Genomic DNA, 115,343 nt, shown 5'->3' with positions numbered 1-115,343 from the left:
TACTTATCGCTCCGCGAACCGTTACATCTTCATCCGGAAATTCTTCTCTTGCCACTTCACTTGCCGAATAAATAGAAGCCCCGCTCTCGTTTACCATAAAAACAGAAACCGGTTTTCCAAAATCAATGCCCCGGACCAACTGTTCCGTTTCTTTGCTGGCTGTTCCGTTTCCGTAACCGATGGCTTCAATATTATATTCAGCCACCAATTCTTTTATCGTTTGTACGGCACCGTTATAATCGTTTTGTGGGGCATGTGGAAAAATAGTATTGTATTTTAAAAACACCCCGTGTTCATCAAGGCAGACCACCTTGCAACCGGTGCGAAATCCCGGATCAATTGCCATTATTCTTTTATGGCCCAGCGGGGAAGCCAACAATAACTGGCGCAGGTTTTCAGCAAATACTTTTATCGCCTCCTCATCAGCTTTCGCCTTTGCAGCTATGCGAAATTCGGTTTCAATGGAAGGTTCTAATAGACGGTTAAAAGAATCTTCTATAGCTAAGGCAACCTGCTGAGCTGCTGTATTGGACGCTGCCAGGAATTTGCGTTTCAACTCCTCCAGTGCAGTTTCCTTTTCAATATCAATATCCATAATTAGAAAGCCTTCTTTTTCGCCGCGGCGAATAGCCAATATTCTATGGGAAGGGCTCTTCACTAGCGGTTCACGGTAGTCGAAATAATCCCGGTATTTCTGCGCTTCCGTTTCTTCCTTTTTGCCGGTTAATACCCTGGAACTAAGTATCGCTTCTGCCGAAAATAATTTGCGAACAATATTACGGGCATCTTCATGCTCCGCAATCCATTCGGCGATTATATCCCTTGCTCCTTGCAGTGCTTCGGCACTATCTTTTACCTGTTCATTTATATAACCGGCAGCTTCTGCTTCGGCATTTATATTTTGCTGTTCAAATAATAATTTAGCCAGTGGCTCCAGTCCTTTTTCTATAGCCTGGGTGGCTCTTGTTTTTCGTTTAGGCTTATACGGTAGATAGATATCTTCCAGTTCGGTAGCGTTTATACAATCCCCAATGCGCTTCTTAAGTTCCGGGGTGAGTTTGCCGGCTTCTTCTATCGTCTTTAAAACTGTTTCTTTTCGTTTTTCAAGATCATTAAAATATTTTATTTGATTAATTACATTTCCCACTACTACTTCATCCAGGTTCCCGGTAGCTTCTTTGCGGTAACGGGCAATAAATGGAATAGTTGAACCTTCGCTGTGAAGTTCAAAAATACTATTGACCTGTTTGTTGGTTAGATTGAGTTCTTCAGCTATTTTTTGTACGTATTTCAGCTCCATAGGTTTATTTATTTTGGGGAGCAAATGTAAGAGCTATGAAAGGTAAAAAAAATTTGTTTGTACAGTGATAAAAAGATATTGCAGGCACGTGCACATCAAAATAAAAAAACCCCGCTAACGGCGGGGCTTTTATGGAATAATTTTAATTCCAGGGGTAAAATTTTTAACAGGATAAATTGGATGCCATTTTACTGGCTGGTTTTCTTTGGATACTTTTAGTTTCTTACAGGTATTGGATAAAAAAAATAAGAAGTTGACTGATATCGGATTTATTGGTTTTCATGGATTCGGTAAAAACGGGCTCTTTTCTAAGGATTTGGATTTTTGATTAATGTTTGTTGAACATCAATCAACTTCTGGAACAAAGATATACACGCCGGCATGGCCGGGCAAGAGCAGTAGTGCTTAATTTATCTCCTGTTGAAATTACTGCCAGCATCGTAAAAATACATGTATAAATACGTTAACGGGAAGATGCATTTTTACACTACAAGCCATTTACCTTCGTTGTCTTTACTATACGATAAGCCATTGCTCATTACATGAACCTCTTTACCGTTTTTACGATCCATAAAATTCATCAGTTGGTACACTCTTACTCCATTATTTTCTCTTGTTAAATACACTATCAACGCATGCAAGGTGGGTGGCACTTCATGCAACCACTGCTCTTCACTTTCTTTTACAAATGCCTGGCTCATACATCTTTTTACATATTCTGTGAAAAAACTGTGCCTGTTTTTTTAAAGGGCGCGAAGGAACAGGAATAAATTAGTATTTTAATGTTCCTTCTTATAAATAACCGGGCATTTACAGGATGAATTTTTTTTTATGCCGTATTGTGAATCGTTAATAATATTTCCAGCAATTGTTTTGCTTTGCTTATTCAATAAAGCTGTTCTATTAACCATAAATAGTTCCTGGTGCAATCGGCTTTAATAATCGATTCTGCATAATCATTTGCCAATTGGAGCAGGATGAAATTAAAAAAGCCCGCATTACTGCAGGCTCAATTATTTAAATTCCAGGGTGATGGTATTTACGACAGGATAATTGGATGTTTTGCGGGTGTTTTTTTGGGTTATTGGTAATCTAAGGTATCGGATAAAGAAAAAAAAGAAGTTGACTGATATCAGATTTTAATAATTTTTCTACTGGATAATTGGATAAAGATACTTTCTAAGGATTTGGATTTTTTGATTAATGTTCTTAAACATCAATCAACTTCTGGTACAAAGATAGGCCGGCTACACACCCTGCGCAAGAGCACTACTGCTTAATTATTCATCTACTGAATTTACCTAAATGATAGTATAAATACGAATAGCCGGATGTTAAAAACTACGTATATTCTTAAGGAGAATTAGTACAGTTATTTGGGCTGGCTGTTTAAGGCGGCACGCATTGCTTCCAGTTCCTTTAAGCGATTTTGACTTTTTGTCAAATCTTCGTTCAGCTTACTTATCATTTTATTTTGATCATCAAGATTATTATTGGCCTTCCTGGAGTCTTTTGCATCTTTTACTGATCGTCTTGCTTCTTTCTTTGCCCTCCTGGCATCTCTTACACTTCCGTTTGTAGCATGCGACGCCTTATCAGTAGTTGCCATAGCGGTGCTTTGGGCATCTGCACTGGCTTTATCTGATTTGCGGGTATATCCGGCTAAATCATTTTGGGCCTTGGCGAGTCGGGCAGTAAGGTCCGCAATATTACTGCTCACCTTTGCGTATTCTTTATTAAGTGCAGGAGTATCTGCAGCAGTTTTATAGGTTTGTGAAAAGGCAGGTATGCCTGCCATAATGAACAGCAGCACCGGTAAAAGAAAAATCTTTTTCATTGTATTTTGTATTTGTTAATGAATGTAGTGAGTGGTTTAGCCGAAACCGGCAAAAACTTAAGCGGGTAAATTAAATAATACAGACACTACTACAATTAACGAGCCGCGTTCCATATTGTCAGTTACCACTTGTAAAACAGCAAAGATTAGTTGTAAGTGTGTAAGTACTTTATGCTTTCCACATAACTTCTAAAAAGACCTTTCGGCCTGATGTACAAAAAAGCCCGCATTACTGCAGGCTCAATTATTTAAATTCCAGGGTGATGGTATTTACGACAGGATAATTGGATGTTTTTGCGGGTGTTTTCTTTGTGTTATTGTTAATCTAAGGTATCGGATAAAGAAAAAAGAAGTTGACTGATATCAGATTTTAATAATTTTTCTACGGGATAATTGGATAAGGGTACTTTCTAAGGATTTGGATTTTTGATTAATGTTCTTAAACATCAATCAACTTCTGGTACAAAGATATGCCGGCTACACACCCTGCACAAGAGCACTACCGCTTTATTATTCATCTATTGAATTTACTTAAACTATCGTACAAATACGAATAGCAATCTTCACGAATTACCTAATTTTGCAGTCCGCGCAGGCAAATTTTATAAATCGCTCCCGAGTTCTACCCTACGATTTATGTTGGAATATTGTGTAATGGATCTATTCGTATCCGCACACTTCCGTATCAAAAACGAACACTTCCGACTCAGACATAACTCATACATTACTCATAAACAATAGTTTCAGGCTGCGGCAAGGTTTTAGATGTTCAATGCAGATGTAAAATGCTGTATCATTTAAAATAATACTTCGTGATTAAAAACTATCTCAAAGTCGCGTGGCGCAATCTCGTTCGAAACAAAGCGTTCTCCGCAATCAACATACTGGGATTATCACTGGGCCTTACCTGCAGTATGCTTATCATTCTTTGGATAAAGGACGAAAGGAGCGTGGACGGTTTTCATAAAAATGGTAAGCAATTATACCAGGTATACGAGCGATGGATATCTAATGGTAAACCCGATGCTAGTTATCCCACGCAAGGACTGCTGGCAGATGAATTGAAAAAAGTGATTCCTGAAATTGAATATACAGCTGCTACAGACTATGCCGCTGCACCAGGCACACAAAGCACCTTCGAGGCAAACAATAAAGTAAATAAAAACTCCGGCAAGTTCGCCGGCCTTGATTTTTTTCGCATGTTCAGCTATAAGCTTTTACAAGGCAATGCAGCATCGCTTTTAAATGCGCCGAATAGCATCGCCATCTCCCGCAACATGGCGAACATTTTTTTTGGAAGCCCCGCTAATGCTATCGGTAAAACGATACATTTCGAAAATAAAGAAGACCTGCAGGTAACCGGGGTGTTTGAAAATATTCCTGCCAACTCTTCACAGCAATTTGATTTTATAAGAAGCTGGATAGATTATGTAAAGCAAAATAACTGGGTACACAACTGGGGCAACACGAGCCCGGAAACTTTTGTTCAATTGCGTACCGATGCTAACCCTGCAGCCGTGCAGGCAAAGATCAAAGATTTTCTCTACTGCTATGCCGACAAAGACCCGGCCGTGACAATGGAGCTGGCACTGCAGCCCTTCCCGGAGAAATACCTGCATTCCAATTTCAGCAATGGAAAGGTTGATGGCGGACGTATAGAATATGTAAAGCTCTTTACGCTGGTGGCAATTTTTATAATGCTTATAGCCTGTATCAACTTTATGAACCTTGCCACTGCAAGGGCGTCAAAACGGGCGAAAGAAGTGGGCCTTCGAAAAGTGGTTGGTGCAAGCCGTTCTTCATTAGTGGGGCAGTTTATTGGTGAAGCAATGTTACTCACGTTACTTTCTGTGATCATTGCAATTACTGCAACAACTTTGTTGTTGCCGGCGTTCAACGGTCTCGCAGGAAAGCACTTAGTGCTTCCCGTTAGTCAGCCTGCTTTTTGGATGGCCTCGGTTAGCTTGCTTGTTGTTACTGGCCTTGCGGCAGGAAGCTATCCGGCATTTTTCCTCTCTTCATTAAAACCGGTAAGGGTATTGAAAGGCACGCTAAAGTTTAGCCATGCCGCCACTTTCTTCAGACAGGGTATGGTGGTTTTCCAGTTTGCACTGTCCATCATTCTTATAGTGGGTATGATAGTGATCTACCGCCAAATGAATTTTATTCAAAATAAAAACCTCGGCTACGACAGGGAAAATCTTATCTATATTCCTATTGAAGGCGAGTTGATCAACAAGTATGAAGTTTTCAAAGAGGAAGCAAATCAGATGCCTTCCATTGTGGATATTTCGAAGATGAGAAATTCACCAACAATTATTGAGCATCACACCAACAGCATCAGTTGGCCGGGTAAAGACCCAAACAGTAATGTATCATTTGCGGATGGCGTGGTGGGCTATGATTTTGTAAAGACCATGAAGCTGCAATTAAAAGATGGCCGAGATTTTTCCAAAGACTATGCTGACTCAGCCAGCTATATTTTAAATGAAACTGCCGTGGATAAAATTGGCTATACAAATCCCGTTGGTAAACAAGTTACCTGGGGAAATCATCCCGGCACTATTATCGGTGTTATAAAAGATTTTCATTTCAGTTCCCTGCACGATCCCATTGATCCGTTGATTGTAAGGCTGGACGAAAAATGGCCCTGGGGAACTATCTTAGTGCGCACCCGGGCAGGCAAAGCGAAAGATGCCATAGCAGGATTGCAGAATATCTGCAAAAAATTGAATCCTAAATTTCCATTTACTTACCAGTTCTCTAACCTCGAGTTAGCAAATCTTTATAAAAGCGAACAGGTGATGAGTAAGCTTTCCGATTACTTTGCTTCCCTTGCTATTTTAATATCTTGCCTTGGCCTGTTTGGCCTGGCCACCTTTGTAGCTGCACAACGTACCAAAGAAATTGGTGTACGTAAAGTATTGGGTGCATCGGTTACCAATATCGTCACTATGTTTTCAGGAAATTTTTTAGAACTTGTTGGAATGGCCATACTCGTAGCTTTCCCTGTCGCATGGTGGGCCATGAACAACTGGCTGCAAAACTTTGCCTACAAGATTCATATTGAGTGGTGGATGTTTGCAATAGCCGGAATAGTAACCATTATTATCGCGTTGCTTACCGTAAGTTATCAAAGTATTAAGGCAGCGTTGAGTAACCCCGTAAAGTCCCTTCGTACTGAGTGAAATTCCGATATTCTTCACTACCACCTCTGCGTGTACACCTCATCGTTAGGTAAGTAAGCAATTATACATTATCCTAAAAAACTGCCGTAATCAATAATTACAGCAGTACCTGTAAATTTCCAAGGATCCGTTACTAATCACGGTCATAATCACGGTGATCGTAATTACGATCATGGTCTCGATGATGATCATCGTGGTGATAGCGATGGCGATAATTAGGGCGTTCATATTCTCTTTCATAATAACACCCGCTAACGGCTAACCCCAGCGCTACTGCCAAAGCCACCAAAAATAAATTCATCTTTTTCATAAATTGGTTGTTGATCTTTTTAAAAATTAGTTGATTAATTAGATGGAAACCGCCTGGTTAAGTTTACAAGCATGTTGCTGCTTTTTGGTAACAGACTGTTAAAAAATTGATAGTATTATTTTGCCTCTCAATAGCACAAATAAGATATATGCAAAGAGTGTTTCAAACGGAATTTAAAATGTTTAGCTCAAAAAAAGGTCGACGGCAGCCCATATAAGATTTGTATTACAACTGTATTATCGTAACTTAATATTGTAATAAACAGCATGCAAAACCGGGTTGATCCCTGCGGTAATATTATCACCACCACTGCACGTGGCTCGTGGATGGGCAACCGCGGGCAGTTACACGATCATACAAATGATATTCAGCGGCCTTTTAAGTTGAAGGCATGGCTTACCTGCGTGCTCCGGTTTAAGGAAAGACATAGAAAAGTTATGTCGCCCGGATTATATACCGAACTTTTTTTCCTGGATGAGGTTACGGCTTTTGCCGCCGGCCACCGGCCTTGCTTTGAATGCCGCGCAGACAGGATCATATTCGCTTTAAAATGTACTGGCTAAAAGGCAACGCAGCGTATGGGTTTACAGAAAAAACTACGGTAAAAGAAATCGATGCCATCCTCCATAATGAACGCATCAATCACGCAGGCAACAAAGTAACCTATCTTGATAATATTGATAACGTGCCCGCCGGCTCTTTTGTTTTTATGGATGAACAACCCTGGCTTATTGCCGGCAATTACCTGCATCACTGGACTGCTTTTGGGTACGATGGCAAGAGAGCTTTACCCACCAACCAGGTAGTTACGGTTCTTACCCCACGGTCTGTTGTAAATACTTTCAGCGCAGGGTATTTACCGCAAATGGCCGTGGAAAATATATGATTGCACAGAGCGAATTCAGTACATCTTCAACTTCCAAGACCGACATTTTACTAATTGCTTTTTGCCGCAAACAAAGTCCAGGGATATGATTTCATATCGGTGAGATATTTAGACATCCACGCATATTGCGGATGTGCTTCAAAAAAAGGTTCACCTTTAAAATCTTCTCCGCAGGGATGCCCCATATGTGCCCAGAATTCCATCTTAGCTGCCAGGTCGGAAGTAGTGATCTTACCCTGTACAGCACCCATAGGATAATAAGCTGGCTCATCCCACTCTTTACAACCAAGAGGGTCTTCATCAATATGCCCGCATATCACACAGCGGTTATTAGCATTCTTATTATCGAGTGCATCATAATGATCGGCTTCAATCTGTTTGCCAGTCTCTGCGTCTATCTTCCCTTTCATATCCAGGCATACCAATTTTTCCATTCTTAACTTCCGGGCATTGGGTGAAGTGGTTTTATCATTCACATTAAAAGTGGTTTCTTCTTTGATCAGCTTTGGATCACTGGGGAAGTTGCTGCCGATAATGGCAGTATCCTTACTTCTCCATATACGGTAATCTTTGAGACCCAGTTCCAGTTTGGCCACTTCATTTGTTTTGGTATCTCCTATGAGCCAGTCGTTCGCATAACCGCCATTGTTGCCCGTGGTAAATATCTTCACTACATCATCAATGCTGTTAGCATATTGGGCAGCTTTTCTTGCCCGCATAAACTCAGGAATACCGGTGGAGTCAAACAGGTTGAACTGGGTAATAGTAGTCTCTGTAATTAAAATACCCGCATCTGTTTCCAAAAAATCATCCCCGCTGTGTATATAACCGGGTATGCAATCCATGATAATATGATGCCCTTTCTCAGGCGCAATATCTGCTATTTCATTCCAGTGCTGGCCGATAATGTAACTGGTCCAGTTATTATGCCCCATCACTATTTTACCATTTTTGGTAAAACTTCCGGTGGCAATAAAGGCACTGCAGTTGCCGGGTGCTTTATTATCCGCGCTGTGTGGCTTCAGTGCGTTCGCTAACGAAGGCACATAATAATAGGCCAGTTCTTCCATGGCGTTAAAAGCCGTGATATCCAAACTATCGTATTGTTTATTCTTCGCTTTCAATCCGTCCACTATACCATTAATTTCATCTTTATATTCCGGGTCCAGTTTATCCCACAAAAAATTCTTTGCTGCCTGCCGGTAAAAACTCCAGTCATGGGCGGTTTCATGTGCCAATGTATAAGCCACCGTTTGAATGGTTGTATCAATTTCATCAGCAGCGAGGTAGCCGTGCTGATATCCGATGTTAGCCGGTGAGCCTTCAAGGTGCAGGAAGATCCAGCCATTCTTATCCTGCCGGTAGGCTTTGGCAAGCCTGTCTTTATTTATGGAAGTGGTTGTTTTAGTGGAAGTACCAGGATTACATGCCAGCATACAAAGAGCTGCCATAAAAACCATAACCTGTTTCATAATACAGTGTGATTTTAGGTAGGAAAATAAACAGATCACTAAATATAATCAGATTTTGAGAGATAAAATACAGTCCAAAAGTTATGGTTGCTTACAATCAATATCAATAACTCTTTCCCGATCATTCATCATCACTTATCCGGGTTACACGCCGACACAGGTTGTATCCTGAACACCTTCACTATTTTCCACTGCTGCAGGGCCGCATTTAAGGAATTAAATTTCAAGCTAAAAATTCTATCGATGCTTGCTCTTTAAGTATTTGTTCTTTATTATTTCGCTCATAGGTTTTTCATAAACTTTGCTTTCAACCCATGAAATAATATCGAGATAAGCAAATGACCTAGTTTCAAAACGATTTTTTTCCAGGTGTTTAATTTTTTCCAGGAATTGTTTTAGTTCAGTAATTAATTCCTTTGGCCTCACTTTAGTTGAGTGTCGTAAAAATGTAAATATCTCCTCTTCAACAACAGTAAGGTTTTTCATCCGTGCCATAAACCTGTAAACCGATTTAATTAACGAATCCAAAATTTCATCATTCCCTAATTCATAATGGCAAAGAAGGTGCATCAATCTTGAATAACACTGTAAATCGTTTCGCAGACCCGAATGAGTATCATTTATTAATTTATGCAAAAAATCTATCGCCGTGGCGTAATCGCCCGAGCCAAAATACAACGTAGCAATTTTATAATTGAATACAAGGATCCGGTGACTGTCAACAAACAAAACATATTCATTTAATTTTTCTACAATTTCCGGTACGATCTTTAATCCTTCTTTAAAATCTCCCAGCATTAAATATTTATTAAGCCTTGCACTATTAATATAAATGGAAGTATGTGTGCGGAAATTATCGTGCTGATTAGCTACTTGCGTGCCCGCAAAAACTTCAAATTGCTTTAATGTAATTTCAAATTTTGCAAAATTTCTAAGATCGAAATGTGCATTTAATAGATTGTGCATGCCTTTAATATAATGGCCTGTCTCTACAGCAATCATCACTTCGTTTTCCCGAAAAAGATCGATCCATTTTTGGCTATACCGGTAATACATCAAAAAGTCCTGCCTTATAAAGGCATACCAGCAATAGCTTTGGTATAAATACAACTTCTCATAAAAACCATTAATTGCGTTAGGATCTGCCGGCAAAGATTGGGCAAAAAATTCCCGAATGCCTTGCTCATCCTGTTCGTTGCGTGCATGCCCGTTTTTCACATACCATCTGTACAATAACAAAGCAAGGTTAGACAATCGTGTAACCCGATCTATATGCCCGCTTATATCAAGCGCTTCTTCGGCAAGCCTTTCTGTTTTTTCTAATGAGCTTCTTGTTATATGCAGGGTTTCAATTTTTTTTTCCAGTGAAATAACCTGTACCAGGAAATTCATTTTTTGATTTGTTCTGGCAAGTTCTTTTGCTTTTTCAAGAATGTGTAGGCTTTGTATTTTAAGCCCCTTATTATAAAGTAGCCTTGCATTATCGAGGTGCTCACTCAGCTTCAGGTCAATATTGTCATTTGTTTTTAATAAGCGTAAGCTAGCCAGTAATTGCTTGTATAAATGGGTTTTTAAATTAGATAACTGTGGCTTGGTAATATCGCTAAGTGTTTTAAGAAGCTGCCTTTCGTCGTATTCGCTAAGTTTATCCAAAGCATCAAACAGGCGAATTATTTTCAGGTCTTCTTTGGCAGAACTTCTTTTTATATAAAGCTTAAAATGTCTTTTTTCAGACTTTTCCAGGGAATGAACCAATTGAAATAACGTATCAGAAAAAAGATTGGGCATCATTGAGAATTTATGCTGAAATGCAAGATAATAAAGGGATTTTTAAATCAACAATTCCTTCTGCGATGATAGAATCGCCAATAGATTGATTGGTTCGTTTTTTTAGCACAACGTAAGTTTGTCCAATAAAAAGGGTTAAAAAAATAAATGGATCTATTGTGGCAGGCTTTTAATCCGTTTTCTTCTTATTGTAAGCTGTGATATCAGCACAAAACAGACAATTAAAGAATCTCATATCAAGCAATCGTAAAGGCCGTCTTGTTTCTACAGGAGGCCCTGTTTTTTTTTGAGAGTGTGAAAATAACCATTATTTATTATTAACAAAATTTTTTTTACTATAAGTCAATATCTAAAAATAAAAGACCTGCCCGAATTAACAGGCAAGCCTTTTATTGTTTTAATAGGGATTTAATTTTCGGTGAACAGCTTATAATTTTGCTACAATGATATCTTCAGTCACATTAGTCTGTGCGCTTATTTTGTAAACCTGCTTTTTGTGAGTTTTTGCAGAAGTTACTTCGATTCTTACGCCAAAATCCGGGGCACTTAATTCTGATTCATCAATATCAAGTTGATATTGCCTGGAGAGGTTTGCACCTTTTATTTTCTCTGAGTATAAAACATTATAGTTTGCGTCCTTAATGTTTACGTAATACACTTCATCTGTGTTGTTGTTCAGGCTCAGTTGAAATACAGGATGATTTTTCACTTTACCAATGAATTTTAATTCGGCGGGGTTATCAGTTTTAGTACCTGCAAAAGTTGCATTGGTTAAACCCATTGTACAAAGGGCAAATAAACCCATTGTGATCATTTTTGTTGATTTGATTGTCTGTTTCATAAAGTGAAATTTTAGATTAAAAGATTAAATTTTTTCTCTTCACTCAAACAATCATGGTGTAAAAGTAACACGACGTAAATCCGTCTGCAAATCAACTTACATAATTATTCTTCATCTTAAAAGAGTAGTCAATCCTTGCAAACCCTTTACAGCAAAGGGTTTTTAATTAAAAATTTAGTGATGCCCAAAGGTGATATTACCTTATAGTTAAGCAGTTATTTCAACGTGTAAAGCAAAGATCAATAGCCGCATACACGAAAAACTGATAATATTAATCGCATAAAAGAGTGTTATTTTAAACTGAACCATCATTTAATTAATTTGTTATCCTATTTTATCACATTAAAACACGTCACTATGATTAACGAAAAAGAAAAAAGCGAAAAAGAAAATAACAAAGAAGTGCAAAAGCAGGAACAGTCTGATCCGGGAACTACCCATTCAACTGATCCCCAGGAAAATATGGAAGGACCTTTTTCTTCTTTAATGCATAAAATTGAAGAAACATTTGATAATAAGGAGGAAGAAAAACCTGATGACAAATAATTAGACCTGCTTTATAACAGCCATGTTTAACCGTAGAATGAAGTGGCTTGATTCCCAAGGACGCACTTTATCAATTATTGCCCCACATTGACTATTTTAAATAAAAAAACCTGCAGCCAATTTGCCTGCAGGTTTATAAAATTTAATGTTTACAAATCTTAGAACCAGCTACCGGTCCATCTTTCATCAAACTTATTACCCATCTTCCTTTTTCTTCTTGCTGCCTGCGCACGATGAATGAACATGGTAATAACCATTAATACCATAAATAAAATTGTTAACGGTGGAATACCCAACATAGAAATCCATTTACCACCGTACTGCCTGCGCATCGGGCGCCGTAATCTTTCAGCAATTAAATACATACTTGGCACAATTATGAGCGTCATGAAAAACGCGAAAGCGAGACCGAAAATAATTGTCCATGAAAGCGGCTTCCAGAAAACAACACTGTCACCTCCAAAGAAAATGTGCGGATTGAGATCTGCAAACATGGTAACGAAATTAATATTGAACCCAACGGCCAGCGGCATTAATGCAAGTATTGCCGCCAAGGCTGTAAGCATTACAGGAATTATTCTTGTTTTACCTGCTCGTATAACAGCCTCCCGTGTTTTCATTCCACGACTTCTTAGTTCATCAGCAAATTCGATAACCAAAATCCCATTTTTCACCACGATACCAGCAAGACCTACAATACCAATACCCGTCATTACAATGGAAACCTCCATGCCGGTTATAGCAAAGCCCAGTAATACCCCTATCACACTAAAAACTATTTCAGTAAGAATAATTACAGATTTACTTACCGAATTAAACTGAAGCACCAGTATGAATAGTATAAGCATTAACGCAATCATCAGCGCTTTTTCCAGGAACGAGGCAGTTTCCGCCTGTTGAGCACCTTCACCGGTTTGCGTAATAGTAACTCCCGGTGCCTTTTTATTAAAATTATCAATAGCCGTTTTTATTCTCGTATTTACTTCAGTAGGTGTATAACCCGAAAGCACATTCGAAAATAAAGTAATAACGCGTTTTACATTTTTTCGTTTAATGCTGCCGTACGTGCTGGTGTAATCCACATCTACCAAAGAACTGATGGGGATTTGCTTTATTGCACCCTGCGCAGCCTGGTCTCGGAATACAATTTTCATATTCAACAATTCAGAAAGGCTGTTGCGTTGCAACTCATTATTACGTATTTGTATTTTATATTCATCTTCACCGTCTTTTATTTTTGAGGCTTCTCTTCCAAATAAAGCAGTACGGATTTGTTGGCCAATTTGTGCTGTTGAAACCCCTTCTATTTGTGCACGTTCCCTGTTTATTGAAAGCGTTATTTCAGGATTGGTTAAATCAACATCCAGTTTTAATTCTTCAACACCCGGTATTTGCAGGCTGTCCAAATAATTCTTTAATGCTTTGGCGGTACTGGTAAGGTTCTCAAAATTTTCACTGGCAACCTCGATATTTATAGGCGGATCTGTTGGGGGACCGCCCGATTCCTGGGCTACCGAAATTTCAGCGCCTGGGATTCCCCTTACGGCGTTTCTTATAGAATCAAGATAAGGCGCAGTTGCCACTCCATTTCTATTTTGATATTCAACGAAGGAAACCTGCACCCTCCCAAGGTTTGGCCTTGTGCTGCGGTCGCCGCTGCTGGGATCGGATGCGCCAACTGCAACATTTGAAATAATACTTTCAACGATCGGGTTCGGCTTACCATCAGGCCCATCTAATACACGGGTTACTCTTTTCTCTAATTCATTGGTAACAGAATCCGTATAATCAACACTGGTACCCACGGGCATTTTCAAATAAACATAAATAAAATTAGGATCGCCTTTTGGGAAAAACACAACCGGTACTTTTCTTAATTGAAATAAAACAAATGAAAAAATAAGTAAGCCGAAAGTGCCTATCAGCAACCAGACAGGCCGCCATCCTTTTAGCGCCCATTTTAATAATGTTTCATAACGGTACATGATTGCCGGCAAGGCGTTGTTTTGAAACTTATGAATTAATCCATCAAACACATACCTGTTTAATACAACCAACAAAGCAAAAAATATGAGCAGGTTGCCTAAGAAAGTTACATGAGCTAAATCAAAAAGAATTCCTACTATCAATGGAACCAAAAATGCGGGGCTTTTAAAAATCGTTGATTTTCTTCTTACTCCTTCATGATCGGGATGATTCATAAAATCAACCGCGAATACTGGGTTCATAATAAATGCCACTATCAACGAAGCAGTTAATGTAAAAATGAGCATCGTGGGCAGGTATATCATAAACTTACCAATAATCCCCGGCCAGAAAAGTAAAGGAAAAAAAGGTGCAAGCGTGGTAAGCGTGCCTGCAAGTACCGGTATGAAAACCTCTCCTGCAGCCATCTTCGCTGATTTAACTGACGAAAGCTGCCCTTTATTTTCCACAAAAATTCGATGTGTATTTTCAATAACAACAATTGCATCGTCCACAATAATTCCCAGCCCAAAAAGCAAGGCAAAAAGGACAATAAAATTTAAAGTAACATGTGAGCCAACAATTATATCTGCCGCCGGTAAAAATAAAAATGCAACAAACATGGATAACGGAACCGAGAGTGCAACAAAAAATGCATTGGTAACACCCATAAAGAACATAAGAATCAGGAGCACCAAAACAAATCCGATTACAATTGAATTTACAAGATCGTTAAACGAAGTTCTTGTTGCACGACTTTGATCGCCGGTAATAACAATATTTAAATTGGAAGGCAATATGTTACCCTTCATTTCCTCTACAGTTTTCTTTACATCGTCTGATGTTTGAATTAAGTTTTCACCGGCACGTTTTATTATATTAAGCGTTACAACATTTTTACCATTCAGTCGTGCATAACTTTCGCTCGTCTTCACGGTATCTTTTATATTGGCAATGTCTTTTAAATAAATGGGAGCACCGTTAGTATTGCGGATAATTATTTTTTCAATGTCATAAGCAGTTTTAAACTGACCTTTAATTTGTAAGGTTCGTTTCATATTGCCAACATCCAACAAACCGCCTGATATATCAACATTCTCACGCTGAACTGCATTAGCGATATCATCGAAAGTGATACCCGCATTTTGCATTTTAAAATTGTCAACATTTATCTGGAATTCCCTTTCCGGTGCACCAACAATATCCACACGGGTTAACTCAGGAAGTTCTTCCAATTTATCCTTTGCATCATCTGCAAATTTCTTAAGGCTTATCATGTTGTAATCGCCACTAAGGTTTACAAACATGATGGGTTGTTCGCTAAAACTTACTTCCTGCACATTAGGTTCGGCAGTTAGGTCCGTAGGCAAATCTATTTTTGCTTTATCTACTGCATCCTTTGTTTTTTGAAGCGCTACTTCGGTTTTAACGTCGGTGCTGAATTCAACAATTATCGCGGAGAAATCCTGTATGGAGGTACTGGTTATCTTATTTATTTTAGCTCCTGTTATTCCTTTTAATTGCTTTTCAATTGGGCGTGTTACCAGGTTTTCAATATCTTTTGGAGAATTACCTACATAAGTTGTTTGTATATAGATTGTTGGAATTACAATATCAGGAAACTGTTCTTTGGGTAAAGTAACAAACTGGAAAATACCTGCCAGCGACACAAAAAGTATCACCAGGTAAATAGAAGTTTTATTACTGATGGCCCAGCTTGTCGGCTTAAATTGTTTAAATTTTTCTTTTATATTTTCCTTTGCATTCATAAAATATGTCTTTAATCAAAAGCAGTAGAAATTAAGCTTCTGTAGTGGTTATTAACTGGCCATCGTATATCGATTGATATCCTTCGGTGATTAATTGATCACCAGGTTGCAAGCCGTTTTTTATTTCAATTTGGTCTCCGGACAATTCACCAGTTACCACTTCGCGTTTACGTGCAACGAGTTTTCCATTTTCCTTAGCTGCAACTAATACGAACTTTCCTTTTTCATCGGTTTGTAATGTGTTTACATTAATAACAACGGTACTTGGAACAGTGTAATCAAGAATTTTTACTATTGCAACCTGGTTGGGCCTTAAGTTAAGGTTTGAAGGCGCCTTTGCTTCTGCAGTAAATCCACGGGAATTGGCTCCAATTGATTCGCTGATAAAAGAAATAGTGCTGCTGAAAGATTTATTTACGTCGGGTATTTCAATCTCTACTTTTGAACCTTTGTTTACTTTGCCTGCGTAATTTTCAGGAATTGTAACAGTCACTTTCAAATCTGCATTGTTAACAATTCTTATGTAACCGCCTGTTAAAGGGTTGCCATTAAACGTTTCACCCACATGGGCTGTGACTTCATCAACTATACCATTCACGTTGCTGTAAACATTACTTTGATTTGCCTGCGTTTGTGCAGCATTCACATTTGCCTGAATGGTTTTTAACTGGTTTTCGAGTGTCTCTACATTAGTTTTATCCTGCAGCAATTGCACTTCGGTTCCAATGTGCTGATCCCAAAGATTTTTTTGTCTTTCATAAACTGATTTGGCAAGCTCAAGTTGAGCTTTTACACTTCCTATTTGCTGTTTTACTGCAGCTACGTTTTGTGCCGCAACGGCATCATCAAGTTTTAATACAAGCTGCCCTTTTGTTATTTTATCGCCTTGCTTTACATAGATAGCTTTTATTTGGCCGGGTTGCCCAGTTGGCGTTATATAAGAAACACTTTTATTATCAACATTGCCTTGCAAAGTGAGATAATGCTTAAACTCCTGGTTTGCGATTGGGGTAAGCGCCACAAGTTTTGGCTTCTGCTGTGCCGCGGCACTTGTGTCAAGTTTTGCGATATCTTTTTCTAAAGCGGTAATCTTTTCGTCAAGTTTCGACTTATCTGTTTTAAGTTTTTCGAGTTGTGCCTTTTTATCGCTTAATGATCCGTCTTTCTTTGTTGTATCTCCGCATGATGACGCTACTGCCATAAATAATATCATCAAACTTAGTCTGGTTATATTTTGCATTTTGTATCGGTTAATTGTACTTGATTTATTTTAGTTTATTAAAGTTTCCCTGCCGCTTGCAGGTAGTCTATTTTTGCAATTATTGCGTCGTACAGCGAACTGTAATAATTATTTTGAGCCGTTATTAAATCAATTTGTGCTGTATTAATTTCCTGGTTGCTGCCAAGGCCCTGCTCATATTTTAGTTTCGTTGTGTTGTAAACATTCTGCGCCAGTTCAATATTTTTCTTTTGGCTGTCCATTGTTATTAAAGCCGATTTCATATTAATTCTTGATTGTGTAACATCATTGTCGATAGAGGCTTTTAACTGCTCAAGGTCATTGCTTGTTTTTAAGAGATCAAGTTTGGCAGAAGCTATTTTCGCATTTCTTGCACCGCCATCGAATATTGGAACCGATAGTTTTAAAGCGATAAATGAGGTAGTAAAATAAGGCTCACCTTTTTTAAAGAAATTGAAAGTAGTACGCTGCGCATTTTGATTTATATTAGCCGAGAAGGTTAAGGTTGGTATTTTGCTAAGCCTGTATCTCTTCACATTGTATTCTTCTAATTTGGTTTCAAGGCCTAATAACTGGTAATCTTTCCTGTCCTCATATTTATAATCTTCATCCAATATGTTGGATTTTATTTCTTCGTCAGATAAAGTGTCTGTAAGAAAAAGGCTATCTTTCTGAGGCATATGCAATAAAAACTTCAGCCCCGTTATGCCTGCATCTATCTGGTTTTTGGCTTTTAATTTTTGGGTGTTGAGATTATTAAGCTGCACCTGTACCTTATCAACATCTAATTTTTCGGCGAATCCGTTTTTATAAATTTCTTTTGTGTCGTGAAGTAATTTCTCATAATTGTCAATATTAGCAGATATGGTACTAATTTGCCTCTGACCTACTACAAGCTGGTAATAAATTTTATAAACGTTTGCCTTAATTTGTTCTTCTGTAACCTCGGCGGTTTTCGTGAAAAGATCAATAGAAGTTTTTCGTGCCTGAAGGCCAACAAATACCTGCCCGTCAAAAATTATTTGTTGTAAATCTGCTCCATATGTTCCATTGTATTTGGTTCCAAATTTTATGGGCTGGTAAGTCCCTGGAGGGCCTCCGAAAAATTCGGCCGGTATAAGGCTAGTCGGTATAGACAGATAATCCGTTAAGGAAACATTCCCGTTAATTTGCGGAAGCGCAGATGCTGTAATTTCTCTATTAGTTTGCCTTTGGGATTCAATATCCAACAATGCATTCTTTACCTGCACTGCATTTTTTAAAGCATAATCCACGGCTTGTTTGGCGCTGAATGAATTTATGGTTGGGGCATTGGTTTGTTGTGCACTTGCTATAAAGCCGGAGCCAAAAAGCAACAAGCTAAAAATCATTTTAAATATTCCTTTCGTTTTCATTGTACTGATGTTTTGTTCAATCTTTCTTTTTGGTATTTTAATATCAACTTATATCCTTTGGGGCTGGCAATACCAAACAAAAAGTATTCTATTAATTGCTGGTGAAGCGATACCATCGAAAATTTATTTTTAGGAAATAATTGTTCATTAAAAGGAAGCATCATGGTTTCAAGGCGCACTTTCGCGATCACATCAATATTAATTTCCGGCCGGTATAATTCTTCGTGTATGCCCCGTTCTATATTGTCCTTTACCAGCTCAAGCAGGTATTTATATTTATACTCCTTAAATTTTTTATAAGTAGCAGGATAATTTCTTTCAATATCAAAAAGTATCGAAGGATTCATGTTATCAAAAATTACCTGCAACATATCCATAGCAAGAAAAACTTCGTGTATGGCATTCTGGGATTTTGCCTTGTAGCTTTGGCAACATTCCTTATTAAATTGAAGCATATCTACAATCACATCATCCACCAATTCATTTTTGTCGGAAAAAGAATGATATATTGTTTTTTTTGACACGCCAAGCTGGTTGGCTATTTCGTCCATAGTCACCGACTTTATTCCATACCTCCGAAAAAGTTCATCAGCTTTTTGCTTTATTCTTTCTTTTATTTCCATGGGGCGCAAAACTATGGAAACTATTTTAGTTGCCAAAGTTTCCGACATTTATTTTTTATTAAGTTGGGAATTTTCGGGATGAGCGGTACAAAACTTACCTTTATTTTTAATTTTTTATTCTATGCCCCAATCAGTACGTTACCAGAGATTAATTCAATACTTTTTACAGGGATTACTTATTCTGGGCCCTGTTTCAATTACTATCTATTTTATATACGAAATTTTCGATAAAATCGATAATATTCTCAGGCCAGCTATAAATATTCCGGGTATTGGTTTTGTAATTATTATCGGATTTATTATTACAATAGGTTACTTAAGTTCTTTTTTTGTAATGGGCCGCATTCTATCTGTTATGGATAAGTTGCTGGAAAGAACTCCGGGAATCAAGCTTTTTTATTCTTTTGTAAGAGATTTTTTTGAAGCATTTGCCGGCAACAAAAAAAAGTTCACTAATAGTGTTTTAGCAAATGTTGATGATACTGATGTTTGGCGGGTGGGGTTTATTACCCAGGAAGACATGAGTGGCTTTGGGATGGAAAACTATGTTGCTGTTTATTTGCCCATGGCCTATTCCGTAGCTGGCAATGTATACATTGTTCCTAAAGAAAGAGTAAAACCGATAACCAACATCAGTGCTACCCAATCTATGAAATTTGCCGTAAGCGGCGGTGTAACTGAAACCGGAAGCGAATCGCCCGGTGACGAACTAAGTGCCTGATGTTTCATGAGTAAAAATTTATGTTGAAAAAAATTCTGCTGATTATTTCTCTCTTTGCTATAACAACTAAAAGTTATTGCTGGGGATTTTATGCACATAAAAAGATAAATTATCTCGCTGTTTTCTTACTGCCTCCTCAAATGATGATTTTGTACAAACCCAATATAGAATTTCTAACGGAACATGCAGTTGATCCTGACAAGAGAAGGTATGCGATAGCAGCAGAAGGGCCGCGCCATTTTATAGATATTGATCATTATGGAAAATATCCTTATACAGCGTTACCACATAATTATAAAGATGCTGCCGCAAAATTTAGTGAAGATACGATCATCGCAAACGGTATTGTTCCCTGGCATATTCAAATAATGCTTACAAGATTAACGAAGGCTTTTAAAGAAAAAAACTTCTCTTCCATAATGAAGAATAGCGCTGAGATTGGCCATTACATTGCCGATGTACATGTGCCTTTGCATGCGAGCAGTAACCATAACGGGCAGCTTACAAATCAAATCGGTATTCATGCATTTTGGGAAAGCAGGATCCCTGAATTATTAGCCGATAAACAATTCGATTTTTTTATTGGGAAAGCTGCCTACATAAAAAATCCCGGAGCTTTTATTTGGGACAGAGTATTAGAAAGCGGAAGGGAAGCGGATTCAGCTTTAGTAATTGAAAAAGAATTATCACGTCAATTTCCTGGCGATAAAAAATATTCTTTTGAGAAAAGAAATAATATTTTAATTCGCCAATACTCTTCCGATTATACAATAGCTTACAACAAAAAAATGAATGGTATGGTAGAACGCCGGATGAGGCAGGCCATATTTGCAATAGCGTCTTTTTGGTATACAGCCTGGGTAAATGCAGGCCAGCCCGATCTTTCAGCGCTTGCAAAGCAAACCTTTTTGGCAAATGACCTGAAAGATTTTGAGGAGCTTAATGAAAAGTGGCAAAGCGGAAAAATTACGGGTAGGGAAGAATAATGGACAAATAACAATATGCAATGGGCAATCGCTATACATTTTTACATCTTACATCACGCATCGTACATTATTTTGTAAATTCGCAACCTAATTTTTTAATTAATGACAGTAGTTATGGAGGATGTTTTAAAAGAAAAAAAAGTAATGCACAATTTCAACGCCGGGCCATCTGTGCTTCCAAGAAGTGTTTTTGAGCAGGCATCGAAAGCTGTGTTAAATTATAATAATACCGGGCTATCAATTCTTGAATTGGGACATCGCACTAAAGAGTTCCAGGCTATAATGGATGAAGCAAGATCATTGGTAAAAGAGCTGATGAATCTTGATGCTGACCATGAAGTTTTGTTTTTGCATGGCGGCGCTTCCACTCAATTTATGCAGGTACCTATGAATCTTCTTAATGAGAATGAAACTGCTGCTTATGCTGATACCGGCGTATGGAGCAGCAAAGCGCTTAAAGAGGCAAAGCTTTACGGAAATGTAAAGGTGGTCTGCAGTTCCAAAGAAGCAAACTATAATTTCATTCCTAAGGATTTTACAGTTCCGGGCGATTCAAAATATTTTCATATTACCACCAACAATACTATTTATGGAACACAATGGCAAAGCATTCCGAAAGTAGATGTGCCATTGGTTGCAGATATGTGCAGCGATATTTTTAGCAGGCAAAGAGATTTTAATTCATTCGCATTAATATTTGCGGGAGCGCAAAAAAATATGGGGCCTGCCGGTGTAAATCTTGTAGTAGTAGATAAGAATATTCTCGGTAAGGTAGATCGTGCATTACCAACAATAATGGATTACCGCAATCATATAAAGGAAGGAAGTATGCTCAATACACCTCCTGTATTTGCAGTATATGTTTCTTTGCTTACCCTACAATGGCTGAAGCAACAGGGAGGCATAGACGCAATTGAAAAAATAAATAACCAGAAGGCTGAAATGCTTTACAGTGCAATTGACAACAGCACCCTGTTTCAAACTACTGCAGTAAAAGAAGACAGAAGCAAAATGAATGTTTGTTTTGTAATGAAAGATCCCTCACTTGAAAAGCAGTTTCTTGACGTAGCCGAGCAACATGGTATTTACGGAATCAAAGGGCATCGTTCCGTTGGTGGCTTCAGGGCATCTCTTTATAATGCCCTTCCGTTAAGCAGTGTTAACTATCTTATAGAGGTAATGAAGGAGTTTGAAAAGAATTATTAATCAACGCCTATTTCAGCAAAAAATCTAAAATTAACAGCTGTCATCTGAAATCATCTTTGATTGTATATATTTGCACCCCTTGCAAATATTGATGATTTCAGTTACAATTAATACAAAATGATTTCAATTTCTCCTTTTAAAGCGCTCAGGCCAGAGGCACAATATGCCAGGCAGGTAGCGTCAAAACCTTATGATGTATTGAGCAGCAAAGAGGCTAAAATTGAAGCCGAAGGAAATCCGTTTTCTTTTTTGCACATTACTAAAAGCGAAATTGATCTTCCTGCAAATATTGATATCCACAGTGCTGCGGTATATTCCAAAGCAAAAGAAAACCTGGATGCCTTTATAAGCCGGCCTGTGCTTTTCAGAGAGAGCAAGCCTTGTTATTATATTTATCAATTGATAATGAATAATAAAAGCCAGACCGGTCTTGTATGTTGCAGCTCGGTAGATGATTATGAAAATGGCCTGATTAAAAAGCACGAATTTACGAGGCCCGAAAAGGAAGATGACCGGATAGCACATATAAAAGCCACAGGCGCTCAAACCGGCAATGTATTTCTTGCTTTCAGAGATGTGGATGAATTAAATGAAATTATTGAAAAATGGAAAACTGAAAAAAGCCCGGTTTATAATTTTACTTCAGATGATGCTGTTCAACATACGGTGTGGGTTATAAGCGATGAAAACATGATAGCCAGGATCACTGAGATTTTTAAAACCAAAGTTCCCTGCACCTATATTGCAGACGGGCATCACCGTGCTGCGTCAGCCGCTAAGGTGAGGTATCAATTGGCGGATTCTACGGAAGCAGCTTATTTCCTTACTACGTTATTTCCTGCGGCGCAATTGCATATTATGGATTACAACAGGGTAATCAAGGACCTTAATGATTTATCGCAGGAAGAATTTTTTGACCGCATTAATAAAACTTTTTCTGTTGAAAAAGAAAAGGAGGCTTATGCTCCCACGGAACCACATAATTTCGGAATGTACCTTGATGGTAAATGGTATAAGCTTACTGCATTGGACGGTACTTTCTCAACCGACCCAATTGGGATACTTGATATAACTATTTTACAAAATAATTTACTTGAACCGGTTTTAGGAATCAAAGACCAACGTACAGATAAAAGAATAGATTTTGTTGGTGGCATTAGAGGCTTGAAAGGACTGGAAGAGCGGGTTAACAGTAAAGAAATGAAAGTTGCTTTCAGTCTTTACCCGGTAAGCATTCAGCAATTATTTGATATTGCAGACAGCGGGAATGTAATGCCTCCAAAGAGCACCTGGTTCGAGCCCAAATTACGAGATGGCTTGTTTACGCATTTAATTGCTTAAAAAATTTATTCTTAGTATAATCATAATTTCTCCCGGGCACAGCTTACTCGTAAAACTATTTTTTATCTTTATTGAATGAAAAAAATCCTGCTGTTTTCCTCTTTTCTCTTTTTGTGTGTATTTGTCTTCGCCCAGTCAGATGATATTGAAAAACTCCACGAAAATGCAAAAGCGTTTATGCGCCAGGGTGATTATGCCAATGCCTCTTTAATTTTAACAAGAGCTTTGGCGCAGGCCCCAAATAATATCGAGATTGCGAAAGACCTGGCATTCGATTATTACCTGCAAAAAGAAAATAAGAAAGCGCTGGCGACTATAACACCGCTACTTGAAAAAGATAATGCGGACGATCAAACTTACCAGATAGGTGGTACTATTTACCGGGCTTTAGGGCAAGATAAAGACGCGGAAAAATTATATAAAGCCGGTATAAAAAATTACCCTCACAGCGGCCAATTATATAACGACTATGGTGAGATGCTTTGGAGTAAACAGGATTATAATGCAATAAAACTATGGGAGAAAGGAATTCAGCAAGATCCGTCCTACGGAAGTAATTATTACAATGCAAGTAAATACTATTTTCTTTCGCCCGATAAAATATGGAGCATAATTTACGGAGAAATATTTATAAACATTGAATCTTTTACCGCACGAACCGCTGAAATAAAAAATATTTTATTAAGCGGGTATAAAAAGCTTTTTGCAGATCCGGATTTACTTTTAAATATTAAAGACAAAAACAAATTCGAAATTGCATTTTTAACAACAATGAATAAGCAAAACAGTGTTGTAATAAATGGCCTGAATGCAGAAACTCTTACTATGGTAAGAACAAGATTTATCCTGGACTGGAATCAATCTTATGCAAAAAAATTTCCGTTTACTCTTTTCGATAAGCACGAGCAACTTTTAGAAGAAGGATTATTTCCTGCCTATAATCAATGGATCTTTGGGGCAGCTCAAAATCTTTCCAGCTATCAAACATGGATAAGCACGCACGCAGAAGAATATGCCGCTTTTAATAAATTTCAACAGGGAAGAATTTTTAAAATACCTGAAGGGCAATATTATCACTAAAAAACTTCATCGGCTTTAACGCGAATAATTCTTCTCCGCAATTATTTCTCTTAATTGCTTAATTTAGAATTCGATCGCTTTCAATAAAAAATCTAAGGAAAAAATTTCCTGTTTTATAATTTTTTAATGTTATGACTGAACCTACACGATTGTTTGATTGTATTGAATGTCAATTACAAAAAGGGCCCGATTATACTATGATGGCCGTTAAAGAAAATGGTTCGTGGAAAGAATATTCGGTACAAGAAGTTGCAAACATTGTAAATAAACTAAGCGCCGGTTTATTAAAAATAGGTTTCGGGAAAAAAGATAACACGCCTGAAGGAAGAGATAAAATTGCAGTTATTTCAAAAAACAGGCCCGAGTGGTTGATGCTTGACCTGGCTGTTCAACAAATTGGTGCGGTGCTTACACCGGTATATCCTACGATAAACGAACTGGAACTTGAATTCATTTTAAAAGATGCAGCGGTAGAAATTATTTTTGTTAATGATGCTGCCCTTGCGGAAAAAGTAAATAATATAAAAGCAAATCTTCCAGGCTTACAACGAATTTTTTCTTTTGAAAAAACAAGTAATGTAAAATATTGGGAAGAAATTTTAACTGCCGAAGAAACTTATTTGCAAGAAGTTAAGTCGATTTCAGAGAAAATAAAATATGAAGACCTCGCTACCATCATCTATACTTCAGGAACAACAGGAAAGCCAAAAGGCGTAATGTTGTCGCACAAAAATATTTTAAGCAATGTTTTAGATAGCATGCCTTGTTTTCCGCCAGGCGATCATTTACGGGCGCTCAGCTTTTTACCACTCAATCATATTTTTGAGCGAATGGTTAGCTACCTGTATTTATTTAAAGGCACGTCTATTTTTTTTGCAGAAAGTATGGAAACTATTGGCGACAATTTAAAAGAAGTGACACCGAATTTGTTTACAACCGTCCCGAGATTATTAGAAAAGGTTTATGAGAGAATTATGCAAAAGGGAGAAGAACTATCGGGCATTAAAAGAAAACTATTTTTTTGGGCACATAGTCTTGCAGAGAAATTTGAGATCAACAAAAACAAAGGCGTCATTTATAAGTTGCAGCTTTCCATTGCCAATAAATTAATTTTCTCTAAATGGCGAGAAGCGTTGGGAAATGAATTAATATGTATTGTAAGCGGCGGTGCCGCCTGCCAGGTGAGACTTATACGAATTTTTACTGCTGCTAAAATTCCGATAATGGAAGGCTATGGACTTACAGAGACGTCGCCCGTTATAAGCGTAAACCGGTTCCAGGAAGAAGGTAGAATGTTTGGAACTGTGGGACCATTAATAAAAAATGTGGAAGTAAAAATTGCTGTCGATGGAGAAATATTATGTAAAGGCCCCAACGTAATGATGGGTTATTATAAGCGGCCCGATCTTACGGCAGAATCAATGGAAGATGGTTGGTTTAAAACAGGAGACATCGGGATGTTAATTAACAATCGATTCTTAAAAATAACTGATCGAAAAAAAGAAATGTTTAAAACCAGCGGTGGTAAATATGTTGCGCCGGTGGCTATTGAACTTAAAATGAAAGAGTGCCCTTATGTTGAAAATATTATGGTAACTGGAGAAGGCGAAAAATATGTGGGCGCTTTGATAATACCCGCTTTTAATAACCTTAAAGAATGGGCAAAAAATAAAAATATTACATATACCGATAATGAAAAATTGCTGCAAAATGAGCAAGTGAAAGAATTATATAAAACTGAAGTAGAAAACTACAACAGGCAATTCAACCATGTAGAGCAAATAAAAAAGTTTGAATTATTAGCACATGAATGGAGTGTTGATACCGGCGAAATGACTCCCAAATTGAGTCTCAAAAGAAAAGTGATTATGGAAAAATATAAAGAAGCGATTAGAAGAATTTACGAATGATTTTACCATTCGGGTTTCCATCCTAATCCTGGAAAATTTGCTGTTCCTCTCTTTCTTCTACAGGTACTTTTCTTATAAAGTCGTCATAACCGTCGTCGCCATGATCGCTGTACACTCCGTAAGCATCAATGCTATATCCAATAAGGCCGTCATTGGCTTCTATTACATAAATAACAGAAGAATCTGAAGGATCTGATTCTCCTTCAAACCGGTAAGTTCGTATAATTTTTAAATCTTCGGGTTGGTAATATTTATTGTTCCCAGGAGTAAATCCTTCTGGAGTCATCCTAAATTCCTGGTCGTGTTTCTTAATGCGAAGTTTTTCTAACACTGAGGTTACAGTAGTCATTTCATTTTTGGGCGTTGCCATAGTAACAAATTTGTCTTGATTAATTTATAAGTGTCAGACAAATTCCATACCTGGTTTATAAGGGTGGTAAAGCCATGAACTCAAAGAATTCATAAACGGCATCTAATGGCATGAAAACGAAACGCTTAATTTACCATTTTCAACCTATAACCTTTAATTACAGTGATTGGTAAATTTTAATTTTATTATAAAGAGTCTTACGGTCGATCTTTAAAATTTCAGCCGCCTTTGTTTTATTAAAATTAACTTCTTTAAGTACGTTCATTATAGTATCGTACTCTGCTTTCGCAGCGGCATCTTTTAAATCAAGGTCTTTTAAAGGAAGCTCTTCTTTCGAATCTAATTTTATACTGGTGTTACCGGCCGGTAATTGAACTAGTGAATTAGTAATTTCCCAAGGCAATACTTTAGAATTTATTTTACCCGAAGGAGTAAGCAATACTGCCCGGCGCACAACGTTCCTAAACTCACGGAGATTCCCCGGCCATGGATAATTAATAAACATTTCCATTACATCATCTTCATACCCCTCAATATTTTTGTTGAGTTCGAGATTTGTTTTGTCCAGGAAAAAATCAGCAAATAAGGGAATATCAACTTTTCTTTCACGAAGGGGTGGAAGGTTAATAGAAAATTCATTAAAGCGATGATATAAATCTTCCCTGAATTTTCCTTTTTTATAAGCTTCCTGCAGGTTCTCGTTTGAAGCAACAATAATTCTTACGTCAACATCTATTTCTTTAGTGCTGCCCACTCTCTTAAATTTTCGCTCCTGGATGACGCGTAACAATGCTGCTTGAACTTCGGGAGAAAGATTGGCAACTTCATCGAGAAATAAGGTGCCACCATTTGCAATTTCAAAATGGCCTTCTTTATCGGTAACCGCGCCGGTGAATGCGCCTTTCACATGTCCAAAAAGTTCGCTGCCGGCAAGTTCTTTTGAAAGCGTTCCACAATCCATTGCAACGAACGGCTTGTTTCTCCTATTGCTTGTTTCATGAATTGTTTTGGCAATAACTTCTTTACCTGTTCCACTCTCCCCATATAATATAATGCTGTAGTTTGTAGCAGCTACTATTTCAATTTGGGAGTATACCCTGGCAGTTTCACCATCCTGGCCAATTAAAAATTCTTTATTAGCAGATATTACATATTGCCTTTTAGTTTTTACAGTTTTGGCGTTGAGTGATGGTGTAATGTGTTCAGCGGAAGGCGCGGCTATGGCCTTTTCGATTACATTAATTACCTCATCCGGAATAAGTGGTTTTGTGATATAATCAAAGGCTCCCATTTTTATAACATCTACCGCTGTTTTAATATCAGAATACCCTGTTATTATAATAACGATAGTGTCTGGTTTTATTTCTTTTATTTTAAGAAGAACTTCTTTTCCGTTTCGGTCTCCAAGCCTGAAATCGCAAAGAACAATATCGAAATGTTCTTCATTAAATCTTGCAAGACCTTTTACTCCATTAAGCGCTACTTCAGCCTCGTATCCTTTTTTATTAAGGAACCGGCTTAATAAGGAGCACATGTCCAGATCATCGTCAATAATTAGAATTTTTTTCTTCATAAAAGTTTTAAAACTTAAGAGATGGCAAAGTTAACTCAAATCTTTGTTTTTTAGATGAGGGCTTAAGACATGTTTTTGCTCAACCATTATCCATTCGGCATATTCATTGGGTTGGATCTTTTTTCCGTACAAATTTGCGTGAACTTTTGTAAACTCAGCACCAAGGTATAAAATAATTGAACTATAATATACCCACACCATAATTATAATAATAGAGCCTGCGGCTCCATACAAAGTCGTAAGGTTACTTTTTCCTAAGTAATATCCTATTGCCAATTTGCCGAATGTAAAAAATATAGCGGTTATAAAACCTCCAAACAATACATCTTTCCATCTTATTTTGGCATCGGGAAGTATTTTAAACATCAGGGAAAATAAAAACGAAGCTACTATAAAGGAAAGAATAGATTCGGAAGTTTGAATGAAATAAACACTAAAATGATGAATATACCGGCTTAAAAAATTTCCAAAAGCTGAAACCAGCGCATTTAAAATAAGCGAAACACTCATAATAAAACCAATGCTTAAAATAAGAGAGAACGATAAAAGCCGTGTTAAAATAAGCTTCCACCATATTTTTTTTTTCTTTACCCTTAGTCCCCATATTTTATTCAAAGAATCCTGGACCTCGCCGAAAATGCTCGTTGCGCCTATTAATAACACGATTATACTTACCGTGCTTGCAAAAAAATTGTTCCTGCTAAGATGAATATTTTTAATAATATCCTGTATTTGTATTGCGGCCGCACTTCCAATAAGCTCTTTCAATTGATTATATACTTCTCCGTTTACAGCTTCCTTTCCAAAAAAAATACCCGATAAAGTAGAAATTATAACAAGAAGTGGTGCAATGGAAAACACGGTATAGTAAGCAAGAGAGGCGCTGTATTTTAAAATGTCGTCGGCAGAAAATTCCTTAAATACCTCTTTCATGTATGAAGAAATTTTATGTAATCTTCTCCGCATATTTAATGAAAGCGTTTACAGGTTATAAAATTAAAGTTAAGCTGTTTAAGATATAAAACAGATTTATAACTCTAACAAAATCAAAAAAACAATTAAGAGTAAAAAATTTAAGGGGGAAAAAAATTGGTTTTCTTTCCTGTTTCGTAGAGCTATTTCCCCATTCAGCGGCGGGTAATTTATTTCAAGTGTAAATCATAAACGATCTATCTACCAGTAAAATAGCCACTTTCGGCAAAAAACTTTTTTTGGCAAACTTTTGTATAATCTCAAGATGTATCAATTTTATTTTTAACCTAAATTTTTTTTACAATGGGAAACTTATTATATGTAATCGCGGTTATCTTAATAATCGTATGGATTTTCGGCGCATTTGTGACGCCGTTTGGGGGTGGCTTAATACACATCTTATTAGTTATTGCAATTATTGCAATTCTTTTGAGAGTTATAAGAGGCGCCTGATTTTTTCATTTAAAAAATAAATTTTTATGGAAAGCTGGAAATTGAAATTAAAAGGTGACTGGAATGAAACAAAAGGCAAGATAAAAAAAGCCTATGCCGATCTTAGTGATGACGATTTAAAACGTGAAGAGGGAAAAGATGATGAATTTGTAGGAAGGCTTCAACAGAAATTGGGAAAAACAAAAGAAGACCTTATTCGATGGATTGAAAGTCTTTGATTTTTTTTCTAAAAAAAAGCAAACCCTCATTTGGCATTCTGCGTGAGGGTTTTTACTTTTCTTTATGATTATAAATAATCAATCGCCTTTTTATGTGAAACTGGGTTTTAAATTCCTGGTAATATTTTTTATTTGCTATTTTATTAACGTTGCGCAAAATATTTTAATTCCTTTTGCTTTTGCCTGCCTCCTGGCTGTATTCTTACTACCGGTTGTAAATTTTTTCCAGGCACACAAAATTCCAAGAGTTTTATCCATTGCTTTTTCTATTATTCTGGCCATTGGCTTTATCGTGGGTGTTATCTATTTTCTCAGCAGCCAGATTGCAAATTTTATGCAGGATATTCCCTCCATAAAACAACACCTCAATGATCACTTTATAACTTTACAAAACTGGGTAAAAGAAAAGTTCCACATTTCATTCCAGGAACAGAATGAATATTTAAACGAACAAGCTGATAAATTAAAAGAGACGGGAACCGGCTACATAAGTCATACTTTCTTTTCAATTACAGAGGCTATTATGTTGGTGATATTGATGCCTATATACACTTTCCTTTTATTGTTTTATAAGGATCACATCAGGAATTTTTTGTTTTCTATTTTTAAACAACAACATGCTCCAGGTATAAGAAATGTTCTTTCCCAAACCAAACTCATGATCAGGAGTTACATGACCGGCCTTTTAATAGAAATGGCCATAGTGGCAACTGCAAATTCTACGGGCCTTGTATTAATCGGTATTAAATACGCAATCTTTTTTGGCGTATTTGCGGCGGTATTAAATCTTATACCCTATGTAGGAATGTTTACTGCTACACTTTTTACGGTATTGGTGTCGCTAACAACAACGGATAGCACAGGTAATATTGTTTGGATTATAGTCATATTTTATAGTATACATATTGTAGATGTAAATTTTTTAATGCCGAGAATAGTTGCCTCACGTTTACGGGTAAACGCTTTAGTTTCGATTCTCGGTGTGGTAATTGGCGGAGCATTAACCGGTATCTCGGGACTTTTTCTTTCAATACCTGTCATTGCATTCACCAAAATTGTATGCGACGAAGTAGAGGAGTTAAAACCCTGGGGATTATTAATGGGAGATGAAACAACTTATTCAAAAAAATCTAAGCTGTATAAGAAGCTTGAAAAAATATCAATAAAGAAAATATCACGATCTAAAAGGCAAATCAAAGATTGATATTAGGACTACTTACATTTCGCAGGCCGGCACTTTTTTATGCAAAAGCAAAAGAAATAGTAAACGAGGTTCCGTTGCCTGGTTCACTTTCTACATTTATATGTGCATCATGTGCCAGGATAATGTTTTGGGTGTTTGTAAGGCCAAGCCCTTTACCTTTTTCTTTTGTAGTGAAATAGGGCTCAAATAAACGGGCCAGGTCCTCTTTGGAAAGGCCTCTTCCTGTATCACTTATTTTCACATTGCAAAATTGACTTTTGCTTTCCGTAAAAAGAGAAAGTGTTCCATAATCATCCATTGCCTCTATTGCATTTACAATAATATTTAAGAACGCAATCTTTATTTTTTCCGGGTCAATAAAAACCGGGCAGATGTCTTTGTCAAAATTTTTGATAACCTTTATATGCTTCAGGCCAATGCGGTCAGTTGCTAATTCGAGACTTTCATTAAGCACAGTATTTATTGAAGTTTTTGTGTACTGCAATTCGGATGTTTTTGTTGAATCCAATAAATCATTTATTAATTGGTTTATCCTGTTTGAATTTCTCGAGATCATTTGGAGCAATAAGTTTACATCATCGTTTGCAGGTACTTCGTTTTGTAACTGTTCGGTTGCCAGATTGATATTAGTCAATGGGTTTCTTACTTCATGAGCTATCGTTCGCGATATTCTACCGGTAGCGGCAAACTTTTCAATATTTCTCAATTCAATCAATTCTATATTCAAGGCAGCAAGTTCCTCTATTCTCAATTCCAATTGTTTATGATAAGCTGCAGCTTTTTCGCTGGCCTCCAGCTTTGCTTTGTTTTCTTTATTAAAAGTAATGATGGAATAAATAGTTAAGAGAATAGCAACTATAAGCGAAATAATTGTAAACCCTTTTATTAAATCAGAATACTTTGCTAACTGGTTATTTCTTTTATAAAATAGATTTTTTTCTTCGCGTTGAATCTGCTTGGTAAAAAGCTCTACTTTCTGCATTTTATTTGTTCCCTCGGTTCTCTTATTTAAAATTTCACTTGTTATTGAATGGGTATTATCAAATATAGAAAGAGTACTGTCCATCCATAAAAACTTATCATTTATCAGCACATTAAGCGAATCCATATTCTTTTGTTGAACAGGATTATCTATAGTAAGTGCTTTTACTTTTTTAAGCGCAGAGTCAGCATTATTACGGCTTTTGTAATATCTTATAAGAAGATCTTTATTTTGTGTAATTATATAACCACGTACAGCAGATTCGCCGCGGGTAACATACCCAACAACATTTTCAACGCTATGAATAACCTCATTTGAATGATTAACCAAAGCTGATTGTTTCATTAAGTGTTGTGCAGAAACAAAAGAAACTATGTAAGAAATTAATAAAATTATAAATGCAGTAAGATAACCCCATCGTGTATGATCAGCAATTTTATCAACTAAATTTTTAATCATGCTATGTACGGGGGTTATTAGCTAAATACATTTAAAAATACTCAGTATGCTACTAAATATTTGTTATGCTAATTATAAATATAAGAGCATTGATAATAAAAAGCAATTTAATGACATAAAACGCTTTATATTTCTAATAAAAAATTACAGCACTATTCTAAACGTGATCATCATTTTTTTCCTGCCTTAATTATAAGCCAAAAAATAATAACGACAATTACAATTACGCCTATAACGCCAAACCATACACCGGCTTTAAAAATACCGGCAATTGCCTGGCAGCTGCTCAAGGTAAGGGCCATAAAAAGTAGTGGGAGAAGGACTGTCCGAAGATTAAATTTGTTCATATTTTGTCTATTTTATTTTGTGAAAAAGCAACTGTTCTTTATTCTTTTATGAATGTTACTTCACTTCTAAAAAAAGCCAGACTATTATCTGGCTCATAATTTTAATAATGTTTTTTACTTGTAAATCTTTCAATACAACGGTCACATATTAAATTATAAAACTTCCTGGGCGGCTTCTACATTGATGTTTTTTTCGGCAATTTGTGTTAGCTTTTCGTCTGTTTGCTTTTCTTCCTCTAAAGTTTTGAATAAAATCTCAGCCACCTCGTCAAGGCTTAGTGTTTTTGCAAGTTGAGTGAGTCCTCCATAAGTAGCTATTTCATAATGTTCAACTTTTTGCGCTACAAGTATAATTCCCACGTCCCTAGTAATGGAACCTTCATCGGTTTCATCAACTGTATCATCTCCTTCCTTTGTTATACCAGCCATCGCGTGGCATTTCTTTGCCTGCGGGGTTCTATTCAATAAACCGAAAACATCTTCAAGTCTTGAAACGTGTGTTTTTGTCACTATAAGGTGTTCATTTATTGCATCCTTTAGTTCCTGGGTAGTGGCCGCTTTTTGCATTTTAGGTAAAACCTTTACGAGATGCTTTTCAGCCCAATAAATATCTTTCAGCTCATCAATAAAAAATTCCTGCAGCATTGATGAGTCATTAGTTGTTGACATCGTTCTTTCTTCGGTTTGTGAATTATTCATTTTAAATATTTTTCATGGTTATTTAATTTATACAATCCTTAAAATATTATGCCAGAATCTTATTGAGTGTAAGTAGGTATAAATAAATAATTTCATTTGTTATCTTTGTAAAATAATTGGCCATAAGTTTAAAATCCTTTCTCATTATGGGAAAAAATTTACTCAAATCCAAGTGTTTAAATTATATTTTTGAGTTGCCTGTATTTTTATGAAACCCTTAGCCTGAGTATATTATAGCTACCTTTGCATCACTTGAGTTTTATTGGCAATATATTTTGTATCTATTATTCGAAAATAAATTTTATAAATTTTAAAACTTACAACTATGGGATCAGGAAAAGTATTAGCAAGCGTTTTGGCAGGTGCCGCAGCAGGCGTAGTATTAGGAATATTATTTGCCCCTGATAAAGGCACGGAAACCAGGAGAAAGATTGCAGAAAAGGGTTCGGATCTTGCTGGTTCTGTGAAGGATAAATACAATGAATATGCAGAAGCCATTTCAGATAAATATGATTCTGCAAAACAAAAATTGTCTGGATATGCGTCTGAAGGAAAGGACATGGTAAACCAGGCAAAGGATAAGGCGAATGCTATGAAAAGTGATGTAAGAACTTCCATGAATTCTTAATTCATTTTTCTTATATCAGTTATCAATATTACGAGCCCGGTGCTAAATGATAAAAAATGGAAAGTAAGCCTACAAACGTGGAAGATTTATACCAGAAGTTAAGTGAGTATGCAGATGTGAGAATTAATTTGTTTAAGCTGAAAAGCATAAATAAAATATCTGGTTTTATGTCATCTGTTGTAACAATTGTTATTTTAATTATTTTATTTGGAGCTGTATTGCTTTGCCTTACTGTGGGCGCCGGATTCTTAATAGGCGAATGGGTTGGCAAAGTGTATTACGGTTTTTTTATCGTAGGTGCAATCTATTTAATCATCGGGCTTGTAATATATTCAATGCGTGATAAATTAATAAAAACTAAAGTGAGTAATAAATTAATTAAGGATCTGCTTGATTAAGAATCGCCGGTAAATTTCTTACAATGACAAATGAAGAGATAGCAACAAATAAGTTAGAGCAGATAGCGAATGTATCCGATTTGAATGCCGCTATAAAAAGATTGGAAAGAAAAAAATTCCTACTGGAAGAAAATTTAAAAGATGATTTTCATTCAGTACTTGAGAGCCTCAAACCTGCAAATATATTAAAGCATACATTGCATGAAGTGCAGGAATCTACTGAGCTGAAGCATAATCTTTTTAAGGTAGCCCTGGGCTTGGGCGCAGGATATTTTTCACGAAAACTGGTAGTGGGTAAGTCTGCGGGAATATTAAAAAAAGCGCTTGGTACTGCATTGCAATATGGTATTACTAATTTTATTTCAAAAAGAAATGATAAGGATGATGAAATTGGTTTTCGTCCAAAAAGAAAAAATCTTTTTAAAAGAATACTTTCCATTTAAGCGCCAAGTTTTTTAAGACAACTGTTAAGATCAATTCCCTTTTCCAGGATTCCGGTAAATATATCTCCCCTTTTCTTTACTACTTCCAGCATATTGTGAATGGTAAATTGCTGTGGTGATAAACCAGCTTTTACTTCTTTCCAAAATAACGGAGCTGAAACAGTAGCCCCAACTTTCGGGCGTAAACTATAAACAGAAGCAATAGTTTGACCTCTGCGATTTTGTAAATAATCCATGTAAATTTTATCGTTACCTCTTTTTTGGAGGTTGCGCTCAAGGGTTGTAAAATCTTTTAATTCTTCGCTTGCCATTATGCATATTATATACGCAAAATCTTTTACCTGCTCATAAGAATATTTTCTTCCGGTGGGAACATATACGTGAAGGCCGGAAGCGCCCGAAGTTTTGCAAAAAGAACTGGCGCCTGCCTTATCTAAAACCTGTTTAACTACATTAGCCGCTTCTATTACCTGTTCAAAAGAATTTTTTTCAGACGGGTCTATGTCTATAATAAGATAATCCGGATTGTCCAGGGATTTTATTGTTGAATGCCAGGGATTAATTTCTATACATCCGAGATTGTTCATGTACGTTAATGTCGCTTCATTATCGCAAATAATATAATCAATGTCTTTATTGGTTGATTCGGAAAAAAGCTTTTTACTATTTACATAAGAAGGAACGTTTCCCGCAGCATCTTTTTGAAAAAAACCTTGTCCATGTATTCCGTTTGGATTTCTTAAAAGAGATTCAGGACGACCTTTTAAATATGGAAGAATATAATCTGCCATCGAAATATAATAATTAATTACATCGCCTTTGGTAATGCCATCTTCGGGAAAATAAATTTTGCTGAGATGTGTTGCTTTTACTTTTGATTTTCCAAAAGTAAAAACTTTATCATCTTTTCCTGTTTTCTCTTCAGTTGTTGAAGGCTTTGTTTTTACTGTTGAAATTGCTGTTGTATTTGCCATGTTTACTTCGTTTATATCTTTATCATTCCTTAGATGCAAAAAGACAGGTTGTCTTAATTTTCCGTCAGCTGTAATCTCTGCAAATTTTACTTCGCAAATTAATTGTGGCTTTACCCACGTAACGGGCGAATTGGTTTTTATTTTTTCATCGAACGGAGATTTTTCCTGGACTAACGGTTGAAGTTTTTCAAACATCTCTTTTAAGGAATTTTGATTAAAACCACCTCCGGTGTGGCCGATATATTTAAATCTTTTTCCATCTTTAATTGCAAGAATTAATGCCCCTAAATATTTTCTTGCTCCCAGTGGCTGCGTATAGCCTGCAATAATAGCTTCTTGTGTTTTATGATGTTTTATTTTAAGCCAGTCTGAAGTTCTTTTGCCGGGATAATATTTTGAATCCATCTTTTTTGCCATAATCCCTTCGAGATCTTTTTCTTCGGATACTTTGAAAAAAGACTTTCCTTTTTCAAGAATATGATCTGAATATCTAATGACTTCGTTTTCAGGAATTATTTTTTGGAGCAATTCTTTCCTTTCAATTAATGAAAGGCCTGTTGTGTCGTGCCCTTTTAATTTTAATAAATCGAAAATATAATATTGAATTGGCCGGTCCTGGTTTTCAGCATAATGTTGCAACAGTTGAAAGTCTGGCTTCCCTTTATCGTTTATAACCACAATTTCTCCATCAACTACTACGTCTTCGTTAATCTTTAATAATTGATCTGCAACTATTGGATAAGTTGAAAGAAAGCTAAGGCCATTGCGGGAATACAATAAAATTTTATTTTTATTTTTTTCGGCAATTGCACGGTAACCGTCCCATTTTATTTCGAACAACCAATCCTTGTCATCAAAGGGTTTGTCGGTTTCTTTGGCAAGCATTGGCTTTATAAAGTCGGTTAATTTTTTATCAGGAATTATGGAAGTTTGGACGAACTTTTTTTTTTCGCTGGCTGCTTTTTATTTTCATCCAGCCATTTATTTATTGGTGAATTTTTTGGCGTTTGTTCTTCACTGTTATAATCGCTGTCCACCGCATAATCGTCATTATGCTTTATTAGCAGCCAGCTATTATCTTCTTTATCTTTTAGTTTTACTAAAGCAAATTCGCCTTTGAGTTTCTTACCAAATAATTGAAATTTCAGATTACCGGCTTTTAACCCTGCACGAAGTCTTTTTACCGCAACATCTTTTGATGAATTCTCGATATCGTTATAGGTTCCTTCATCCCATATTTCCACAATGCCGGCTCCGTAATTCCCTTCCGGTATTTCTCCTGCAAAATTTTTATAGGCGTAAGGATGGTCTTCAACCATCATGGCTAAACGTTTATCTTTTGGATTTAAAGACGGCCCCTTGGGGACAGCCCAACTTTTAAGAACGCCATCCAGCTCAAGCCTGAAGTCATAATGCAGGCGGCTGGCCTTGTGACGTTGAACCACAAACGCGAGCTTAGATACCGATTTTTTTACCTTACCTGCGGGTTCAGATGTTTCTTTAAAATTTCTTTTTTTTTTGTAAAGAGTAAGTGCCATATCAAGAAGCTTTTTTTCGTTTTACATCAAGGCTTGCTTTCAGTTGCTCCATCAGGTCCTTGGTTTTATTATGAACAATTTTCATTTGCGGAGCTTTAATTTTTTTGCCACTTGCTTTGGCTTTTATTAATTTAAGAAGCTCGCCGTTGTATGTGTCTTTATATTTTGAAATATCAAATTTCCCGGTAAGTTGGTCAATAAGTGTTATAGCCATTTTTAACTCGGCAGGCTTTACGGTTGTATTTTTTGGGAGCGATAAATCACTTGTGTCTCTTATTTCTTCTTCAAACCTAATACGGTTTAATACGATTACATCTTTGTCTGGTCTTAGTATGGCAAGGCTTTCTTTGCTTCTCATTACAAAACTGGCAACGCCTACTTTTTTTGTTTTTAATAAAGCTTCCCGCAATAATTCATAGGGCCTTGTTCCGGATTTATCGGGTTCCAGATAGTAGGGAGTCTCATAATAAAGGCTGCTGATTTCCTCTTCCTTTACAAAATCTGATATTTCAATTGTTTTTGTTTTTTTTGCGCTGGCTGCTTCAAAATCTTTATCATCCAATATTACATATTCATCATTTAACTTGTAACCCTTTACAATATTTTCCCAGCCAACTTCTTTACCGGTTTTTTCATTAATACGCAGGTATTTAATATGCGAATGATCTTTTTTATCGAGCATATCAAGATCGAGATTACTGCTTTGAGTGGCGCTATACAATTTTACCGGAATATTTACTAGGCCGAATCCGATAGCACCTGTCCATATTGGTCGCATAACTTTATATTTAAGGAGATAATTTATACATAGAAAGTATTATGCCTTATTATGAAGTCCTTACTGGTCCATCGTTATAAGACATTACTAAGGTACACAAAAAGATTGCTGGGTAAATAATTCCACGCAATCGCCGAAACTTCATCAATTCCAACAATCGATCAAGACACCGATGGAATTTCAGTACGAAACCATTAATTTTGCCATCCTTTAAACGGAAGCAGGTCCCGTAGTTCAATGGATAGAATAGAAGTTTCCTAAACTTTTGATACAGGTTCGATTCCTGTCGGGACTACTTAATTACTCCGTTTTTTCCCTAAATATTTTAATTAAAGCCGAACTGAATTATACGAACGGCTAATCGCTTTTAATGCCAAGGAGGGTGCAACCTGAACTTACCAATCACAATGTAATATCAAGCGGAGAAACGGAAGACGAATATATGCTTGAAAGATTACCTTTTTCATCAACCAGATATTTATAAAAATTCCATGTCGGTTCTTTGTGATTCCATCCATTTTTATTTGACTCAGTTAGCCATTGGTAAACGGGTTGTTTATTTTTCCCCTTTACATCATTTTTTGTAAAGAGTTGAAATGTTACGCCATAATTTATTTTACAGAATTCAGCAATCTCTTCATCACTTCCGGGCTCCTGTGCACCAAAATTATTGGACGGAAAACCTAGAATAATAATATTTTTATTTTGTTGATTTAGTTGTTCAAGCTCTGTATATTGTGGCGTATAACCGCATTGACTGGCAAGATTTACCAATAAAACTTGCTTGCCGCGATATTTTTCAAATTGAATTTCTTCGCCATTATTTGAAGTCGCCTTTAAAGAGTAAAAATTTACAAGAGCATTTTTGTTTGACATATTTTTACTCACCTTAATTCCGAGGCCTGTAAGCCTGGAAAATTTCATTCGCAAATTATAAGAAGAAGCAATTATCTTTTTTATGAAAGACATTAGTTAATTATTTCTGATTTATCCCAAAGTAGAGATTCACGAGTTGAGAAATTTATCATTTTTAGTTACCAATTAATTTTTTAAACCATTTCAGTTTTCCTTTAAATGGCGGATACTTTAATGAAGGATCTATTGATGTAGAAGTTTTTAAAACAGGCTTTGCATGTGTAAAAACATTGAAAGTTTTTTTGCCATGATAGGCGCCAATACCGCTGTTTCCAACGCCGCCGAAAGGAAAATGTTCGTTGGCAAAATGCCACACTGTATTGTTTATACATCCACCTCCGAACGCAACTTTCTTTGTCCATTCATCTTCCGTACTTTTGTTTTTGGTAAATAAATAAAATGCCAAAGGATTTTCATTTTGCCGAACCATTTGCATCGCTTCTTCTGTGGAAGAAAATGATAATACCGGTAATACCGGCCCAAAAATTTCTTCATTCATAACAGCATCCTCTAACGAAATATTGGTAAGAATTGTTGGCTCAATATACAAAGCGTCTTTATTATTTTTTCCGCCGTAAAATATATTCTGTTCCGTTAAATAGCTAACTAATTTATTGAAACGGCTTTCATTAATTATTTTTCCAAAATCATTGCTGGTTGATGGATCGAAAGAATAAAATTTTTGAATTGCCTCTTTTAATTCATTTAATAAAATTTCTTTCACTTTTTCATGTACCAAAATATAATCCGGCGCGATACATGTTTGTCCCGCATTTAAAAATTTACCAAGAACAATTCTTTTTGCTGCGACTTTTACATCAGCATCTTCATAAACAATGCAGGGACTTTTGCCGCCTAGTTCCAATGTAACCGGAACTAAATCTTTTGCGGCGAGTTTATAAATTTCTTTACCAACTATTGTGCTCCCTGTATAAAAAATGTGATTGAAACGAAATTGATTTATAATAGCAGGGACCACCGCGGCGCCATCACCGGTTATAACTTTTATATAATTTTCATGAAAGATTTCTTCAATAATTTTTACAATAAGTTTTTCTGTTGCAGGCGCAAGTTCCGAAGGTTTTAATACTGCACAATTTCCTCCCGCGATAGCACCAACCAACGGCAGTAATAACAATTGTAAAGGATAATTCCATGGAGCAATTATTAACACGACACCCAATGGATCTCTGTAAATTTTTGCAGATGAAGGAAAAGTTACCAATCCTGCAGCAACTTTTTTTGGACGCATCCATTTGTGTAAATTTTTAATGGCATTTTTAATTTCTGCCATCAATAGCCCTGTCTCCGTAGCCCATGTTTCTTCTTTGCTTTTTTTAAGATCGGTATATAATGCGGCATTTATTTCTTCATCGTATTTTATAATGGCTTCTTTAAAGATTTCTAATTGTTTTATCCTTAATTCATAGGAAAGAGTTACGCCGCTTTCATAAAAACTGCGTAGATTTTTAAATGCAAAATTTAAATCACTCATAACTGCTACATTTGTTTCTCAAGGTAACTTCATCTTTTCAAAATAATAATAAAGAAAGGATAAATATGGATGATGAGTTTTTTATGAAACAGTCTTTGATGGAGGCTCAGCGGGCAGCTGATGCAGATGAAGTACCGATAGGGGCAGTTATTGTTATGCAACATAAAATAATCGGCCGCGGTTATAACCAGGTTGAAACACTTAATGATTCAACGGCGCATGCTGAAATTATCGCACTCACATCTGCTTTTAATTACCTGGGATCAAAATACTTACCGGAAGCAACCCTATACGTTACAATTGAACCGTGTGCGATGTGTTGTGGTGCATTGTATTGGAGCAAAATTGGAAGGCTGGTGTATGGAGCATCGGATCCAAAGCACGGAGGCCTTGCGAAAGTTAAGCTCCATCCAAAAACACAAATTGTTGGCAACATTTATGCGGATGATTGTGTTATGATGATGCAAAATTTTTTCAAAAAAAAGCGTTAGTCAGTTAAAATCTATTTTCGCATTGAGGAAATATTTCAATGCTTTCATGCTTTGCAACATATAGTAAGTAAATTTGTCTACATAAATAATTGTTCACTTTTTAAAATATATATTATGGCATTTACATTACCGGCTCTTCCGTATGGCTTTGATGCACTGGAGCCACATATTGATCAACAGACCATGCAAATTCATCACGACAAGCATCAACAGGCTTATGTTGATAATCTTAATAAAGCAATTGCTGGCACACCCAACGAAAATAAATCGTTGGAAGAATTACTTGCAAATGCAGGAAAAATAAGTGCGGCGGTTCGAAACAATGGCGGTGGTCATTGGAATCATAGTTTCTTCTGGGAAATTTTATCTGCCGATGGCGGAGGCAAGCCAGAAGGAAATTTAGCGGCGGCAATTGATGAAGCTTTCGGATCATTCGATGAAATGAAAGAAAAATTCAACACAGCAGGGGTTACAAGATTTGGCAGCGGCTGGGCATGGCTGGGTGTTCTTGATGGCAAGCTTGCTATATGTTCAACTCCCAACCAGGATAATCCTTTAATGGATATTGCTGAATGCAAATGCAAGCCTATATTGGGCTGCGATGTATGGGAACATGCCTATTACTTAAAGTATCAAAATAGGAGGCCGGAGTATTTAAAAGCCTTCTGGAATATTGTTAACTGGAAAAAAGTTGCAGAGCATTACGAAAAGGCTGTAGGGAAGTTGGCAGCAGCTTAAGGAATTTATAACCTTTTCATAACTGTTTCGGTTAAACGCAATTATATAAAAAACCGCCTCATTATTGAGACGGTTTTTTTATACATTTTATTTTCAACCAACTTAAATTGAAAAAGCGTTTTAATCTCTATTCTATAAAGTTGCCATATCAATTACAAACCGGTAACGTACGTCGCCCTTCAACATACGCTCATAACTTTCATTGATGTCTTTAATATTTATTACTTCCACATCGGATGTAATGTTATGCTCCGCACAGTAATCAAGCATTTCCTGTGTTTCAGGAATGCCGCCGATCAATGAACCTGCTAGACTTCTTCTTTGCATGATCAAGTTGAAAGCGGGTAAATGTGCTGGTTCAGAAGGTGCACCAACACAAACCATTACTCCGTTGGTATTAAGCATATTGAGATATATATTATAATCATGAGGGGCCGAAACGGTGTCTAATATAAAATCAAAATAATTGCTCACCTTTTTTACCTGTTCCTTATCACTCGTTAAAAGAAATTTGTGAGCTCCTAATCTTTTTGCATCCACCTCTTTTGATGGGGAATGGCTAAGCATAGTAACCTCCGCGCCAAACGACACGGCCAATTTTACACCCATGTGTCCCAGACCTCCCAGGCCCAAAATACCAACCTTATCTCCTTTGCCCACTTTCCAATGTCGTAACGGAGAGTAAGTAGTTATACCTGCACAAAGAAGTGGCGCCACTCCTTCCAGTGGTAACTTTTCTGACACTTTTAAAACGAAATCTTCTGTAACTATAATGTGCTTGCTATAGCCTCCGTATGTAACGCCACTTCCATCTCTTTCTTGTCCATTATAGGTTCCTACCATTCCACCCGAACAATATTGTTCAAGCCCTTCTTTACAACTATCACATTCACGGCAACTATCTACCATACAACCAACTCCCACAACATCACCCACCTTATATTTTTTTACATGATCTCCCACTTTGGTAACACGGCCAACAATTTCGTGACCTGGAACAACGGGATAAACAGTGCCACCCCATTCGTTTCTTGCAGTATGTAAATCACTATGGCAAACACCACAATATAAAATATCTATTGCCACATCGTGTGGCTTTGTATCTCTTCTTTCTAAGCTCCACGGTTCAAGCGGAGTTGCAGCACTCTTGGCTGCATAGGCTTTTGTTTCTGACATATATATTTTTTTAGAACAACAAATTTAACTCGTAAAAAGTTTGAATAGCCGGTAAGTATCTGTTAAGTATTTTTTTACGGCTACAACTATCATCAAAGTAAATTTTTTTAATGTATAGATTAAATGCAACTTTATTAAAAAACCCATTATGAATAAATTTCTTCTTATAGTTTGTTGCTGTACCTGTTTTCTTAATCCATTATTTTCTCAAAACACAGAAGTTAAAAATTCGCCCGATAAAAAGGTAGATGATAGTATAACGGCCGCCCGTAAAGACAGCGTTAAGTGGGCAAAGCTTGCAAGCCTGGCTTATTTTCCTTTAATAAAGGCCGGCACTTTTTCGGGAGTATTACCGGTAGAAGGTGTAGATGAAATTCCAAGCCCCAAACGCCAGTATAAATTGCTGTTTGAGTTTACCCTTAATTTTAAAGATTCCACTCACGAAAAATTAAATCCCGGCCTTGTAGAAATAGCACGGGTACTTAATTTACATGTGGCTTCCGGCATACCTATTTCGCACATTCATCCCGTTATAGTTGTGCATGGGCCTTCTCTTTTTTCAATCCGGAATAATGGGGTTTATCAATCCGAATACAAGAAAGATAATCCAAACAGTCAATTAATTTTAGACCTGATGAAAAATGGGGCAAAGTTTATTGCCTGTGGCCAGGCTATGAATTTTCTTGATATTAAAAAACAAGAATTATATCCGGGCGTTAAAGTATCATTAACTGCGCAAACGGTTCTGTCTAATTATATTGGACAGGGATATGTATGGTATGGAATTAGTGAAGAAAACAAGTAAAAAATATATGGATAACTCCTATTAAATATTATTTTTTATTCTTCAACAATAGATAATAATGGCATTACTTTTTGAACCTATAAAGATCAGGAGCATTGAACTTAAGAACAGGATAATAGTGTCGCCTATGTGCGAATATTCCAGCATTGATGGCTTTGCCAATGACTGGCATTTAGTGCATTTAGGTAGCCGCGCTGTTGGGGGAGCGGGTCTTATTTTAACTGAAGCCGCCGCCGTTTCACCTGAAGGACGGATTACGCCCGATGACCTTGGCATATGGAAAGATGAGCATATAGAATTTCTCAAACGAATTACAAAATTTCTCGAAGAAAACGGCACGGTCCCGGGAATACAACTTGCACATGCAGGACGAAAAGCAAGTCACTCGAGTCCGTGGAAAGGCAGCAAAGCTTTACAAAATGATGAAGGCGCATGGCAAACCCTGGCGCCCAGCGCAATTGCTTATAAAGCGGGTGAACCATTACCACGAGAAATGAATAAAGATGATATTGACAAAGTGATAAATGATTTTAGCGCAGCGGCAGAAAGGGGATTGAAGGCGGGTTTCAAAGTTTTCGAGATTCATGCGGCGCATGGATATTTAATAAATGAATTTTTATCTCCGTTAAGTAACAAACGTTCCGATGAATATGGAGGGCAATTTGAAAATCGTATAAAAATATTAGTGGAAATTGTTGAAGCCGTAAGGAAAGTAATTAAAAAAGATTTGCCACTGTTTGTCCGTATCTCTGCCACTGAATGGATTGAAGGAGGCTGGAACATAGAGGACTCTGTAGAGCTTGCATTAATTTTAAAAGCTAAAGGAGTTGATCTCATAGATTGTTCTTCCGGAGGCAATTCGCACAATCAAAAAATTACTTTAGGGGCACTGTATCAAGTTCCTTTTTCAGAAAAAATTAAAAAAGAAAGTGGGATACTCACTGGTGCTGTAGGGCTTATTACTACAGCAGAACAGGCAGAAGAAATTCTTGCTAAAGGCCAGGCCGACATTATTGTGATAGCCCGGCAGTTTTTACGAGACCCTTATTTCCCGTTACATGCCGCGAGGGAACTCAATGTTGATATACCCTGGCCCCTTCAATATGAAAGAGCTAAAAAAGCTTGACCGCAATTTATACATAGCTCCCTTTATCAAATAAAAAAACTCCGGTTGTGCCGGAGTTGACTTGAGTTATTTTGAAATTTATTTCTTTACATTCAAAGTAATTGCTTCGGATAATTTACTTCCATAAGAACGATGAATTCCATCTGCAAACTGTAGTGCTAAGCGGTGCTTGCCCGGCGATAAAGTAACAGTTGCTTCTTTTTGCGCATTTCCAAAATGGAGGTGAGTACTGTCTTTACGCACAACAACTCCAGAGGCTGTAGAATCGCCATCATCAATTATAATATGAAAATGCCCTGAGTTTTGTTTTATTGTTCCTGCTGAATCAACAGAAATATTCGTGGCACCCATTTCTACTTTTAATGGAGATGAAACCGTTTGACCATCTTTAAGGTTTTTAAAATAAACCTTCGCTCCGGCGGGAACAGCCGGTAGTGCATCCATCGTTGTAGTATTCATTGCAGTATGAGACGAGTCAGCCTGCATGGTCGTGGTGTCATTCTGACTACTTGTTGAATCTGAAGAAGAGCTCTCATTCCCCGTTCCGGAATTGCAGGATATCAATCCAATTAAGAGTACTGCGGGAGCAAAAAGAAATTTTTTCATCGCTTATGTTTGAATTTTATTATAAATGTTTTAAATATCAGTCAAAATGATAAATATTCTGTCATGGAGCAATAAAATTTATAAACTTCGGACTCAGGGAAAATTCTTACTAACTGATTTTTCATTTCATCGTTAATTTAATTTAAAAATAAGCTGTAAAAATTATCTGCCTGTTTTTTTATCTTTTGCATTACCGATGATATATCCGCCCGCTGCGCCGGCAATACCACCAATTATAGCTCCCTTTCCTTTCTTTTTGCTAATAATGGCGCCCCCAACTGCGCCGGCCGCTCCACCTATAACAGCATCTTTTGCTCTATTACTCCAGCCTTTCTTTGTAGCGGTTGTGGTTGTAGTAGTTTTCTCACTAGTTGTTGAGCGTGTTTTATCTCCCGACGTAGATGATGAACTTGTTGTTTTACTGCTACTTTCATTCGATTCATGATTATAAGGCTTTGTCACCTTATGTGTTGTTATAGCCGTATCTGATGAAGTGGTATTGTTATACCGGCCAGTAGTGTCAGTAAGCATTACCTTGTTAGTTTCTAAATCTGAAGAGCCGTTTTTGCATGCTCCAAAAGCAGAGGCCATTGCAATGACTATTAATAATTTTTTCATAATTCACTTATTTTTTTGTCCTTATTATGCGTTATCTGTAAAGTCGCTTATCCTACCCCACGCCAGAGAAAACTATGCCAGAAATATATATTGCTAAATTCATCATACGTAACTCGGTACTAGACAACAATAAACACCTACGCAAAAAAACCGCCACGTCATTACGGCGGTTTAAATTATAAAAAAAAATTCCAATCATATCATATATTCCGAGCGGTTCATACCTGTACACCAGATTATGTCGATATTAAATCGCTTAAACTTTCTTTGGCTTAATTACATTGGCGTAAAGCTCTTTAAAACAGCCACAGCATCGTGATAGTATTCCTTCGAATAAGATATCCAGATATAAAAACTCAGGTCGGGATAGTCAGGATTTACTATAAGCATTACAGTTGCAGGGAAACCAGTTTTGGAGCCGTCAATAGCACAACCCCAATACCCATTAATATTTTCAAGATAAATAGGTTGAGTATCGCCTGCAGAATTTTCTGTATTGTAACTTAGGTCTAAATCATTTGCCCACTTAATAATAGCATTTTTCATACCGTCATAAGTAAGATTTTCTCCTTTACGCGGATAAATATCCAATGCCATAGCCTTATTGGTGGCCTCGTAAACCGTTGCATCATTTTTCTGAACTACGAGATTATCCGGTGCTTTAAATTTAATTCTATAGGTATCCCATGTCCATAGTTGTAAAGTTTGACCATGCATGGTCAAGCCGATAATGAACAACATAAAAGTTGAAAGAAATTTTTGTTTCATAAATAAGAGTTTATAGTGCTGAAATAAATGTTGCTAAAATTGTATCTATAAAGCCAGCAATGTTCGATTGACTTTTTAATCAACCCGTAACTAAAATCAGTAAGTTCTAATAATTTGAACAAGCCTTTTGCAGAGGAACAGCACTATATTTTTCGGAACTTGAAATTGGATTCTAAAAGAAAGAATGGACTAAATTCTTTTGTTGCAGAGGAGCAGCTATAGATTAGGGAGATTCATAAATTGATCTCAAAATTATATCCAAAGAATCAATAAAAAAAAATTTTTTGGAGCTGTTATTGATGTAGGTTTTAATTTAATATTCTTGCTTCTTTTTCAGTTTTGATAGCATTTTGCTCTTTAATTTTTACCCATCCGCCTACAACATTTCTAATATTATGATAACCTTGTTTCTTTAAGACGGAAGCAGCTATCAGGCTTCTATAGCCACTTGCAGAATGCAGATAAATATTTTGGGTTTCTTCCAGTTGGGCAATTTGCGCAATATCTGTCATATCGGTTAACGGCAGGTTGATGGCATCTTTCACATGGCCTTCATTAAATTCATTTTCTTCACGAACATCTACAATTATAAGATTATCATCGAAAGGAATATCCATAGCAAATTCATCAGCTTCAATATCGATAATAATATCAATTTTTTCACCAGCTTGTTTCCAGGATTCAAACCCGCCACTAAGATAGCCTTCAACCTTGGTAAATCCACTGCTGGCAAGCCTTATAACGGTTTCTTCCTCTTTCCCAAAATCGGTAACCAAAATAATGGGCAGGTGATAAGATAAAATGCTTCGGGCCCATTCAGCAAATCTTCCTTCCAGGCCTATAAATATCGAGCCTGGAATAAAGCCATTGGAAAATTCTGCGGCCGATCTTGTATCAAGAACCAAACTGTCGCCCGCCATTTTCGATTTAAAGTCATTTACATTTAATGGCGAAAGGCTGCCTGATCCTTCAGGGTTGATGTCGGCATTTATTTGTTTCAAATACATATAAATATTTTTTTAAATAATTTTTAATCAATATATCAATCCATTTGTTCTAAGAAATAGCTTGATTAAAAATTATTTGCAAAAGTAAAAATAAAAGAGAACCAAATTGTAAAGGATGTGGGAAGTGGAAGTTAAAAAATCATCCTACAAGACTTTTTACAAATTGATTAATGGCATCAATTCTGGAAAAATTTATTGTATAAAAAATAAATTTACCATCACGTTTGGCAGTTACAATTCCTGCTTTTCTTAAGATAGCGAGGTGCTGTGACGCAACAGATTGTTCAAGGCGCAACTTTACATAGAGCTCAGTAACGGTAAGCCTTTTATTCTCGTGAATGGTTTTAATCACCTGTTGCCGAAGCTTATGATTTAATGCCCTTAAAACCAGGGCTGCCTTTTTAACATTGTGGTAATCAATATCAGGAAGGTTTTCATTTTCTGCGCCTTGCCCTTTTTCATTTAAATATTGGATGGGGCCGGAAACGGTCATAATATTATAGTTTATTAATTATATTACCTTAACTCACAACTACACAAAGATACATATTGACAATAAAAATATATAGGAGGTTAAATAAAAAAAAATAAAAGTCTTTTACAGGCATCAGCCTTTATCTTTTCAAAATAGTATAAAAATCTTTTATATATAACGGTTGGGCATAGGGGATGTTTTCAAATTCTTTTTTGTAATATTTTTTCCATGAAACCGAGCACAAAGATTCACTTGAAATTCGGCAATTTATAAAAACAGAATTTATATTTTTTGTGATTGTTTTAAATTTATCAATACCGCTGCCTGTGAAATATATTTTTTTTGAATGCAGTATGTCAGCAAAAGAATTTTCATCAACAACCATTGCCGAAGGAGGGGCGATTTCCAGTAATTTGTAATCGTAAAGCGCAGCGTAAACTTCCATTCGCCTGGCATCAATCATTGGGCAGTAAAGGGCCTCAGCATCCCCGATAGCCACAATTGCAGAAAGGGCCATCAACTCTAAAGAATTAAAAGTTATAAGTGGAATATGTAAGGCATAACACAACCCTTTTGCCGTGGAAAGCCCAACGCGTATGCCTGTGTAAGAGCCGGGACCGGCACTAACACCCACAGCGCTCAATTTCTTTATATCCACTTCGTGCGTTTGTAATAGTTCCCTGATTGCTGTGTGAAGAAAAGATGCGTGTTGCTTCGTATCATTATTTGTAAAAGTTCCGAGAATTTTCCCGTCTTTTATTATGTTGATGATAGCTGTTTCAGTGGCAATATGAATATTTAAGATGTAAGACATTTTATTTTATTGACCAGGCAATTCAAAATATTTTTTTTTCAAAAAAGGTGCAACAGAATAGCGTTTATCCGTTGCCGATAGTTTTTGCAATAAGTTGTAAATATTGTTTAACCCTATTTTTTCTCCCCATTCAAACGGACCATACGGGTAGTTTGTCCCGAGCTTCATGGCAAGATCGATTTGTTCCCTTGTACTAACGCTTTCTCCAAGTGCAAAAAACGCTTCATTTACAATCATACTAATTACACGTGCAGCAACTAATCCCGGCTCATCTTTTACAAAAACAACATTCCACCCAAGTTGCTCAAATAGGTTGCTGGTAACATTTCTGTTGTTGGTTGCTATTTCCCACATCGGTCTTTTTAGAAATCCCGTCCATCCGTTTATGCGGCTGAAATTATCCGGCAACTTCTTTTCTGCTAAGGTTTCTATAACAGAATTAATATAAACCGGTTTGCCAGGAAACTTATTTATATCGGTAATCTCATCCTCGTTTAAATAAAAAACCGCGTCACAATTTTCATTACCGTCTAACTCTGCGCCAGTACCCGAAAAAATTATTTCCACATCACGATTAGTATTCTTTAATAGAATTTCTTCCTGTTGTTCTACCTTTGCTACAACAATCAACTTCATATTAATTTTTTGCAAAAATAGGTTTGTTATTTGATGGAAAGTTTTGCAACTTTATTATCCTCTTTTAAAAAATAAAAATGGACAAGAAAATTATTAATACATCACATGCACCCGATCCTATAGGGCCTTACAGCCAGGCAGTGAAAGCTAACGGGATGCTTTTTATCTCGGGGCAGGTTGCCATAAAACCGGGTACGTCTGAACTCATTACTGATAACATCCAAAAAGAAACCGAACAGGTAATGAGTAATTTAAAGGCAATTTTGAATGAAGCCGGGCTTGAGTTTGAACATGTGTTAAAAACAACCATCTTTTTAAAAGATATGAGCTTGTTTACATCTGTCAATGAGGTTTACGGTAAATTCTTTAATTTAAATTTCCCTGCCAGGGAAACAGTGGCAGTTAAAGGATTACCTAAAGATGTTAACGTTGAAATAAGTATGATAGCCGCGGAATAAAATAAATTTATCTTGAAAAAGCAGGTAATCATTACATCCAAGGTGCATAATTATTTACTTGATGCACTTCAACAAAAAGGGTATTCAGTTCTTCATAATGAAAAAATAAGTTATGAAGAATTAAGTGCAACCATAAGCCAGGCCGATGGTATAATCGTAACTACACGTTTACCTATTGACAAATCTCTTATTGATAAAGCTTCACGGCTCAACTGGATTGGGCGATTAGGGAGCGGTATGGAATTAATTGATGTGGAATATGCTACTTCAAAAGGAATACGTTGTGTAAGCAGTCCCGAAGGTAACCGCAATGCTGTTGCGGAACATGCATTGGGAATGTTGCTCAATCTTACTAATAAAATAAGCTCAAGCTACGAGGAAATTAAAGACAGGAAATGGAACCGGGAAGCAAACCGGGGCGTGGAATTAAATGAAAGAACTATTGGTATTATAGGTTACGGAAATACAGGTTCGGCCTTTGCAAAATTATTATCTTCTTTTGGAGTAACCGTTCTTGCGTACGATAAATATAATTTTGGCTTTAGTTCAGGCTATGTAAAAGAGGCCAACTTTGAGCAGATTTGCAGGTATGCTGATGTGATCAGCATGCATGTTCCGCTTACAGATGAAACCCATCACATGGCCAACGAAAAGTTTTTTAATTCATTAGAAAAATCTCCTTTTTTTATTTCGACATGCAGGGGCAAAGTAACCAACACGAATGCTTTGATAAACGCATTAAAAAATAAAAAGATTGCCGGTGCCGCTCTCGACGTGCTTGAAAATGAAAAACTAGAAACCTATACAAAGGAGGAAAACCAGCAATTAAACACTCTTATTGCGCAACCAAATGTAATTTTAACTCCACATATTGCAGGATATAGTGTTGAAGCTTTTTATAAAATGGCAAAAGTTTTACTTAAAAAGCTTGAGTTAGAATAATTATTCATTTTTTTTTATATTTGTGATTATACAACGTCTCACTAATAATGGGGCGTTGTATTTTTTTTCGATTTACCCTAAAGAAACTATTAATTTAAAAATGAGGTTATGAGCCAGATTAATTATGTAACTCACGAGACATTTGAACAAATGAAAGCTGAACTTCAACACATGAAAGGTGTTGAAAGGCCTGCGGCATCAAAGGCTATAGGTGAAGCCCGTGAAAAAGGCGATTTAAAAGAAAATGCGGAATACGATGCGGCAAAGGAAGCCCAGGGAATACTGGAAGCCAAAATAAAACAATTAGAAACTATAATTGCTACGGCAAGAATTGTAGACGAAAATGCCATAGATACCAGCAAAGTTTCAATTCTTACTAAAGTTACTCTTACTAATCTTGCGACAAAAAAACAAGTTACTTACCAGATTGTATCTGAAAAGGAAGCCGATCTTAAGTTGCAAAAAATTTCAGCGGCTTCACCAATTGGGAAAGGGTTACTTGGTAAAGCGGTTGGAGAAACTGCAGAGATAAAAGTTCCTGCCGGAATGATAAAATTTAAAATAGAAAATATAACCGCGTAGAAATAGTATGACTGTTTTTTCAAAGATAATTAAAGGAGAGATTCCCTGTTATAAGATTGCGGAGAACGAAAAATTCTTTGCATTTCTCGATATTAATCCTTTGGCTAAAGGGCATACACTTGTTATTCCAAAACTGGAGATTGATAACTTTTTTGATATGCCTGGCGATTACCTTAAAGATATTTTAGAATTTGCAACGCCCATTGCAAAAGCAATAGAAAAATCTTTTGATTGTAACAGGTGTGGAATAAGTGTTGTCGGCCTTGAAGTACCTCATGCACACATGCACCTGGTTCCTATAAATAATGCTGATGATTTAAATTTTACAAGAAAAAAATTACATCTTTCACAGGAAGAACTGAAAGCAGCACAGCAAAAGATTTTAAAAAACCTATAAGCAGGCTTGTGTTCTATTTTATTCTTTTTGGATTTTGTACTAAAAAATCTTTCCATCCATTTAGTCTTTTAGATGTGCCTGCAATGGGACTATTACCTTGAAAGTGATGACAGACAGCAACTGCAAGGGCATCGGTTGCATCAAAATAGCGCGGATTTTCTTCAAAGCTTAACAACCGCTGAAGCATCTTCAATACCTGTAACTTATCAGCATTACCGTTTCCTGTAATTGATTGTTTTATTTTACGCGGAGAATATTCTGTAACGGGCACTCCGTATTGCATCGCTGCAGCAATCGCTACTCCCTGCGCCCTGCCCAGCTTCAGCATACTTTGAACATTTTTTCCAAAAAAAGGCGCTTCTATTGCCAGTGCATGAGGAGTATGTTCTTTTACAAGTGTACATACCTTTTCATGTATCGTTTGTAATCTCTCGTATGCATCTTTTTTTGAAGAAAGTTTTAAGACGTCCATCATTATTAAGTTTACACCTTTTGAAGAAACTTCTATAATACCATAGCCCATTAAAATAGTTCCGGGATCAATACCTAAAATGATTTTTGAATTTTTATGCAATTGAAGATTATTTTTGGCGTTCGCAACCATACTTGTTAATGCCTCATAAAAGAATACCTTTCTTGTGCAAAGCTAAATGATCCGTGCCCGCAAAAATATCAAAATAATATTCAGGTATGTTATTGCTCCCTTACTGGGTGCATGGCTTTTTTATTCATTGTATAAACAAATAAAAGGTCAACCCGATCTCCGGGAGTCTATTCATCTTATTAAGGAAGCGCCTTTTGGTATACAGGCATGGAAATTTTGGTTGGTTATTTCACTTGTTTTTGTCAATTGGGGATTCGAAGCAAAAAAATGGCAGGTGCTCTTGAAGACACTTAAGCCCGTTAGTTTTTTTACCGCTTACAAATCGGTTTTAAGTGGTGTTGCGCTTTCAATAAATATGCCTAACAGAATAGGAGAATATGGCGGGCGAATATTGTATATCCCCGAAGGCAAACGAATCAGGGCAATATCATTATCTATTGCAGGTAGTATAAGCCAGCTTATTATTACTTTAATAATGGGCTGTTGTGGTTTGGTATATATTATTTTTTACCAGGGCGACAACCATACGGCTGTTATGGGCCTTCCGGTGTTTTGGCTAAAGACCTTATTATTTTTATCTTCAAGTGCAGCAGTAATTATTGTTCTATTTTATTTTAGATTGTCATGGCTTATAAAGCTTATTGAAAAAATTCCTGCGGCAGCAAAGTATGTGCAGTACATAAGCGTACTCGATAATTTTAATGCCAAATTATTGTTAAGGTTACTTTATCTTTCTTTCTTTCGTTATGTTGTTTTCGTCATTCAATATATATTACTGCTACAGGTTTTAGATGTATCAATTTTATGGATAAATGGCTTTTGGATTATAAGTATTCTTTTTTTAGTGCTGGCAATTGTACCTTCATTCGCAATCGCAGATCTTGGGATACGAGGAAAATTCAGTACAGAACTATTAAGCTTTTACAGCACAAATACCGTTGGTATAATAGGTACTACATTTGGCATCTGGTTTATCAATTTATTTATCCCTGCACTTGCGGGAAGCCTTTTAATATTAGGCATAAAACTTTTTAAAGACAATAGCTAAGATTGAAAACAATTACCACAATACTTATTTTACTTTTTGCATTTACAACAAGAGCCGGAGATGAATTTTGCGGCACAACGAATACAGCTTTTAATGCGGGGGAGGTTGTAACTATGAAAGTGTATTATACTACGTTAGGCATGTACGTTGCCGCAGGTGAGGCAGTTTTTTCTACGAGCCTGGAGCGATTTAATGGCAAGCCGGTTTATCATTGTGTAGGTACAGGATCATCATATCCTTTTTTTGATAACTTTTATAGGGTAAGGGATAGGTATGAAACATATATTGATACAGCATCTATGCTGCCGGTGAAATTTATTCGTAACGTGGATGAAGGCGGAACTAAATTTTACGATAACGTAACCTTTAACCATAATGCAGGAACAGCAGTCAGTACCAAGGGTGTATTTAAAATAGGATCCTGCATACAAGATGTTATTAGCGCAACCTACTATGCACGCAACATTGATTTTAATAAATACAAGCCCGGAGATAAAATTCCTTTTGATATGTTCCTGGATAATGAAACCTACCATCTTTACCTGAAGTATGAAGGAAAGGAAAATATTAAAACCAGGTATGGAAAATTCAGGGCTATAAAATTTAAACCTCTATTAATTAAAGGGTCTATTTTCCAGGGTGGCGAAAAAATGAATGTATGGGTGAGTGATGATGAAAACCATTTATTGTTAAGAGCCGAAAGCCCTATTTCGGTCGGCACTATTAAGGTAGATATGATGGGATATAGAAACCTACGGCACCCGCTTAAATCATTAATTAGTTTCAGGTAAGTCAGTTCATTGTTTCTTCTTTTCTCCAGTTTTTATTCTTATTAAAAGAAACACCGAAATTCCAACAATAAGATATAAAACTGAAAGGAAAATATTTTCGCCTTTTGAAAGAACAACTCCTTTAATTTGTTCTTCAACAAAAAAATAAGTGATAAATCCCATACTTAACAGCAGTGTTACCAATAATATATTTTTCATTTAAATCTCTTCAAGCTTAAATATTTCTTTACTACGAACACCCCTGTCCGTTAGCTGAAGATTACAGCATTCAATGTTGGGGTCGTGTTCAAAAAAAAGTATATAATCGTTTTGTTGGGCTTCAGTAATTAATTGCTTTTTTTCCTTAAGCGTTTCCAATGGCCTGGTATCGTAAGCCATGATATAAGGTACAGGAATGTGTGCTACTGAAGGCAGCAGATCCGCCATGTAAATTATGGTTTTCTCTTTATATTGTACTTGTGGCAACATCATCGATTCGGTATGCCCGCTTACAAAACGGATCTTTATTTTTTGCGAAAATTCAATCCCATCATTCGTTTCAATAAATTTTAATTGACCGCTTTCTTTTATAGGTAATATATTTTCTTTTAAAAAACTTGCTTTCTCCCGGTCATTAGGATGTGTGGCCCATTCCCAGTGTTTTTCATTGCTCCAGTAAGTTGCGTTTGCAAAAGCCGGAACTAATTTTTCTCCTGCCCTTTCTATTGAGCCACCACAATGGTCAAAATGAAGATGCGTTAAAAAAACATCGGTGATATCTTTTTTTGCAAAGCCATATTTTGCAAGGGATTTTTCCAAAGTGTCGTCTCCGTTTAAAAAGTAATATCCGAAAAACTTATCATCCTGCTTATATCCCATTCCGTTATCAATAAGTATTAACCGGTTTCCGTCTTCGATAAGCATACAACGCATCGCCCAATTGCACATATTATTTTCATCAGAAGGATTAAGCTTTGTCCAAATACTTTTTGGCACTACGCCAAACATAGCACCGCCATCCAACTTAAAATACCCGGAATTAATAGAATAAAGTTTCATTAGTTATTAAGCCACTTGCAGCTCAGGTTGTTGTTTTATTAATGTATATAAAAAGATGAAAAATGAAATAATAAAATAGGTCATTAAAAATAAAACCGCGTTTCTCATTCCACCCAATCCTTCAGTTACCATGCCAAATGTTATCATGCCAATAACGGTGCTTACTTTATCACAAACATCATAAAAGCTGAAATAAGAAGCTGTATCTTTTGTAGGCGGCATTAGTTTAGAATAGGTGGAGCGTGAAAGCGATTGTATGCCGCCCATAACAAGTCCAACGGTACCCGCAAGGCAATAAAATGCGATTTCGGTATAAACGAAATATGCCCATGCACAAATGCCTGCCCAAATGAGCACACCAACTAACAACACTCTCAGGTTGCCTATTTTTTTAGAAAAAAATGAAAATAAATAAGAGCCGCCTATAGCAACAATTTGAATAATTAAAATAGTAAGTATGAGTTTTCCTCCATTTGCTGCGTCTGTTTCTTTATTCCCGGTATTCGGAAAAATTTGCTGTTTGGCAAACAATGCAGCTGAATACATTACTGTTTCAACGCCCATACCTAAAAAAAAGAACGCTGCTAAAAAACGTTTTAGGGTAGGTTGATGGGTTAATTCATTCCATACTTTTCTTAATTCTGCATAACCTTTCGTAAAAACATTGTGGCTTTTAGAAACAGGATTGGCCTTGCTTTTGGGTAAAACGGCAAAAGTGAATTGCGCAAAGCCCATCCACCAGATTCCCGTTAAAAGAAAAGATATTTGTGATGCTTTGGTTGAATTGGCAATACCAAACATGGCTGGTTTGGTAACCATCGCTAAACAAATTAACAGTAATAGAACACTGCCCACATAACCTAACGCAAACCCTTTTGCACTTACTTTGTCCTGGTCTTTTACTGCAGCTATTTCCGGTAAATACGCATTGTAAAAAACTATGCTTGCTCCAAATCCTATAGAGGCTAAGATAAAAAGAACGATGCCAAGCTGGGGATTATCGGGTTGAAACCAATACATGGCGCAGCAACTTAATGAACCCATATAGCAAAAGAATTGCATGAAGCGTTTTTTATTTCCAAACGCATCTGCAATAGAAGACAATAGGGGCGATAACAACGCAACGGCCAAAAAAGAAATTGCAACAGCGTAATCATACAGTGCAGATGGCTGATCAAATACTCTTCCTAGAAAAACAATTCTTTTTCCTGAAGTAACTCCTTCATAATAGGCTGGAAAGATGGAAGAAGTTATAACAAGGCTATAAACTGAATTGGCCCAATCGTACATTGCCCAACCGTTTATAACTTTTTTTGAAGCAGTTTGCATGTGTAAATGAATGATTGCTCAAATTATGAAAATTTGTTTGGAACAAAATAGAAGCGTTTTAATAAAAATCGCGATAAATTCCAATTAAGGTTTTAAGTATCCGGTCCAAAGCATAATAAGTAAAATGATACCTACCAATACCCTGTAAATGCCCCACATTCTAAAGCCATATTTTTTTAGCATTGTTATAAAAAACTTTATGGCCAGGAGTGCAACCACGAATGCTACTATATTTCCTATTGTGAGAATTTTAATTTGGTCAGATGTAAAAGCGCCGTATTGTTTTATGTACTTAAAAATTTTATATACGGTGGCGGCCAGCATGGTTGGCACTGCAAGAAAAAATGAAAACTCAGCCGCCGCGCTCCTGGTAAGTTTTTGTTGCATCCCGCCTATTATCGATGCTGCACTTCTGCTTACGCCCGGTATCATTGCTATACATTGCCAGATGCCTATGATAAAGCCTTTGGTATAAGATACTTCACGTTCATTATGAATTTCCGGATTCTTAAAAACGTTATCAATAAAAAGTAAAATAATACCGCCAGCAAGCATAGTTATAGCAACCGTGATTGAACTTTCCAGCAAGTCATCAATTTTAGAAGAAAATAAAAAGCCGATTACTAATGCAGGAACTACCGCCACTGCAAGTTTTACATAAAATTGCCAGCGTGAAAAATCAAAAAATTTTTTCCAGTATAAAACAACTACCGATAAAATAGCGCCTAATTGAATCGCCACGGTAAACACAGTATTGAAAGCGTCATCCCCAATGTTTAATAATTTTTCTGCAATAATCATGTGCCCCGTTGATGAAATAGGAATAAACTCAGTAATCCCTTCAACGATACCAATAATAACAGATTGAACAATATTCATTTTGAAAGATTAAAAGCAAATAAACAAAAAAGGCGATGATAATATCACCGCCTCACGTTATTTTATAATCAAATTATTTGGTTTTTTTCATTATGGCAAAAATTTCTAACAGTAAACCCGCCACAATTAGTATAGGCGCCACCGTTATGCGCATAGGGCTGTAAATGTCTTTATCATTAAAAGCACCGGGATTGCCGCTTTTACCGCCCGCCATTAAAAAAAATCCTATAGCCATAATCACCAGGCCAATAAGCATCCATTTGTAATTGTCTTTCGTAAAAAGAATATTTTCTTCGGATGAGGTTTGTACAGGCACGTTTTTTACAGTGGTGGTAGTTTTTTTTGTCGGTTGTTGTGTTGCCATTTTGAAATTTGAGTTTGCAATATTAATGCATTAAATAAAAATGTTAATCAATTAATACAAATCGTCCAACTTCATTTTTAGATACTTTAATACCGAACGATGTGTGCTGAAAAGTGTAATAAAAAGACCAAGAATAATGATTCCTGCAAAAATCAGGAACATATTTTTTGTATCATGAAGTACCCGCAAATAAGGGATGAATTTTTCTGACAGGCCTATAAAACCTACCATCAACCCAATTGCAATACCTGATGCAATAAGCCCGTTTACGATAGCCCTGCCGTCGAGTGGCCTCGCTATAAACCCACGGGTGGCGCCCACCATTTGCATTGTTTTAATTAAAAAACGATTGCTGTACATGGCCAGCCTTATTGTATTATCAATTGAAACGATAACAAGTAGTGATAGTATGATTGCCACAACAAGCAAAACAAGTGTAGTATTTTTTACAAACTGGCTTACGCTTGCCACAGTTTCTTTTGGCGTTTGAAATTCAGAGACTGTTGTAGGGTAATTGGTAAGTAAATAGTTTTCGATATGGGCGAGGCTATCCTGGTCTATATAATTCGCCTTCACATAAAAATCAATGCTTTCCGGTAAAGGATTATTTATGGCAAGTTTTTTCCATAGCGTATCATTGTCTTTATTATATTTTTCAATAGCCTTTTCCCGCGTTATGTATTCTACATTCACCGCATAAGGTAAACTCTCAATATAAGTTTTTACTGAATCAATCTGCTTGGTACTTGCGGTGCGATACAGGTAGGCATGCAGCTGAATATTTTCCTTAAAATAATCTCCGGTTTTCTTAATATTAAGAAATATCCAGCCTACAACACCAAATAGAAACAATACAAGTGAAACGCCAATAATGGCATACACGTAAGATGGCTTTCCTCTCTTTGCAGATCCTTTACCAATTTGAGACATAAGTTGAATGATGGTTTAACAATACAAACTCATAACCAGGTAGTTTGACAAAATTAAATGTTTTTAAACAGTTTAGTATTTTTGTACATATACCTATTGTGCTAATGTAAATTACATATAGCATTACAGGGAATAATCAGTTAATGAATAACATTTCCTTCACAAATAAATAAGTGACGGCTTCGGATAATTTTCTTAGTAAGCATTTTTTGTTCTGAAGCAGATTTATAAGTTAATATTTGTCCTGGAGTAAAATATAAATTTAAGATTGAACTATAAAGAATGGAATACAATTTCAGAGAGATAGAAAAAAACTGGCAAAAAGCCTGGAAGGAATCAGGTGTATATAAAGTGAGTAATACTTCGGATAATCCAAAGTTTTATGTGTTGGATATGTTTCCTTACCCAAGTGGTGCAGGATTGCATGTAGGGCATCCGCTGGGTTATATTGCCAGCGATATTTATGCACGTTATAAAAGATTGAAAGGCTTTAACGTGCTGCATCCTATGGGGTATGATAGCTTCGGTTTGCCGGCCGAGCAATATGCTTTGGAAACCGGGCAGCATCCCGCCGTAACTACGGAAAAAAATATTGAGACTTTCAGGCAGCAGCTCGATAATATTGGTTTTTGTTTCGACTGGAGCCGTGAGGTACGAACCAGCGATCCCAAATATTATAAATGGACACAATGGATATTTCTTGAAATTTTTAATAGCTGGTACGACAGAAAACACAACAAGGCAAGAAGAATTGAAGACCTTATAAAAATTTTTGAGCAACAGGGAAATAAGGAAGATAACGGTCAACGACAAACGCAAAATTATTTTTCTGCTGACGAATGGAATAGTTTTTCCGGTGAACATAAACAGGAATTATTAATGGATTACCGGCTTGCATTTTCAGCCTTTGGAGAAGTAAACTGGTGTGAGGCTTTGGGTACTGTTTTAGCAAATGATGAAGTAATAAACGGAGTGAGTGAACGCGGCGGTCATCCTGTTGTGAAAAAGAAAATGCGCCAATGGTATTTACGCATTACGGATTATGCAGAAAGATTACTTGAAGGCCTGGAAACGGTTGAGTTTTCTGATGCTATGAAAGAAATGCAGCGCAATTGGATTGGTAAAAGCGAGGGGGCTGAGATGGATTTTGCTATTGCCGATTCACAATTGACGCTTAAAGTTTACACCACCCGCCCTGATACCATCTTCGGGGTAGATTTTATGGTGTTGGCTCCTGAGCATGAACTGGTAAATTTAATTACAACCGAAGAACAACGGTCAGCCATAGACGAATATCTTACTTATGTAAAAAGCAGGAGCGACAGGGAACGTATGGCTGAAGTAAAACAAATTACAGGATGCTTCACCGGCGCTTATGCTATCAATCCTTTTGACGGAAGGAAAATTCCTATCTGGATCGCAGAATATGTTTTGGCAGGTTATGGAACCGGCGCTATTATGGCTGTGCCTTGCGGCGACCAACGTGATTTTGATTTTGCAACACATTTTAATATTCCCATTACGAATATTATTGGTGAATATTTTAATGGCCAGGAAGCCAATCCTACCAAAGAAGCTTCGCTTACCAATTCCGGTTTTTTGAATGGAATAAAAATGAAAGACGCTATTGACGTAGTGCTGAACCGGATTGAAGAAGAAGGAATTGGTAATAGAAAAGTAAATTATAAAATGCGTGATGCCGGTTTTAGCCGCCAGCGGTATTGGGGCGAACCATTCCCGATTGTATATCGTGACGGTGTAGCCTACCCGCTGGAAGAAAAAGATTTACCAGTTGAATTACCTCATGTAGAAAATTATAAACCCGGCCCGGAAGGTGAAGGACCGTTAGCTAATATTCCTGAATGGGTTAATCTTGATAATGGCGAAAGAAGAGAAACCAACACCATGCCCGGCTACGCAGGCTCTTCGTGGTACTTTCTCCGTTATATGGATCCTCATAACGATAAAGAATTTGCTAACAGAAAAGCCACTGATTACTGGAACCAGGTGGATGTATACATCGGAGGAACCGAACATGCAGTTGGACATTTGTTGTACAGCCGCATGTGGACGAAAGTCTTGTATGATTTAGGATTTATTGGTTTTGATGAACCGTTTAAGAAGTTGGTAAATCAAGGGATGATACAGGGAAGCAGCAGGTTTGTCTATAGAATCTTACCATCCATTTTAGTTGGTATTGAATCAGTGGATAAAATGGAAAATATTACACCTGAACTTCCTCCAATTTTTTTATCTAAGTCGATTGTTGATACACTAGGAGGCTCAACAAATGATGCAGGCAAACTTTTTTTAATAATATCGGGTATATTACAAGAGATAGCAAGATATAAATATCCAGAATGGTCATTAACTACAATTTTTGCTAATCATGTTCCAATTCACGTTGATGTAAATATTGTTAATGGAGTTGAATTAGATATTGATGCATTTAGAAATTGGAAACCAGAGTACAAAGAATCAATTTTTATATGTGAAAATGGTATAGTTAACACTACTATTCCTTTCGGGGATTGGAAAGAGATGCTTCCAGTAGGTAATTATATATGCGACGTGGAAATAGAAAAAATGTCAAAATCAAAATACAACACGGTTAACCCAAATGATTTAATAGATAAATATGGCGCCGACACTTTCCGAATGTATGAAATGTTTCTTGGTCCAGTGGAAGCCAGCAAACCCTGGGATACCAAAGGCATTGAAGGCGTCCATCGTTTCTTAAAAAAATTATGGCGTTTATTTTACGATGATATCAAGGGTAAAGTTTGGAATGAGGAAAAGGCTACAGATGCCGAATTAAAAGTGTTGCATAAAACCATAAAAAAGATAGAAGAGGATACAGAGCGCTTTTCGTATAACACTGCCGTTAGTGCCTTCATGGTTTGTGTAAATGAACTCATAGATTTAAAATGTCACAAGAAAGAAATACTTGAACCATTGCTTATTTTACTAACCCCTTATGCGCCGCATATTTCTGAAGAATTATATCATTCATTAAATAATAAAACCACCATTCTTGATGCGGCTTATCCAAGGCTGGAAACAAAATATTTAATTGAATCTGAAAAAGAATATCCGGTTTCTATTAACGGAAAAATGCGGACAACCATTACAATTTCATTAGATGCTTCACAGGATGAAGTGGAAAAAATTGCTTTAAATAACGAGATAGTGCAAAAGTGGCTGGAAGGCAAACAGCCTAAAAAAATAATTTTCGTAAAAAATAAAATGATAAATATTGTTGTCTGATACCAGGTAATCATTTTTAAAATTTAATAATGCCCGTGAGAGAGCATAATTTGCTTGAGCTTTTAAAAAAGTTCTCAGAACAATTTCACCCGGTTGTACCATTCAATCCTGCAAAAGAAAAACTAATACTTTTTGATTTTACCGAAAACAATGCAACTTTAAAAGAAATTGATCTTTCTGATACTGAAAAATTCTGCGACTTCATAAATGGTCTTTTGCAAAAAGCAAATGCAAAATTTGGAGCCGGTGGGTATAATGAATTAAGGAATTTATATTCAAGAAGTCCTTTGTTTGATAATAATGTCAATAATCACTTTTCAGAAATTGAAGAACCGCGGAGGCTTCATCTCGGCATTGACATTTGGGGAGCAGCAGGTACCCCAATTTTTGCGCCTCTTGACGGAACTGTGCACAGCTTTGCATTCAATAATAATTTTGGTGATTATGGAGCTACCATAATTTTACAGCATGAATCGAAAGAGGTAAAGTTTTTTACGCTATATGGACATTTAAGTCTTCCAGATTTACAAAATATAAAAGAAGGTGATTTTATAAAAGGCGGACAACTATTTGCGCATTTTGGCGAGCCCGCAGAGAACGGTCATTGGCCGCCGCACCTGCATTTCCAGGTTATAGAAGACTTGGGAAATTATAAGGGAGATTATCCCGGTGTTTGTAAATTCAGTGAACGAGAGAAATATTTAGCGAATTGCCCTGATCCGGATTTTATTTTAAATATGAATCGATTTCAAATGTAATAATGTTTAATTCTATTGCCGTTCTGCATACTATCTTCTCTTTTTTTTCGTATATGACTGAGTATCTGAATCCTGTATGCACAGTTTTCAAACCTATTTCCTAAAAAACTGTTTATAAACCAATACCAAATCAAAAACATAACTTTGCAAAGTAAAAAATTGAGCATGGAGATTAAACCAGGCAAATTATTAGCAAATATTGACAGCCCCGCAGATTTAAAAAAGCTCAGCAAAGAGCAGTTGCATGAGGTATGTGATGAATTACGCCAGTATATTGTAGATGTGGTAAGCGTGCATGGTGGTCACTTCGGGGCAAGCCTGGGTGTCGTAGAACTAACTGTAGCGCTTCATTATATATTTAATACTCCTTACGACCAATTGGTTTGGGACGTTGGCCACCAGGCTTACGGGCATAAAATTCTTACAGGAAGAAGAGACAATTTTAAAACCAACAGGAAATACAAAGGTATAAGTGGCTTCCCCAAGAGAGCAGAAAGCGAATACGATGCATTTGGCGTAGGGCATTCATCCACTTCTATTTCTGCGGCACTCGGCATGGCCATGGCGTCCCACTATAAAGGCGAAGTTGACAGGCAACATGTTGCCATTATCGGGGACGGCGCAATGACAGCGGGTATGGCTTTTGAAGCACTGAACCATGCCGGTATCGAAAAGAGTAACATCCTTATTATTTTAAATGATAATTGCATGAGCATCGACCCGAACGTTGGTGCTTTAAAGGAATATCTTACAGATATCACAACATCTCATTCTTACAATAAACTTCGAGATGATTTCTGGAAAGCCCTGGGTAAACTGCCCGGCGAAAGGCTCTCACGTAAGATTGTTTCAAAAATGGAAGCTGCATTGAAGGGTATGGTTAGTAAAAGCAGTAATCTTTTTGAAGCGCTTAATTTACGATACTTCGGCCCGATTGACGGGCATAACATTACAAAGCTGGTAGATACTTTAAAAGATATTAAAGACATACCCGGCCCCAAATTGTTGCATATAAAAACAGTAAAAGGCAAGGGCTACGAACTGGCTGAAAAAGATCAAACCAAATGGCATGCGCCCGGATTATTTGATAAAATAACCGGTGAAATTTATAAGAAAACATTTGATCTTCCACAACCTCCGAAATACCAGGATGTATTTGGCTATACCATTATTGAGCTTGCTAAAAAGAATGACAAAATTATGGGCGTTACACCTGCTATGCCCAGCGGAAGCTCATTAAAATATATGATGGAACAAATGCCCAACCGTGCTTTTGATGTAGGCATTTGCGAGCAGCATGCAGTTACGTTAAGTGCAGGCCTTGCAACGCAGGGAATGAAAGTTTTCTGTAACATATATTCTTCGTTTATGCAACGTGGTTATGACCAGGTGGTGCATGATGTTGCTATACAAAATTTACCGGTTGTGTTTTGTTTAGACAGGGCAGGGCTTGTAGGGGAAGATGGTGCAACACACCACGGTGCTTATGATATTGCATACATGCGCTGCATTCCCAATATGATTGTAAGTGCACCGATGAATGAAAGCGAACTCCGTGATTTGATGTACACGTCACAATTGGAAAAAATAAAAAATCCTTTTGTAATTCGTTATCCACGGGGCGAAGGTGTAAAGGCAGAATGGAAAACCGAAATGAAAGAAATTACAATTGGAACAGGAAGGAAATTAAAAGAGGGTGATGAAATAGCAATTCTTTCTTACGGGCATCCCGGAAATTTTGCTGCAGCTGCCATAAGAGAAGTAAAATCGGAAGGAATAAATCCCGCCCACTACGATATGCGTTTTGTAAAACCTTTAGATGAGAAAATGCTTCACGAGGTTTTTAAGAATTATGCTAAAATAATTACCGTTGAAGATGGAACAGTTAAAGGCGGTTTCGGTTCTGCAATTTTAGAATTTATGGCAGAACATAATTATAATGCATCAGTAAAAATTTTAGGAATACCTGATACAATAATCGAACATGGTACTCTTAAGGAGTTATATAACGAGATTGGGATAGACGCAAATCATATTGCCGAAACTATAAGGGATATGGCTAAAATTGAAGTGAATAAACTTATCAGCTAAAAGAAGTTTATTTACTCGCTCTGCCGCATCTTTTCTGCTCGTTTCAATCTGCAGGAACTGCCTTCATAAGTACATAAGATAATTTTTTGAATTGCACAGGGTACCCTGTGCAAAAGATAATCTATTCCCAAAACTTAATTCTGTATTTACTGCATCAATTTAACCGGTTTTACAGCACGGATTCCCGGGTAATCAGGTAGTCGTGTCCCCGGATATAAATTTTTTTTCATCACAGCCTGAAAGGCTGTAAATTTATTATGTCATCTCAATTTTCCTCAAATTAAATTATTCATCATGGCAAAGTCATTAAAAAAAACTTCTCCTAAAGCCGCCAAACGTGCCCCTGTGAAAGGTACAGCTAAAGCATCAGCAAAAAAGACGGTAGTAAAGGCAGTAAATAAAACAACAAAAACTGCCCCCAAAAAAGCATCGAAAGGAGTCGCTAAAAAAGCGATTAAAAAAGTAGCTAAAAAATCGGCAACAAGCCCCGCAAAACAAACGGGCAAAACATTCCTCGTCATTTACCATGCGCCCCTGGACGCCCTGGCACAAAACGCCAATTTATCCCTTGAAGACCAGGCAGCAGGTATGGCCCTGTGGCAAGCATGGGCCGAAAGGTGTGGCACAAATCTCCTTGACATGGGTGCACCACTCATGAACGGCAGGCAAATCGGCGCAGAAGGCGAACCCACGACAAGCACAAAGGAAGTGGCAGGGTATTCTTTACTCTCAGCAGAAGATTGGGATGAAGTGATGAGCCTTCTTGAAGATCATCCCCATATTTCCGGCTGGCATCCGGCGGCAACTATTGAAATTCACGAGACCATGGAAATGCCGGGAATGTAACTACCGGTGCAGACTAAACGATGTAAAAGACCCTTCTCCATCATTCCGGTTATAATACACCTGGAGTAACGGGAAGGGTTAATCGAATTTGATATAATAGTTGTTGCTCAATTCTTTGCTTTATTAGCCAACTTCATATTAGCTGAAACACTAATGCGCTAACTTACTGTAGCTATTTCTTTTATTATTCTTGTCTTGGTTCACACTATTAGAGTGAATGTACCGCGGATATCATTATATCCTCAAGGCTCAACGCAACCCTTTTAAGTTTTCCTTCACTAAATTAACTGCCAATTTTGGCAATGCTTTAAGAAATCTTCTGTTAATTTCATTGCATCAATATATGAAGTGGTGTTTCAATAAATACCGTAACAGGTTAATCAAATCAAAAATCGCTTTCTGCCTATAAGAGACAGTTTTTACTTTTAAACTACAACGCCGGGCACTAAACTTTACTTCAAAAAAAATTTAAGGAAATGTTGTGAATGATGTAAGTAGCGGCATGCATTTTTTTGAGTCATACAATCTATTTACCACCAGTTAAAACTAAAGAGTAGCCCATGGAAGCAACTACAAAACCCACATTTTGGCAACGTTCCGGCGTACAGAGCTGGTTCCTGAAAAAGGAAACTGGTTTTACCGAAACCGCGTCTATGACCCCAGACCTTGTATATAAATATATCATAGAAAAATTCCGGGAATCTGTTGCGGAGCTTTCATTTGCAGACCGGGTAATATTTTATCATGAATACATTATTTGCTTCAGCCGGCCCGACTATAACAAATTTATGGACAATAACAGGGGAATATTTTCGCTGATTATAAAAGAATCTGTAAAAGCATTCTATACGATCTTACAGGAGTATCGGCAAAAAGGAAAAAAGGTCACCGCATCCGCTAATAAATGGGTGTTCCGGTTTGTTTCCCATCCTGATTATGAAAAAGGAGATAAGAGCTTTATCGGAAAATTGTTACCCGGTAATATTCTTCAAAAAGAAGAAAATCTCCGGGTTACTTTCATTCCGCGCCAGACAGGGATTGCTCAAACATTTGACATTGCAGACGAAATATTAAAAGACTTTACGTATTACAGTGATGGCTATTACGAGATCCCGTGGCAGGACAGCCCGGTATTGGGAGACGTAAATGATATAAGCAAACCTAAATACTTTGCCCGAATGGAAGCTACTCTCCCTGAAAAAGAATATGCCGGCAAAAAGCTGGAATACCTAATTAAAGATGAAGCCTTTTTTGTAGCCGGAATTGATGAAAAGCAGGGCCAACCGGGTGTATTCCGTATTCCCTCTGAATGGGTGTCCACGCCACATCTTTCTGTGCGCTATGATAAGAATACGGATAAATTTTTCCTTGCCTCTTTTGGTGAGAAAACCATTGTGAATGAAAATGAAGTTAAAAACAGCTATAAAGATTCACCTCTCTGGACTGATCTTCCTATGAACTCGAAGATCGTTTTGAATGGAATTGTATCTATCAACATCTTCAAAACATAACATGGATAAACTATTGGCGATAGGATTATTGGTGATCAGTATTGTATTACTGGTGGCTCATTTTTCTGACATTAAGCAAACGCACAAAAATGGCTGACTATTTTTATGGCATAACGGATAAGGGCAAACGCCGGGAAAAAAATGAGGACACTTTTTTTACCCGGGAAACTGCCAATAAACGGTTTCTTATAGCCGGTGTTATCGATGGTGTGGGCGGTTACACGGGCGGTGACATAGCAGCAGGAATCGCCCGTTCTGTTATCATAAAGAACCTGGAAACACTTTCGGAAAATGTGATGGAATCACTTCGCCAGGCCATCATAACAGCCAATGCGAAAATAGACGAGGGAAAGAAAGAGGAACGCAGTAATGGGCAAATGGCCTGTGTACTCACCTGCGTGGTGGCCGATATAAAAAATAACAAATGCTGGTATGCCCATGTAGGTGATACGAGGATCTATCTGCTAAGGGATCATTCGCTGGTAAAAATATCTAAAGATCATTCTGTCGTGGGCTTTTTGGAAGAATCGGGACGGCTATCAGAAGAGGAAGCCATGCGTCATCCAAGACGCAACGAGATTAATAAAGCCCTTGGATTCGAAGAAGATATTAGTACGCCGGAGGATTTTATTGAGACGGGCGAATCGCCTTTTCTCCCGGGAGATCTCCTTCTCTTATGCAGTGATGGCCTTACAGATATGATTAGCTCGGCAGCTATCCTGAAGGTGTTAACGGCTAAAAAAAGCCTTACTACAAAAGCAAAGGCATTGGTTGATGCTGCGAATGAGGCCGGCGGGAACGACAATATAACTGCGGTATTAATTGAAAATAATAATTGGCCAAAAGAAAAACCCGAACCTGTAATCGTTGAGCGAAAGAAAAACGAAGCTGCCGCGCCTGCTTCCACAAATGGAACTACACCCGTTCCTGAAACAAAGCCTGCTAAAAAGAAAGGCCGCGGGCTTATTGCGTTTTTGATTCTCCTGTTCATTGGCCTGGCTGCTGTTTCTTTAACCGTAGCTTTTCATAGAAATAAAAAGCCTGTTGTCAGCCATGAAATCCGGGCGCAAACCCTGAAGAAAAAAAGTGAACAGTTGCTTCAATTGATCGCTAAGGTCAATGATTCATCAAAAAGTATTACGCTACCAAAGGGACAAAAAATTTCTGACATGAATGAGCCGCTGCTAATCAAGAAAGATAGTTTCTACCTGGCGGGTAACGGAGCTGTTCTTATTGCAGATAGTTCGTATAACGGGCCCGCTTTCATTATAAATACTACGGCCAAACATATTGTGCTCGACAGCCTTATATTTGAAAATTTCGACGTGGGTATTGTTGTGCAAAAGAATAATATAACGTTCAGGCATGTACGCTTTGTTAATTGTCGTGTACCTGTACAGTATTTGTTATCATTTCCCGATTCGGTTGTATCGGGGAGATTTAAAGATTCAATATTTATCACGCTATCAAAACCTAAATAAAGAATGTCAAATTCCGGTACATGGTTTAGGAACAGGAAAACAGAGCGCATTTGCCTGGTGCTTATCAGTATCATTATGGCCCTGCTTTTCTGGAAATTGTTTTCTGTGTTGCAACGCGATTTTGACGAAGTAAATGCCCGCCTGGAAAATGGCACTATGATTAACCTGAATGGCGATAAGCCAGGTGAAGCCATGACCGCGGTATTAAAAAAGGGGATGTATTTTGAAGACCCAAAAGACATTGCATTCATTGCTACAACAGTGGCCGCCGAAAAAGAACCTGGCTCTGTCATTGACAATATCGGTACGCTAAATAAGAAGCCGTATTTTGTTAATGCTGATGAAGCATTTTTAAAAGGCGGACAATCGTTCAAAAGACGGGTGGAGTTATCAAGAGACCTGTTGGGATTTTCCCAATCCGATTCCCTGTCTTTTGAAAAAGAACGAAAGCATCCATTGAATGTTCCCGCACAAACGAATGTGAATTTAGGAACAGGTAATATTTCCGGCACGGTTAGAAACCAGGATGGCCAGCCTGCTTCCGGCGTCCTACTCAGGTTGAGATTGTTGGTACCACAGGATAGTAGCAATATGGCTAATCAGGATCAAGACGAAAAAAATATCATACAATTTAAAAACGGCATAAGAAAAATATTCACCCGCGACTCAGCCAAAAACCTGCAGTTGCTTTCGTTTAATGCCTACGCCCGTACCGATGCTTCCGGTAAATATATTTTTTCTGGCTTGCCTGCAAACAAATCTTATGAAATACTTCCGCTGCATCCCGGTTACGAGTTTGGACGCAGCCGTGGAACTGAAAAACTACAGGGCAATGCAACTTTTAATTTTGTTCAGTCCCCTCACATGATGACACTTTTCTCAGCAAAAGATTTCAACACACTCAAAAAAGAAAAAGCGTTTATAGTAAGGACACCACCGGACGTAACCGACTGGTTCCGGATCATCGTGGTAACATTCTTTGCCTCTTTCCTTTTGCTGCACCTTATCTTTTCAATCCGTTCACCCGGCCCCGATCAATTGCTCCTGCCGGTCATCATGATACTGACGGGTCTTTCTTTTATAACCTTGTTCAGTTTGCAGGATCCTTTGCGGGATCGCTTCCTGGTGAAAAGCACCTTTATTTATTTCTGCATCGGGATGGCGGCCATACTTGCGTTCCAGTTTATGAACCTGAAAAAGTTTACTCCCGATTCGGGCTTGTTCCGGCTGTTTATTTTTAAGAACGAAAGGAAGGCGGCTAACGGCTGGCCCTGGGCGCTGGCAGCAATGGGCTTATTGGGTCTCACCATCTTATTTGGTACCGGCCCGGAAGGAAGTGGGGTTAAAGTAAATCTTTTCGGGTTTCAGCCAAGCGAGATTGTAAAATACATGGTCATCCTTTTTCTGGGTGGTTTTTTCGCTGCCAACGAGAAGTTTATTTCAGAATACCCGTCATTTAATAAAAGATTGTCATTTTTTGTATTTGCTTTGATTGCTATTGTTGCCACCATTTTGTTATTCCTGGTAATAGGAGATCTTGGCCCGGCGATCATTTGCTGCTTCACATTCATTATACTCTTTTCATTTTCCCGTGGAGATTTTATGCAGGTTGTTGCAGCCATGATTTTGTATGCTATTGCTACCTGGGTCTTTAAAAATGTGTGGATCGCAACCGGCGTTACTGTGGCGGCGCTTGCCTTGTATATGCTACTTTCAAAAAAGAGACTAAGCGAATCAGCAGTAATGGCGCTGGTGGTAGTAAGCGGATTTTTATTGCTGGATCAGATCCCCGTGTTGGCTAAGATAATCCCTGGCCCTATACACAGGCTGGTAGACAGGAAGGCCATTTGGTCAGATCCGTGGAACAACCAGGTGTACGGGGGAGACCAGGTAGCCAATGGTATCTGGGCTATTTCCACCGGGGGTATTACGGGGCAAGGCGCAGGCGAAGGCTTTGCCAGGACCATTCCTGAAGCCCATACAGATATGATTCTTCCTGCTATTGGTGAAGAATTCGGATGGGCCGGTATCACGTGTGTCTTTATTTTATTCCTGGTGTTGCTGCATCGTTCCATTATTATCGGCCGGCAGGCAGGGCCACCCTTTTTATTTTATCTGTGTGCCGGCGCAGGCATCGGCATTTTTGTGCAGTTTTTGTTGATAGCAGGTGGTTCTACCGGAGCGCTTCCCCTATCGGGCGTGGCGTTGCCATTTACCAGCTATGGAGGCACATCATTGTTATGCAGTATGATCGCGGCCGGCTTTTTGTTGAGCGTATCCCGTTTGAGCGGATCGCAGGCCCAGGTAAAATATATAGCCCAACGACAGGATAAAAACCTGGTACCGGCCCTGCTGGCAGCTTGTGTAGCCATTTTGCTGCTAATCGTAAATGTGTCTGGTTATACCCTCAATAAAAAGAAGTGGATTGTAGAACCAGCACTGGTGGCTGACCGCAGCGGCACCCGGATGTATAGTTATAATCCCAGAATAAGCATTTTAATGAACAGACTGCAGGCAGGAAATGTCTACGACAGGGATGGACGTTTACTCGCCTCGAGTGATCCTAGACTGGTGCAGGATCAAAAAGATTCATTGTTGGCCCTGGGAATACCCGCCGAAAATATAGAATCTCTTTCCTATAAAAGGCAGGCACGATATTACCCCTTTGGCGAATACATGTTTTTCTGGACAGGCGATGCCAACACCGGCATTTTCTCCGGCGGAAACAATGGATATTTTGCAGAGTACGCTCATGCGGCTGAACTCAGGGGCTTTCCTGCGCCGGTTGTAAAATATGCCGTTAGCGCCGACCGTTATCGCGAGGAAAAATTTTTACCGGTCACCGGAACAGAAATGACCGTAACTAAAAGGGATTTCTCCGCTCTTTCCGACCTGTTGACTGCAGGCATTAACAGCAATGAAGTGGCAGAGTTTAAAAAGCGCAACAGGGATGTAACTCTTGCAATGGATGCTGCCTTGCAAACAAAGATTGAACTAGCATTACAGCAGGATGATAGCGTCAATAAAAAGAGAGTATCTGTAGTAATAATGGAAGATAACACCGGCGATGTGCTGGCATCTGCCTGCTGGCCATTACCCCCTGTGAACGATTGGGACCGGCTAAGCCTTTCTGAAAATGACATCAATAAATTACCTGGGTGGAATGTGAATACTGATATTGGATTCACTCATGCTACGCAACCCGGATCAACGGCAAAACTGGTCACCGCAATGGCAGCCTTTAATAAGCTGGGGGCGGCAGCGGCAAAAAAAACGATTAGGGTGTATCCAAAAGACCTGATAAGGGTTACCGGCCCAGAACCAGATGAGGCTGGATTAATCACTATTGAAAAGGGCATTATAAAATCAAATAACTCATTCTTTATACGCCTGGCCAACCAGGAACAGTTGCAGGAAGATATGGCAACCTTGTATATGCAATCCGGGATGTTCCTGCACGGGGTTGGCGGTTATTATTTTGAAAATGATAACAACAATACATCGCAACAGGAAAAGTGGAGAACGCTTTGGAGAGAAACAGAATTTAAAAGCCTTAACCGCTATAACCCGGAAGATATACGCCGCACAAGAGCCCTCGGTATTTCAGGCATGGCGTGGGGGCAGGGAGAACTGGTAGCAACGCCCGCTTCTGTTGCACGTATCGCATCAGGAATTGCCAATAATGGTATAATGATACCTAACAGGTACACATTGAATATAAATGGAAAAGCAGTAACCCCTAAGCCCGGTGTGCCGATAGCAAAAGATTCGATTTATGCTCAGTATTTGTCAACTTATATGAAAGAACAAAGTGCTCCCCAAAAAAGCAAGTTTGGAATGTTGGTAGCCGGCAAAACAGGTACTCCCGAAAGAATCGTAAAAGGTGAAAGTATCAATGATGGCTGGTATGTTTTCTTTGCGCCAAATGCTAACGGCAACGGACACGTGGTAGTTTGCATACGGATTGAGGGGACCAGGGGCTCCAGTGATGCAGTGGCATTAGCAGGCGCACACATCATTCCATTATTACGTGAAAGTAATTATATAAAAAGCTTTGACCCGTTGAAGAAGCCGGTGCAAACACTGGAAGACACTAAGAACGAATTAACCATGAGTCACCCGGCGAAGAGTGGCAATTAAATTATTTAAAACTACTTACTGATATGTTTAATTTATTTAAAGAACGGCCGCACGACGTAAAAGGTATACGGCATATTTTATTGCAAACCATCAAGGAGAAATTGCAAAGAGCCCAGGGTGGTGAAGGGGGTAATATAATGGGCGTTTATCTTTTTATTAATTGCAGCGAGGCAGAAAAGCATTTGTACGAAGCAGCGGTATTTTCCAGTACTCCCGGGAAGTTTAAAGTAGAAGAGGTACAAAAAATTGCCGATGATTATGCCATTACCTTATCGACCTCTTTCAAATTTGAAGTTGCCTTTACCAATCTTTTCCCGCCACAGGCTGAGCTCATTGGTGAAATTGATGCAGCAATTTTTATATCAACAAAAAGATCAGGGCTGAGTAATAAAAAGAACAGGGCGTTTATAAAAGTGCTGAACGGTGAAGCAGAAAAAGAAACCTATCTAATTGATTCAGGTGCGGGAAGGATCAATATCGGCCGGGAAGCAAGGGTGCAGGCTACGGGAAATTATGTGAGAAAAAACGTAATTGCCTTTATGCCCACCGAAAGGAATCGATCTGTCAGCCGGCAGCATGCGCATATTGAATGGGAGGCAGACAGTAATTCATTTTTGGTTTTTGCCGACGAGGGCGGCATACCGCCCAACAATAAAATGAAGGTTCGCACCCCGGAAGGTGTTTTAATAAAAATGCAGGCCATTGAAGTAGGCCATCGCCTGCAGGAAGGAGACCAGGTAATTTTGGGGGACATGGCAGTACTCGAATTCACTTATTCAGGAGAAGACTAATTATGGCAAAGATTTTTACGATAACAGAAGGATTGGAAAACCTCGGTGCATTAAAATCAGGAGGACAGGGCTCCGTTTATAAAGCCAGGAAGACCGGCGAAATTATAACCGCGATAAAAATTTTACCAACCCCCATCGCCAGTGAAAGCGACGATGACAAGCATTTCATTTCTTTCCAGAATGAAGTGCAGAAATTAAAGAAGGTAAACGAAATTCCCAATCCAAACGTGGTAAGCATCATCGCTTCCGGCATAACAAGTTCCGGTAACCTACCTTATATTGAAATGGAATATATTGAAGGCCCTGACCTTGGGGATTTGCTGAAGCCTCCTTATGATCCCGTTTTTACAGTTAAAGAAACTATTAAGGTAGCAGACCAGTTAGCAAATGCTTTGGCGCATTGCCACCGGGCCAATATTAAACACGGCGATATAAAGAGCAACAACGTAAAATTTAACCAGCATACCGGCAATTACATCCTGCTGGATTTTGGTTTATCGGTAATGTCCGATGAACAGAGGCGCACCAGCATTCGCTATGCCGGAGCTATTGAGTTCATGGCACCGGAACAAAGCTCCGGTGAAACACTTACTGAAACAGATGTGTATAGTTTTGGAATTGTATTGTTTGAATTGCTGACGGGCAATGTTCCATTTCCTTTAATGAATAAAAGTGAAATGGCACGCAATACAGTAATGGTGGCACACATGGAAACACTGCCGCCGGATGTGATTTCACTACGTCGCCAGGCATTACCCGGTTATTGGAGCAACGAGAAACAGCAAAGGGAAATGGAGATTCCCGTGTGGCTCTTGAGCATGATCTATAAATGCCTTGAAAAGGATCCCGCAAAACGATTTAAGAACGGCGGAGAGTTGCAGGAATTCATTCATTTGGGAACCATTGGTGACGAAAGAAAAAAAGGCATTAATCTTTCTCTGGGAGAAAAGGCTACCATCCAGGCAGATGAATCCGCGCTGAAAAAGGAAATACTTACCCTTCAAACACGTCTGGCAGAAAAAGAGGAATTGCTGAAAGACCTGCAATACCTGGTGGATACCCGGGACAAAGAGTTAATTGAAGCCCAATACTACAGTGCAACGAAACGGCGAGGCGTATCAAAATCCTTGTTTTTCCTGGTGCTAATCGCTGCACTTGGCCTGGCTGGCTTTGCGGCATACGATACGTTTTATAAACCGGGTAAGCCAATTCCAACTGATACGGTTGCGCAGACGGACAATAAATTACCCGAGACTACAGATTCAATCACTGCCGTTACCGATAAGCCCATAAAAAAAGTCCGGGAAAAATTAAAAAAGAATTCAAATACGCGAACACTGGCGACAAGCCAAATGCCCGTGAAAAAATTGGCGCCTGTTCCGGATTCTACATCTGGCGGAGATAAAGTTTATACGGGGGATAAATTTACCATCCTCAATACCGCCTATTTTTATGATGCGCCTGATAAATTCAGGCGGACTGCCATTTACTTAACTCCCGGCGACGCCACGCTTACCTTATCCGGTGAAACAGACGAATTCCGCTACGCAGTTTTTACCGACGATAAAGGCCGGGCCATCAAAGGCTGGTTGTTGAAAAAGGATTTTAAGCCTGCCAGTGATTATTGACTTGATGTTAGAAACTTCCTGATTTTTGTTCCTGGACGAAAAATTGTTTAGGGCAAGATCCAGCATGGCCTGATTAATTTCAGCTTAAGTTTCAGCATAAAATTCCAGGTCGGGGCATCACTCCCAGGTACTTAATTATTGATAGGTAAATTAATAATAAACTCCGTTCCTTCACCTTCCTTTGTCTCTACTTTTATACCTCCGCCATGCGCTTTTACAATATCATAACTTAAAGATAAACCTAACCCTGTTCCTTCGCCTGTTGGCTTGGTTGTAAAGAATGGCTGAAATATTTTATCCAATACTTTTTGAGGAATACCATTGCCATTATCCTTCACCGTCAGTTCAACCCCCAAACCCCCTGAAGGGGACTTTACGGACTTTGTGCTAACGGTGACCCCCGGTAAATATTCTTTACCCCCCTTTAGGGGCTGATAGTTATTCTTCTTTTCATTCACCGCGTAAAATGCATTGTTGTATAAATTGAGTAATACCCTTCCGATGTCTTGTGGAACAATATTTATTTTTCCGATGCTTTCATCAAAATCGGTTTGCAATGCTACATTAAAGTTTTTGTCTTTTGCTCTTATACCGTGGTAGGATAGACGAAGATATTCATCTGCCAATGCATTAATATCTGTTAGTTCTTTTTGACCTCGATTTGCCCTTGAATGTTGCAGCATTCCTTTTACAATAGCATCTGCTCGTTTGCCATGATGATTTATTTTTTCTTCATTCTCCTTAATATCTTTTGCAATAGAAATTGCTTCTTCTTTATTACCGGTACTTAATTCATTGGTTAGTTCCGCAATTAATTCTGTATTTACTTCTGAAAAATTATTCACGAAGTTTAAGGGATTTTGTATCTCATGTGCGATGCCTGCAGTTAGTTCACCGAGCGAGGCCATTTTTTCTGCCTGGATGAGTTGCGATTGGGTAGATTTAAGTTCAGTTAATGTTTCTTCAACTTTTTTATTCTGTTGTTGTAATAAAGCGTTGGCCTTTTTCTTCTGTTTATTATTTCGCCATTGAATGTGGGCAAACAGCAAAATTGCCAGTAAAAGAAAGGCCAGCCCTGCTATCGTGAAATATTGTATATTCTTTATTCTCTTTTGCTCTGCATCTTTTTTAGCCTGCTCTGCCTTTGCGATTGCCTGCTTTTTATCGAACTCGTATTGCATTTTGGCCTGTAGTTGCCTTTTCTCTACTTCTTGTTTTTGAAGACTATCGCGATATAACGTATATAATTTATAGTGCTCGTATGCCTGTTTGAAGTTACCTTTTGTACTATCAAGTTTCGTTAGTTCGTAGTAACCGCCCTGTAATTTTTTAATATCCCCCATTGCTTTTGCAGCGGATAGCCCTTTGTTCAAATTTTCAAACACGTCGTTAAGTCGTTGTTGCGTAAAATTCTTTATGGAGTCACCCAGCCCCGGTACGTAGGTATTCAGACCAGGAATTCCATTCTTAAGGCCCGGGATATTTTTGTTACCCAATTTTTTCTGGACCGTCTTTAAAATCTTTTGAACAGAGTCAATTGGATTATCCTGGGAATGTGCGGTAAACGAGTACACTAGCAGGAATAAGAGTAGTGATGTTCTATATAATTTCATGTTCATGTAGATGGCATTTGGATGACAAATTCACTTCTCTCTCCTTCCTTCGTCGCTACTTGTACTCGCCGCATGTGCTTTAATAATCATAATTTCTGTGAATCACAGATTTGCATAGAAGTAAGGATTGCAAAGATTTCGTTTAGGGTGCGAGACTTTTTTTCTGTCATGTCTTCATGTTTTAATTCATGCATTGTTATAAATCAGTGTAATCTTTTAATGCTGTTAATCTGTGATTCAGAAAACATTAATTAAATCCTAGGGTAACGGAATAAGCACCAATGTAATAATCAAAAGGAGATTATAAATCTAAGCATTCTATTGAATAAATTAAATGATTTTTACAAATAGTGCACAAGGATGAAATATCCAGGCAAACTCCGGTGTGTTTTATAGTTATTTTTGTTTCTGGCAACAACTAATCCCAGGCATGACAAAATACATTTCATTAACAGCATTGCTTATCCTATCATTTTTTTCTTCACTACATGCACAGGTGTATGAAAAGCGAACCGTACACGCGGGAGAAAGCTTACCGGAAGTTTCCTATTATCTCTTTCCTTCATTTACAGCCGCAACAGTAAAGTTTAAGAATGGCGGTGAGATGGTTTCGCAGATGAATTTTAACATGCTTATCTGCCAAATGCAATTTATAGACCCGCATGGAGATACGCTGAATGTTGCAAAACTTGCCGATATTGACACGATAGCTTTTGACAGCGTTTCATTTTTTTATAATAAAGGCTATTACGAAATAGTGGCAGCAGCAAATGGTATAAAGCTGGCCGTATTACGAAAGGCAAGCTATGAGCCTGTAAAGATAGGAGCGCTAGGCATCCGGAACCACAGCGGAGCAGGTGTGGAAGATTATTCTTCATTTCTGTTTAAATCGACCCAAAGGAATTAACCCTCAATGAAGACATTGATATAACCCCGGAAACTTCTTTCTTTCTTATTGCCGGTAATGGCGAATTAGTTAAGGCAAACAAGGCCGGTTTTCTTAAACTGTTCGCGAACAATGACGACGCTGTAAAAAATTATCTCAAAAAAAATAAGCCCAATTTTAACCGGGAAAATGACTTGAAAAAACTCCTTGATTTTTGTGCCATGCACGGTTGACCTCAACCTTCGATTACCAGTTTTTTTCCTGCTTTTCAGTGAAGGAAGTAGCGGGTAAATATTTACGGATTAGTTGTAGAGTTGCTTTCCATGTTAAGCCATGCAACTTTTTGCTCTGCATTATTTGCCTCACTGATGATGTGTTGGTATAGCTCGGTTGTCTGCGCTTCAGTCAAACAGGAAGCCCATCCAGATGCCTGCCTCGCGTCGGCGATTAGAGTTTAATCTTAAAACCACCATTCAAAACAAAACCGTCAACAGGTGCATAGATGTCACGGAACACAGGATTGGTAATCGTTCCTTCATAAATCGTGTCAAACTTAGTTTGCCGTGTGTCGGTAAAATTTTCAAAGTTGGCAAAGATTGAAAAGTGTTTCCAGAGTTTTTCAATCATAAATCCGGTTAGCCAATATGCTTTTCCTGTAGCGCCGTCGTTGAGTTTTTGCGGTGAATAATAATATGCCTCTAAACCTGCTTTCAGTTTGTCTTCAATTTCATAAACTAAAACATTATTCAAACGATGTTTTGCAACAAGGGGGAACTCCGTTGTTGTGGCATAATGTTGCTTCACATCTGCAAAAGTGTAACCAATAAAAAGTTTGAAATTTTTATAAATGAGTTTTACGTTTGTTTCAATACCCCTTGTGTCGATAAATCCTTTTGGCTGCAAATATTCATAATAGCCATTTATAAGCCGCGTCAACACTAATGGATTATTAATTCTGGTATAGAAAAAAAGATGGTTGATGCTTAACGAAACGTTACTGTTGAATAAAGTTGTATGGTAGTTAATGTCAAGGTTTCCCCCGTAAGATTTTTCGGCTGCCCGAGTTTTAATGTCAATAGGTAATACGTTTTTGAACTGAATTTTTTCAGCATCTTCTGTAAAGACGTTTGGAATTTTGTAGCCCAATCCTCCACCAACCCGAGAAGTGAAATGCTTACTTATTTTAAATAAAGCAGAAAGCCTTGGTAAAAGGAAAAAGCCAAAGTCGTTTTGATAATCGCCACGCAACCCCGTTTCAAGTGTAATAATTTTTGTAACGGTCCATGTGTTTTGTACAAATGCGCCGATTGTATTTTGATTGTAATTAACGGGAACAATTGTATCCTTTTTATCCTGCGTAAATTTATCTGTAAGAAAATTTATTCCGCCAATCCATTCCACCCGTTCTTTTTTGTAATTGAGATTTACCTCACTGTAAGATGAAAGTTGCACACCGGAAAATATGTAACCGGGAGTCTGAATCGAACGGTTGTAATAACTTAAGCTGTTTTTGAAACTGAATTTTACCTGGTCATTTATTGTATGCTCAACAGAAAGTTGCGTACTGTAACGATTGGTTTTGTTTTTTTCAAAGTAAGAATGAATACTGTCGGCTCGTCCTTCAATATACCTGGTATCGCCGCCAACGCGATTTTCATATGTTGCATTCACTCCGAAATTTGCTGTGGTGTTTTTGGAAAAGTAAAAAAATAGTTTCGGGTTCAATGTGTAACGGTCATACTTTGGAATTGCGGTTAAGCCAATATGTGCAGGGTCGTAAGGTGTGCCGTGATTATAAGATGCAAAAATTGTTGTGCCAACTTTATTAAATTTTTGGGAATAAAAACTGCTTGCATCAAGTCCTAATGCCGACGTGCCATTAACCATAAAATTTAATTCTCTTTCTGATCCCGGACTTTTTGAAATAAGATTTACCAGGCCTGCAATAGCACCGCCTCCGTAAAGTGTGGATGAACTTCCTTTAATTACTTCAACCTGTTTTAAATCAAGCGGAACAATTTGCAATAAACCCAAACCTCCTGAAAAACCTGAATACAGCGGGAATCCATCACGAATTATTTGAGTATATTTTCCGTCGAGCCCTTGTATTCGTATGCTTGAATTGTAACTAGTTGCAGACGTCTGTTGCGTTTGAATGCCTGTGCTTTCATTAAGCATCATTCTTATATCTCCGGGTTTCATGTTTCCTTTTTCCTGCAACTCCTCTCCCGATATAGTTTCTATTCTTGTAGGAATATTAGCAATGGAACGGCTCGTTCTTGTTGATGTAACTACCACTTCATTTTCTTCGTGTTCTTTTTCTGTCAGTTCAATTTCAATTATGCTGTCATTCATTATAGGAAATTCAAACTGGATAACCTTTTCTTGAAAGCCAACATGAGAGAACATTACTTTAAATTTTCCTGCGGGTATGTTTTTAAGTGTAATCAATCCATTGCTGTCGGCAACTGCCGATTTATTTAAAATTCTGATAGCTGCAGTAGTACCTTGCAGGGGCCTTTTATCTGCGTCTTTAACAATTGCTTTAAAAGTATGCTGTGCATACATATTCAATGTAAATAGCAGCGTTATGCAATAAATAAATATAGATTTCATCATTTTAAAACAGGCCGATAAATTCTGTGTTAAAAAAATAAGAAGCTATCAACGCTAAAATTCATCTGCATCGGTTGGTGCATCTTGACATAGGCATAATCATTCGTATTTACAGTACTTCCTGCGATTCCTGGTTAGGTTCAATATGGATTAGCACATGCCCTAACTGCGGAATTTGTTCACGTAAGCAGTCTTTAAGTTTATGTGCAATATTGTGTCCATGCTGAACTGTTATGCCCGCATCAACCGTTGCATGAAGGTCTACATGATATTGCATCCCCGACTTCCGGATAAAACATTTTTCGGTGGAAATTATTCCAGTTACGGTCAATGAAACTTTTCTAATCTCTTCAACTAAATCGTCAAATGAATGTTCATCCATAACTTCTCCGAGAGCAGGTCTGAAAATTAAGTAACTGTTGTAATAGATAAAACCTGAAGCAAAAAGAGCAGCCCAGTCGTCTGCTGATTCATAACCTTTGCCTAAGATTAATGCAACTGATATCCCGATGAATGCAGCTATAGAAGTGATAGCATCACTTCGATGATGCCACGCATCGGCTTTTAATGATGAGCTGTTTGTTTCATTGCCGCGCTTTATTACCACACGATATGAAATTTCCTTCCACACGATTATCGGTCCAAGAACAAAAAGTGTCCAAAGTTTTGGTAGGTGATGAGGAGTGCCAATATTTTTTATACTTTCATAAGCAATGATAGTAGCCGAAGTAATCAGGAAGCCAACAACAAGGAAGGTAATAAGTGGTTCAGCTTTTCCATGTCCGTAGGGATGATTTTTGTCGGCAGGGCGATTGGCATATTTTAATCCGAACAAAACCAAAAAGGACGAAAAAATATCGGTTGTTGATTCAATAGCATCTGCAATTAAAGCATACGAATTTCCAAAAACGCCTGCTATTCCTTTAATTACTGCTAAACCGGCATTCCCAATTATACTAAAATAGGTCGTTCTTATTGCAGCCTGCTCATTGGTTCGTCGTGTTTCAATCCTTTTAGTCATTACAATTTAATGATGTTGTCTCTTTAAAAGTATGCGAAGATAACGGTGCGAATCTTTATTATTTGTTCGGATGTTTAAAAAAACATCATAAAAAGTAAATACCTGATAAGGCAATGCATTCCGCATCCGGGTACGCTAAACGATATTTGACTGAATATCAGGGATAATAATGATAACTTTAAGCAATAAAAAATAGCTGATTTTAATAATTGATAAGACTTGAATAAAAGCACGAGCCTAAAACCCTTTGCAATGTTCTTGATTCTGTTAAAGGAAAGAAATTAGAACAACCACATCCGTGGTATTTAATTCCCACCGTTACCTTCCCCCTGTAATCCAATTACTATTTTTCTTCAGGAGATCACCAGTTAATACACTGATTTGGTCATATTTACATTAAAGCTTTACGACAAGCTGTTCTGGCATGATTTTCTTATACCATCAATGTAAGGGTTGCTTCTGTTATCCGGCTGTTTTTTTTGTAACAATCAGCATTCACCCTCACATAAAATAAACTACTATGGCCAATTTGCATGTTCAACAAAAGAAGAAAAATTATTTATGGGTATGGATTATTATTATCCTGTTGATTACGGCAGGCTTATATTATTACCTTAATTATTACAATAAAGGAATTAAGCCTGGCTCCGGAAATGCCCTAACATATCCTGTCCACAGCAAGCTGTATTACTCAAATCTATTTGTAAATAAAAGGACCACCCTATTTGCGCACGCGTAAATTTTTAACCTATAAAACATTATAACATGAACAAAGAAACAATAGTTGTTAACGACCACCTGCAGGAACTGCGTTCAAGCGGTTTCGAGATGGTAAAAGGCGAACCAGACATTCGGGGCTGGAAAGTACGTAACTCCAATGAAGTAACTATAGGAAAGATCAAAGAACTTCTCTTTGACGTTTATTCCAAAAAAGTGAGGTATATTATTGTAGATCTTGACGGAAAGCCCCTGAACCTTTTATCACGGGACGTAATAATTCCGGTAGGCCTGGCCGAACTGGATCAAACTGAAAACGTGGTGTATCTCCCTGATGTAACCGTCGGGCACCTCGCTAAACTCCCAGAATACAAAAAAGGCAAGATTACATTCAAAACAGAAAGAGACATCCGTGATGTATTCATGCCCGATAATTCGAAAGCTGCAGACAAACTTGCCGACTTTGAAGCTTCCAACAATCCTGAAAGAGAAGCGTTCTATAATAATGAATTCTACGACGAATCCCGGATGTTAAAGAGGAGAAGGATGGCGGAAAAATTAGAAAACAGAACTTATGAAAAAGAAAAAGAGTTAACTGATAATGAAAAGATACGTAATAGCGATACGGTACAAGCCGGCAACGTCGCTTATATTCCTGATGAAAAAGACCCGTCCCTTTTAAGAAAAGTGAAGATTATCAGAGACACTGATTAGAATTTTAAAGTAATCTTAATTTATTCATATTCCCGGTGGTTCGCATTATACGAACCACTTTTTTATTGTGCCGGCCCGTTATCGTTTAAGCCACCGTTAGATGCGATGTATGATAACAAAATTGTTTGTATAACGGGAACCGTAAGCTCACAAAAGCAGGCAGGAAATTATTATCACCGACTGTCTATTCACCAAAATTTAAAGAAATACCCAATAATAAACTGCCTGGTGAAGCATAAAACCAAATATGGCAAATAAGTATGGGAAATAATTATTCTTATTTCGAATATCATACAACGTTAGAGCTGCTAATATCGAATATATAATTGCATATTGCACATTCTGTGTTAACAGGTCCGACATCCCTAAAAGGCTTCCCCCTATTCGTCCCCATGTTGGTCCTAGTAAAACCAGTGCCGATGCAATCATGTAACGCATGTGTTTTGAACTCTCTTTCCTGTAGTAGATCGCCAATGAATAAAATGTAATTAATAGAACCCCATCACCCAGCGGAAAAAATAAATTGGCCCTCTCTTCCGTACGGATGATTTTTAGTATTTGCGGAATGAATGATACAATCAATAATGGAAAAACGAAATAGGAGAGTTTACCTACCTTACGATGAAGAGCATTTTTTTTATTTAAAATTAAGAAAGGCTGAACGATCAATAGCAATACCCAAATAGAAGCAATAAAGGCATGGAGATGAACAAACACAGTTATGTTTGCACCGAAGTTCGGGAATGGTTGAAAATAGCTTCTGTAAAACCCTGCGAATATTAATGGTATCAATAAAAGCAAAAAGTAGCCGAGGTATTTGTATGTTCTATCCATTTTATGTTTTTTTTGTTTGCACCTAAAAGTTTATTCCTGTTATTAAAAAAAGCGCGCTTAAAATAAATAAGACAATGATGAAAGGTGTAATAAATTTCAGCCAGGCTTTATAGCTTACCTGCACCATAAGCAAAGCAGGGAAAACTGACCCTGTGGGAGAAATTAAAAACATAATGCCGATGCCGAATAAATAGGAATTTACAATTTCCCTTCCCGGAATATTCATAATAATAGCCAAAGCCCCGATAATAGGCATTGTAAGTACTGCCATGCCGGACGACGAACTTACCAGGATGGCAAAGAAAAAATAAAACAGCATTAGGAGTAAAATAAAAATGACCGGTGAAAAATGTTGAACCAGGTTGGAAGCATAAAAAAGAATAGAGTCCCCTACAAGGCCGGCATTTAAAACAATGGTTACACCTCTTGCCAGCCCTACTATTAATGCAACCGAAAGTAAATTTTCTGCGCCCTTTACAAATTCCATCACAAATGTTTTTTCTTTCATCCGGTCGATAATGGCTACAAGTATAGATGAGGCAAAAAACAAGGCAGACATCTCTGTAGTCCACCAGTTAAAAAATACAATACCTACAATCATGCTGGTAAACGTGAGCATAAATATCAACAACAATAATTTTGTTTTAGTACCTAATTTTACCAGCATTTCTCCCGCATCTACCTGCATTTCAAAAGGGGATTTTGTGATGCCATCTGTTTTATAAACAATGGAATTTAAAGGGTCTTTTTTTACTTTAGCTGCGTACCTGAGAATGTACCACGCCAGCAAGGTAGTAGCAATGCCAAAAAATAAAAGCCGTTCATAAAGGCCGTTGATCCAATTGATGCCGGCGGCGTTCGAGGCAATGATAGCAGAAAACGGATTGGTAAAACTCGCAATAAAACCAGTAGCGGCACCTCCAAAAACAATGGCCAACGGAACCATTACATCATATGCCGCAGCCATAAAAAGCGGCACTAACACAGGATAAAACACAATTGACTCCACGTCCATGCCATAAGAGCCGCCAAGGAAGGAAAAGATAAAAACCAAAATAACGATCAACAATCTTTCTTTGCCATTCATCCGCTGCGCTAAATATTTTACGCCCCTAAACATGGCACCAGTTTTATTAAAAACACTCATAAAGCCACCTATAAATAAAATAAATAAAACAATATCAATGCTGTCTATTATACCTTTTACAGGAGCCTGCAGAATTTGAACAATCCCTTGCGGCCTGTTTCCCAATTTTTGATAAGTATTGGGAACTGATATTGGTTTGCGGATATCACCATTTATAAATTTTTGCAGCAGAATTTTTATCGAGAGGCTGTCGAGTGTTCGTTGCCTGAAAGGCAACGTTACCGTGCCAGACGCAGAAGAAATTACAAACCCCTTATTACCATCCGCGGATAATTTACTGTACTGCCCGGCAGGCAATAACCAGGTCGTTATTGCGGCCAAAATAATTGCTAACATCATTAATGTAAGTGGCGTGGGCAGACTTTTGAGTCTAATAATCTTCATTCTTAAATTTTGGTAATTTGTTTTAATATCCTGTTTACAAATAACTTAGCCATCTTTTTTCTTTATGGGTTTGTTTATAGTTATCAAACTTTTTGCAGATAGGATATAGCAGTGAAATAAGTCCAATCCAAACTGCATATACAACCCAGAGAGAGAACCCGTATCCCTTCATCGCCGGCACACGACCAATCCAATTTGGTAAAATAAATAGCCGCCAGCCGAAACTAGAAAGCTGCGAGAACAACATAGCCGTCAAATGAAGAAGATAAAGATGCAGGATATAATAAAAGAAAGGTACTCTCCCAAAAGTACAAAAGAAGTTGACCACTTTCCCTCTCAGGTTTTCGCTATTGGCAAGAAATATAAAAGCGGCACCTAATGTCATTAATAAATATAAAAGTGAGGGTGGATATTTGGCTGGGTTTAAAAATGAAATGAGTTCTTTTGAAAATGTATTATAATGCTGCCATGGCGTAGGATCACCATACAAATTTATTCCTCTTAATATAATAAAGAGGGCTAACGAAGAAAACCCGATGATATTAAATATTTTTCTTCGCCTGGTACTATCGAATGATTTGTCGTAAAACGGGCCGAAGCAATAACCCAGCGACATCACAGCGATCCAGGGAATCAGCGGATACCCAACGTTCAAATGAGAATCGGCACCAAACGGAAATGAGTGCCGTTCATGTATGATTGACCATAAAAGACTGTCACCAAAATGAACATTGTCAAGCAGGTTATGAGCAAAAATAACGAGACAGCTTAACGGTAACAAAAACTTTCTCGGCACATGAATAAGAACTCCCAGCACAATCATGCTTACACCTAACGACCATATGACCTGTAAATTGAAAGCCCTAAACCGGATATCAAAATACCACGCGAAGTCAACGATGATTAATTCAACAAAAACCAGCCACAGCCCACGTGTAATTAAAAACATGGAGAGTTCGTTTTTGGTCTTTCTCCTGCCGGCAAAGAATGCTGAAAGCCCCGCAAGAAAACAAAAAATGGGTGCACAAAAATGCGTGATCCATCTTGTAAAGAAAATGGCCAGCGTAGTATGGGTTGGATCTGCAGGGTCAAAAAAGTTGGCTGAATAATGGAAATAATCCCTGATATGGTCCAGCGCCATTATTACCATCACCAGCCCTTTTAAAAGGTCAACTGATTCAATCCTGTTTTTTGTTAGTGAGGTCACCATGTTGTTTTATTGATTTGCGAAATATCTATTGTAATTTTCTCGTATCCGTGTAACCGTTAGAGCCGCTAACTTTTAATGCAATGGGCAAAATTTTTTGCTATTATTTTTCTTTTTAATCCCGAAAATATAGAAGTCGTACCACTCAATCATGGTGCCTACAGCTGAAGCTGTAATGATTGGTACTAATTCTTTATTGGTTGATTGATTGACTTCCATTTTAATTTTGTGGTTGGGTAATCGGTTTTCTAACTGCTATGATTCTGATGAAATAAATAATAGATAAAACGCCGATGAATACGGTAATTCCTATTATCTCCTTTGCCTGCAATTGCATAATAAAACAACCAAGTGCCACCAGCGCCGTAATAGGAATAATAAGTCCCCCGGGGATTTTAAATGTGCCTGGTCGGTCAACCTTTTTTTTGAGCCTGAATTTTATAGTTGCCAGTACAACACCAACGTACAGCAGCAATAAGGACGCTGAAACAATTATTGCCAATTGCCTGAAGCCACCTGAAACGGCCACAAAAAAAGCAATTACCGAGAAGGTAATAATTGCATTGGCAGGCGTAGCGAACCTGGGATGAATTTTCGCAAGATACCCGGGTAGTAACTTGTCCTCGGCTCCGGCCAACATTACCCTGGGGAAAGCTAATGGAAGAGAATTTAATATGCCAAAAATGGCAACTAATGAGGCCACAATAACAATGGTGTGACCGATTGGCCCGATAGCTTTATCAGCCACTTCTGCCAACGGCGCTTCCTTATAATTCGCAAGGTCTGAACCTAATACGCCCTGGGCAGCTAATTGAACAAAACAGAAGATGACGATAGTTGCCACCATGCCATAGAGAATTCCGAGAGGTGCTGTGCGGCTGGGGTTTTTCATTTCGCCACCTATATTCAATGCGGTTTCGCCGCCGGCGAAAGCAAAAAATAATACGAGCGACACTTCGCCTAAATTTTGAAATGATGGTAGATGGTCCATGCGAAGGTTCGATAATTTTGATCCCCAAAAGCCGATTACAACGAGCAGAAAAAGCGGTACCAGTTTTATAAGCGTAACCAGTTTTATGAGCTTCATTCCCTGTTTTACACCACGGATGTTTATATAAGCGGAAAAGCCAATGAGTACCAGGAAAAGCATCGCCCTGTAAAAAGGAATATTAAAAATGGGGAACGCTACTGATAAAATATCGGTAAACCCATTCACCAATGCAGCGGTTACAAATACACCCACCCCAAACCAGAACAAGGTATTGGAAATAAAACCTGCGTAGGGGCCGAAAGCCTTTTCAATATAAGCATAAGAGCCGCCGGAGCAAGTAACCTGGCTGCTGATTTCTGCATAACACAACATTACCAACAAAAAAAGTAAACCACAGGCGATGTAGGCAAATATGCTGGCGTTGCCGAGGGCACCTGCTACGATTGCTGGCAATAAAAATATACCACTTCCAATGGTATTATTGATAACATTAATAAAAATGCCCCAAACGCCAACCTCTCTTTTCAGGCCTTCACCTTGATTGCTGGTTGCATTGTCAGAATTTATTTCCTTGTTTATGGGGTTACCCGGATTTTCTAATGCGATCATGTAAAAAGATCTTTTTAATGGGTTATGAAGATTTAATATTTACCGATGATTTTATTGCCTGTACTAAACCGAATAGCCCGCTATATAAATAGCCTTCGTGGCTAAATCCACCGTTCCCACGCCCCACACCCGGATCGTATTTACCCATGTAAAATCTTTTGAAGAAGTGAATAAGGTTACGTTCTCTCTCAGGTCGGAGATGCTACTGTCTTTCCGGGGTATAGCAATCCCATCAGCTTTAAGCGAAGTTTTCGATCCGTCTTGTGTTATTATTTCCGCATGCATGTCAAGCTGGAAACGGCCGTCTGCCCTTATGTGTAAGTAGTCGACTCCTGTTACTGTGCCGCTAAGTTTTGGGCCACTTGCTTTACCGGAAAAATGAACATCAAACCTTGCTCCTTCGGATGAGAGTTGTATTTTACCAGTCATCAGTTCTTCAAAGCTTACTCCGTATTCCTGTATGTCGGTAATGTTTACGGTGTATTCGTAAACAGGATTACCCATTTCAATGGTGCGCATATTTTTTGCTTTATGCCTACTCTAACAGGTTTTCGGCTTACCCCTATTTTCGGGTTTTTCGGCAGCAGGTTACTTTTTCAGAAGGGGCATTAATATTAAGATGCAGTCATACAAAACAAATAATTCGAATCAGCAAGGTTTTTAATGGTGGATATACTGGCAACGATTTCATAACCATACTCACCTGTCAACGTATATTTCCCAAATACTACAGCAGTCGTTTTCGTTAATCGAATCTAACTGGTTTATTGCAATTAACAATATTTCTTTTTCCAACTTCGTCTACCCTATTCAACGGTAGAGGAATCGTGCGTCAACTGGTAGCTTTGAAATAGAGAAGGAAGAGCATATAATACATGATTGAATAGAGTTACGATAGGAAGTAACAGCATTGATTTAAATTAAACATCAGCAAACCACCAACAAAAAGTCGCCGAATCACCGGTACCGGTGAAGTTCAAGAGTTATTTTCACTTCAAATCTCTTATATAACGGATACGTTTACCCGAAATCTCCCGGCGGGAAAAGTTAATTATATTCTATTTATATAATAGAAATCAATGATGTTGCGCCGGGGTTTCACAGGGGATTTATTATGATTGAAAGTGTACTGTGAAAACATTGCCGGGACGGGAAAGAGGACTATGCGCCCTTGAATCGCTTATTAACATAATGTTTTTTAAAAGCTGAAATTATTGATGACCAGGATTTATAAATCACATTTTTCTTTGTTAAAGCATGTTCCGAAATGATTACTTTTATTCTTTGAAAAATAATTATTTAAACTATTAAACTCACAACAATGAAAAAAATCATGGTGTCAAAAGGCCTTGTCTTAGCCTTGTTAGGAGTATTCATAAGCTCACTTGTTTTGGCGCAAGCTGAAGATAAATCGAAGCGGCCCAGCCCGCCGGCAACTGCCACCGGCACAGTAGCGGGAGCAACTGTTACCGTTGATTACAGCAGCCCCGCGGTGAAAGGAAGAAAGATTTGGGGTGGGCTGGTTCCATATGGCGAAGTGTGGCGGACAGGAGCCAATGAAGCTACTATTTTTGAAACAGATAAGGATATCGTGGTGGAAGGTAAAAATCTGCCTGCCGGAAAATATAGCTTATATACTATACCGGGAGAAAAAGAATGGGTGATTATTTTTAATTCCAAGACGGGACAGTGGGGTGTAAAAAATGATGAAAGTACAACCGAGGAGCCTGCCAGCGATGTATTACGCGTAACCGTTAAGCCGGTTAAATCAGCAAGTTTCAACGAACGAATGAAATTTGTGATAGATAACAACGGCTTTGCCCTTGATTGGGAAAATCTGGAAGTGCCGGTTTCAATAAAATAACACTCTTTGCTTTTTGAAATTGCCTGGTATTATAACTAATAATACCAGGCAATTTTATTTACATCCTTTCCATCTTTGATGAGAAGTAAGAAAATAGCGGGCTGTGCTATCATAAAAATGATACCTGGTATCCTGTAAATCATGTATAACTATTACGACTACCCGAATAATCCTATGATCGCTGACTATGTAACGAAGACAGGGTTATAAGCATAAATGATTTTTAATAATGAAGCTATTAATTTTAAGTTACGATTTACCCCCGAAGTTTCCATTTTGAGTATCTATTTCCCCTATTCGGAATAAATATTTTTGCAGGCATCGATTTCGCTGCATCTAACCCGTTGATTATCAATAAACTATTTTTTTTGGCAGATTTTTATATGTATAGATAACAACAAATCATTTTTAACCTAAAACTCTTAAACATGACAAACATCTTATGGACTGTTGCAGTAATCTGCATCGTAATTTGGGCCATCTCCTTCCTGGGAGGTTTCTTCACAGGCGGACTAATTCATATTTTATTGGTGATAGCAGTTATCGCTATAATTTATAACCTGGTAACAGGCCGTAACGCGGTTTAGCGGGTATAAGATATAGTGCTTTAATGATAATTACCCGAGGTGGTTGGTAATTTTGATACAGGTCTTCGTTGTTATAAACGGGGACCTTTTTGAAAGGATGCCTGGTTGAACTGGTAATTCAAATCTCTGCAAGTGTCCTGTAAGTTAAGAATAACTGGTACGCCTACACGAAGGCGAAATACACCGGTTCAATCTAACGTGCGCCAACTTCCTCCCAATTATCAGAGGTGTTCGGGCTTGTTGCAGACAGGTAGGTTGTCTCTGCGAAATTTTATGGGCGGCTACAATGGCTCCATTTTATCCTTACCGGAAGAGGGACGAGTTTCACTGGTTGAAAGCCTGACTACCTTTACAAATCTCCGTCTATAATAATCGTTTAAAACAGTTATCACCACTCCATTTGCTTTGCCGGACGATGAATGTATAAATTGAATATTCCCGTTTTCATTGGAAATAATAATTCCTATGTGGCCAACAAATCTTTCTGCACTATCCGTTCCTGTAAATAATATAACATCACCTTTCTCAGAATCTGCTGATGAAATCTCTTTGCCAATATTTGTAAAACCTATAGAAGATCTTGGAACTATTATTCTGAAATGGTTGAAAACGTACGTAATGAAACCGGAGCAATCAAATCCATGCAAGGGGTCGGCAGAGCCAAATAAATAGCGGGTTCCAATAAGTGTTTTAGCAAATTCAACAATAGAATCTATTCGGGCATTCCCCAAAATTTTTGCAGGGACAGCAACTGGGCCATGGGCAACCAGAATTGCAGGTTTAATAATAACTGAATCTCCTGTTATAACCCTGGTGTTATTAACCGTATCGCCTGCAACTGAATTTGTGTTACTGAAATTATTATTGCAGCGCATATATACGGGAATACAAAAAAATGTAATCATCATACACATTGAAATTTTCTTCCTCATAAGTCGTCTGATTTAAAGGAAAAAACTCTCCTTTGGTGAATACTGCCTATCTAACGCATGAATGAAGTAAAGATTTCAATTTATATTTTGGCGAAATGTTTAAAAGGCTCTAATAGGCCTTTAGGTTTATATCTGGCTAATATTAAAGTTCGGGCCCCTGTAATCAATAAAATGCGTTACCCAACAAAATTCTTTTGTCCCTGCTTCACAAAAAGATGCTCCACCATGTTCCTATTCAATAAAATTTTTTGCAGGCATCAAGATACTCTGAAGATTGGCATCACAGATATCACACTTGCGTCCTTGCCGGAGTTGACTTCGTTAACAACGCATTTAATTCTTCTTGTATATACTCTTTTGTAGACGGACAGCATTAGTAACCATCACAAGTGATACTTTAATTGAATTTTTTTATCAATTGTGCATAACAAAAAGATCAGTTGAGGAATATTAATTGCGAAAGATTGAAAATAATTTGTAATTACCTGAATCGCTTTAATGATATTAATGTCAATTTGTTTTAAGCTAACTTTCCGGCATCTAATCCCACCAACCGGCAACTTTTAAAGTACTCCCCACTTTCCTGAAAACCAATTCAACATAATCTTTACGGCCACTGTTACCGAATCCAAGTACCCCAACGAAAGGATCATCTTCCAGGTTCAAACTTGAGAAAAGCCTGTCGTGGCTCACGTCAAATCCCTGGTTTTTCAGCTCCGAGAGTTTATAGATTTTCAATTCAACAAGTTCCGGTGCACCGGAAATAACATTGCCCATCGAGTCCCGGGTGGGCGGCCGCGAAAAATTTTTTGCAATGGCGCTGTACGAATCCCGCACTTCTGCAAGGGAATTCAGTATTTTATTATCAGCATAAAAAGGTACTGACGAATTGGATACCAGTTCATCCAGGTTATTACTTTTTAAATTGCTGCACCATGCGTTGGCCATATCCGTAGCCAGGCTATGATAGTCTATGGCAGGAGGGGGCTTCAATGTATCGGTGCCGGTACCATGCGTTACATTACCGGGGGAGCCGCCATCATTATTTTTTAGAAAAGGTTTTACGGCTAATATAAGTCCCGTAATGGCTGTAAGCAAAGCCGTAACCTTTGTTATCGTACCCAGGGTAGAATCCCAAAACGAGCCGCGTCCTTTTTCCCCCGTAGAATTTTCATTTGCCATAGCGATTACTTTACTGTTATAGTGAAAAATAGAATTGCAGATCCAATACTGGTAACAGGTGTGGTCAATTAAAAATACAGTTATCCAGGGGAGATTAAAACATATTATTACTAAAATTAATAATAGTTTTAATTAATTGCAACACCGGTGACTATTCTAATATCGGCTGAAGAAAAAGTCAGGCAGCGGGATGGTTATGCCTGATCGCGGCAGAAAATTTTGTTATACCGATTAGGGATAACATATATTTATCAATACCCCATAATAAATGAAAGATCCTTTAAATGATTTTGAAAATACGGAACCCAAATCTTTCAAAACAAGAAGAGTAATTATCGTGTACCTGTTACTGTTAGCAGCACTTATACTGGTTATACTGCGGGCTTACGTATTGTGGAAGAGAATAGTACATCATTAAATGAGACAGCCATGGAAGAATTTGAATTACCGGTGATTTATAAAGGCCAGGAAAGAATGCTGCCGGCCTCTCTGCAGGTGACAGGTTACACCCACCGGTTTGTAGTTGACATTGATGGCCAAAGCATCATTCTTGAGCCCGACGAAGAGCGAAATTACCGGGCCCTTCTTAGCAATGAAGATGTAAATAATAATTTACCTATTGACCGTGAATTGGTAAAAGCTGTTATGGAAAGCATCAATAGCAATTTTAAATAAAACCTGCACCTGTGTCGTAAGGATTCTTCACAGGGTAAAAAACAAACTTTATATTATGGCCGATGCGCACACCAAAGAAATCCGCAGTAAAATCATGGCAGCTAAAGGCAAGAATACAAAACCTGAAATAAAAAAACTCTTAATCTTAAATCACTTATCAGGATTGGTAAGTGTTATCGGCTGTATCCTGAAAGCTTTCACATTTTTTCCTTTTTGACGTGCCGGTATCCAGGCCGGACCTTTTTGCACGGCCTCTATGCCAATGGCGGCCAGTACAGATCCACCCATGGTGAGAGCTCTTACGTTTGATATATTTCCTGAGGTATCTATAAAAAATCGCAGCAACACGGTGCCATAATCCTTATCGGTCAGCTCGTCTATATGTGCCTGTATTTGTCTTGTTATATAACGCGTCCAGCCGGCAGGGCCACCGGGAAACTGTGCAACGGTGTCTTCTGCGAAGGATACATTGGTATAATCTTCCTCAGTACTGTCAACCGAAAATAACTGGCCGCCCTTAGTATACCCAAGCGCATAAAATTTCCGATCTATAACATCATCTTCCGTTAGCAGTTCCAGGTGCTTATCAGGGTAGTAATAATAGTGTACACTGGTTATGGCAGTGCCCTTGTCAAAAAATGTTGAGTCATCAAGCCGCCCGTCACCATACCTTGTCAGCCACAGGCCGTCCCTGTCTCCTTTACTATACATACCCTTCGTTTGAATTCCTTCATATTCACCATCATATTCGTATGGCCCCTGCCGTATGCTGAGGGTAGCATCAGTATAATGAAAGATACCTGCAGGTTTATGGCCTTTAATATAATGACAGATTACGGCATACAGGCTGTCTTTCCATTCGCCGGTGCCGAATATAATTGCATCGTGCTTTTGAACAACGTTCATATACATGTCAAAATAAAAAGTTGCCGGGGTTTGGCTAAAGCCTCCTAAACAAAAATGAAGCAGCAATAAGGTATAGAGGTATTTCATAATAGTTTTGGTTAAAGTAAAAAATATAAAACAATACTAACGCTTAGCAGTAACAGCTGTCATTAATCGTTCCCATTTATTTTACGCGTAAGAATAAACGATTTTATTTTTTAGACCTCGTTGCAAATGGAGGCCTTTGGAACTTTTAACTATGGTAAACATTTATCAAAACAATAATTACTGCGTATTCGCAACATTTTGAAAAATTCCATTGTTCACCGTAAGTTCTACATTGCTTGTTGAATAAAATGCCCCGCTAAATGTTCCACTCAATAGGTTATCTGCTGAGACTGTAAGGGTAAATTTACAATTACCAGTACAGGTATAACTTTCGCCATTCCGTACAAAGTTAAAATTAGTAAAAGTTGCAGTACCGGCATTGTCTTTTGTTAGTGGGTGCGATCCCACCAATCCCAACATCATATAATTCGTGTTGCTTACACCGCCGGAAATTACATAATTAGTATTTGTAGCACTTCCTCCATAGGTATAAAGTCCTATACCTATAAACTCTGAAGAGCCGGTAGGATCTCCGGAATATTGGACATTTTGCCCATCAGCAACAAAACTCATTGTTGGAACTACCGCTTTAGGAGCGGTTTCTTTTTTCTTGCAACCGATGCTAAACATAAGCAAACAGGAAAAAACAGCAAATAACTTTATCATATTTTTTGATTTTATTGTAAAATAATTCTTCTAACCTTGTTTGAGGCGTTATCCAGCACATACATCACACCATTCTTATCCATTGTTATACCTAGTGGATTATCGAGGCATGCCCCATAGCCAATACCATCAATTGAAGCTTTATTACCATTTCCCGCAAGGGTAGCTGTAATGCCTGCCTGGCTTATTAATCTAATAGTGCCGTTAAAGTTATCTGTTACAATGAGATCACCGGCCGGGTCTATTATCATCCCAACCGGGAAATTAAAACTTGCGGTATTTGCCGTTCCATCAGCGGAGCCCGAAATGCCACTGCCCGCAAACGTGGTAACATCGCCAGCAGGAGTAATCTTCCTTATTTTATAATTACCTTCTTCTGAAACATAGAGGTTTGCATTTGCATCGGTCACAATTGAGAGCGGCTGATTAAAGCTTGCGAGCACACCTGTAGCATCCGCTGCGCCGGAAGCGCCGCTGCCTGCCAATGTGGTTACCGTTCCCCCGGGGGTAATTTTTCTAATCTTATTATTTCCTGCATCGGCCACATAAATGTTATTATTCCCATCTGTTGCCATGCCAACCGGATGGTTGAAAGTAGCTGCTATTCCTGTTCCGTCACGGGAACCTGTAGTTCCGTAAATACTCCCTGCCAATGTACTTACAATACCCGCCGGGGTAATTTTACGAATGTTATTCGTTCCAAAATCAGAAACATACAAATTTCCGTCTTTGTCAATGGCTATTCCAAAGGGAAGGCTGAAGGTTGCACTGCTTCCGGCCCCGTCATTATTACCCTGGGCGCCGGTACCGGCAAAGGTGCTCACCGTTCCATCTGTTGAAATCTTTCTTATTTTGTTACTATAAGTGTCTGCTATATACAGGTTGCCATTACCATCACAAACAACTCCCCATATACCGTTAAAATCGGCCGAGGGGCCAGGACCATCTGTTGATCCGGCAGTTCCATCTCCGGCAAGAGTTGTTACATATAAACTTATTACCTTAATGTTATCCGCAGAAGTCGCGGTTTTTCCGCCCACGGTTACACCAATCTTCCCTGACCCGGAAGTACCACTTACCGTTACCTTCAATTGTGTTGGTGAAGCTGATACAACTTGTGAGGGTGTTCCGTTGATGGTTACAACATTATCAACGACAGTTGGGCTAAAATTACTTCCGTTGATAGTTAACTGGTAACCGGTGCCTATTATACCGGGTGAAAAGCCGGAAATAGAAGGAACACCGGGCGGCGCTGCCGGCGTATCACTTTTCTTACAACTTGTAATAAGGGTAACGCAGAATAGAGATACGATTAATAAGAATAGGTTTTTCATGATTGCAGTAGCAGATTTAGTTTGGTAAGGTTGCTAAGTGGGCGATGTATAAATATCATCTTAACTAATACGCTTAATTGGCTATAAATATTGTGTCAGGTAACTTTACACCATGACCGATTTGCACACACAGGAAATAAGAAGTAAAAAAACTTGTCCCGTTTTTCGGGATGGCAGCCATTCAAGGCAAGAATTCAAAGCCCGAAATGCTGGTGCGAAAATTCTTGCATGCCCATGACTACCTCCTGCTCATCTTTGGCGTCCCCGCCAACAGTTTGTTAATCATTGAGCGTTCCACCCGGCCAAATTCTTTTGTTCTAAGTAACATAACGCACAACCATACCCGAATAAAAAGTTTTTTCAGTCATCCAATCAGCACAACACTTCGGTGGCGTTGGCCGGACAAACGGGCGGAGCTCCTGAGCATAGCCGAAGGAGGGTTGTCCTTGATCTTTTGTTTCTTTTGTATCAAGACAAAAGAAAAGGAAAAATCATATCCTTACCATTTATGCAATAACCCGAACCTTATTCAACTTCTCTTTCAAGATAACACATCCATTTTCAGGACGCACATTTTTACCATTCACCAATACGGTCCTGTACGGACCCACATACAATTTCACCGTCCACTGTGGCCTCGTAGTTGTAATAATATATTCATTCCCCGCGGTGGTTGTATGGTAATTAACAGAAAGCAGGTTATCACCAATAATTACATTTTTAATGGAAGCATATTTCCATGCAGAAGGAAAACCAGGACGAAGAGTGATCTCCTTTTTATATGCCAGGGGATCAATACCAAAAAAATAATGGATTAATGGAATATTTACTCCACGGATATTCCACGCCTGTACAAACATTCCATAATCAGGCGATACCTCGTACATGGTTCCCGGTGTAGCAAAGCTGAATGAATGTAACATAGTATGAATGTACTGAAGAGCAGTGTCGGGGTTACCATAGCGGCACACGGCAATGGCAAGGTTAGCAATGGCAGCAGGCATTACAGCCCTGTTGTAATTAAATTCTTTGTCATGCTTAAAAGAGCCTTCATCCATATGGATATCGTCGGGCCTTTCTATTCCTGAAATGTACATTCCAAATTTATTGGTAAAAAGCCCTATTTGCTGAAATGCCTGGAGTGCTTTGACCGTATCGGCACTCCCTTCTTCCAGCGGACCGATGCCGGATGAATTATAATACACAACATATCCTTTGGCAGTATACGTGTTGTCCAGGATAGATGTTTTTAATGCCGTTAGTTTTTGAAGTGCCCAGCTGTTTCTATCCGGGTGAACCCTGTTTGCGAGCGCCGAATCAATAATGTCAATCGCTTTTTCTTTGGAAGATATAAAATCAGCATACCTTTTTTCCCCGGGCACCCACCAATCGCGGTTGATATTTTTCCGCAGTTGTTCCGCTTTTTCATGGTAATTGCCGGCGGCTTTTGTATCCTTTAAAATAGTTGCCATATTTCCCATCACTTCCAAAAAACGCTGGGTTGCTACCTGCACATCCAGCATCTCCGCATTAAGGCCTGCAATCTCTACTCCTCCGTAGCCTTCAATATAACCATTGTGATTCGTATCATGCTCCTGCAGCCACTTCCATAATTTTTGTCCCTGTGCATAATTGATAGCCAGGAATTCCATATCACCTGTCCATTTAAAAATATCCCAGGCGGTAATAATGTGCAGCTGCGATTCTTCCATTCTTCCTGTAGCATACACCGCACCGTTAGTAGAGGCTTCATGAATGATACTGCCGTTATCGCCATTTGTTTTGTACGATAACTGCTTCAGCATTTTCCATGAACTGTAAAAAATACCTGGCTGAATGGTTCCTGTTAATGCAGGGAAAGTAGCCGCCTGGTCATTACTGAAGAACCACGGATAATCAGGCAAACCTGCACTCATGGCCCGGCCCATTCCCGGTACATCCCTTACGAGCCAGTCGCTGGAATACTTACCCCATTGGTATGCTTCTGTCAAAGCTGTATCAGGGATATCAATCTTTGCATTTTCTTCCAGCTGCTGATAACGCCGTTCTTTTGCCAGGAACAATTGCGGCAACATTTTTTTTGCCTTCGCAATGTTTACCTGTATTTCCGCTTTATTTTTTATTGACCCTGAAATATAGAAACGCAATAATGCTGTTGCGCCCTTAGCCACATGTATTAAAGCAGATAAATTTCCGGTGATGCCTTTATCGGGATAAGGTGATGGTTGCGTCCCTTTAAAGTCTATATGCCTGCCTTCGGCAGAAATGCCCGCATACCATGGGTTATTATTGTCTTTAAAAAATACAGTCCCGGTTTCTTTGTCATAAGAAAGCAGCGCATCGGTAGTGTCTATCATGCCGCTTCTTTCGCCGAGCCATACAGGCATCAGGTTCACATCCGCAGCCAATTGTAAAGTAATGTCCTTATCAGCATTGCCGTTATTGGTAAGGGCATATTCTACAACCAATACGGGCATGCCGTCCGGCACAAAATCAGTCCTGGTTACTGAAAGCTGCTCCTGCGGAAACTGGTAACTATATTGGGTAGTGAAGGAACAGGTAACAAAGTGGTCGCAGGTATCCGCATGCGCAACCACCCCGGTATTACTATCGGTAAGGGTTAATCGAAAACCATTTAGCAGCTTTATAGGATGCTGCCAGATACCACCCATTTGGCCGGGCACATGAAAACCCACTGAAGGGAAATTGCCCGCCTGGTTCCCGATAGCGTACAACCTGTCGCCGGCCGTAACACAGAGGTAACGGTCATTATTCTTTTTGCCAAAGAGGTGAGGCAACCTGCCACTTGCCTGCTGCAAAGAAAATTTACTTTGCGGGCGTGCTGTAGAAGAAATCGCCATAATAAGCACTGCCAAACAGTACCTGCAATAGTTAGTCATCATTTATTGTTAAGCGTACGTTGGAAAAGGAGAGAACTATAAATAAATTCTCATAATAAAATTAAGTCAATGCAGGTTGTCTGTTGTCAATTTCATTGGTACATGGAGAATCTTACATACATCAAAGGCTGGCTTACTTTTTATCGCTATTCTAAATAAAATTTTCGCAATTACGGCCTTTTCGGCAACGAGTGGTATCTATTTCTGTAATACCAGCTTCCTTAAAAATTTTAAATTGTTTACCATGACCTCGCAGAAATAGACCCCATTGGCCATGCTACTTCCATCAATGGTCCATTTTTGAATACCTGCGTCACGGTCGCCCCTATATATTTGTTTCACAAGGCGACCGTTTCCGTCATATAGCTTAATGCTTATCTTTTTTGCCTCCGGAAGGTTGAGCTCAATAGTGGCATTGCTGTTGAAAGGATTGGGTAACAGAGTCCATCTTAGCTCATCTGCCGCGTCTATCTTTACACGAGCTGTTGCTTTTGCCATAGCATTGGCATCACCCGTATCGCTTACTATAAAGGGCCGCATCATATCGTGATCTTCATGGCTAAGGATGTGACAGTGCCATACATATTTACCCGGGCGGTCGAATTTTGCAATCACCCTTGTTACTTCCCCGGCAGGCACTATGTGCGTATCTTTCCAGCCTTTCTCATCAAGGTTATATAATTGCGGCTGACCTGTTAAACGAATATTAGTCAGCTTTTTAGTTACCGGATCAAGGTCACCGGTAAATTTCTGATGGCTGAGCACCTGGAACTTTACGAGATGTAAGTGAATGGGATGCTCATCTACCGTTGTATTATAAAACTCCCATATTTCGGTGTCGTTTAATTTTATATTTTCTGTTACCGGCTCGTCAAAATCCATTGCGCCCCCATCCACTGTACCGAGTATCGGTTCTATTCTTTCAAACCGATCTTCACCCTCGGCCAATAGCAATTTTCTCACCGGCCCGTTTTGTACCAACGGCGCTATTGAAGGAAGCAACCTTGCAGGCAATATACTTAAAGGAATACTTGTGTTCAGAGTCTTGTTTACACGAAAAGCCATGATCTGTCCTGTTGTTCGTGGGTCATTAGGTTTTCCTGCCCGGTATGGAGTTTTCGCATTGTTACGCAGAATAATGGTTTGCCCCTGCAAAGATGGATTGGCAAAATCTATTATTATTTCTGTGCGTTCCCCCGGCCCTATCAGCATTTGATTTACAGGTACCGGCGAAGGCAGTAGTCCCTGGTCGCTACCTACCCTGGTGAAGGTATTATTGCCGGATAAGAAAAGGTTATAAAACCGGCTGTCCGATCCGTTAAGGATGCGAAAAAGATATTGCCGCGGCTCCACGTCCAAAACCGGCCACGCCTTCCCGTTAACCAAAATAAAATCGCCAAAGAATTCCGGCAGTATACTGGTCGATATCTCACCCTGCTCTTCAAGATCTGCAGGATAAAATAATTTACCATCGTTGGTAAACATCCTGTCTTGAATTACCAAACCCATGTCGTACGCATCGGCAGGCAATTTATGCTGTGTTTTCAGCTGCTGCTCATAATCGTCAGTAAGCACATAAAAACCGGCAAGCCCTGCATAAACGTTCAATCTTGTAATACCCAAGGCATGATCGTGATACCAGAGCGTAGCTGCATCCTGGTCGTTGTTGTAGGTATAAGGTTCGTTCTGGCCTTTAATAAAATCCGGGCCTTTTTTAGTAAAGAAAGGAGTGTTCCAGGCAAGAGGTCCTCCATCGCTGGCAGCTTCTGTATGTCCCCCGTGTAAATGCGTTACCGTGGGAACGCCGTATTGCCGCCAGCCAGCTTCATTCATCAGTGCCCACTCAATTGTTGTGTCAATAGGTAATAAATGAGGTAATGGCTGTAATGTGGAGGGATCGTAAAGATTGTTGTTCCAAAAAAAATGTAAGGGCACATTTTTGCGTGCCACAATGGTAGGCCCCGGATAAGTGCCGTTATAACCCCAAACGGGGGTAAGCATTGGCGTGCCTGTTATTGGATTACGCAATCCAAGGTCCTGGTAGAACTGGCTGATGGAAACGGTAAATGTGCCGCCATTGCTTCCATCAATTACTGGAGGAACCGGCAACGGATTTACAAACCGCGGTTGCGACAATGGGTCAAGCAGCTCTTGTGCCCGAAGTGGAAAAGTAAAGCATATAAAAAAGAAAAAAATTGAAAAAAGTTTTATTGAACTCAATACCTGTTTCATAACGTCAAGTTTTGCGAGTGAGAAATTGGAAGTAAGATAAAAACGGGAACGGGCAGAATCATTGATTTTGGTCATAACCCCTGATGATCTTCTCACGCACGGAATGGCGAAAAAACGCAGCCGGCACACAAAATTTTAAATAAAAACTGCACTTCGTGTTGCAAGAATCCTGCGCCTGATAAAAAACTAAATTATATTATGGCCGATATGCACATTAAAGTAATAACAGCTTGTTCGCCCTGGCGAAAGGCAGCCATTAAATGCAAGAATACAAGCCCGGCAATACTGGTGCGAAATTTCTTACATGCCCATGACTACCCCCAGCTGCTGCTGGCGTCGCCCGCCAACAGTTTGTTAGTTAATCTTTGAGCGTCCCATCCGGCTAAATTCTTTTATGCGAAGTAACATAACGTACAACCATACTCGAATAAAATTTTTTGCAGTCATCCAAATACTTTGAAGAATGGCTGCAACCGAACGAAAGTGTTCTCACGCGCCGAGGTCTCACGGAACATTTATTATAATTTAAAATCTATGCTGTAAAAATCCGTCGTGACAATATATTAATTACCTGTTTTGAATTTTAAGTGAATTATTAATTCGTTCCAGTTCATCACGGAACGAAGGCAATTCATTTTTTATTACATTCCATACAAGTTGCAAATCGGTACCAAAATATTCATGTATCAGCCGGTTTCTCATGCCTCTTATTAGCTGCCATGGAATTTGATTTTCAGTTTCTTTTATCTCATCAGGAATTCGTGAAACTGCTTCACCAATTACCTGGATATTATAAAGACATGCTTCTGCAACCATGAAGTTGGCTGAAAAGTCAGTGAACGTAAGATTACCGGTATACATTTGTATATGGTCAATACAATTTAAAATGTCTTTAATGATAACAGACGGCTTTCTTTCAGACATATACAATATCTTTTTCTACAAAAGGCAGGTATTCGGGTTTTATAGAGCGGCTGGGCACTACATCTGTTTTGATGCCAAAAAGCGCTTCTATTTCATCGGCCATGGCAACAAAATTTAATCCCATCGGGCCGGTAATATCTACAGCAATGTCTATATCACTTTTCTCTGTGGCTTCCCCGCGGGCGTAGGAGCCAAACACTCCAAATCTTGCAACAGGATATTTGCGTTGCAGTTCAGGTTTATGTTTGCGTAATGTATGTAATATGTCTTGCAGTGTGTACATCTTGCAAAGTAAATATAATTTCTAAGAACTTTACCTCCTCCGCAAACCCGTTATTGTTTTACCAAAATACAGAACAGTAATATTTGTACACAGCTGTTTCTGTCATGAACATAAAATCCTGTCGGAAGTTACAACAGTACTCCTTTCGCTTTCCAATACTCATTCGTAAAGCGAAACCTGCCTAAGGCTTTATCGAAGCTGAGCCATTCCATCAAAATATCTTCCTCACGATCCAGGTCTATAAGCCCGAATGAAGAATACTTAAGGCCGCGCAATTCCACGTGCAACGTCATCTCATTCATGACACCCAGCATAGAGCGGCTATCCGTTTTGCTGACAACAAAACCCTCCTGCACCAGTTTCATTTCCCGGGCAATAAAATCCGGGTTAAAACCCCACCGTTGCAACAAAAGCGGCAGCCGTTCATAAAACCGCGGCAATGTGGTTTTTATACTTTTTCCCTGCGTAAGCACCGCCAACAGCGATGGCTCGTGAACGTACATCACCATCAGCTTACCTGCAAAGCCCGTAGGAACCAGCTTTGCATACCATGAATGCAGTTGCTGCCCTTCCGATGGCTCTGACACATACAAAACGGGCTTCAATCCTGAAGTGTTCAAAAGCTTTTGTACTACATGAAGAATAATCATTCTGTAAAATTAAGCCCGGAAAATTGCTTTTCATGACGATGATGGTTTGGGCTGTGGTGGTACCTTTGTGAACAATGGCAGATGTGCACGATACCGCGACCCGAAGTTTTAGCATGAGCCGCATTAAAGGCAAGAATACAAAGCCCGAAATTCCGACGCGAAAGTTTTTACATGCACATGGCTACCGGTACAGGCTACACGATAAAAAACTCCCCGACAAACCTGACATTGCCTGCCCGGCCGGTCAGGCGGGTTTTACCAAAATATAAAACCGTAATATTTGTACATGGCTGGCGGCAGGCAGGCGTTACTTCTTCTTCAACTTCGACTTATCATATTTGCCTTTAGGATTTCGCTTGTGATGATAAACGGAAATAATTGTGATCAGTTTTTTATCGTCATCAATAAAATAAATCAAATTATAAGGATATTTCTTCAAATTAAGTTCCCTTAATTTTTTGTAGATATTGCGATACCTGTAAGGATTAGCGCATATAGCCGTTATGGCTTTCTGAACGGCCAGGATGAAATTATCAGCGGCAATTATACTTTTTTGTTCATACCAATTAAATGCATTTTCATATTCATCAGCAGCAATGGGGTCAAACGCATATTTATACGACATTGCTACTTTCTTTTTTTTCTTAACGACTGGAGTCTTTTATTCATTTCAGTCGGCGAAACCATTTTGCCTCCTTTTAAATAATAGTTAACCCGGCTGTCTAATTCTGCCTTAAATTCAGGACTGTATTCAACGATAGTTTCTTTTATTTCATCTTCCACCATTGTATAAATTGCATTTATTTTTTTATCGTCAGCTACTTCAAGATAGCTATGTAATTGTTTCCGTATTTCTGCTGTTTTCATAATTTACTTTTTTTAACCCCTTCAAATATAGGTAACCATTTATCATACCAGGCAGTCATTTACACAAAAATAAAAAACTATAAGTACAAGTCAAACCGGGTCAGAAACATGTTTTTATCACGAGGTGTTGCTTTAAACCTATAATACATTGTTAACTTTAACTCATGGCCAATGTACACACCAAAGAAATCCGCAGTAAAAATATGGCAGCCATTAAAGGCAAGAATACAAAGCCTGAAATGTTGGTACGAAAGTTTTTACATGCGCATGGCTAACGGTATAGGCTACACGACCCAAGCTCACCTCACTCCACCAGGCCCATGATTAATACATCATTACTATTATCCCATACACAATCAATGCAATGCCTGCAACAGATGAAATCCATTTTGGATGAGGCACCGTTTTTTCAATAAGAACAAATAGGGCAATAAGGGCTATCCATAACAAATTCATAATACCCGAAAAAAAGAGCAGCACCATTAAAACCCAACAGCATCCGAGACAATAGGTTCCGTTCTTTATGCCCATTTGCAGGGCGCCCTTCTTTCCTTCTTTCCAGTTGCGATGAATAAAATTAAGAGGCGTGCTGCAGTGATGGAGGCATGCCTTCTTCCATCTCGTAAACTGAAATATTCCTGCAACTACCAGGATGGTGGCGCCCAGTATTTTACTGGTTGTTTTCATTTCAGCGTTTAACAGCGACACCTGCTGCAGAGCCCATTGCAGCACCGTGGCCAGCAAACTAAAACCAGCCCATATTAAAAAATAACCGGCCAGTAAGTACCCCGTGTGTATGAAGGGACTTTGAGCCTCCCTTTTTTTACGGTTTACCATGGCAAAAATCAGGATCAGGGGGGTAACCGACGGAGTCATCATGGCAATCATCATCACCAGCCACATTACGAACAATAAAACAAAATCGGTTACCGTCCAATATTGCGTCATCGGCATGGCAAAGAATGCCGCGTTCATATTCATCACCGCCATTTGCCTGTATAAATAAATAATGTACAGCCACGACAAGGCGGAAATGATTACAAGACCAACAATAGTAATGAAACGATCTTTTTTAAGGAGATTTTCCAATGGCCCGCTTTTTATAATCGATCAATCCCGGGGATACCATTTGCATCAGGCTATGCAGCCTTCATTGGCATAGGTAGCAATGCTTGAATGGCAATTTTTCTTTTCATGTTTAATAGAAAAACCTTTTGCCTGCCAATGCCAGTCAACGCTGCCGACGGTGCCCCGTTTAAATACAATACCGTTGGGTAATAATAACTCACCTTCAAATAGTTTGCCCGTTACGGCATTCCTGATGTGTTCCGCCTTAGCTTCGCCGGCGCCTTCTACGGTAAACCAGCCGTCGTAAGGGTGATAATGAAAGTCAATCTTTGCCAGCGTCGTGGGCAGGGTGCTTTTAAAAGTAGACGGGAATATAGCAAATACGCCGCCGCCGTATTTACCACTGGTGATGGCTTCAATAGCTTTCACCTGCTCTTCAGTGGCGCTGTTATTTACATACAGGGCGCCCACTCCATCGCCCATGTGAATGGCTTTTGGCCACCACAATCCCCAGGCAAAAATAACCCCGTCCAGGGAGGTAGTATCAAAATAGCCTTTGCGTACGTGGTATGCTACTAACGCTTCGCAGTTGCCGTAGGTGGGTAGCGCATTAAAATTGCACGGACACCCATAATCGCAGTTACAGCTTTGCAGATATTCTGCTTCCATTCTCCATTGTGGTGATGAATTGCCTGGCATACACCCGGGTTTTAAAATGGGAAAATTATATTACCAAATATAAAATATTATTGGAAAAATACAAGGCCCGCAATGGTTACATTCTTCTTTTTTTTAACTGCTAACTTTATGCAATGGCAGATGTGCATAGTAAAGAAATAAGAAGTAAAAAAACTTGTTCGCCGTGGCGAATGGCAGCCATTAAAGGCAAAAATACAAAGCCCGAAATGCTGGTACGAAAATTCTTACATGCACATGGCTACCGGTACCGGCTACACGATAAAAGCCTCCCTGGAAAACCGGATATTGTATTACCAAAATATAGAACTGTGATATTTGTGCACAGCTGCTTTTGGCATGGACATAACAACTGTAAATACTTTGTTGTACCCAAAACAAGAAATGATTGGTGGCTGAATAAAATAAACGGCAATATTGCCAATGATGCAAAAGCTGTTACAGCATTAAAGAAAGCTGGAAAATTATTAGTCCAAGGGAAGGCCCTCTTAAACAGGCAAACACCAAAAGAACACTTACCCCATCCCGGTTCCTATTTCAATCTATGCAACCTGGCTTAACGGCAAATGTATTTTATCCGACATCAAACAGCATTGTCAATTCGATTTTCAAATTAACTTCGTATCATACAACATACAGTCTTTAATAGTTCAGTAAAACAGGTTTCGGACATTACAACAAAAATAAATTTGCGAATAAAAAATTCAGGCAACCGGGAAAACCTTACAGAAGAGGGGGATTCGCTGGCAGCAGCATCTAATAAAAACATATCATGAAAAAAGTACACTGGGGCATCCTGAGCACAGCCAATATCGGCAGGCAAAAAGTGATCCCCGCCATGCAGGCCGGAGAATTTTGTGAGGTAGTGGCGATTGCTTCACGCAATAAAGAACAGGCAACCACTGCAGCCACCCAACTGAAAATTCCCGTTGTTTACGACTCGTATGAAGCATTGCTCAGCGATCCGGAAATAGACGCGGTGTACATTCCGCTGCCCAATCACCTGCATGTGCCGTGGAGCATCAAAGCATTGCAGGCTGGCAAGCACGTGCTTTGCGAAAAACCCATTGCACTCTCTGTGGCGGAAGCAGAAAAATTAATGGCGGCAGCCAGGCAATACCCGCAACTGAAGATCATGGAGGCGTTCATGTACCGCTTTCACCCCCAATGGCAACTGGCTAAGCAAATGGTGGACCAGGGAAAGATCGGTACGCTGAGAACTATTCATTCCTTCTTTTCTTATTTCAATGCCGATCCTGCCAATATCCGAAACCAGAAAGACATTGGCGGCGGCGGGATCATGGACATCGGTTGTTATAATATTTCCCTTTCCCGCTTCATCTTTGGTAAAGAACCATCGGCCATTTCAGCCATTGCAGCATATGACCCGGTAATGCAGACCGATCGCATCGCTTCGGGGATGATGGATTTTGAAACCGGCACCTCCACCTTTACCTGTTCCACACAATTAATCCCTTACCAGCGTGTGAATATATTTGGCACGGATGGCAGGATAGAAATTGATATACCCTTTAATGCCCCGCCCGACCGGCCCACAAAACTATGGTTGCATACAAAAGGAGAAACGGAAGAAACGGTTTTTGATACCATCAATCAATATACGCTGCAAGGCGATGCTTTCTCCAAAGCGATATTAAATAACGAACCGGTACCCACTCCGTTGGAAGATGGAGTGAATAATATGAAGGTGATCGAAGCTTTTTTCGAAAGTGCAAAAAGTCAACAATTCGTTAGGCTGTAACAACCGGGTAAAGAGGTGGCAGATGTGAGAACTCATACGTATCGCACTATAAAGCATGTGTGCCAGGGAATAAAAAAATAATCAGCCGGTAAATTAATATATAAATTACAGGGAGGAGAAACAACGACGTGGCCATCTTATTAATATAGTTATGTAAGCGCTTATATGAATTAATTTTTGAGGACTGTTTGGATGCAGATAGATAACACGCAGTGTATCTTTATACAATGGCTGATGTACACGATAAAGCAACCAGAAGTTTTAATATGAGCCGCATTAAAGGCAAGAACACAAAGCCCGAAATGCTGGTGCGTAAATTTTTACATGCACATGGCTACCGGTATAGGCTACACGATAAAAAACTCCCCGGCAAACCCGATATAGTTTTGCCAAAATATAAAACGGTAATATTTGTACACGGTTGTTTTTGGCATGGGCATAACAACTGTAAATATTTTGTTGTTCCCAAAACAAGGACTGAATGGTGGCTTAATAAAATAAACGGCAACATTGCCAATGATGCAAAGACTGCTAAAACCTTAAAGAAAGAAGGCTGGAAAGTTATTAATTTATGGGAATGCAATCTTAAGCCTTCAAAGATTGATAAAACACTAACTACTCTCCTCAAAAAACTTTCCTGACACTTTTTAAAAGTTATCAAACGTGACTTAAAAGCAAATGTACTTTAAGTCACATAAAATACTATTGCCATATGGATATCAAAACGAAGATTGGTTTGCGAATTAAAGAATTGCGGACCGAAAAAAATCTCACACAGGAAGCTGTCGCATGGAATGCAGACGTTGACAGAACATTTATGAATCATGTGGAGAATGGTAAAAGAAACGTGTCTGTTGATACCCTCGCTAAAATCATTTGTTCCGGGCTGGGAATGAGTTTCAAGGATTTTTTTAATCAGGATTTATTTAATGGAAAAAAGAAGAGTAAATGATCGCAGAAGAAAAAGTTAGTTTATTAAGTAGTAAGATTCATATCGTTTCAGAAAAGCTTTGGAAAGTAGTTTTATTTGGTCCTGATAATTATAGGTCAGCACTTATAAGTCATTATGTAAGATCAAGGAAAAAAAGTTTAAAAAAAACCGCAATTCAATTTACCAAAGAATTGTTGGATGGATATCTCGATGAAGAAATTACCAACGCTGTCGCCGAGGAAGCGCTGCAATATCTATTCAAGTTCGATGAGGATATACCTTTTCCTAAACCCGCATTCCCAAAGTTCACCTTCATCGATTTGTTTGCAGGAATAGGTGGTTTTAGAATTGCAATGCAGGCGCATCAGGGCGAATGTATTTTTTCTTCTGAATGGGATAAGTATGCACAAAGAACTTACTATGCAAATTTCGGAGAAATCCCTTTCGGAGACATTACAAAAGAAGAAACCAAGAGATGGATACCCGATAAGTTTGATTTATTGTGCGGAGGTTTTCCCTGTCAGCCCTTTTCAATAGCGGGAGTTTCAAAAAAAATAAGTTTAGGAAGACTTCATGGATTTGATGATGTCAAACAAGGGAACTTATTTTTTCATATTGCTGATATAATACAAAAGCATAGACCAAAGGCTTTCTTTTTGGAGAATGTAAAAAATCTTGTAACACACGATAAACATAAAACTTTCAAAGTAATTAAGGAAACATTGGAGGCATTGGATTATTCATTTCATTTTAAAATAATGAATGGAAAATATTTTGTTCCGCAAAACAGAGAGAGAACTTTTATGGTGGGATTTGATAAGAACGTTTATAAAGGGAAAGAAAACTTTCAATTCCCTGATATTACAGATACCAAAAGGAAATTCAAAGATATTTTACAGAATAAGGTGAATCCAAAATATACTCTATCCGATCATTTGTGGAAGTACTTGCAGGACTATGCGGTGAAACATAAAGAAAAAGGGAATGGTTTCGGTTTCGGCTTAACAGACCTAAATGGTATAAGCAGAACCATGAGCGCCAGATATTATAAAGACGGCTCTGAAATTCTTATTCCGCAAAAAGATAAAAACCCTAGAAGACTTACAGAGAGAGAAGCCGCCCGACTTCAGGGATATCCAGATCATTATATAGTAAATGCTGTATCCATGAATCAATCCTATAAGCAGTTTGGAAATTCTGTTGTAGTGCCTTTGATAGAAGCGATTGGAGAAAAGGTTGTAGAAACTATGCAAACAAAAATTAAGTAGCCATGATGGAAACCTTTTTACAAAAGGCAATTCAATCGATTCAAAGTTCTATTATTTCGTTTTCGAAATATATAACTGCAAATGATACAGGTTCTACCGGAGCCCATCAGGCGGGCTTTCATATCCACAAAAATTCATGGAAACTTATCTTTCCGGAACCAGGAATAAAGGGCTCTAATAAAGATAAATATGTAACCATTAAATGGCAAGATTCGTTTGAAACTTCCAGCCGTTTTATTTATTATGGTACAGGCACGAGGAATGAATATCGTTTAACAAGATTTGGAAAAGGATTTCCTTTTCTCAGCGATGAAAATATCGGTAACCTTTTAATAATATGCAAAAAGAGCGATGAGTATTACGAAGCATTTGTATTAAAAACAGATGAAGACATTGATGATTTTTTTGCAGAGTTGAATATTTCATCAACCGATACAAATGGGATAATTCCTAAACAATTTGAACAAACTGCAGCAGAAAATTTATATGAATGTTTCTTAAAATTTCTTAGCTCCCTCAAAATCGATTTTCCAACTACCATAGAGCTTGCCAAAAATGCACGAAATTGCTATAACAATGCTTATTCAATAACTGATAAAATAATTAAAGCTAATCCTGACAAAGAAATTTTAAATTGGCTTGATGCAGAATTCCAGTTATTTAAAACAATTGAAAATGATAGATATTTAAAACGAATTCAAACTCCTTTCGAAACAGTCGAAGAACTTGTTATAACTGCAAATACAATTCTAAACAGAAGGAAGAGTAGGGCAGGTAAATCTTTAGAGCACCATCTATCAGAAATATTTAATACCTTTTCCATATCCTTCGCATCGCAGACCGTAACAGAAGATAATAAAAAGCCTGATTTTATTTTTCCTGGACTGGACGCCTACTTAAATCCAAAATTTGATAATAAAAAACTCTTCGTTCTTGCAGCGAAGACCACATGCAAAGATCGTTGGCGGCAAATATTAAATGAAGCAGACAGAGTCAAGACTAAACATCTTTTTACATTACAACAAGGAATATCGAAAAATCAGCTTGAAGAAATGTATAAGTACGATGTGTGTTTAGTTGTGCCGAAAACATATTTACAAAGTTTTCCCGAAGAGTTTAGAAGTAAAATATTAACTCTCGATGGATTCATAAATGAAGTTTCCACTAGACAGTAATAGAAAAATAGAACTTTTATCTTTCAAATTATATTATAATCGAAGGCGCTATAAACCTAACTCCCGTGATGATATGGATGGATCCTATCCAGAGCGAATTATGCCTCAGCGGACTTTCTCCAATTAAGTCTTATTTTGTATTAAAAAAGATGATGGACAAGATTGAAAAGCTAGATACAAATCGTACTGATATCCTTAAAAAATTCATAACAGGTTTTTTACCGAAGCGAGGAAATAAACGAAAGGGTGAAAAGAATGAAATTGAATACATCAGTTCAACGATTGATCGGATATTCAGCAAATATTTTGATTTCAACGTTTCAAGCCGGCATATACTCGATGCTTTTGAAGAATTAGGTTATGATATCTTTTTAAAAAAGAGTTTATGGAATGCTGAGAAAAAGGAGGACATTCCTTCAAATAATGGGAATCGGGTTCGGCTTGATGGTATCTATGCTGATTATCATGCAGCTTTTATTTATGTAGATATCGAGCCACGTATTGTTGGGCAACTACGCTTGGTAACATCTGGGTTACCCTCTACCACTAGTAAAGAAAAATTAAGTCAAAGGCAAGAAATCGAAAAAAGAATCAATTTATTCAAACAAACCATAAAAGTTACATAAGGTTGGGCTTATTTCCCCGCTTGTGGGAGCAAAAGAGCGGAGAATACTTTCGTCACCGGGGTTTCACACCTGGTTCTTTCTAATGCCTTCCAGGGCGCCAGGCCACTAATAGAAAACTTCTTAAAAAAGAAAACTGGTATAAGTGGCCAGGCACCTAAATAGCAATATCCCGATAGGATTACCCGCAACTGGTATTCATGATAAATCATACATCATTCAGGTTGCCTACTTTTTCAAAACATTTTCATAAGCGCTGTTCAGTGCATCCAGTATTACAGGCCGTTCTGCTTTTTTTAATTCAAAAGTAGTCCAGCCCTTTAGCCCCCACTTATTAAGAATGGGATAAATGGATTCGTCTATAGAACAAAATACTTTTTGCTCTTCCGGTGTCAGCAGAATATTTACGGACTCACTTTTTTTATGCAGTGTAGCAAAAATTCTTTTGCCGGTTATTTTAAAAGCGGTCCGCTCAAAATGGGGCTGGGAAACCGTGCCGGGGAATGATAAGGCCATTTCTTCAAATTCTCCTGGAGTCATAAAGTATATGATGAGGTGTTAGATTCTTAAATATAAGAAATGTATTCTTTCGTGTAAAAATTACTGCGGCAGCGGGAGCAGGCATTTTTTATTTAGCTGCTGTGCGTATGTTTTGCTTTGCCAACTTCCATGAACAGAAAATTGTTTCGTGTGCCAGCCAAGGCTGAGTTTACAAAGCTGAGGATGTAAAGTAATCTTGGCGAAAACCCGGTATACCTGTAATCAATACAAAAAAAGCGGGCTTATACAATAATTATTTATCTCACTCCGTTATTCAATATGTTCATAAAAAGTTAGTTTTTTAGTTGAAAAATGAAAGCCGGATTAACATCCGGTTTTTTATTTTTAATCTGCAGGTACTCTTCCTGTTAGCGCCAGCGCCCACCGGGATGACTTTGCGCAAACTTTTCACAATCGTTTATCCCTCTCAGTTATGTAATAAAGTATTTAATAACAAAATTCCACAATACATAAAAACGACAGCAAGAAACAAAAAATTTAACCGGCTGTAATTACGGGAAGGCTGTGTTCCCTTTTTTTCCACTTTTCCATAAAACTTACCTTCTGCACTGCAGTTATAAGGCAAAGTATTCCTAAGGCTATACATATAAAAGCTATAATAACCAGGAAGGCCGGTTTGCCAGCCATCAATATTATGCCATCGGTTACTTTTAAAAAACAGCAGCCAGCTCAAAACTATCAGCCAGCCACGATAATGCCCAAAGCAACAAGAGCGGGCCCTTGTAAAAGCGCATCAGGAATTTCTGGTAACCTTCTTCTGTGTAAAAAAATTTAGCGCCTACTTTGCTGAAACCAATGTGCCCTTTTTGGCGGTGTTTTTTCAGCGTGTTGGGGTGCATGCCCAGTTTTGCCAGCATCTCGTCCTGGGTATACCAGGTATGGTTGGGTGGTGGCTGCCCGGGAACCTGTTCATTGTTGCTGGAGTCAGGCTGTTCGTTACCCTCCCCGGTTCCATCTTCGGGCAAGAGTGGATCTTTTTCCTTCATAATTGCAATAGAGATTTATTGTTACAAGTCGTGGGGTGGCTTTCTCAATAAGCGCTATTGTTTATAGAATAATAAATTTATAAATACTTTTTTGAATTACAAATTTTTTGAAACCCGGATTAAATAGAACCGGCAGCTTGCAAAAAAAAAGCTGTTACCCGGCGGGGTAACAGCATACAGAAATACCATTCGCTCTACTGAACGAATTGAGTAGCCACGGTGCTGTAAGCAATCTGCTCACCGGTGCCAACGGCTGCCACTCTCACCCAGTATTGTTTGCCGGGTGTAAGGCCGGTGAAAACAAACCGGGCCTTGCTGCTCTGGTAACGGGTCCATGTGGTTGTTTCGGTTGGAGCCGTGTCGCAGATTTCGTGGAAGTAAACCCTTGCTGCGTTTACCTTCGGTACTGAATCTACCAGTTCGCCGGAAGTAACCCCGTTTTTGAGGGTAACATTTCCGGGATTGGAGATGTACGAAGGCTCAGGCATTTTTGTAAGGGTGTAGCCACTGCTGGTGAGTATGGCGGCATCGCCATTTGCTACATACATTACATACATACCCAGCTGTTGCAACAACGCTTCCAGCTCGCGGCGGGCTTTGTTCTTTTGGGCCACATTTATGAGGCCCAGGCCCGCAGCAGCCGACAGGGCGCTACTGTAATTACCAACGGCAGTCTGCACTTCTGCAAGCGTAGGGATGGGATCAGTAAAAGCAGGGTTACCCGTCATGCTCGTAAGAATGAAGACAGCCTTTGTCTGAAAATCCGCATCACTATAGCTACGGAAGCTGAGACAGATCTTTTGTAATCTCATGGTAATGGATTTTTTGGTTGACCGCAATATCGCGGTTAAGAGGTATAACAGGGGCACCGTAAATTTATTTTATGCCATTTACCGATTGTTGCCTTTTGGCGAAAATTGTTGGGTTTTGTAAGATGCAACAACAAAATATTTGCCGGCAGGGGTATAGGGCAACTAACGGTTATGGCTGCATGCCTTTACTAAAACAATATAAAAATGCAGCGAACAAAATATTTTTACCGGCAAGGGTTACCCGAAAAGTGACGCAAAAATTTTTTTTACGAGAGAATGATGCCGGAAAAGCAATGCTAAAAACTTTTTTTCGGATCAAGGATGACGCAAAACCGCAACTAAAGACTTTTTACATACAGTTGATGATAAAAAGCGACGCAAAAAACTATTTTACGGACGAATGAAAGCCGAAAAGTGAAGTGTAAAACTTTTTTACGGGAGAATGTTGAACGAAAAGTGACTCATAAAATCTTTTTACGGGAGAATGATACGCGGAAAGTGGTGTAATAAATTGTTGTGTGTTGACCTGGTTTCTAAGTCCCGGGGAGAGTCTCCCCGTTCCCGCCAGCGTCAGCTGGTGCGGTTTCCCAAAAACCCTTTCAATATCGTCTACCCCTCTCAGTTATGTAATAGGGTTTTTAATAGCAAA

At 38.4% G+C, this 115,343-nt stretch carries 112 protein-coding genes, 1 tRNA gene and 1 pseudogene (1 of these 114 running past the window's edge); 53 read left to right on the top strand and 61 right to left on the bottom strand.

The genetic code is table 11. The features are described from left to right. The 3 genes from FW778_RS09475 to FW778_RS09465 form a co-directional block, all read right to left on the bottom strand. Positions 1 to 1,300, bottom strand: partial view of a Tex family protein gene (locus FW778_RS09475; RefSeq protein WP_150414349.1) — the 5' portion only. It extends 950 nt beyond the left edge of the window; 1,300 of the gene's 2,250 nt are visible here — the first part of the coding sequence; its start codon is at positions 1,298 to 1,300; its stop codon lies off the left edge, out of view. 482 nt (positions 1,301 to 1,782) lie between these two features. Beyond that, positions 1,783 to 2,001: a hypothetical protein gene (locus FW778_RS09470; protein WP_150414348.1), complete on the bottom strand. Its 219-nt coding sequence runs from the start codon at positions 1,999 to 2,001 to the stop codon at positions 1,783 to 1,785. 671 nt (positions 2,002 to 2,672) lie between these two features. Further along, positions 2,673 to 3,137 (bottom strand): hypothetical protein, encoded by a 465-nt coding sequence (locus tag FW778_RS09465; protein ID WP_150414347.1) that lies wholly within the window; start codon positions 3,135 to 3,137, stop codon positions 2,673 to 2,675. Between the two features lie 812 nt (positions 3,138 to 3,949). On the opposite strand from FW778_RS09465, the gene FW778_RS09460 reads away from it, so the two are divergent. The 3 genes from FW778_RS09460 (at position 3,950) to FW778_RS23430 (ending at position 7,521) form a co-directional block, all read left to right on the top strand. Further along, positions 3,950 to 6,325, top strand: coding sequence for an ABC transporter permease (locus tag FW778_RS09460; RefSeq protein ID WP_150414346.1), 2,376 nt, complete (start codon positions 3,950 to 3,952; stop codon positions 6,323 to 6,325). A 576-nt stretch (positions 6,326 to 6,901) separates the two neighbouring features. Next, complete coding sequence (locus FW778_RS23435) at positions 6,902 to 7,198, top strand: hypothetical protein (RefSeq protein WP_235906169.1); 297 nt, start codon at positions 6,902 to 6,904, stop codon at positions 7,196 to 7,198. Beyond that, on the top strand, positions 7,186 to 7,521 hold the full coding sequence (locus FW778_RS23430) for a hypothetical protein (RefSeq protein WP_235906168.1): 336 nt from the start codon (positions 7,186 to 7,188) through the stop codon (positions 7,519 to 7,521). The genes FW778_RS23435 and FW778_RS23430 overlap by 13 nt, the downstream gene beginning before the upstream one ends. Positions 7,522 to 7,571: 50 nt before the next feature. Here the strand turns inward: FW778_RS23430 and FW778_RS09450 are convergent, their stop codons facing one another. The 3 genes from FW778_RS09450 to FW778_RS09440 form a co-directional block, all read right to left on the bottom strand. After that, a complete protein-coding gene (locus FW778_RS09450) occupies positions 7,572 to 8,993 on the bottom strand; it encodes a C45 family autoproteolytic acyltransferase/hydolase (protein ID WP_150414345.1) in 1,422 nt (473 codons plus the stop codon). Between the two features lie 237 nt (positions 8,994 to 9,230). Further along, positions 9,231 to 10,784: a hypothetical protein gene (locus FW778_RS09445; RefSeq protein WP_317132375.1), complete on the bottom strand. Its 1,554-nt coding sequence runs from the start codon at positions 10,782 to 10,784 to the stop codon at positions 9,231 to 9,233. 424 nt (positions 10,785 to 11,208) lie between these two features. Continuing rightward, on the bottom strand, positions 11,209 to 11,622 hold the full coding sequence (locus FW778_RS09440) for a hypothetical protein (RefSeq protein ID WP_150414344.1): 414 nt from the start codon (positions 11,620 to 11,622) through the stop codon (positions 11,209 to 11,211). Between the two features lie 357 nt (positions 11,623 to 11,979). Between FW778_RS09440 and FW778_RS09435 the strand changes: the two genes are divergently transcribed. Continuing rightward, positions 11,980 to 12,168 carry a hypothetical protein gene (locus FW778_RS09435; protein WP_150414343.1) on the top strand — a complete coding sequence of 63 codons (189 nt, stop codon included), beginning with the start codon at positions 11,980 to 11,982 and terminating at the stop codon, positions 12,166 to 12,168. A 158-nt stretch (positions 12,169 to 12,326) separates the two neighbouring features. Here FW778_RS09435 and FW778_RS09430 read toward each other — a convergent pair whose 3' ends face one another. The 4 genes from FW778_RS09430 to FW778_RS09415 are packed head-to-tail and all read right to left on the bottom strand — an operon-like array spanning position 12,327 to position 19,207. After that, positions 12,327 to 15,902, bottom strand: coding sequence for an efflux RND transporter permease subunit (locus tag FW778_RS09430; protein ID WP_150414342.1), 3,576 nt, complete (start codon positions 15,900 to 15,902; stop codon positions 12,327 to 12,329). A gap of 31 nt (positions 15,903 to 15,933) precedes the next feature. Beyond that, positions 15,934 to 17,142, bottom strand: coding sequence for an efflux RND transporter periplasmic adaptor subunit (locus FW778_RS09425; RefSeq protein WP_150414341.1), 1,209 nt, complete (start codon positions 17,140 to 17,142; stop codon positions 15,934 to 15,936). Between the two features lie 38 nt (positions 17,143 to 17,180). Further along, a complete protein-coding gene (locus FW778_RS09420; protein ID WP_150414340.1) occupies positions 17,181 to 18,536 on the bottom strand; it encodes a TolC family protein in 1,356 nt (451 codons plus the stop codon). After that, positions 18,533 to 19,207, bottom strand: a complete 675-nt coding sequence (locus FW778_RS09415) for a TetR/AcrR family transcriptional regulator (RefSeq protein ID WP_150414339.1) — start codon at positions 19,205 to 19,207, stop codon at positions 18,533 to 18,535. Before FW778_RS09415 ends, FW778_RS09420 begins: the two co-directional genes overlap by 4 nt. A 73-nt stretch (positions 19,208 to 19,280) precedes the next feature. On the opposite strand from FW778_RS09415, the gene FW778_RS09410 reads away from it, so the two are divergent. From FW778_RS09410 to FW778_RS09385, 6 genes are all read left to right on the top strand, one after another. After that, a complete protein-coding gene (locus FW778_RS09410) occupies positions 19,281 to 19,880 on the top strand; it encodes a DUF502 domain-containing protein (RefSeq protein ID WP_150414338.1) in 600 nt (199 codons plus the stop codon). A gap of 20 nt (positions 19,881 to 19,900) precedes the next feature. Then, a complete protein-coding gene (locus tag FW778_RS09405) occupies positions 19,901 to 20,866 on the top strand; it encodes a zinc dependent phospholipase C family protein (RefSeq protein ID WP_150414337.1) in 966 nt (321 codons plus the stop codon). Positions 20,867 to 20,968: 102 nt separating this feature from the next. Continuing rightward, on the top strand, positions 20,969 to 22,072 hold the full coding sequence (gene serC / locus FW778_RS09400; RefSeq protein ID WP_235906167.1) for a 3-phosphoserine/phosphohydroxythreonine transaminase: 1,104 nt from the start codon (positions 20,969 to 20,971) through the stop codon (positions 22,070 to 22,072). A gap of 117 nt (positions 22,073 to 22,189) precedes the next feature. Further along, the gene (locus FW778_RS09395) at positions 22,190 to 23,413 is read left to right on the top strand and encodes a DUF1015 domain-containing protein (protein WP_150414336.1); all 1,224 of its coding nucleotides are present in this window, start codon (positions 22,190 to 22,192) and stop codon (positions 23,411 to 23,413) included. A 75-nt stretch (positions 23,414 to 23,488) separates the two neighbouring features. Then, positions 23,489 to 24,493: a tetratricopeptide repeat protein gene (locus tag FW778_RS09390; RefSeq protein ID WP_150414335.1), complete on the top strand. Its 1,005-nt coding sequence runs from the start codon at positions 23,489 to 23,491 to the stop codon at positions 24,491 to 24,493. A gap of 131 nt (positions 24,494 to 24,624) precedes the next feature. Beyond that, positions 24,625 to 26,403, top strand: a complete 1,779-nt coding sequence (locus tag FW778_RS09385; protein WP_150414334.1) for an AMP-dependent synthetase/ligase — start codon at positions 24,625 to 24,627, stop codon at positions 26,401 to 26,403. 22 nt (positions 26,404 to 26,425) lie between these two features. Here the strand turns inward: FW778_RS09385 and FW778_RS09380 are convergent, their stop codons facing one another. The 3 genes from FW778_RS09380 to FW778_RS09370 form a co-directional block, all read right to left on the bottom strand. Then, on the bottom strand, positions 26,426 to 26,773 hold the full coding sequence (locus tag FW778_RS09380) for a hypothetical protein (protein WP_150414333.1): 348 nt from the start codon (positions 26,771 to 26,773) through the stop codon (positions 26,426 to 26,428). A gap of 157 nt (positions 26,774 to 26,930) precedes the next feature. Then, positions 26,931 to 28,346 carry a sigma-54-dependent transcriptional regulator gene (locus FW778_RS09375; RefSeq protein WP_150414332.1) on the bottom strand — a complete coding sequence of 472 codons (1,416 nt, stop codon included), beginning with the start codon at positions 28,344 to 28,346 and terminating at the stop codon, positions 26,931 to 26,933. A gap of 30 nt (positions 28,347 to 28,376) precedes the next feature. Then, complete coding sequence (locus tag FW778_RS09370) at positions 28,377 to 29,279, bottom strand: YihY/virulence factor BrkB family protein (protein ID WP_202552139.1); 903 nt, start codon at positions 29,277 to 29,279, stop codon at positions 28,377 to 28,379. Between the two features lie 342 nt (positions 29,280 to 29,621). Here FW778_RS09370 and FW778_RS09365 point away from each other — a divergent pair, with 342 nt between their 5' ends. From FW778_RS09365 to FW778_RS09355, 3 genes are all read left to right on the top strand, one after another. Then, positions 29,622 to 29,771: a lmo0937 family membrane protein gene (locus FW778_RS09365; RefSeq protein ID WP_150414330.1), complete on the top strand. Its 150-nt coding sequence runs from the start codon at positions 29,622 to 29,624 to the stop codon at positions 29,769 to 29,771. Between the two features lie 26 nt (positions 29,772 to 29,797). Next, a complete protein-coding gene (locus FW778_RS09360; RefSeq protein ID WP_150414329.1) occupies positions 29,798 to 29,989 on the top strand; it encodes a CsbD family protein in 192 nt (63 codons plus the stop codon). Between the two features lie 64 nt (positions 29,990 to 30,053). Next, a complete protein-coding gene (locus FW778_RS09355; protein ID WP_150414328.1) occupies positions 30,054 to 31,193 on the top strand; it encodes an AI-2E family transporter in 1,140 nt (379 codons plus the stop codon). A gap of 37 nt (positions 31,194 to 31,230) precedes the next feature. Here the strand turns inward: FW778_RS09355 and FW778_RS09350 are convergent, their stop codons facing one another. The 3 genes from FW778_RS09350 to FW778_RS09345 all read right to left on the bottom strand — a co-directional run bounded on the left by FW778_RS09350 (position 31,231) and on the right by FW778_RS09345 (position 33,680). Then, a complete protein-coding gene (locus FW778_RS09350; RefSeq protein ID WP_150414327.1) occupies positions 31,231 to 32,634 on the bottom strand; it encodes a sensor histidine kinase in 1,404 nt (467 codons plus the stop codon). Positions 32,635 to 32,804: 170 nt separating this feature from the next. Beyond that, complete coding sequence (locus tag FW778_RS23085; RefSeq protein ID WP_202552138.1) at positions 32,805 to 32,981, bottom strand: hypothetical protein; 177 nt, start codon at positions 32,979 to 32,981, stop codon at positions 32,805 to 32,807. Positions 32,982 to 33,134: 153 nt separating this feature from the next. After that, positions 33,135 to 33,680, bottom strand: coding sequence for a YciE/YciF ferroxidase family protein (locus FW778_RS09345; protein ID WP_150414326.1), 546 nt, complete (start codon positions 33,678 to 33,680; stop codon positions 33,135 to 33,137). A gap of 325 nt (positions 33,681 to 34,005) precedes the next feature. Between FW778_RS09345 and FW778_RS09340 the strand changes: the two genes are divergently transcribed. Genes FW778_RS09340 through FW778_RS09330 form a run of 3 tightly spaced genes read left to right on the top strand, consistent with a single transcriptional unit; the run spans position 34,006 to position 35,149 of the window. Then, the gene (locus FW778_RS09340; RefSeq protein WP_150414325.1) at positions 34,006 to 34,308 is read left to right on the top strand and encodes a YtxH domain-containing protein; all 303 of its coding nucleotides are present in this window, start codon (positions 34,006 to 34,008) and stop codon (positions 34,306 to 34,308) included. Positions 34,309 to 34,364: 56 nt separating this feature from the next. Then, the gene (locus tag FW778_RS09335) at positions 34,365 to 34,706 is read left to right on the top strand and encodes a phage holin family protein (RefSeq protein ID WP_150414324.1); all 342 of its coding nucleotides are present in this window, start codon (positions 34,365 to 34,367) and stop codon (positions 34,704 to 34,706) included. A gap of 23 nt (positions 34,707 to 34,729) precedes the next feature. Next, positions 34,730 to 35,149 (top strand): hypothetical protein, encoded by a 420-nt coding sequence (locus tag FW778_RS09330; RefSeq protein WP_150414323.1) that lies wholly within the window; start codon positions 34,730 to 34,732, stop codon positions 35,147 to 35,149. Here FW778_RS09330 and ligD read toward each other — a convergent pair. Genes ligD through ku form a run of 3 tightly spaced genes read right to left on the bottom strand, consistent with a single transcriptional unit; the run spans position 35,146 to position 38,439 of the window. Then, a complete protein-coding gene (gene ligD, locus FW778_RS09325) occupies positions 35,146 to 37,008 on the bottom strand; it encodes a DNA ligase D (RefSeq protein ID WP_150414322.1) in 1,863 nt (620 codons plus the stop codon). The two genes, FW778_RS09330 and ligD, sit on opposite strands and share 4 nt — an antisense overlap. Before the next feature lie 35 nt (positions 37,009 to 37,043). After that, positions 37,044 to 37,661 carry a DNA polymerase ligase N-terminal domain-containing protein gene (locus FW778_RS09320; protein ID WP_150414321.1) on the bottom strand — a complete coding sequence of 206 codons (618 nt, stop codon included), beginning with the start codon at positions 37,659 to 37,661 and terminating at the stop codon, positions 37,044 to 37,046. A gap of 1 nt (position 37,662) precedes the next feature. Continuing rightward, positions 37,663 to 38,439 carry a non-homologous end joining protein Ku gene (gene ku / locus FW778_RS09315; RefSeq protein ID WP_150414320.1) on the bottom strand — a complete coding sequence of 259 codons (777 nt, stop codon included), beginning with the start codon at positions 38,437 to 38,439 and terminating at the stop codon, positions 37,663 to 37,665. A 223-nt stretch (positions 38,440 to 38,662) separates the two neighbouring features. Here ku and FW778_RS09310 point away from each other — a divergent pair. Next, positions 38,663 to 38,734 (top strand) — tRNA-Arg (locus FW778_RS09310). 107 nt (positions 38,735 to 38,841) lie between these two features. Here the strand turns inward: FW778_RS09310 and FW778_RS09305 are convergent. Beyond that, on the bottom strand, positions 38,842 to 39,363 hold the full coding sequence (locus FW778_RS09305; RefSeq protein ID WP_150414319.1) for a glutathione peroxidase: 522 nt from the start codon (positions 39,361 to 39,363) through the stop codon (positions 38,842 to 38,844). 106 nt (positions 39,364 to 39,469) lie between these two features. Then, positions 39,470 to 40,849, bottom strand: a complete 1,380-nt coding sequence (locus FW778_RS09300) for an aldehyde dehydrogenase family protein (RefSeq protein WP_150414318.1) — start codon at positions 40,847 to 40,849, stop codon at positions 39,470 to 39,472. Between the two features lie 11 nt (positions 40,850 to 40,860). Between FW778_RS09300 and FW778_RS09295 the strand changes: the two genes are divergently transcribed. Both FW778_RS09295 and FW778_RS09290 read left to right on the top strand, forming a co-directional pair. After that, complete coding sequence (locus FW778_RS09295) at positions 40,861 to 41,340, top strand: nucleoside deaminase (protein WP_235906166.1); 480 nt, start codon at positions 40,861 to 40,863, stop codon at positions 41,338 to 41,340. Between the two features lie 114 nt (positions 41,341 to 41,454). Continuing rightward, on the top strand, positions 41,455 to 42,078 hold the full coding sequence (locus FW778_RS09290) for a superoxide dismutase (RefSeq protein ID WP_150414317.1): 624 nt from the start codon (positions 41,455 to 41,457) through the stop codon (positions 42,076 to 42,078). Positions 42,079 to 42,210: 132 nt separating this feature from the next. Here the strand turns inward: FW778_RS09290 and FW778_RS09285 are convergent, their stop codons facing one another. Then, the gene (locus tag FW778_RS09285) at positions 42,211 to 43,254 is read right to left on the bottom strand and encodes an NAD(P)-dependent alcohol dehydrogenase (protein WP_150414316.1); all 1,044 of its coding nucleotides are present in this window, start codon (positions 43,252 to 43,254) and stop codon (positions 42,211 to 42,213) included. 148 nt (positions 43,255 to 43,402) lie between these two features. On the opposite strand from FW778_RS09285, the gene FW778_RS09280 reads away from it, so the two are divergent. Then, complete coding sequence (locus FW778_RS09280) at positions 43,403 to 44,059, top strand: DsrE family protein (protein ID WP_150414315.1); 657 nt, start codon at positions 43,403 to 43,405, stop codon at positions 44,057 to 44,059. 58 nt (positions 44,060 to 44,117) lie between these two features. Continuing rightward, positions 44,118 to 45,185, top strand: a complete 1,068-nt coding sequence (locus FW778_RS09275; RefSeq protein WP_150414314.1) for an NADH:flavin oxidoreductase/NADH oxidase — start codon at positions 44,118 to 44,120, stop codon at positions 45,183 to 45,185. A gap of 78 nt (positions 45,186 to 45,263) precedes the next feature. Here the strand turns inward: FW778_RS09275 and FW778_RS09270 are convergent, their stop codons facing one another. From FW778_RS09270 to FW778_RS09240, 7 genes are all read right to left on the bottom strand, one after another. Beyond that, the gene (locus tag FW778_RS09270) at positions 45,264 to 45,791 is read right to left on the bottom strand and encodes a DUF4399 domain-containing protein (protein WP_150414313.1); all 528 of its coding nucleotides are present in this window, start codon (positions 45,789 to 45,791) and stop codon (positions 45,264 to 45,266) included. Between the two features lie 162 nt (positions 45,792 to 45,953). Then, complete coding sequence (locus FW778_RS09265) at positions 45,954 to 46,409, bottom strand: YMGG-like glycine zipper-containing protein (protein WP_202552136.1); 456 nt, start codon at positions 46,407 to 46,409, stop codon at positions 45,954 to 45,956. A gap of 276 nt (positions 46,410 to 46,685) precedes the next feature. Continuing rightward, the gene (locus tag FW778_RS09260; RefSeq protein WP_150414312.1) at positions 46,686 to 47,177 is read right to left on the bottom strand and encodes an amidohydrolase family protein; all 492 of its coding nucleotides are present in this window, start codon (positions 47,175 to 47,177) and stop codon (positions 46,686 to 46,688) included. A 308-nt stretch (positions 47,178 to 47,485) separates the two neighbouring features. Continuing rightward, positions 47,486 to 48,184, bottom strand: a complete 699-nt coding sequence (locus FW778_RS09255; RefSeq protein WP_150414311.1) for a rhodanese-like domain-containing protein — start codon at positions 48,182 to 48,184, stop codon at positions 47,486 to 47,488. Positions 48,185 to 48,323: 139 nt separating this feature from the next. Beyond that, positions 48,324 to 48,677, bottom strand: coding sequence for an ArsR/SmtB family transcription factor (locus FW778_RS09250; RefSeq protein ID WP_150414310.1), 354 nt, complete (start codon positions 48,675 to 48,677; stop codon positions 48,324 to 48,326). A gap of 121 nt (positions 48,678 to 48,798) precedes the next feature. Further along, positions 48,799 to 49,473, bottom strand: coding sequence for a tRNA (adenosine(37)-N6)-threonylcarbamoyltransferase complex dimerization subunit type 1 TsaB (gene tsaB / locus FW778_RS09245; RefSeq protein WP_150414309.1), 675 nt, complete (start codon positions 49,471 to 49,473; stop codon positions 48,799 to 48,801). Between the two features lie 6 nt (positions 49,474 to 49,479). Continuing rightward, entirely contained in the window at positions 49,480 to 50,109 is a 630-nt protein-coding gene (locus tag FW778_RS09240) for a 3-hydroxyacyl-CoA dehydrogenase family protein (protein ID WP_150414308.1), read from the bottom strand. Positions 50,110 to 50,186: 77 nt separating this feature from the next. Between FW778_RS09240 and FW778_RS09235 the strand changes: the two genes are divergently transcribed. From FW778_RS09235 to FW778_RS09220, 4 genes are all read left to right on the top strand, one after another. Beyond that, positions 50,187 to 50,567, top strand: coding sequence for a RidA family protein (locus FW778_RS09235; RefSeq protein ID WP_150414307.1), 381 nt, complete (start codon positions 50,187 to 50,189; stop codon positions 50,565 to 50,567). A 12-nt stretch (positions 50,568 to 50,579) separates the two neighbouring features. Continuing rightward, complete coding sequence (locus tag FW778_RS09230; RefSeq protein WP_150414306.1) at positions 50,580 to 51,509, top strand: NAD(P)-dependent oxidoreductase; 930 nt, start codon at positions 50,580 to 50,582, stop codon at positions 51,507 to 51,509. A gap of 108 nt (positions 51,510 to 51,617) precedes the next feature. After that, positions 51,618 to 52,091 carry a transcription elongation factor GreA gene (greA, locus tag FW778_RS09225; RefSeq protein ID WP_150414305.1) on the top strand — a complete coding sequence of 158 codons (474 nt, stop codon included), beginning with the start codon at positions 51,618 to 51,620 and terminating at the stop codon, positions 52,089 to 52,091. 7 nt (positions 52,092 to 52,098) lie between these two features. Further along, a complete protein-coding gene (locus tag FW778_RS09220) occupies positions 52,099 to 52,488 on the top strand; it encodes an HIT family protein (protein ID WP_150414304.1) in 390 nt (129 codons plus the stop codon). A gap of 13 nt (positions 52,489 to 52,501) precedes the next feature. Here FW778_RS09220 and ruvC read toward each other — a convergent pair whose 3' ends face one another. Then, positions 52,502 to 53,092 (bottom strand): crossover junction endodeoxyribonuclease RuvC, encoded by a 591-nt coding sequence (gene ruvC, locus FW778_RS09215; protein WP_150414303.1) that lies wholly within the window; start codon positions 53,090 to 53,092, stop codon positions 52,502 to 52,504. Between the two features lie 46 nt (positions 53,093 to 53,138). Here ruvC and FW778_RS09210 point away from each other — a divergent pair, with 46 nt between their 5' ends. After that, complete coding sequence (locus FW778_RS09210) at positions 53,139 to 54,140, top strand: lysylphosphatidylglycerol synthase transmembrane domain-containing protein (protein WP_150414302.1); 1,002 nt, start codon at positions 53,139 to 53,141, stop codon at positions 54,138 to 54,140. Between the two features lie 2 nt (positions 54,141 to 54,142). Beyond that, positions 54,143 to 54,931: a DUF3108 domain-containing protein gene (locus FW778_RS09205; RefSeq protein WP_235906165.1), complete on the top strand. Its 789-nt coding sequence runs from the start codon at positions 54,143 to 54,145 to the stop codon at positions 54,929 to 54,931. A 6-nt stretch (positions 54,932 to 54,937) separates the two neighbouring features. Here FW778_RS09205 and FW778_RS09200 read toward each other — a convergent pair whose 3' ends face one another. The 6 genes from FW778_RS09200 to FW778_RS09175 form a co-directional block, all read right to left on the bottom strand. Next, positions 54,938 to 55,129, bottom strand: coding sequence for a hypothetical protein (locus tag FW778_RS09200; protein ID WP_150414301.1), 192 nt, complete (start codon positions 55,127 to 55,129; stop codon positions 54,938 to 54,940). Continuing rightward, the gene (locus FW778_RS09195; protein WP_150414300.1) at positions 55,130 to 55,969 is read right to left on the bottom strand and encodes an MBL fold metallo-hydrolase; all 840 of its coding nucleotides are present in this window, start codon (positions 55,967 to 55,969) and stop codon (positions 55,130 to 55,132) included. It lies immediately after the preceding gene. Between the two features lie 6 nt (positions 55,970 to 55,975). Then, the gene (locus FW778_RS09190) at positions 55,976 to 57,298 is read right to left on the bottom strand and encodes an MFS transporter (RefSeq protein WP_150414299.1); all 1,323 of its coding nucleotides are present in this window, start codon (positions 57,296 to 57,298) and stop codon (positions 55,976 to 55,978) included. 84 nt (positions 57,299 to 57,382) lie between these two features. Then, positions 57,383 to 58,177, bottom strand: coding sequence for an undecaprenyl-diphosphate phosphatase (locus FW778_RS09185; protein WP_150414298.1), 795 nt, complete (start codon positions 58,175 to 58,177; stop codon positions 57,383 to 57,385). Between the two features lie 73 nt (positions 58,178 to 58,250). Continuing rightward, a complete protein-coding gene (locus tag FW778_RS09180) occupies positions 58,251 to 58,541 on the bottom strand; it encodes a DUF3098 domain-containing protein (RefSeq protein WP_150414297.1) in 291 nt (96 codons plus the stop codon). Positions 58,542 to 58,592: 51 nt separating this feature from the next. Next, positions 58,593 to 59,471 carry a cell division protein FtsX gene (locus tag FW778_RS09175; RefSeq protein WP_150414296.1) on the bottom strand — a complete coding sequence of 293 codons (879 nt, stop codon included), beginning with the start codon at positions 59,469 to 59,471 and terminating at the stop codon, positions 58,593 to 58,595. A 282-nt stretch (positions 59,472 to 59,753) separates the two neighbouring features. Here FW778_RS09175 and FW778_RS09170 point away from each other — a divergent pair, with 282 nt between their 5' ends. The 9 genes from FW778_RS09170 to FW778_RS09130 all read left to right on the top strand — a co-directional run bounded on the left by FW778_RS09170 (position 59,754) and on the right by FW778_RS09130 (position 75,984). Next, entirely contained in the window at positions 59,754 to 62,738 is a 2,985-nt protein-coding gene (locus FW778_RS09170) for a leucine--tRNA ligase (RefSeq protein WP_150414295.1), read from the top strand. 29 nt (positions 62,739 to 62,767) lie between these two features. Continuing rightward, the gene (locus FW778_RS09165; RefSeq protein WP_150414294.1) at positions 62,768 to 63,496 is read left to right on the top strand and encodes a peptidoglycan DD-metalloendopeptidase family protein; all 729 of its coding nucleotides are present in this window, start codon (positions 62,768 to 62,770) and stop codon (positions 63,494 to 63,496) included. Positions 63,497 to 63,661: 165 nt separating this feature from the next. Next, positions 63,662 to 65,587: a 1-deoxy-D-xylulose-5-phosphate synthase gene (gene dxs, locus FW778_RS09160; protein ID WP_150414293.1), complete on the top strand. Its 1,926-nt coding sequence runs from the start codon at positions 63,662 to 63,664 to the stop codon at positions 65,585 to 65,587. A 294-nt stretch (positions 65,588 to 65,881) separates the two neighbouring features. Next, complete coding sequence (locus tag FW778_RS09155; RefSeq protein WP_150414292.1) at positions 65,882 to 66,433, top strand: hypothetical protein; 552 nt, start codon at positions 65,882 to 65,884, stop codon at positions 66,431 to 66,433. Positions 66,434 to 66,993: 560 nt separating this feature from the next. Beyond that, entirely contained in the window at positions 66,994 to 67,944 is a 951-nt protein-coding gene (locus tag FW778_RS09150; RefSeq protein ID WP_150414291.1) for a hypothetical protein, read from the top strand. Between the two features lie 89 nt (positions 67,945 to 68,033). Then, positions 68,034 to 69,425 carry a protein phosphatase 2C domain-containing protein gene (locus FW778_RS09145; protein ID WP_150414290.1) on the top strand — a complete coding sequence of 464 codons (1,392 nt, stop codon included), beginning with the start codon at positions 68,034 to 68,036 and terminating at the stop codon, positions 69,423 to 69,425. 3 nt (positions 69,426 to 69,428) lie between these two features. Then, entirely contained in the window at positions 69,429 to 73,565 is a 4,137-nt protein-coding gene (locus tag FW778_RS09140) for an FtsW/RodA/SpoVE family cell cycle protein (protein ID WP_150414289.1), read from the top strand. Positions 73,566 to 73,588: 23 nt separating this feature from the next. Continuing rightward, positions 73,589 to 74,356: an FHA domain-containing protein gene (locus tag FW778_RS09135; RefSeq protein WP_150414288.1), complete on the top strand. Its 768-nt coding sequence runs from the start codon at positions 73,589 to 73,591 to the stop codon at positions 74,354 to 74,356. A gap of 2 nt (positions 74,357 to 74,358) precedes the next feature. After that, the gene (locus FW778_RS09130) at positions 74,359 to 75,984 is read left to right on the top strand and encodes a serine/threonine-protein kinase (RefSeq protein WP_150414287.1); all 1,626 of its coding nucleotides are present in this window, start codon (positions 74,359 to 74,361) and stop codon (positions 75,982 to 75,984) included. A gap of 131 nt (positions 75,985 to 76,115) precedes the next feature. On the opposite strand, the gene FW778_RS09125 is transcribed toward FW778_RS09130, so the two are convergent. After that, positions 76,116 to 77,603 (bottom strand): sensor histidine kinase, encoded by a 1,488-nt coding sequence (locus FW778_RS09125; protein WP_202552135.1) that lies wholly within the window; start codon positions 77,601 to 77,603, stop codon positions 76,116 to 76,118. A 424-nt stretch (positions 77,604 to 78,027) separates the two neighbouring features. On the opposite strand from FW778_RS09125, the gene FW778_RS09120 reads away from it, so the two are divergent. Continuing rightward, complete coding sequence (locus tag FW778_RS09120) at positions 78,028 to 78,504, top strand: hypothetical protein (protein WP_150414286.1); 477 nt, start codon at positions 78,028 to 78,030, stop codon at positions 78,502 to 78,504. Between the two features lie 426 nt (positions 78,505 to 78,930). Here FW778_RS09120 and FW778_RS09115 read toward each other — a convergent pair whose 3' ends face one another. Further along, entirely contained in the window at positions 78,931 to 81,102 is a 2,172-nt protein-coding gene (locus FW778_RS09115) for a TonB-dependent receptor (protein ID WP_235906164.1), read from the bottom strand. A gap of 106 nt (positions 81,103 to 81,208) precedes the next feature. Continuing rightward, positions 81,209 to 82,120, bottom strand: a complete 912-nt coding sequence (locus tag FW778_RS09110; RefSeq protein WP_150414285.1) for a cation diffusion facilitator family transporter — start codon at positions 82,118 to 82,120, stop codon at positions 81,209 to 81,211. 765 nt (positions 82,121 to 82,885) lie between these two features. Here FW778_RS09110 and FW778_RS09105 point away from each other — a divergent pair. After that, on the top strand, positions 82,886 to 83,551 hold the full coding sequence (locus FW778_RS09105) for a PRC-barrel domain-containing protein (RefSeq protein WP_150414284.1): 666 nt from the start codon (positions 82,886 to 82,888) through the stop codon (positions 83,549 to 83,551). Between the two features lie 198 nt (positions 83,552 to 83,749). Here the strand turns inward: FW778_RS09105 and FW778_RS09100 are convergent, their stop codons facing one another. The 5 genes from FW778_RS09100 to FW778_RS09080 form a co-directional block, all read right to left on the bottom strand. After that, positions 83,750 to 84,385 carry a hypothetical protein gene (locus FW778_RS09100; protein ID WP_150414283.1) on the bottom strand — a complete coding sequence of 212 codons (636 nt, stop codon included), beginning with the start codon at positions 84,383 to 84,385 and terminating at the stop codon, positions 83,750 to 83,752. 22 nt (positions 84,386 to 84,407) lie between these two features. After that, complete coding sequence (locus tag FW778_RS09095) at positions 84,408 to 85,916, bottom strand: YfcC family protein (protein WP_150414282.1); 1,509 nt, start codon at positions 85,914 to 85,916, stop codon at positions 84,408 to 84,410. A 34-nt stretch (positions 85,917 to 85,950) separates the two neighbouring features. Next, complete coding sequence (locus tag FW778_RS09090) at positions 85,951 to 87,126, bottom strand: DUF1624 domain-containing protein (RefSeq protein WP_150414281.1); 1,176 nt, start codon at positions 87,124 to 87,126, stop codon at positions 85,951 to 85,953. 217 nt (positions 87,127 to 87,343) lie between these two features. Then, positions 87,344 to 88,723 (bottom strand): APC family permease, encoded by a 1,380-nt coding sequence (locus tag FW778_RS09085; protein WP_150414280.1) that lies wholly within the window; start codon positions 88,721 to 88,723, stop codon positions 87,344 to 87,346. Between the two features lie 63 nt (positions 88,724 to 88,786). Then, positions 88,787 to 89,242, bottom strand: a complete 456-nt coding sequence (locus FW778_RS09080) for a DUF3237 family protein (RefSeq protein ID WP_150414279.1) — start codon at positions 89,240 to 89,242, stop codon at positions 88,787 to 88,789. An 802-nt stretch (positions 89,243 to 90,044) separates the two neighbouring features. On the opposite strand from FW778_RS09080, the gene FW778_RS09075 reads away from it, so the two are divergent. Continuing rightward, positions 90,045 to 90,587, top strand: a complete 543-nt coding sequence (locus FW778_RS09075) for a DUF2911 domain-containing protein (protein ID WP_150414278.1) — start codon at positions 90,045 to 90,047, stop codon at positions 90,585 to 90,587. 428 nt (positions 90,588 to 91,015) lie between these two features. Continuing rightward, positions 91,016 to 91,174 (top strand): lmo0937 family membrane protein, encoded by a 159-nt coding sequence (locus tag FW778_RS09070; RefSeq protein WP_150414277.1) that lies wholly within the window; start codon positions 91,016 to 91,018, stop codon positions 91,172 to 91,174. A 281-nt stretch (positions 91,175 to 91,455) separates the two neighbouring features. Here the strand turns inward: FW778_RS09070 and FW778_RS09065 are convergent, their stop codons facing one another. Together FW778_RS09065 and FW778_RS09060 are read right to left on the bottom strand one after the other, a co-directional pair. Further along, entirely contained in the window at positions 91,456 to 92,106 is a 651-nt protein-coding gene (locus tag FW778_RS09065) for a C40 family peptidase (RefSeq protein ID WP_150414276.1), read from the bottom strand. A 540-nt stretch (positions 92,107 to 92,646) separates the two neighbouring features. Continuing rightward, positions 92,647 to 93,288, bottom strand: coding sequence for a hypothetical protein (locus tag FW778_RS09060; protein WP_150414275.1), 642 nt, complete (start codon positions 93,286 to 93,288; stop codon positions 92,647 to 92,649). Positions 93,289 to 93,556: 268 nt separating this feature from the next. On the opposite strand from FW778_RS09060, the gene FW778_RS23080 reads away from it, so the two are divergent. Together FW778_RS23080 and FW778_RS09055 are read left to right on the top strand one after the other, a co-directional pair. Beyond that, the gene (locus FW778_RS23080) at positions 93,557 to 93,706 is read left to right on the top strand and encodes a hypothetical protein (RefSeq protein ID WP_202552133.1); all 150 of its coding nucleotides are present in this window, start codon (positions 93,557 to 93,559) and stop codon (positions 93,704 to 93,706) included. An 11-nt stretch (positions 93,707 to 93,717) separates the two neighbouring features. Beyond that, positions 93,718 to 93,963, top strand: a complete 246-nt coding sequence (locus tag FW778_RS09055; RefSeq protein WP_150414274.1) for a hypothetical protein — start codon at positions 93,718 to 93,720, stop codon at positions 93,961 to 93,963. A 150-nt stretch (positions 93,964 to 94,113) separates the two neighbouring features. Here the strand turns inward: FW778_RS09055 and FW778_RS09050 are convergent, their stop codons facing one another. The 7 genes from FW778_RS09050 to FW778_RS09020 form a co-directional block, all read right to left on the bottom strand. Then, positions 94,114 to 94,956 (bottom strand): energy transducer TonB, encoded by an 843-nt coding sequence (locus tag FW778_RS09050; RefSeq protein WP_150414273.1) that lies wholly within the window; start codon positions 94,954 to 94,956, stop codon positions 94,114 to 94,116. A 177-nt stretch (positions 94,957 to 95,133) separates the two neighbouring features. Further along, positions 95,134 to 95,622, bottom strand: coding sequence for a hypothetical protein (locus tag FW778_RS09045; protein WP_150414272.1), 489 nt, complete (start codon positions 95,620 to 95,622; stop codon positions 95,134 to 95,136). A gap of 11 nt (positions 95,623 to 95,633) precedes the next feature. Then, on the bottom strand, positions 95,634 to 96,956 hold the full coding sequence (locus tag FW778_RS09040; RefSeq protein WP_150414271.1) for an IPT/TIG domain-containing protein: 1,323 nt from the start codon (positions 96,954 to 96,956) through the stop codon (positions 95,634 to 95,636). A 506-nt stretch (positions 96,957 to 97,462) separates the two neighbouring features. Then, positions 97,463 to 99,826, bottom strand: coding sequence for an alpha-L-rhamnosidase-related protein (locus FW778_RS09035; protein WP_235906178.1), 2,364 nt, complete (start codon positions 99,824 to 99,826; stop codon positions 97,463 to 97,465). A 228-nt stretch (positions 99,827 to 100,054) separates the two neighbouring features. Beyond that, entirely contained in the window at positions 100,055 to 102,163 is a 2,109-nt protein-coding gene (locus FW778_RS09030) for a multicopper oxidase domain-containing protein (protein WP_150414269.1), read from the bottom strand. 492 nt (positions 102,164 to 102,655) lie between these two features. Further along, the gene (locus FW778_RS09025; RefSeq protein WP_150414268.1) at positions 102,656 to 103,012 is read right to left on the bottom strand and encodes a HepT-like ribonuclease domain-containing protein; all 357 of its coding nucleotides are present in this window, start codon (positions 103,010 to 103,012) and stop codon (positions 102,656 to 102,658) included. Next, complete coding sequence (locus FW778_RS09020) at positions 103,005 to 103,295, bottom strand: nucleotidyltransferase family protein (protein WP_150414267.1); 291 nt, start codon at positions 103,293 to 103,295, stop codon at positions 103,005 to 103,007. The genes FW778_RS09025 and FW778_RS09020 overlap by 8 nt, the downstream gene beginning before the upstream one ends. 49 nt (positions 103,296 to 103,344) lie before the next feature. On the opposite strand from FW778_RS09020, the pseudogene FW778_RS23705 reads away from it, so the two are divergent. Next, positions 103,345 to 103,464, top strand: a pseudogene (locus FW778_RS23705) (hypothetical protein); the annotation flags it as partial. Here the strand turns inward: FW778_RS23705 and FW778_RS09010 are convergent. Further along, positions 103,424 to 103,945, bottom strand: coding sequence for a DUF6933 domain-containing protein (locus tag FW778_RS09010; RefSeq protein WP_150414266.1), 522 nt, complete (start codon positions 103,943 to 103,945; stop codon positions 103,424 to 103,426). The pseudogene FW778_RS23705 and the gene FW778_RS09010 sit on opposite strands and share 41 nt — an antisense overlap. Positions 103,946 to 104,019: 74 nt before the next feature. Here FW778_RS09010 and FW778_RS09005 point away from each other — a divergent pair, with 74 nt between their 5' ends. Further along, entirely contained in the window at positions 104,020 to 104,214 is a 195-nt protein-coding gene (locus FW778_RS09005) for a hypothetical protein (RefSeq protein ID WP_202552131.1), read from the top strand. 38 nt (positions 104,215 to 104,252) lie between these two features. Here FW778_RS09005 and FW778_RS09000 read toward each other — a convergent pair whose 3' ends face one another. Then, positions 104,253 to 104,570 (bottom strand): type II toxin-antitoxin system RelE/ParE family toxin, encoded by a 318-nt coding sequence (locus FW778_RS09000; RefSeq protein ID WP_150414265.1) that lies wholly within the window; start codon positions 104,568 to 104,570, stop codon positions 104,253 to 104,255. Positions 104,571 to 104,572: 2 nt separating this feature from the next. Further along, positions 104,573 to 104,812, bottom strand: coding sequence for a hypothetical protein (locus FW778_RS08995; protein ID WP_150414264.1), 240 nt, complete (start codon positions 104,810 to 104,812; stop codon positions 104,573 to 104,575). Between the two features lie 164 nt (positions 104,813 to 104,976). On the opposite strand from FW778_RS08995, the gene FW778_RS08990 reads away from it, so the two are divergent. After that, a complete protein-coding gene (locus FW778_RS08990; protein ID WP_150414263.1) occupies positions 104,977 to 105,087 on the top strand; it encodes a PDDEXK family nuclease in 111 nt (36 codons plus the stop codon). Positions 105,088 to 105,136: 49 nt separating this feature from the next. On the opposite strand, the gene FW778_RS08985 is transcribed toward FW778_RS08990, so the two are convergent. Together FW778_RS08985 and FW778_RS08980 are read right to left on the bottom strand one after the other, a co-directional pair. Beyond that, positions 105,137 to 105,901 (bottom strand): DUF2182 domain-containing protein, encoded by a 765-nt coding sequence (locus tag FW778_RS08985; RefSeq protein WP_202552129.1) that lies wholly within the window; start codon positions 105,899 to 105,901, stop codon positions 105,137 to 105,139. Positions 105,902 to 105,946: 45 nt separating this feature from the next. Continuing rightward, positions 105,947 to 106,579 carry a DUF1326 domain-containing protein gene (locus FW778_RS08980; protein WP_150414261.1) on the bottom strand — a complete coding sequence of 211 codons (633 nt, stop codon included), beginning with the start codon at positions 106,577 to 106,579 and terminating at the stop codon, positions 105,947 to 105,949. 113 nt (positions 106,580 to 106,692) lie between these two features. Here FW778_RS08980 and FW778_RS08975 point away from each other — a divergent pair, with 113 nt between their 5' ends. The 7 genes from FW778_RS08975 to FW778_RS08945 all read left to right on the top strand — a co-directional run bounded on the left by FW778_RS08975 (position 106,693) and on the right by FW778_RS08945 (position 112,338). Beyond that, positions 106,693 to 107,136, top strand: coding sequence for a very short patch repair endonuclease (locus FW778_RS08975; RefSeq protein WP_150414260.1), 444 nt, complete (start codon positions 106,693 to 106,695; stop codon positions 107,134 to 107,136). Positions 107,137 to 107,348: 212 nt separating this feature from the next. Continuing rightward, positions 107,349 to 108,338, top strand: coding sequence for a Gfo/Idh/MocA family protein (locus FW778_RS08970; RefSeq protein ID WP_150414259.1), 990 nt, complete (start codon positions 107,349 to 107,351; stop codon positions 108,336 to 108,338). A 227-nt stretch (positions 108,339 to 108,565) separates the two neighbouring features. Then, positions 108,566 to 108,979 carry a very short patch repair endonuclease gene (locus FW778_RS08965; RefSeq protein ID WP_150414258.1) on the top strand — a complete coding sequence of 138 codons (414 nt, stop codon included), beginning with the start codon at positions 108,566 to 108,568 and terminating at the stop codon, positions 108,977 to 108,979. Between the two features lie 71 nt (positions 108,980 to 109,050). Beyond that, positions 109,051 to 109,290, top strand: a complete 240-nt coding sequence (locus FW778_RS08960; RefSeq protein ID WP_150414257.1) for a helix-turn-helix domain-containing protein — start codon at positions 109,051 to 109,053, stop codon at positions 109,288 to 109,290. Further along, a complete protein-coding gene (dcm, locus tag FW778_RS08955) occupies positions 109,287 to 110,537 on the top strand; it encodes a DNA (cytosine-5-)-methyltransferase (protein ID WP_150414256.1) in 1,251 nt (416 codons plus the stop codon). Before FW778_RS08960 ends, dcm begins: the two co-directional genes overlap by 4 nt. A 2-nt stretch (positions 110,538 to 110,539) precedes the next feature. Then, positions 110,540 to 111,712 carry a type II restriction endonuclease gene (locus FW778_RS08950; protein WP_202552128.1) on the top strand — a complete coding sequence of 391 codons (1,173 nt, stop codon included), beginning with the start codon at positions 110,540 to 110,542 and terminating at the stop codon, positions 111,710 to 111,712. A gap of 149 nt (positions 111,713 to 111,861) precedes the next feature. Beyond that, the gene (locus FW778_RS08945) at positions 111,862 to 112,338 is read left to right on the top strand and encodes a hypothetical protein (protein ID WP_202552127.1); all 477 of its coding nucleotides are present in this window, start codon (positions 111,862 to 111,864) and stop codon (positions 112,336 to 112,338) included. Positions 112,339 to 112,563: 225 nt separating this feature from the next. Here the strand turns inward: FW778_RS08945 and FW778_RS08940 are convergent, their stop codons facing one another. From FW778_RS08940 to FW778_RS08930, 3 genes are all read right to left on the bottom strand, one after another. Further along, entirely contained in the window at positions 112,564 to 112,875 is a 312-nt protein-coding gene (locus FW778_RS08940) for an MmcQ/YjbR family DNA-binding protein (protein WP_150414254.1), read from the bottom strand. A 671-nt stretch (positions 112,876 to 113,546) separates the two neighbouring features. Further along, the gene (locus FW778_RS08935) at positions 113,547 to 113,882 is read right to left on the bottom strand and encodes a helix-turn-helix domain-containing protein (RefSeq protein WP_150414253.1); all 336 of its coding nucleotides are present in this window, start codon (positions 113,880 to 113,882) and stop codon (positions 113,547 to 113,549) included. A 194-nt stretch (positions 113,883 to 114,076) separates the two neighbouring features. Then, a complete protein-coding gene (locus FW778_RS08930; protein WP_150414252.1) occupies positions 114,077 to 114,694 on the bottom strand; it encodes a fibronectin type III domain-containing protein in 618 nt (205 codons plus the stop codon). Positions 114,695 to 114,765: 71 nt separating this feature from the next. Between FW778_RS08930 and FW778_RS08925 the strand changes: the two genes are divergently transcribed. Next, the gene (locus FW778_RS08925; protein ID WP_150414251.1) at positions 114,766 to 115,098 is read left to right on the top strand and encodes a hypothetical protein; all 333 of its coding nucleotides are present in this window, start codon (positions 114,766 to 114,768) and stop codon (positions 115,096 to 115,098) included. The last annotated feature ends 245 nt before the right edge of the window (positions 115,099 to 115,343 follow it).

This window comes from Ginsengibacter hankyongi (assembly GCF_008710285.1).
Taxonomy (GTDB): domain Bacteria; phylum Bacteroidota; class Bacteroidia; order Chitinophagales; family Chitinophagaceae; genus Ginsengibacter; species Ginsengibacter hankyongi.
This window is presented reverse-complemented; position numbering and strand designations above follow the sequence as displayed.

Excerpts from the sequence above, each read along its gene's own strand:
- FW778_RS08950 (WP_202552128.1), top strand. The coding sequence starts at position 110,540 with ATGATGGAAACCTTTTTACAAAAGGCAATTCAATCGATTCAAAGTTCT.
- FW778_RS09405 (WP_150414337.1), top strand. The coding sequence starts at position 19,901 with ATGTTGAAAAAAATTCTGCTGATTATTTCTCTCTTTGCTATAACAACT.
- tsaB (WP_150414309.1), bottom strand. The coding sequence starts at position 49,473 with ATGTCTTACATCTTAAATATTCATATTGCCACTGAAACAGCTATCATC.
- FW778_RS09110 (WP_150414285.1), bottom strand. The coding sequence starts at position 82,120 with ATGACTAAAAGGATTGAAACACGACGAACCAATGAGCAGGCTGCAATA.
- FW778_RS23085 (WP_202552138.1), bottom strand. The coding sequence starts at position 32,981 with ATGAACAAATTTAATCTTCGGACAGTCCTTCTCCCACTACTTTTTATG.
- FW778_RS09170 (WP_150414295.1), top strand. The coding sequence starts at position 59,754 with ATGGAATACAATTTCAGAGAGATAGAAAAAAACTGGCAAAAAGCCTGG.
- FW778_RS09200 (WP_150414301.1), bottom strand. The coding sequence starts at position 55,129 with ATGAAAAATATATTATTGGTAACACTGCTGTTAAGTATGGGATTTATC.
- FW778_RS09285 (WP_150414316.1), bottom strand. The coding sequence starts at position 43,254 with ATGTCAGAAACAAAAGCCTATGCAGCCAAGAGTGCTGCAACTCCGCTT.
- FW778_RS09060 (WP_150414275.1), bottom strand. The coding sequence starts at position 93,288 with ATGGCAAATGAAAATTCTACGGGGGAAAAAGGACGCGGCTCGTTTTGG.
- FW778_RS09115 (WP_235906164.1), bottom strand. The coding sequence starts at position 81,102 with ATGATGAAATCTATATTTATTTATTGCATAACGCTGCTATTTACATTG.
- FW778_RS08975 (WP_150414260.1), top strand. The coding sequence starts at position 106,693 with ATGGCAGATGTGCATAGTAAAGAAATAAGAAGTAAAAAAACTTGTTCG.
- FW778_RS09335 (WP_150414324.1), top strand. The coding sequence starts at position 34,365 with ATGGAAAGTAAGCCTACAAACGTGGAAGATTTATACCAGAAGTTAAGT.
- FW778_RS09275 (WP_150414314.1), top strand. The coding sequence starts at position 44,118 with ATGGCATTACTTTTTGAACCTATAAAGATCAGGAGCATTGAACTTAAG.
- FW778_RS08960 (WP_150414257.1), top strand. The coding sequence starts at position 109,051 with ATGGATATCAAAACGAAGATTGGTTTGCGAATTAAAGAATTGCGGACC.
- FW778_RS09255 (WP_150414311.1), bottom strand. The coding sequence starts at position 48,184 with ATGTATTTGAAACAAATAAATGCCGACATCAACCCTGAAGGATCAGGC.
- FW778_RS09360 (WP_150414329.1), top strand. The coding sequence starts at position 29,798 with ATGGAAAGCTGGAAATTGAAATTAAAAGGTGACTGGAATGAAACAAAA.
- FW778_RS09375 (WP_150414332.1), bottom strand. The coding sequence starts at position 28,346 with ATGAAGAAAAAAATTCTAATTATTGACGATGATCTGGACATGTGCTCC.
- FW778_RS09380 (WP_150414333.1), bottom strand. The coding sequence starts at position 26,773 with ATGGCAACGCCCAAAAATGAAATGACTACTGTAACCTCAGTGTTAGAA.
- FW778_RS09030 (WP_150414269.1), bottom strand. The coding sequence starts at position 102,163 with ATGACCAAAATCAATGATTCTGCCCGTTCCCGTTTTTATCTTACTTCC.
- FW778_RS08925 (WP_150414251.1), top strand. The coding sequence starts at position 114,766 with ATGCCATTTACCGATTGTTGCCTTTTGGCGAAAATTGTTGGGTTTTGT.
- FW778_RS09135 (WP_150414288.1), top strand. The coding sequence starts at position 73,589 with ATGTTTAATTTATTTAAAGAACGGCCGCACGACGTAAAAGGTATACGG.
- FW778_RS09105 (WP_150414284.1), top strand. The coding sequence starts at position 82,886 with ATGAACAAAGAAACAATAGTTGTTAACGACCACCTGCAGGAACTGCGT.
- FW778_RS09395 (WP_150414336.1), top strand. The coding sequence starts at position 22,190 with ATGATTTCAATTTCTCCTTTTAAAGCGCTCAGGCCAGAGGCACAATAT.
- FW778_RS08945 (WP_202552127.1), top strand. The coding sequence starts at position 111,862 with ATGATGGACAAGATTGAAAAGCTAGATACAAATCGTACTGATATCCTT.
- FW778_RS09470 (WP_150414348.1), bottom strand. The coding sequence starts at position 2,001 with ATGAGCCAGGCATTTGTAAAAGAAAGTGAAGAGCAGTGGTTGCATGAA.
- FW778_RS09210 (WP_150414302.1), top strand. The coding sequence starts at position 53,139 with ATGATCCGTGCCCGCAAAAATATCAAAATAATATTCAGGTATGTTATT.
- FW778_RS09150 (WP_150414291.1), top strand. The coding sequence starts at position 66,994 with ATGGAAGCAACTACAAAACCCACATTTTGGCAACGTTCCGGCGTACAG.
- FW778_RS09165 (WP_150414294.1), top strand. The coding sequence starts at position 62,768 with ATGCCCGTGAGAGAGCATAATTTGCTTGAGCTTTTAAAAAAGTTCTCA.
- FW778_RS08935 (WP_150414253.1), bottom strand. The coding sequence starts at position 113,882 with ATGAAGGAAAAAGATCCACTCTTGCCCGAAGATGGAACCGGGGAGGGT.
- FW778_RS09190 (WP_150414299.1), bottom strand. The coding sequence starts at position 57,298 with ATGCAAACTGCTTCAAAAAAAGTTATAAACGGTTGGGCAATGTACGAT.
- FW778_RS09000 (WP_150414265.1), bottom strand. The coding sequence starts at position 104,570 with ATGTCGTATAAATATGCGTTTGACCCCATTGCTGCTGATGAATATGAA.
- FW778_RS09260 (WP_150414312.1), bottom strand. The coding sequence starts at position 47,177 with ATGAAACAAAAATTTCTTTCAACTTTTATGTTGTTCATTATCGGCTTG.
- FW778_RS08970 (WP_150414259.1), top strand. The coding sequence starts at position 107,349 with ATGAAAAAAGTACACTGGGGCATCCTGAGCACAGCCAATATCGGCAGG.
- FW778_RS09040 (WP_150414271.1), bottom strand. The coding sequence starts at position 96,956 with ATGAAAAACCTATTCTTATTAATCGTATCTCTATTCTGCGTTACCCTT.
- FW778_RS09235 (WP_150414307.1), top strand. The coding sequence starts at position 50,187 with ATGGACAAGAAAATTATTAATACATCACATGCACCCGATCCTATAGGG.
- FW778_RS09075 (WP_150414278.1), top strand. The coding sequence starts at position 90,045 with ATGAAAAAAATCATGGTGTCAAAAGGCCTTGTCTTAGCCTTGTTAGGA.
- FW778_RS09220 (WP_150414304.1), top strand. The coding sequence starts at position 52,099 with ATGACTGTTTTTTCAAAGATAATTAAAGGAGAGATTCCCTGTTATAAG.
- FW778_RS09355 (WP_150414328.1), top strand. The coding sequence starts at position 30,054 with ATGATTATAAATAATCAATCGCCTTTTTATGTGAAACTGGGTTTTAAA.
- FW778_RS09025 (WP_150414268.1), bottom strand. The coding sequence starts at position 103,012 with ATGTCTGAAAGAAAGCCGTCTGTTATCATTAAAGACATTTTAAATTGT.
- FW778_RS09010 (WP_150414266.1), bottom strand. The coding sequence starts at position 103,945 with ATGATTATTCTTCATGTAGTACAAAAGCTTTTGAACACTTCAGGATTG.
- FW778_RS09385 (WP_150414334.1), top strand. The coding sequence starts at position 24,625 with ATGACTGAACCTACACGATTGTTTGATTGTATTGAATGTCAATTACAA.
- FW778_RS09055 (WP_150414274.1), top strand. The coding sequence starts at position 93,718 with ATGGAAGAATTTGAATTACCGGTGATTTATAAAGGCCAGGAAAGAATG.
- FW778_RS09100 (WP_150414283.1), bottom strand. The coding sequence starts at position 84,385 with ATGGATAGAACATACAAATACCTCGGCTACTTTTTGCTTTTATTGATA.
- FW778_RS08990 (WP_150414263.1), top strand. The coding sequence starts at position 104,977 with ATGGCCAATGTACACACCAAAGAAATCCGCAGTAAAAATATGGCAGCC.
- FW778_RS09145 (WP_150414290.1), top strand. The coding sequence starts at position 68,034 with ATGGCTGACTATTTTTATGGCATAACGGATAAGGGCAAACGCCGGGAA.
- FW778_RS09125 (WP_202552135.1), bottom strand. The coding sequence starts at position 77,603 with ATGAACATGAAATTATATAGAACATCACTACTCTTATTCCTGCTAGTG.
- FW778_RS09425 (WP_150414341.1), bottom strand. The coding sequence starts at position 17,142 with ATGCAAAATATAACCAGACTAAGTTTGATGATATTATTTATGGCAGTA.
- FW778_RS09185 (WP_150414298.1), bottom strand. The coding sequence starts at position 58,177 with ATGAATATTGTTCAATCTGTTATTATTGGTATCGTTGAAGGGATTACT.
- FW778_RS09305 (WP_150414319.1), bottom strand. The coding sequence starts at position 39,363 with ATGAAATTTTCCAGGCTTACAGGCCTCGGAATTAAGGTGAGTAAAAAT.
- FW778_RS09250 (WP_150414310.1), bottom strand. The coding sequence starts at position 48,677 with ATGACCGTTTCCGGCCCCATCCAATATTTAAATGAAAAAGGGCAAGGC.
- FW778_RS09450 (WP_150414345.1), bottom strand. The coding sequence starts at position 8,993 with ATGAAACAGGTTATGGTTTTTATGGCAGCTCTTTGTATGCTGGCATGT.
- ku (WP_150414320.1), bottom strand. The coding sequence starts at position 38,439 with ATGCGACCAATATGGACAGGTGCTATCGGATTCGGCCTAGTAAATATT.
- FW778_RS09290 (WP_150414317.1), top strand. The coding sequence starts at position 41,455 with ATGGCATTTACATTACCGGCTCTTCCGTATGGCTTTGATGCACTGGAG.
- ligD (WP_150414322.1), bottom strand. The coding sequence starts at position 37,008 with ATGCTTGCCAAAGAAACCGACAAACCCTTTGATGACAAGGATTGGTTG.
- FW778_RS09415 (WP_150414339.1), bottom strand. The coding sequence starts at position 19,207 with ATGTCGGAAACTTTGGCAACTAAAATAGTTTCCATAGTTTTGCGCCCC.
- FW778_RS09370 (WP_202552139.1), bottom strand. The coding sequence starts at position 29,279 with ATGAAAGAGGTATTTAAGGAATTTTCTGCCGACGACATTTTAAAATAC.
- FW778_RS09240 (WP_150414308.1), bottom strand. The coding sequence starts at position 50,109 with ATGAAGTTGATTGTTGTAGCAAAGGTAGAACAACAGGAAGAAATTCTA.
- FW778_RS09270 (WP_150414313.1), bottom strand. The coding sequence starts at position 45,791 with ATGAAAAAATTTCTTTTTGCTCCCGCAGTACTCTTAATTGGATTGATA.
- FW778_RS09095 (WP_150414282.1), bottom strand. The coding sequence starts at position 85,916 with ATGAAGATTATTAGACTCAAAAGTCTGCCCACGCCACTTACATTAATG.
- FW778_RS09390 (WP_150414335.1), top strand. The coding sequence starts at position 23,489 with ATGAAAAAAATCCTGCTGTTTTCCTCTTTTCTCTTTTTGTGTGTATTT.
- FW778_RS09300 (WP_150414318.1), bottom strand. The coding sequence starts at position 40,849 with ATGAGTGATTTAAATTTTGCATTTAAAAATCTACGCAGTTTTTATGAA.
- FW778_RS23080 (WP_202552133.1), top strand. The coding sequence starts at position 93,557 with ATGAAAGATCCTTTAAATGATTTTGAAAATACGGAACCCAAATCTTTC.
- greA (WP_150414305.1), top strand. The coding sequence starts at position 51,618 with ATGAGCCAGATTAATTATGTAACTCACGAGACATTTGAACAAATGAAA.
- ruvC (WP_150414303.1), bottom strand. The coding sequence starts at position 53,092 with ATGGTTGCGAACGCCAAAAATAATCTTCAATTGCATAAAAATTCAAAA.
- FW778_RS09465 (WP_150414347.1), bottom strand. The coding sequence starts at position 3,137 with ATGAAAAAGATTTTTCTTTTACCGGTGCTGCTGTTCATTATGGCAGGC.
- FW778_RS08965 (WP_150414258.1), top strand. The coding sequence starts at position 108,566 with ATGGCTGATGTACACGATAAAGCAACCAGAAGTTTTAATATGAGCCGC.
- FW778_RS09175 (WP_150414296.1), bottom strand. The coding sequence starts at position 59,471 with ATGTCTCAAATTGGTAAAGGATCTGCAAAGAGAGGAAAGCCATCTTAC.
- FW778_RS09070 (WP_150414277.1), top strand. The coding sequence starts at position 91,016 with ATGACAAACATCTTATGGACTGTTGCAGTAATCTGCATCGTAATTTGG.
- FW778_RS09155 (WP_150414292.1), top strand. The coding sequence starts at position 65,882 with ATGGCAAAGTCATTAAAAAAAACTTCTCCTAAAGCCGCCAAACGTGCC.
- FW778_RS09080 (WP_150414279.1), bottom strand. The coding sequence starts at position 89,242 with ATGCGCACCATTGAAATGGGTAATCCTGTTTACGAATACACCGTAAAC.
- FW778_RS23435 (WP_235906169.1), top strand. The coding sequence starts at position 6,902 with ATGCAAAACCGGGTTGATCCCTGCGGTAATATTATCACCACCACTGCA.
- FW778_RS09435 (WP_150414343.1), top strand. The coding sequence starts at position 11,980 with ATGATTAACGAAAAAGAAAAAAGCGAAAAAGAAAATAACAAAGAAGTG.
- FW778_RS09065 (WP_150414276.1), bottom strand. The coding sequence starts at position 92,106 with ATGAGGAAGAAAATTTCAATGTGTATGATGATTACATTTTTTTGTATT.
- FW778_RS09280 (WP_150414315.1), top strand. The coding sequence starts at position 43,403 with ATGAATAAATTTCTTCTTATAGTTTGTTGCTGTACCTGTTTTCTTAAT.
- FW778_RS09020 (WP_150414267.1), bottom strand. The coding sequence starts at position 103,295 with ATGTACACACTGCAAGACATATTACATACATTACGCAAACATAAACCT.
- FW778_RS09130 (WP_150414287.1), top strand. The coding sequence starts at position 74,359 with ATGGCAAAGATTTTTACGATAACAGAAGGATTGGAAAACCTCGGTGCA.
- FW778_RS09120 (WP_150414286.1), top strand. The coding sequence starts at position 78,028 with ATGACAAAATACATTTCATTAACAGCATTGCTTATCCTATCATTTTTT.
- FW778_RS09420 (WP_150414340.1), bottom strand. The coding sequence starts at position 18,536 with ATGAAAACGAAAGGAATATTTAAAATGATTTTTAGCTTGTTGCTTTTT.
- FW778_RS08995 (WP_150414264.1), bottom strand. The coding sequence starts at position 104,812 with ATGAAAACAGCAGAAATACGGAAACAATTACATAGCTATCTTGAAGTA.
- FW778_RS09320 (WP_150414321.1), bottom strand. The coding sequence starts at position 37,661 with ATGGCACTTACTCTTTACAAAAAAAAAAGAAATTTTAAAGAAACATCT.
- FW778_RS09410 (WP_150414338.1), top strand. The coding sequence starts at position 19,281 with ATGCCCCAATCAGTACGTTACCAGAGATTAATTCAATACTTTTTACAG.
- FW778_RS09265 (WP_202552136.1), bottom strand. The coding sequence starts at position 46,409 with ATGAAAAAATTATTAATAGTCATTGCAATGGCCTCTGCTTTTGGAGCA.
- FW778_RS09445 (WP_317132375.1), bottom strand. The coding sequence starts at position 10,784 with ATGATGCCCAATCTTTTTTCTGATACGTTATTTCAATTGGTTCATTCC.
- FW778_RS08940 (WP_150414254.1), bottom strand. The coding sequence starts at position 112,875 with ATGACTCCAGGAGAATTTGAAGAAATGGCCTTATCATTCCCCGGCACG.
- FW778_RS09430 (WP_150414342.1), bottom strand. The coding sequence starts at position 15,902 with ATGAATGCAAAGGAAAATATAAAAGAAAAATTTAAACAATTTAAGCCG.
- FW778_RS09365 (WP_150414330.1), top strand. The coding sequence starts at position 29,622 with ATGGGAAACTTATTATATGTAATCGCGGTTATCTTAATAATCGTATGG.
- FW778_RS09050 (WP_150414273.1), bottom strand. The coding sequence starts at position 94,956 with ATGAAATACCTCTATACCTTATTGCTGCTTCATTTTTGTTTAGGAGGC.
- FW778_RS09180 (WP_150414297.1), bottom strand. The coding sequence starts at position 58,541 with ATGGCAACACAACAACCGACAAAAAAAACTACCACCACTGTAAAAAAC.
- FW778_RS09195 (WP_150414300.1), bottom strand. The coding sequence starts at position 55,969 with ATGAAACTTTATTCTATTAATTCCGGGTATTTTAAGTTGGATGGCGGT.
- FW778_RS09440 (WP_150414344.1), bottom strand. The coding sequence starts at position 11,622 with ATGAAACAGACAATCAAATCAACAAAAATGATCACAATGGGTTTATTT.
- FW778_RS09090 (WP_150414281.1), bottom strand. The coding sequence starts at position 87,126 with ATGGTGACCTCACTAACAAAAAACAGGATTGAATCAGTTGACCTTTTA.
- dcm (WP_150414256.1), top strand. The coding sequence starts at position 109,287 with ATGATCGCAGAAGAAAAAGTTAGTTTATTAAGTAGTAAGATTCATATC.
- FW778_RS09045 (WP_150414272.1), bottom strand. The coding sequence starts at position 95,622 with ATGATAAAGTTATTTGCTGTTTTTTCCTGTTTGCTTATGTTTAGCATC.
- FW778_RS09005 (WP_202552131.1), top strand. The coding sequence starts at position 104,020 with ATGGCAGATGTGCACGATACCGCGACCCGAAGTTTTAGCATGAGCCGC.
- FW778_RS09340 (WP_150414325.1), top strand. The coding sequence starts at position 34,006 with ATGGGATCAGGAAAAGTATTAGCAAGCGTTTTGGCAGGTGCCGCAGCA.
- FW778_RS09345 (WP_150414326.1), bottom strand. The coding sequence starts at position 33,680 with ATGAATAATTCACAAACCGAAGAAAGAACGATGTCAACAACTAATGAC.
- FW778_RS08930 (WP_150414252.1), bottom strand. The coding sequence starts at position 114,694 with ATGAGATTACAAAAGATCTGTCTCAGCTTCCGTAGCTATAGTGATGCG.
- FW778_RS09350 (WP_150414327.1), bottom strand. The coding sequence starts at position 32,634 with ATGATTAAAAATTTAGTTGATAAAATTGCTGATCATACACGATGGGGT.
- serC (WP_235906167.1), top strand. The coding sequence starts at position 20,969 with ATGACAGTAGTTATGGAGGATGTTTTAAAAGAAAAAAAAGTAATGCAC.
- FW778_RS09140 (WP_150414289.1), top strand. The coding sequence starts at position 69,429 with ATGTCAAATTCCGGTACATGGTTTAGGAACAGGAAAACAGAGCGCATT.
- FW778_RS23430 (WP_235906168.1), top strand. The coding sequence starts at position 7,186 with ATGTACTGGCTAAAAGGCAACGCAGCGTATGGGTTTACAGAAAAAACT.
- FW778_RS09330 (WP_150414323.1), top strand. The coding sequence starts at position 34,730 with ATGACAAATGAAGAGATAGCAACAAATAAGTTAGAGCAGATAGCGAAT.
- FW778_RS09085 (WP_150414280.1), bottom strand. The coding sequence starts at position 88,723 with ATGATCGCATTAGAAAATCCGGGTAACCCCATAAACAAGGAAATAAAT.
- dxs (WP_150414293.1), top strand. The coding sequence starts at position 63,662 with ATGGAGATTAAACCAGGCAAATTATTAGCAAATATTGACAGCCCCGCA.
- FW778_RS08980 (WP_150414261.1), bottom strand. The coding sequence starts at position 106,579 with ATGCCAGGCAATTCATCACCACAATGGAGAATGGAAGCAGAATATCTG.